Origin of the sequence: Citrobacter sp. RHBSTW-00017, assembly GCF_013797615.1 — a bacterium.
In the GTDB taxonomy this organism is placed as follows: Bacteria; Pseudomonadota; Gammaproteobacteria; order Enterobacterales; family Enterobacteriaceae; genus Citrobacter; species Citrobacter braakii.
Genome location: NZ_CP056899.1, coordinates 1,380,168 through 1,495,510 on the forward strand (window position 1 = coordinate 1,380,168; position 115,343 = coordinate 1,495,510).

A 115,343-nucleotide genomic window follows, 5' to 3' on the forward strand; every position below is an offset into this window, starting at 1 on the left:
CTGCAGATGAGGTTCATCCTCGGGCAAAATAGGGCGGAACAAGCAACGCTCGCCGTTCTTCAACTCCACCCATTCTTCAAGCTGATGGGGGTAGGGACGTATAGCCAGTCTGCTTTCGTTATCGCCCGTGAAAAGGGCAATGTCCAGCGTGACATCCAGCGCGGTAAATTCACCGGCGGAGGCCAACAGCGGATGAATATCCAGACGCTGAATTTCCGGGCAATCGACGATCAGATTGGAGACCTGCACCAGAAGCTGACTTAACCCGGCGATATCCAATGGGCGTAATGCGCTGCGAGCGCGGATCTTTTTATTTTTGATCCCCTGGATCACCAGATAACGCGCCAGATTCATGTTCAATGGCGGCAACGCCACCACGGCCTGCTCTTCTGGTCGCCACTCAACTCCGCCTTCACCAAGCATAATCAACGGGCCAAATACCGGGTCATGTTCAACGACGACGCGCAGCTCCTGAGCGCCAGCGCGATTCGCCATACTTTGTACTAATAAACCGTGAATGCGCGCCTGCGGCCAGGCCATTTTTACCCGATCAAAAATCGCATTGGCTGCCTGCTGCACCTCTGTTGCTGTCCGCAGGTAGAGCATTACCCCCTGAACTTCTGATTTATGCGGGATATCAGGAGAACGCAGCTTTAGCGCCACCGGGTAACCGATTTGCTCCGCGATGTGTACGGCTTCAGCGCTGTCGCTGGCGATCCACGTCGGCAGCGTGTGTAAGCCATAGGCTTGTAAAATCGGCTGCACTTCATGGGTATCCAGCGACGTTGCTCCTTCAGCAATCGCCTGCTGTAACAGATTATGCGCCTCGGCGGTGTTGGTGGTCAGGTAGTCGGGCAGCGCAGGGGTTTCCCGCAGTTGCTTCTGGTTACGCCGGTACTCCACCATATGCATAAACGCGGTGATGGTGCCTTCTGGCGTGCGGTAGGTAGGTAATCCGGCTTCGCTAAACAGTCTACGGGCTTCCTGGGAGGAAAACTCTCCGCACCAGTTGGTCAGCAACGAGACGAACTTACCGCGGGGATGACGTTTTACCGCCTCGATTAACGCTTGCGCGCTTTCTGTTCCCGGGGCGGCTGCGCTGGGTGAGTGAATCACCATCAGTGCGTCGAAATCCTGGCTGGCGAGCAAGATATCCAGCGTCTTAACGTAGTGTTCGCTGCTGGCGTCATCACGCAGATCCAGCGGGTTGGCGATATCAATATGTTCAGGTAACGCATCGCGTAATTTCTGGCAGGTATCTTCACTCAGTGTCGCCAACTTGCCATTTTTTGACCACAGCTCATCTAATGCCAGTGCGGCAGGCGCGGCCCCATTACTGATGATCATCAGCCTGTCGCCGCGCAGTGGACGCATGTGGCTCAGGGTTTCTACCGCAGAGAAGAGCTCGTGAGTGTCTTGTACGCGTAATAAACCGGCGCGCTGGATAGCTGCGTCCCACGCAGGGTCCATCCCTGCACTGGTATGCAGTAAACGCTGTGCAGCCGGACTGCGACCACTCTTAATCACCAGAATGGGTTTATTGCGCGAGGCGCTACGGGCGGCGGAGACAAAGCGCCGGGCATCACTTAAATGTTCGAGATACAGTAATATCGCGCTGGTTTTACTGTCGCGCGCCAGGTAATCCAGCAGTTCATCAACGTCGATATCAAGGCTGTCGCCCAGCGCGATAAACCAGGAAAAACCCATGTCGCGCTGCTGCGCCCAGTCCAGAATGGTGTTGGAAATCGCCGCTGACTGGGAAATAAATGCCAACTTACCGCGCTTGATGGGGACGGGGGAAAAGCTGGCGTTAAGCCCCTGCCAGGGCGCGAGAAGTCCCAGGCTGTTTGGGCCGAGGAGACGTATGTTGTAGCGTGCGGCGCAGGCCAACAATTCCAGGTGCTGCGATGCGGGAGCTGAAAGAATAATGCAGGTTTTACAGCCTTTCTCGCCAAGCGCTTCGAGTAATGCCAGGTTGCGGCTGGCATTGGTGCACAACACGGCAAGGTCTGGGCTAAAAGGCAGGCTGTTGATATTGGGCCAGGCCAGGACGCCCAACACCGCTTTCCATGCTGGCGTCACTGGTAAAACAGGTCCATTGAAACCGCCGGCAAGCAGGTTACGCATCATCAGGTAACCTGCGCGATTAGGCTTCATTGACGCCCCAATCACCGCAATGGATTTCGGTCGCAGTAGTGCTTCCAGACCACGCTGACTCATATCGGCTTCCTTAATGACACCAGTGACCGAATGATTTTAAACGCTTTCTGGCGAGTCTGCTGTGACGCTTCCCTGATGTTGAGTTTTTCCTGCCAGGTAGCGGGTTTTAAAGCGAGTGAAATGTTCGCTCAACCCCTCCGCGGCTTGCGTATCGCCCGCCAGATCCAACAACGCGATGGCCACTTCGGCAGTACAGTATTGCCCTTCGGCGTGAATGCCACGCAGGTGGTAAGCGGAAAGTCGCGATAAATCAACGGAGATCACCGGCAGGTTATCAAGGTACGGGCTTTTGCGGAACATTTTACGCGCTTCAGGCCAGGTACCATCAAGCATGATAAACAACGGCGGTTTACCGGCTGGTGGAGCGAAAATCACTTCACGCTCTTCGCCCGCATAGGATGCCGGGAATACAACCATCGGCTGGTAATCCGGATTTTTCACCAGTTCGAGCAGCGCCTGCGGCGGTTCGGTGCGTGACCACTGAAACGCCGTGGTATCGGGCAAAATATCGGCAATCAAACGTCCCGTGTTGCTGGGCTTCATCGGCTCGGTATCAAACATCACCAGACAAAAGCGGCTTTTGGCCTCAGACGGCACCAGCGTTGCGCACAAGCAGAGCTTCAGCGGCAACAGGCAGCGCTGACAGCGGCGAATGCGATTACCTCGGGCAAGGAAAGGGCGCGTGGCGCGCGCGAGGCGCTCAGCGCGTAACTGAAGAACAGCGTTATCGGTCATGGGAGAACACGTTGAAAAACGCTATTGTCGCAGAGGTGAAAACGGGGCACAAGATGCGCCCCGTAGAGATTATAATGATTCGTTAAGCCAGCTATCAAACGGGGCCTTAGGTACGGCGCCATTAAGCATGTCGACGATTTCACCTTTTCTGAAGATCATAATGGTCGGGATGCTGCGGATACCGAAACGGGCGCTGAGTTCTCGCTCGGCTTCTGTATTCACTTTAACAAAACGCACTTTACCGCTACGCTCTTCCGCGACATCTTCAAAAATCGGGGCGAAGTTACGGCATGGACCACACCAGGGGGCCCAAAAATCAACCACCACCGGGAGATCGTCTTTTAACAGTTTATCCAGTGTTTCACCGGTCGCATTGATCACCTCCCCATCAAACAGGTCGTGACCACAGCGTCCGCATTTAGCCGCTTCCTGGACACGATCGTCGGGGATGCGGTTGATAGCCTGGCAGCTGGTACAAACGGTATTCATAACTAACCTCTGGATGAGTGGAGTGGACTTCACGGCAGTAACGCCAGTATGTTTCTATTATGTTACATATTATCGGGGAGTCTGTTCTAAACAACAATGCGTTTTATTCAATGAGTACAATAGTCCTTAGCTTTTAAATGAAATAATGGCTAACGACGTGCACATCGGGTAATCTTCGCGCTTCGCGCAGAGCAGGTGGAGAAAAACATGAGCGACGAACTGAAGAATAAAAACGGCAAGGTCAAAGTGATGTACGTCCGCAGTGACGATGACTCGGACAAACGCACCCAAAATCCACGTACTGGTAAAGGCGGCGGTCGCCCCGGTACTTCCCGAGCCGAAGGCGGTCGTCGCCCTGCCCGTGATGACAGAAAGGGTCCGAACAGCGAACGTGGTCGTGAACGTGGTCGTGGCCGCGATGTAGAACGCGACCGTGGACGTGAAGATTCACCATGGCGTACCGTGTCCCGCGCACCGAATGATGATGCAGCAGACAAAGCCGATCACGGTGGTATCAGCGGCAAAAGCTTTATCGATCCTGAAGTATTACGTCGTCAGCGCGCGGAAGAAACCCGCGTTTACGGTGAGAATGCCTGTCAGGCTCTGTTCCAGAGTCGTCCGGACGCTATTGTTCGCGCCTGGTTTGTTCAGAGCGTAACCCCGCGCTTTAAAGAAGCATTACGCTGGATGGCGGCGAACCGCAAAGCCTACCACGTGGTTGACGAAGCCGAGCTGGCGAAAGCCTCCGGCACTGAACACCATGGCGGCGTCTGTTTCCTGATCAAAAAACGTAACGGTACCACTGTTAAGCAGTGGGTTGGTCAGGCCGGGGCGCAGGATTGCGTGCTGGCCCTGGAAGACATTGCTAACCCGCACAACCTGGGCGGCATGATGCGTAGCTGCGCGCACTTCGGTGTGAAAGGCGTAGTGGTACAGGATGCGGCGCTGTTGGAATCAGGTGCGGCTATCCGCACCGCTGAAGGCGGAGCTGAGCACGTTCAGCCGATCACCGGTGACAGTATTGTCGATGTGCTGGACGACTTCCGTAAAGCGGGTTACACGGTAGTGATGACCTCAAGCGTGAAAGGCAAGCCGCTGTTTACTACCACGTTGCCGGAAAAAATGGTGCTGGTATTAGGGCGTGAGCGTGAGGCTCTGCCAGAAGCAGCATGCTCAGCCGACGACCTGTGTGTGGCGATAGACGGTACGGGGAACGTAGAAACGCTCAACGTTTCTGTCGCGACCGGCGTGCTGCTCGCGGAGTGGTGGCGTCAGAACAAAGCCTGATAATAAAAATGCCAGCGATTCGCTGGCATTTTTTTACTCGCTTTCTGCTGGTAATACCGGCGTCCAGTCAATCGGCTTTTCACCTCGTTGTTCCAGCCACTCATTAGCCAGTACAAAATGATTGCAGCCAAAGAAACCGCGATGCGCAGAGAGCGGTGATGGGTGCGGCGCTTTCAATACATGGTGACGCTGCGCATCAATAATCGCACCTTTCTTTTGTGCGTGTGAACCCCAGAGCAGGAATACCACGCCTTCCCGATGTTGGTTAATCAGGCTGATTACTTTATCGGTAAATGTTTCCCATCCCAGACTGGCGTGCGAATGTGCCTGCCCGGCGCGGACAGTAAGCACGGTGTTGAGTAACAGCACACCCTGGCGTGCCCAGCTTTCCAGATATCCGTGCGTTGGGCGTGTGAAGCCAGGAATCGTTGCTTCCAGCTCTTTGTACATGTTCAGCAACGAGGGCGGGGTGGCAATACCGGGGCGGACAGAAAACGCGAGACCGTGTGCCTGGCCCGGACCGTGGTAAGGATCCTGCCCCAGGATGACGACTTTCACGTCACCAAGTTCGGTAAAGCGAAAAGCGTTGAATACATCTTTTTGTGGCGGATAAATTGTCATACCTGACTGACGCTCGCCCGCCACAGTATGCAGCGTGTTAACAAAATAAGGCTGCTGTTTCTCTTCTGCCAGCACATCGTGCCAGGTTAATTCGGTGGCCATCTCGCTCTCCTGCGAATTTTCAATCCCCCTAGCTTAACTGCTTCTTTCGACGTCGCAAAATTCTGTACGTTTCTCAAGGGTCTACCCCTTAAAGATAGTTGAAAATTTATGTAAAAAGTTTAGCTGCGCATGTGGCGTAAGTTGATGTAAAACAATAAAATCCACCTATCACCACTTTTCATGTGTGGTTTTTATTGATTTAAATCAAAGATTCAAGGGGGTGTGAGGGGTATATATACACTCAAGCAACAATGGTTTTACCAATTGGCCGGATGACGGCCAACCGAGATCAAATAATTTTGCCGGGGAGGCATCAAATGATTACAGGTATCCAGATTACTAAAGCTGCAAACGACGACCTGCTGAACTCTTTCTGGCTGCTGGACAGCGAAAAAGGCGAAGCACGCTGCATCGTTGCGAAAGCAGGTTTCAATGCTGATGAAGTCGTTGCTGTCAGCAAACTGGGTGAAATCGAATACCGTGAAGTACCGGTAGACGTACAGCCGGAAGTCCGTGTGGAAGGTGGTCAGCACCTGAACGTGAACGTTCTGCGCCGCGAAACTCTGGAAGATGCGGTTAAGCATCCGGAAAAATATCCGCAGTTGACCATCCGTGTTTCTGGTTATGCCGTGCGTTTCAACTCTCTGACGCCAGAACAGCAGCGCGACGTTATTGCTCGTACCTTTACTGAGAGCCTGTAAGGCTCACGGGGAATAACCCCGTCTAGCAGAGAATCTGAAAGCGGAAGATGCCAACGTATCTTCCGCTTTTTTGTGCACAAAAAATGCCGGGCTAAACGGCCCGGCATTCGGTTTACTCTTTGTCGGACTGCTGGGTAGCAGCTCCGCTCGGCTTACGGCGTTTGCCGACATTTTTGGCGTCGCGGTGACGTTTTTTCACCCGCGGTTTCTCTTTCTCTTTCGCTTTTTGCTCGGCGCGCTTCGCCAGCACTTTCTTGGATGGCTTACCGTTAGATTTCTCACTTGGCGCGCGCGTGGTTGGACGCAGTTCGTCGATGACGCGTGCTTTCAGTGGCTCGTCAATGTAGCGGCTCGCTTTGCCGAGCAGCAGATGGTCGTGGGCTTCAACCAAAGAGATCGCAGTACCTTTACGGCCTGCACGACCGGTACGGCCAATGCGGTGCAGATAGGCATCGCCACTGCGCGGCATGTCGAAGTTAAACACGTGGCTGACGTCAGGAATATCGATCCCACGAGCGGCAACGTCGGTTGCTACCAGCACGTTCACACGACCATCGGTCAGGCGTTTGATCGCTTCATTACGTTTGTTCTGCACCATCTCGCCTTCGAGATAGCAGTTATTAATGCCCGCCTGGCGCAGCCAGCCTGCCAGCTCGTGCACACGCTCGCGTTTACGTACGAAGACAATCGAGCGGGTCGCTTCCGGCTGTTTTAACAAATGGATCAGTAGGGCAGTTTTGTGCTCGATGTCATCGGCACGGTAGTAAAACTGATGAATCTTCTTGCGTTCGCGGGTAGACGGATCCGCCGAAACTTCGACCGGATCCTCCAGCAGACGCTCAGCAAAATCTTTGATCGCATCTCCTTCCAGCGTGGCGGAGAACAGCATAGTTTGCTTACGCCAGCGGGTTTCTCCAGCGATATGCTCGATGTCCTGGGCAAAGCCCATGTCCAGCATGCGGTCTGCTTCATCGAGGATTAGTGTCTCAACCGCATGGCAGTCGAAGTTTTCTTCTTTAATGTACTGCAGCAGACGACCGGTAGTGGCGACCACGATGTCCTGGTTTTCGCTAAAGACTTCCATGTGGTTCATGTAAGCCACGCCGCCGGTAATCGTGGCGATATCCAGATGCGTATTCTTCGCCAGTTCACGGGCGTGTTCGGCAACCTGCATCGCCAGTTCGCGCGTCGGTGTCAAAATCAAAATGCGCGGCGGGCCAGATTTCTTGCGCGGGAAGTCGAGCAGGTGCTGCAACGCTGGCAGCAAATATGCCGCCGTTTTACCGGTGCCTGTCGGCGCAGAACCGAGTACATCACGGCCATCGAGCGCAGGCGGAATGGCGGCAGCCTGAATGGCGGTCGGGCGAGTGAAACCTTTTTCCTGGAGGGCATCCAGAAGGCTTTCATCGAGTTCAAGTTCGGAAAAAGTCGTTACAGTCATGTTCTACCTCTGAGTGGGGCGCTGATTATAGACGTTACGGCTGCAATCTTCATCTGTTTGTATGGATATACCTTCTCAGGTATTGTTTTTATCCTATGTTATCGTTTTTTTTCCAGGAAGGTTGTTCTTCATGCCCCAGTCTACATCCGTACTTAGACGTAATGGATTTACTTTTAAGCAGTTTTTTGTGGCACACGATCGTTGTGCAATGAAAGTCGGAACGGACGGCATTTTATTGGGGGCCTGGGCCCCTGTTGCTGGCGTAAAGCGGATCCTGGATATTGGTACCGGGAGCGGCCTGTTGGCGCTGATGCTGGCCCAGCGCACAGATGAAAACGTCATCATTGACGCTGTGGAGCTTGATGTTGATGCCGCGCAGCAGGCGCAGGAGAACATCGCGCAATCCCCGTGGATGCATCGCGTGAACGTTCATACGGAAGATGTGCAGCAGTGGGTACCGCGCCAGACCGTGCGCTTTGATTTGATCATCAGCAACCCTCCCTATTATGAACAGGGAGTGGAATGTGCCACGCCGCAGCGCGAGCAGGCTCGCTACACCACCACGCTCGATCATCAAGTATTGCTGACGCTGGCGGCAGACAGCATTACGGAAGAAGGTTTTTTCTGTGTGGTGCTGCCCGAACAGATTGGTAACGCCTTTTCCCAGCAGGCACTGGGCATGGGCTGGCATCTGCGATTGCGCACGGATGTAGCAGAAACTGAGGCCCGACTACCGAATCGGGTACTGCTGGCATTCTCCCCGCAGGCCGGGGAGTGCTTTAGTGACAGGCTGGTGATCCGTGGGCCAGACCAACGTTACTCTGAAGGTTACACGGCGCTGACCCAGGCGTTTTATCTGTTCATGTGATGACTTAGCGGTGAGAGAATGGACGGGCCCGCCTCTGGAAGCTGTTCTGGATAATCCAGCGTATAGTGCAGGCCCCGACTCTCTTTACGCATCATCGCGCAGCGGACAATCAGCTCAGCAACCTGCACCAGATTGCGCAGTTCCAGCAAGTTGTTCGACACGCGGAAATGAGCGTAATACTCGTCGATTTCCTGTTGCAACATGGTGATACGGCGTAGGGCGCGCTCCAGACGTTTAGTTGTGCGCACGATACCGACGTAATCCCACATAAATAGCCGCAGCTCATGCCAGTTATGCTGAATCACAACCAGTTCATCCGGGTTTTCTACCCGGCTTTCATCCCAATCCGGGAGGGTGCTGACGCTGCGAGCATAAGGCATTCGCCTGTCGATATCTTCAGCCGCGGACCAGCCGTAAACCAGGCACTCCAGTAATGAGTTTGACGCCATCCGGTTGGCTCCATGCAGGCCGGTGTAACTCACTTCGCCGATCGCATACAGCCCGTCGACATCCGTACGGCCAAAGTCATCCACCATCACGCCGCCGCAGGTATAGTGCGCGGCAGGAACGATGGGAACCGGCTCTTTGGTCAAATCGATGCCCAGTCCCAGCAATTTTTCATAAATCATCGGGAAATGCTGACGAACAAATTCTTCCGGTTTATGGCTGATGTCGAGAAACATGCAGTCAGCGCCCAGGCGCTTCATTTCGTGGTCAATGGCGCGGGCAACAATATCGCGGGGAGCCAGTTCGCCACGCTCGTCAAAATCGGGCATAAAGCGCGAACCGTCCGGGCGCTTCAGATGTGCGCCTTCGCCACGCAGCGCCTCGGTTAGCAGAAAGTTGCGCGCCTGCGGATGATACAGCGCCGTCGGGTGAAACTGGTTAAATTCCAGGTTGGCGACACGGCATCCCGCGCGCCAGGCCATCGCAATCCCATCACCCGAGGAAATATCTGGATTGGTGGTGTATTGGTACACCTTTGACGCGCCGCCGGTGGCCAACACTACTGACTTGGCATGGCAGGTTTCTACGGCTTCTTTATTACGGTTCCAGATCCAGGCTCCGACAACCCGACGCGTTCCCGGCAGACCGATTTTATCGGAGACAATCAGATCGACGGCATTACTGCGCTCAAGAACCCGTATGTTTGGGTGATTTTGTGCCTGGCTGACGAGGGTGGTTTCGACTTCTTTACCGGTGGCATCCGCAGAGTGCAGAATGCGTCGATGGCTATGACCGCCTTCACGGGTCAGGTGATAGCTCTCTTCACCGTTGGGCTGAACCTGCGTATCAAATAAAACGCCCTGATCGATAAGCCACTGAACGCAGGTGCGGGCATTGCTGGCGACAAATTCAACCGCATGGCGATCGCACAGGCCGGCCCCGGCAATCAGAGTATCTTCAACGTGGGAATCGATGCTGTCGGTTTCATCAAACACCGCGGCAATACCGCCCTGGGCATAAAATGTCGAGCCTTCGCTGACCGGACCTTTGCTCAGGACAATAACCTGATGTTTTTCGGCCAGGCGCAGCGCCAGTGAGAGTCCGGCAGCCCCGCTGCCAATGATCAGCACGTCACAGGATAATTCAGGAGTCGTATTCATGATTTTTGTTTAATTTACTAAACAGTGTTTGGTCACCATAGCACCACATTGCGCGATACTGCACGTTTTATTTTTAAATGTGTTGCAGTGACTAAACATGAAAAAAAAAGCATGACGAGGACGAAATGAGCAAAAATATTTTGTGAAGCAGGCCGTTAGCACCAGATTATGTGATGAAATAAAGTGGCCGTTGGGTTACTCTGCAAGCGGTGAAATGGGCATTTCTAAACAGATAGTGCGTCGATCGGATTATGTAGACTTATAATGAGAGATAAGACCTGTCTACAACATGACAAACAAAAAACAATGCGTAACGGAACTTTACGAAACTTGAGCACTCTAAGCATTTGCTTGCTCATAGTGAAGCTGATGGAGTGGCGTTTCGAAGGCGCGTGGAAATTTGGTTTGGGGAGACTTTACCTCGGATGAGCGAGCAGTTAACGGACCAGGTCCTGGTAGAACGGGTCCAGAAGGGAGATCAGAAAGCCTTTAACCTACTGGTAGTGCGCTATCAGCATAAGGTGGCGAGTCTGGTTTCTCGCTATGTACCGTCGGGCGATGTACCCGATGTAGTACAAGAAGCATTTATCAAGGCCTATCGTGCGCTGGACTCGTTCCGGGGAGATAGTGCTTTTTATACTTGGCTGTATCGTATTGCAGTCAATACAGCGAAGAATTACCTGGTCGCTCAGGGGCGTCGTCCACCTTCCAGTGATATTGATGCGATTGAAGCAGAAAATTACGAAAGTGGCGGTGCGCTGAAAGAAATTTCGAACCCTGAGAACTTAATGTTGTCAGAAGAACTGAGACAGATAGTTTTCCGGACTATTGAGTCCCTCCCGGAAGATTTACGCATGGCAATAACCTTGCGGGAGCTGGATGGCCTGAGCTATGAAGAGATAGCCGCTATCATGGATTGTCCGGTAGGTACGGTGCGTTCACGTATCTTCCGAGCGAGGGAAGCTATTGATAATAAAGTTCAACCGCTTATCAGGCGTTGACGATAGCGGGATACTGGAAAAGGTATTAGGCATGCAGAAAGAAAAACTTTCCGCTTTAATGGATGGCGAAACGCTGGATACTGAGTTACTCAAAGAGCTGACTCAGGACCCGGAAATGCAAAAAACCTGGGAGAGTTATCACCTGATTCGCGATTCTATGCGAGGTGATACCGCCGACGTTCTCCATTTCGATATTTCCGCCCGCGTAATGGCTGCCATCCAGGATGAGCCAGTACGTCAGACGGTGCCATTGATTCCTGAGGCCCAGCCAGCACCGCACCAGTGGCAGAAAATGCCATTCTGGAAGAAAATGCGTCCATGGGCCGCGCAGCTTACCCAAATGGGTGTGGCCGCGTGTGTATCACTTGCAGTTATTGTTGGCGTCCAGCACTATAATGGGCAATCTGAAACGTCCCAGCAGCCCGAAACGCCGGTATTTAATACATTACCGATGATGGGTAAAGCCAGTCCGGTAAGCTTGGGTGTACCCTCTGACGCGACGGCCAGCGGTGGTCAGCAACAGCAGGTACAGGAGCAGCGTCGTCGTATTAATGCCATGTTGCAGGACTACGAACTGCAACGTCGACTGCACTCTGAACAGCTTCAGTTTGAGCAGGCCCAAACACAGCAAGCCGCTGTGCAGGTGCCAGGAATTCAAACTTTAGGAACGCAATCGCAGTAATGAAGCAACTTTGGTTTGCCATGTCACTTGTGGCTGGTAGCCTGTTTTTCTCTGTAAACGCCTCGGCCAATCCTGCGTCCGGGGCGTTGTTGCAGCAGATGAATCTGGCCAGCCAGTCGCTAACCTATGAGCTGTCATTTGTCAGCATCAATAAGCAGGGTGTTGAATCCCTACGTTATCGCCATGCCCGCCTGGATAACCGTCCGCTAGCGCAACTGTTGCAAATGGATGGACCGCGCCGGGAAGTGGTGCAGCGTGGCAATGAAATTAGCTATTTTGAGCCTGGTCTCGAACCGTTCACGCTGAACGGCGACTATATCGTTGACTCTCTGCCTTCTCTGATTTACACCGACTTCAAACGTCTTGCTCCCTACTATGATTTTATCTCAGTAGGTCGCACCCGCATTGCCGATCGGCTCTGTGAAGTGATCCGCGTAGTCGCCCGTGACGGTACGCGTTACAGCTATATCGTCTGGATGGACACGGAGACTAAGCTGCCGATGCGCGTCGATCTTCTCGACCGTGATGGTGAGACGCTGGAACAGTTCCGTGTTATCGCGTTTACCGTAAACAACGGCGTTAGCGATAGCATGCAGGCGCTGGCGAAAGCCAATCTACCGCCGTTGCTGTCAGTTCCTGCTGGCGAGAAAACCAACTTCAACTGGAGTCCGTCGTGGTTGCCGCAAGGCTTCAGCGAAGTTTCCAGCAGTCGACGTCCGCTGCCGACGATGGATAACATGCCGATCGAATCGCGCCTATATTCTGATGGCCTGTTCAGTTTCTCCGTGAACGTAAACCGTGCGATGCAAAACAGCGCCGATCAGCTGTTGCGAACCGGGCGTAGAACGGTTAGCACCAGCGTGCGTGATAACGCAGAAATTACGATTGTGGGCGAGCTTCCACCGCAAACGGCGAAGCGTATCGCGGACAATATTAAGTTCAGGGCTGCACAATGATTAAAGAGTGGGCGACAGTCGTCTCCTGGCAAAATGGTCTGGCGACGGTCAGCTGTGATGTTAAAGCATCATGTAGCAGCTGTGCTTCGCGGGCCGGATGCGGGAGCCGCGTGCTGAACAAACTTGGGCCGCAGACCACGCATACCATCGTGGTGCCCAGCGACGAACCCTTAGCGCCCGGTCAAAAAGTTGAACTGGGTATTGCCGAGGGTAGCCTGCTGGGTTCAGCGATGTTGGTCTACATGTCTCCGTTGGCGGGGCTCTTTCTCTTCGCGGCGTTATTCCAGGTGCTGTTTGGTTCCGACCTTGCGGCATTAAGTGGTGCCGTGCTGGGGGGCGTGGGCGGATTCCTGATTGCCCGTGGATACTCTCGTAAGCTTGCTGAGCGCGAAGCCTGGCAGCCGGTCATTCTGAACGTTGCTCTCCCACCCGATCTCATTCGCGTCGAAACCCAACAGTGATAGCTTTGCCTGATGGTGCTTGTGTCGCCATCCGGCAAAAGTTTCACCGACTTTGCAAAGTTGTTTCCAGTTCCCGCTATCCTTGCTCTATGAACATTTCCTCGCCTCAGCGTTGTAGTGTAGAATGCGGCGTTTCACTTAAACAGACGTTAAGCTCAGATCAGCGACTTCTCAGAGCCTGCTCATGCGGGCGTAAGGCACAATAATTACACTATATGAAGAACATACGTAACTTTTCAATCATAGCTCACATCGACCACGGTAAATCGACGCTGTCTGACCGTATTATCCAGATCTGCGGTGGCCTGTCTGACCGTGAAATGGAAGCGCAGGTTCTCGACTCGATGGATCTTGAGCGTGAGCGCGGTATTACTATCAAAGCGCAGAGCGTGACGCTCGATTTCAAAGCATCTGATGGTGAAACCTATCAGCTTAACTTTATCGACACCCCGGGCCACGTTGACTTCTCGTATGAAGTTTCCCGCTCGCTTGCCGCCTGTGAAGGCGCACTGCTGGTGGTTGATGCCGGACAGGGCGTCGAAGCACAGACCCTGGCTAACTGCTATACCGCCATGGAAATGGATCTGGAAGTGGTGCCGGTACTGAACAAAATTGACCTGCCAGCCGCCGATCCTGAGCGTGTGGCGGAAGAGATCGAAGATATCGTCGGTATCGATGCGACGGATGCCGTTCGCTGTTCGGCGAAAACCGGCGTTGGCGTCACTGACGTTCTTGAACGTCTGGTGCGCGACATCCCGCCGCCGGAAGGCGACCCGGAAGGTCCGTTACAGGCGCTGATCATCGACTCCTGGTTCGATAACTACCTGGGCGTCGTATCACTGGTGCGTATTAAAAACGGCACCATGCGTAAAGGCGACAAAATTAAAGTGATGAGCACCGGTCAGGTCTATAACGCTGACCGTCTGGGTATCTTCACGCCAAAACAGGTTGACCGTACCGAGCTGAAATGCGGCGAGGTTGGTTGGTTGGTGTGTGCGATTAAAGACATCCTGGGCGCACCGGTTGGCGATACCCTGACGCAGGCGCGTAACCCGGCGGACAAGCCGCTGCCAGGCTTTAAAAAAGTGAAGCCACAGGTTTACGCCGGTCTGTTCCCGGTGAGCTCTGACGACTACGAAAACTTCCGTGACGCGCTCGGCAAGCTGAGCCTCAACGACGCCTCCCTGTTCTATGAACCGGAAAGCTCAACCGCGCTGGGCTTCGGCTTCCGCTGTGGCTTCCTCGGTCTGCTGCACATGGAGATCATTCAGGAACGTCTGGAACGTGAATACGATCTGGATCTGATCACTACCGCGCCGACCGTAGTCTACGAAGTCGAAACCACGGCGAAAGAGACGATCTACGTCGATAGCCCGTCCAAGCTGCCGCCGTTGAACAACATTTACGAACTGCGTGAGCCGATTGCTGAGTGTCACATGCTGCTGCCGCAGGCTTACCTCGGTAACGTCATCACGCTGTGTATCGAGAAGCGCGGCGTACAGACCAACATGGTTTACCACGGTAACCAGGTGGCGCTGACCTATGAAATTCCGATGGCGGAAGTGGTACTCGACTTCTTCGACCGTCTGAAGTCAACTTCTCGCGGCTATGCGTCGCTGGACTATAACTTCAAACGTTTCCAGGCGTCTGACATGGTGCGCGTTGATGTTCTCATCAACAACGAACGTGTCGATGCGCTGGCGCTGATTACCCACCGCGACAACTCCCAGAGCCGTGGTCGTGAACTGGTCGAGAAGATGAAAGATCTGATCCCTCGCCAGCAGTTTGATATCGCGATCCAGGCGGCCATTGGTACGCACATCATCGCGCGTTCAACGGTTAAGCAGCTGCGTAAAAACGTTCTGGCGAAATGCTACGGTGGCGATATCAGCCGTAAGAAAAAGCTGCTGCAAAAACAGAAAGAGGGTAAAAAGCGCATGAAGCAGATCGGTAACGTCGAACTGCCACAGGAAGCCTTCCTCGCCATTCTGCATGTCGGTAAAGACAGCAAATAATCTTAAGGAGTTGGCATGGCGAACATGTTTGCCCTGATTCTGGTGATTGCCACACTGGTGACGGGCATTTTATGGTGCGTAGATAAATTCATCTTCGCGCCTAAACGCCGGGAGCGTCAGGCAGCAGCGCAAGCTGCTGCAGGTGATTCACTGGATAAAGCAACGCTGAAAAAAGTGGCCCCTAAGCCAGGCTGGCTGGAAACCGGGGCATCCGTTTTCCCGGTTTTAGCTATTGTGCTGGTGGTGCGTTCATTTATTTATGAGCCGTTCCAGATCCCGTCTGGTTCGATGATGCCGACACTGCTTATCGGTGACTTTATCCTGGTGGAGAAATTCGCCTACGGGATTAAAGATCCGATTTACCAGAAAACGCTGATCGAAACCGGCCATCCGAAACGCGGTGATATCGTGGTGTTTAAATACCCGGAAGATCCGCGTCTGGACTACATCAAACGTGCTGTCGGTTTACCGGGAGACAAAGTGACGTACGATCCGGTGGCGAAAGAGGTAACTATTCAGCCAGGATGCAGTTCCGGTCAGGCGTGTGAAAACGCGCTGCCGGTAACGTACTCTGATGTTCAGCCAAGTGATTTTGTGCAGACATTTGCGCGTCGTAACGGCGGTGAAGCGACCAGCGGCTTCTTTGAGGTTCCGCTGAATGAAACGAAAGATAACGGTATTCGCCTCTCCGAGCGTAAAGAAACGCTGGGTGAGGTAACGCACCGCATTCTGACCGTGCCAATCGCGCAGGATCAGGTGGGGATGTATTACCGCCAGCCAGGCCAGCAGTTGGCAACCTGGATCGTCCCGCCGGGACACTACTTCATGATGGGTGATAACCGTGACAACAGCGCGGACAGCCGTTACTGGGGATTTGTGCCGGAAGCGAATCTGGTTGGTAAAGCAACCGCTATCTGGATGAGTTTCGATAAGCAAGAAGGCGAATGGCCGACCGGTGTGCGCTTAAGCCGTATTGGTGGCATTCACTAATCGCTGATAATCGTTCACGTTGTCGTCATTATGGCGACAGCGTGAATTATTTCTCGGATAAATTCCCGCAGACTAACGACATCCCTTGTCGTTGTGTATAGAATATTCCCCCGAAGTTTGAGGTTGGCACCGACAGGTTGCCACGGCACACGAAACAGCGTTGGTTTGTGTATAAATGCATTCAGCCGAAGCGGGATAGCTAAGCGAAATGCGTATATCAGGTCTGTTTCGTGTGCTGAATTGTTGACGCATTCATTTATTGGTATCGCATGAACCCCATCGTAATTAATCGGCTTCAACGGAAGCTGGGCTACACTTTTAATCATCAGGAGCTGTTGCAGCAGGCATTAACTCACCGTAGCGCCAGCAGCAAACATAACGAGCGTTTAGAATTTTTAGGCGACTCTATTCTGAGCTTTGTTATCGCTAATGCGCTGTATCACCGTTTTCCGCGTGTGGATGAAGGTGATATGAGTCGCATGCGCGCGACGCTGGTTCGCGGCAATACGCTGGCTGAATTAGCCCGTGAGTTTGACCTCGGTGAATGTTTACGTTTGGGGCCAGGCGAGCTGAAAAGCGGCGGTTTCCGTCGTGAATCGATCCTGGCAGATACCGTTGAAGCTTTGATCGGCGGCGTCTTCCTCGACAGCGATATTCAAACTGTTGAACAACTGATCCTGAACTGGTATCAGACTCGTCTGGATGAAATTAGCCCAGGCGATAAACAAAAAGATCCGAAAACGCGCCTGCAGGAATATTTGCAGGGTCGCCACCTGCCGCTACCGTCCTATCTGGTGGTGCAGGTTCGTGGTGAAGCACACGATCAAGAATTTACTATCCACTGCCAGGTCAGCGGCCTGAGTGAACCGGTGGTTGGCACAGGTTCGAGCCGTCGTAAGGCTGAGCAGGCTGCCGCCGAACAGGCGTTGAAAAAACTGGAGCTGGAATGAGCGAAGAGAAAACTTACTGCGGATTTATTGCCATCGTCGGTCGCCCGAACGTCGGCAAATCCACCCTGTTGAATAATCTGCTTGGGCAGAAGATTTCCATTACCTCACGTAAGGCTCAGACAACACGTCACCGTATTGTTGGCATCCATACCGAAGGTGCGTATCAGGCAATTTATGTTGATACCCCGGGCCTGCATATGGAAGAAAAACGGGCGATCAACCGCCTGATGAACAAAGCGGCAAGCAGCTCGATTGGTGATGTTGAACTGGTTATTTTCGTTGTGGAAGGCACCCGCTGGACGCCGGACGACGAAATGGTGCTCAACAAGCTGCGCGACGGTAAAGCCCCGGTTATTCTGGCTGTGAACAAAGTGGACAACGTTCAGGAAAAAGCCGATTTACTGCCGCACCTGCAGTTCCTGGCAAGCCAGATGAACTTCCTTGATATTGTCCCGATTTCTGCCGAAACCGGCCTGAATGTTGATACCGTTGCGGGCATCGTGCGTAAGCACCTGCCGGAAGCCATTCATCACTTCCCGGAAGATTACATCACCGACCGTTCTCAGCGCTTTATGGCTTCTGAAATCATCCGTGAAAAGCTGATGCGTTTTCTGGGGGCTGAACTGCCGTACTCCGTTACCGTGGAGATTGAACGTTTTATCTCTAACGAACGCGGTGGTTACGATATTAACGGGCTGATCCTCGTTGAACGTGAAGGGCAGAAGAAGATGGTTATTGGCAACAAAGGGGCCAAAATTAAAACCATCGGCATCGAAGCGCGTAAAGACATGCAGGAGATGTTCGAAGCGCCCGTTCACCTCGAGCTGTGGGTGAAAGTGAAATCCGGCTGGGCCGATGACGAGCGCGCGCTGCGTAGCCTCGGTTACGGCGACGACGTCTAATTTTTCATAGGTTATGGCTTTCGAGGTGCAGGAAGGCGGCAAGACCGCAGATCCTCGGGAGCTTACTCAAGTGAGTGACTGGGGTGAGTGGGCGCAGCCAACACACCTGCAGCTTGAAAGACGGCGGGTATGATGGAAGGATGGCAACGCGCTTTTGTCCTGCATAGCCGCCCGTGGAGCGAAACCAGTCTCGTGCTGGACGTCTTCACGGAAGAATCGGGTCGTGTGCGCCTGGTGGCTAAAGGCGCGCGCTCCAAACGTTCTAATCTCAAAGGCGCGCTCCAGCCTTTTACTCCATTGTTGCTTCGCTTTGGTGGACGTGGTGAGGTCAAAACCTTACGCAGTGCCGAAGCCGTTTCTCTGGCTCTCCCCCTTAGCGGTATCACACTGTACAGCGGCTTGTATATCAACGAGCTTATCTCTCGTGTACTTGAGTATGAGACCCGCTTTTCTGAACTCTTTTTCGACTACCTCAACTGTATTCAGGCGCTGGCTGGCGCGACGGGTTCGCCAGAGCCTGCGCTGCGTCGCTTTGAGCTGGCCTTACTTGGACATCTGGGGTACGGCGTCGATTTTACCCACTGTGCGGGTAGTGGCGAGCCGGTGGACGACACCATGACCTATCGTTACCGGGAAGAAAAAGGGTTTATCGCAAGCGTAGTGATTGATAACGCCACCTTTACCGGACGCCATCTGAAAGCACTCGAATCGCGGGAATTTCCGGATGCTGATACGCTTCGCGCCGCGAAACGCTTTACCCGCATGGCGTTAAAGCCGTATCTTGGTGGTAAGCCGTTAAAAAGCCGGGAACTGTTCCGGCAATTTATGCCAAAACGCGCAGTAAAAACAAAAAATGATTAACGAGGATGGATTGCCATGGCCGAATTACTGTTAGGCGTCAACATTGACCACATTGCCACTTTACGTAATGCACGCGGCACCGCATACCCTGACCCGGTTCAGGCGGCGTTTATCGTTGAGCAGGCGGGCGCAGACGGCATTACCGTGCACCTGCGTGAAGATCGTCGCCATATTACCGATCGCGACGTGCGCATTTTGCGCCAGACGCTGGATACGCGTATGAATCTGGAAATGGCGGTAACCGAAGAGATGCTGGCGATTGCCGTTGAGACTAAGCCGCATTTTTGCTGCCTGGTGCCGGAAAAACGTCAGGAAGTGACGACTGAAGGTGGCCTGGATGTCGCTGGTCAGCGTGACAAGATGCGTGATGCCTGCAAACGCCTGGCGGACGCAGGCATTCTGGTTTCGCTGTTTATCGATGCTGATGACGAACAGATTAAGGCCGCTGCTGAAGTCGGCGCGCCGTACATCGAAATTCACACCGGCTGTTACGCCGATGCGAAAACCGACGCTGAACAGGCCAGCGAACTGGCGCGTATCGCCAAAGCGGCGACCTTTGCCGCCAGCCTTGGCCTGAAGGTGAATGCGGGTCACGGCCTGACGTACCATAACGTTAAAGCCATCGCGCGGATCCCGGAAATGCACGAGTTGAACATTGGCCATGCCATTATCGGCCGCGCGGTGATGAGTGGTCTGAAAGATGCAGTAGTCGAAATGAAGCGCCTGATGCTGGAAGCGCGTGGCTAATGGCGATTCTGGGATTAGGTACGGATATCGTGGAGATTGCCCGCATCGAAGCGGTGATCTCCCGTTCCGGCGACCGTCTGGCAAGACGCGTGCTCAGCGACAACGAATGGGCAATCTGGGAGACGCATCAGCAACCGGTGCGCTTTCTGGCGAAGCGTTTTGCGGTCAAAGAGGCGGCAGCAAAAGCCTTTGGTACCGGTATTCGCAACGGTCTGGCGTTTAATCAGTTTGAAGTCTTTAACGACGAACTCGGTAAGCCGCGTCTGCGGTTATGGGGGGAGGCGTTAAAACTGGCGGAAAAACTCGGCGTCGCACATATGCATGTGACGCTGGCCGATGAGCGTCACTACGCCTGCGCCACGGTGATTATCGAGAGCTAACGTTTTGTCGGCCTGATAAGCATAGCGTCATCAGGCAACGTTACAGCTTATCGGCGTGGTGCATCAGTACAAACTTATCCCACAGCTGCTCTTCCGTTTCGACATGTGCCGGATCTTTCAAAATAGTATTGGGGATCGGGCACACCTTCTGGCAGGTTGGCGTGTCGTAATGGCCTACGCATTCCGTACACTTGTCGCTGTTAATCTCGTAAATGCTGTCACCCATCGAAATCGCCTCATTCGGGCATTCGGGCTCGCACATATCGCAATTGATACACTTTTTAGTGATTAACAGGGCCATCAGGAAACTCTCAAAACATCACAAATCGGGCGGGCATTATACGCGCATTCTTTGCTCAGACCAGTTTTTTTACCAGTGCTTCGCTGTGGCGAATGCGTTCCGGAGCATGCTCCAGATCTTGCTGCACCAGCGCCATAAACAGTAAATCAGTGAGCATCATTTGCGCATGGGTAGAGGAAATCGCTGCGCTGCGCGTGGCCTGTTCTTCAGCAATCGTGTACAGACAATGAGTTGCGCGCTGTTGCAGGGCGTTAGGGGTAAATCCGGTGATGGCGAGAATTTTGGCTCCGGCGCGCAACGTTTCATCCGCAGCCAGGTTGAGTTCGCGGCGTTCTCCGGTATACGAAATGGCCAGCAGCAGATCGTTGGGTGAAAGCGCCTGCACCGCCGCCAGCAGGGCGTGCATATCGCGTTCAACCACCGCGTTAAAACCAATCTTTAGCAGTTTCCAGGCAAAATTCTGCGCTACCAGACCCGATGCGCCAATCCCGGTCAGGATAATGCGCCGGGCTGAGCGCAGCATCGTGACGCTCTCTATCAGTTTCTCTTCGCTGTTGACGTCCAGCGTCGCATGCATCGCCGCCACGTTCTCTTTAATCAGTTTTTCGCCCACCATACGCATGGGGTCGTCACCGCGAATCTGATTATGCACCGGAATGGAATGAGGGTTGGGATTGCTGGCCAACGCTTCGCTAATCGCCAGTTTCAGCGCCGGAAACCCTTTAAAGCCCATCTTTTGCGCGAACTTCACCACGCTGGACTGGCTGACGCCTGCTTCAAAGGCCAGCTGCTGTGAGCTGAGATGACGCGCGGTATCCGGCTGAGCAAGAAGATAATCCGCAAGTTTTTTATCGCTTTGCGCGAGGTCCGGGTAACGCTGACGAATGCGAATTAAACAGTTCATGCTGTCTCCTGGCGAAAACGTGATGGCGATTGCAAAACAAAATTTCACTCGCCTGGATGAATATAATATTCCATTATGACAGATTATTATGAATTAAAAATTCCTAAGGAACAAAAAATGAATCTCGGTGCATTAGTTTCAGAAACCCGCAATCCACAGACCATGGATCTGGATGCGCTCTCAACGTTGGAGTTGGTTCATCGATTTAATCAACAGGATACGCTGGTAGCGGAAGCAGTAAAAGCAACTCTGCCTCAAGTTGCGTGTGCGGTCGATGCGGCAGCCAACGCGTTAAAAGCCGGTGGACGCATTATTTACATGGGCGCAGGTACCAGCGGACGTCTTGGAGTGCTGGACGCGTCTGAGTGCCCACCGACCTTCGGTGTACCGCATGGTCTGGTGGTTGGGCTGATTGCCGGGGGGCCGGGCGCGCTGCTCAAGGCGGTAGAAGGCGCGGAAGATAACCCGCAGTTAGGCGAGGACGATCTGCGCGCACTCAACCTTACCGCACAGGATCTGGTGGTTGGTCTGGCGGCTTCAGGTCGCACGCCGTATGTGATTGGCGGGCTGAAATATGCGCGTTCGGTGGGTTGTACGACGGCGGCTATTTCCTGCAATCCGGATTCTCCTGTCGCGCATGAAGCGGATATTGCTATCTCCCCGGTGGTGGGACCGGAGGCGTTGACCGGGTCAACACGGCTGAAATCCGGCACCGCGCAAAAATTGGTGCTCAATATGATCTCCACCGGTGCGATGGTGAAATTTGGCAAGGTGTACCAGAACCTGATGGTGGATATGCAGGCAACCAACGTCAAACTGGTCGATCGAGCGTGCCGTATGGTGGTTGAAGCCACCGGCATTGCGCGTGAACAGGCGCAAGCGCTGTTAAAGCAGACTGATTTTGACGTTAAGCCAGCGATTTTAATGGCGCTCACCGGCCTGGATGCCGCTACCGCCCGTGAAAAGCTTGCCGCTCACCAGGGTTTTTTACGCGCGGCGTTAGAACACTAAGAGGTGTATATGGATAAGACGGCGGTGCTGGCCAGCGACATTCTGCTGGGCGTAGGCGGAGAGCAAAATATTCTGCGCCTGGAAAACTGTATGACCCGCGTCAGGGTGGAAGTTCAGGATGACGATCAGATTGATATTCCCCGTCTCAGGCAACTGCCCGGTGTTAGCGGTTACGTGAAGCAGGGCGCGCAGCATCAGATAATCGTCGGCCCCGGTAAAGCTGCCAAGGTGGTGGATGCCATGCGCTCACTGATTGCCGGTGGCGGCGAGCGTGCAGATGTGAATAATATCGAGCGCACCAAATCAGAGGCCAAAGCGAAGTACAAAGCGCCAATGAGCGATGCGCTGCGCAAGCTGGCGAACGTCTTTATCCCTCTTATTCCGGCGTTTATCGCCTCCGGTTTGATCACCGGCATTATAAACATCCTTAAGCGGCCGGATATCGTGGGGGATTTTGCGACCCATTATCCGAATATGCTGGGGCTGATGGGCATATTTGGTAGCGCCGTGTTTGCCATCATGAATATTCTGGTTGGGGTGAATACCGCCAAAGTCTTCGGCGGCTCTCTGGCGATGGGCGGGGTGATGGCGGGGATCCTCTCCAGTCCACAGCTGGCGCAGATTACCCTGTTTGGCGAAGCGTTGCAGCCGGGGCGCGGCGGGGTGATCGCAGTGCTGCTGGTGGTTGCGCTGATGTGTTGGATCGAGCGCAAATTCCGCGAGCTGTTGCCGGAATCGCTGGAGCTTATCCTTAACCCGCTGCTGACCACCATCATTACCGGGGCCATCGCGATTGTGGCGCTGCAACCGCTTGGAGGCTGGATTTCTGAATCTATCGCTCACGGCGCATCCTGGGCTATCGACCGCGGCGGGTTCCTGGTTGGTGCGATACTGGCGGGAACTTTCCTGCCATTGGTGCTCACCGGACTTCATCAAGGGTTGGTGCCCATCCACGTTGAGCTGGTACAGGCACACGGTTATAACGCGCTCTTTCCTATCCTGGCGATGGCAGGCGTTGGACAAGTAGGGGCTGCGATAGCGGTGTTGATGAAAACCCGCAATGCGCGGCTTAAGAAAGTGATCAAAGGAGCGCTGCCGGTCGGGCTGCTGGGTATTGGCGAGCCGCTTATTTTTGGCGTCACGCTGCCGTTGGGTAAACCGTTTATCGGTGCCTGCCTTGGCGGAGCGGTAGGCGGGGCGCTGATTAGCTACTGGAAGGTGGCGACGGTTATCACCTTTGGCATCTCCGGTTTGCCGCTGGCACTGACGATTGTTGCCGGAAAAGTGATGTTCTATCTGTTAGGCTATCTGGTAGCAGTTATCGCCGGGTTCCTGTTTACCTGGCTATTGGGGTTCAACGATCCAGAGGAATAAGGTTTGACCAATCACCAGCGCCGCGTTGTTTTTTTTGATTTGGATGGCACGTTACACCAGCAGGATATGTTCGGTAGCTTTATACGTTATCTGCTGCGTCGCCAGCCGCTGAACGCGTTGCTTGTGCTGCCTCTGCTACCGGTGATTGCGCTGGCGCTGCTGATACAAGGGCGTGCCGCCCGCTGGCCAATGAGCCTGCTGTTGTGGGGATGCACTTTTGGTCGTAGCGAGGCGCGTCTGAAAGGGCATCAGGCTGACTTTGTGCGCTGGTTTCGCAGTAACGTGACGGCCTTTCCGCTCGTGCAACAGCGGCTGACAACCTACCTGTTAAGCTCTGACGCCGAAATCTGGCTTATCACTGGCTCCCCGCAGTCGCTGGTCGAGCAGGTGTACTTCGACACGCCGTGGCTACCGCGAGTCAATCTGATCGCCAGTAAAATGGCGCGGGGATTCGGCGGGTGGGTGCTGCCTCTGCGCTGTCTGGGCCATGAGAAAGTGACGCAACTGGAACGCCACATTGGTGCGCCGCTTCAGCTTTACAGTGGCTACAGCGACAGTAATCAGGACAATCCTCTACTCTCTTTTTGTCAGCATCGCTGGCGCGTCACGCCGCGCGGAGAGCTGCAACAACTCGAATAGAGTAAACGATAGCGTCTGTGTATAATGCGCCCGCTTTGATTACTGGAGTTACCCCCTTTGTCTGAAGTTGAATTTAGCCACGAATACTGGATGCGTCATGCTTTAACGCTGGCTAAGCGCGCCTGGGATGAGCGTGAAGTCCCGGTGGGCGCGGTATTGGTACATAACAACCGCGTGATTGGAGAAGGCTGGAACCGTCCGATTGGTCACCATGATCCGACTGCCCACGCTGAAATTATGGCGCTGCGTCAGGGCGGCCTGGTGCTGCAAAACTACCGTCTGTTGGATACCACGCTGTATGTCACTCTGGAGCCGTGCGTGATGTGCGCAGGCGCGATGGTGCACAGCCGTATCGGCCAGGTCGTTTTTGGCGCGCGCGATGCGAAAACGGGGGCAGCCGGGTCATTAATGGATGTACTGCATCACCCTGGAATGAATCATCGGGTGGAGGTGACCGAAGGGGTGCTACGAGATGAATGCGCCACGTTGCTCAGTGATTTCTTTCGCATGCGTCGTCAGGAAATCAAAGCGCTGAAAAAAAACGCCAATTTGTAAATGCCGGTCTGATTGCCTGATGATGCTGCGCTTATCAGGCCTACGAAGCTACTTGCCCTCTTTTTTCTGCGGTGAAAACAGCAGGGAAGGGGAGTGCGACAGGTAATTTGACGACGTCTGAGACAGAAACGACGAAAGCGGCAATTCATCTTTACCTATTAGCTCTGCCGGCGTCACCGCCGGGTAATCCTGCGCCAGTTGCTGCGTTTCAAGCGCCCGTTTTTCTTTCTCCTGCAGATACCCCACCAGGCTAATCTGGTACTTACGGATATTTTCTACATAAGCGTAGGCTTCGTGGCCACGCGCATAACCATAGGTCAGCTTGTTGTAATACGGCTTTTGGCTGAGCAGTGGCAGACGCTGTTTTACGTCGGACCAGCTGTTCGGATTGCCTTTGGTTTTCACGGTCAGCGCCCGTGCATCCAGCATGTGCGCGTAACCCATGTTGTAGGCTGCGAGCGCAAACCAGATGCGTTCCCCTTCGGGGACGGTATCGGGCACTTTACTCATCATATCCTGCAAATACCGTGCGCCGCCGCTGATGCTTTGTTCGGCATCGGTGCGGTCAGTCAGTCCGAGACTTTGAGCGGTATTTTTGGTCAGCATCATCAACCCGCGTACGCCGGTCGGGGAAGTGGCCTGCGCGTCCCAGTGTGACTCCTGATAAGAGATTGCGGCGAGCAGTCGCCAGTCTATCTCCTGCGCATATTTCTCAAACAGCGGCTTAAGGTCCGGCAATACGCTGTCTACGGCGCGTAAAAAGGTGCGGGTATCAACATAGTCAAAATCATCGCCATGTCCGAGATACTTTTCTTCTAGTCGCGCCAGAGAGCCGTCTTCATTCATGGTGTTAAAAAAATCCAACAGGGCGGCAGACAGCGTGTTGTCATCGTCCAGGCGACTAAACCAGGTCACCGGCTGTTCGTCAGATACGTCCAGCGCTACGGCCAGTTCAGGATGTACGCGTTGGTATAAGCTGATGGCGACGGAATCGGCAATGGTGTAATCCAGCTTCCCGGCGATAACATCATCAAGCAGTTCAGTAGTGCCCTTTTTGTCATCCACCTTCCAGCTCAGATCGGGAAATTTATTCTCTTTAAGTAACTGGAGATCGTTAACCACCACGTGTCCCGGGGCGATGGTCAACTGATTTTCGTTCACAGTGGCAAGAGTGCGCGGGCGGTATTGCCCAACCCGATACACCAACTGTTGTGAAACCGAATAGTAGGTTGGGCCGGGCTGGTAATTTTTCACCCGCTCGCTGTTATATACCAGGCCTGCGGCTAACAGATCGGCATGGCCGTTATCCAGGTCGTCAAAGAGCTGGCTGATGTTCTGGCGCACGGTGACTTTTAACTTCACGCCCAGGTAGTTGGCGAACGCCTGAGTCAGTTCATAATCCAGGCCGAATTTCTTACCGTTGAGGGTCGCGTAAGTTAACGGCGAGTCGAGGGTACTGACGCGCAGTTCTCCCCGCGACTGAATGGCGGCGATACGATTTTCGGCTTTACCGAACCAGGGAATAGATGGCCAGAGGGCCGCTGCCAACAACAGCGTTAATATGCCGATGAACAGATAATTAATCTTTAATTTTTTCAATTAGTTAATTCTCTGAACCGTACGTTGTCTCTGCCTGCTGTGGTGATGATTAAGAAGTGAAGTCGTCATTAATGAGCGGCATTTTGCTTAAACTTGCGTCAGTTGGCAACTTATTCAGAAACCAGACCGCATTTGATGATAAGAGACGGTCGTGATTTTATTTCGACGCAAACGGTTTCGTCGGCGCGGTAGATTCTTTATAATGACGCCCGTTTCCCCCACTTGGGCACACCGAAAGCTTAGAAGACGAGAGACTTATGATGGAAATTCTGCGTGGTTCACCTGCACTGTCTGCATTCCGTATTAACAAACTGCTGGCACGTTTTCAGGCTGCCAACCTCCAGGTCCACAATATTTACGCCGAGTACGTCCATTTTGCCGATCTGAATGCACCGTTGAATGAGGATGAGCACGCCCAGCTTGTACGCCTGCTGAAATATGGTCCTGCTCTTCACAGCCATGCCCCTGAAGGCAAACTGCTGCTGGTTACGCCTCGCCCTGGCACCATCTCCCCGTGGTCTTCTAAAGCGACTGATATTGCCCACAACTGCGGCCTGCAACAGATTAGCCGTCTGGAACGTGGCATTGCCTGGTATGTAGAAGCCTCTACGCTGACCGCTGAGCAGTGGCAGATGGTTGCCGACGAACTGCACGACCGCATGATGGAAACGGTTTTCTCTGCGCTGAACGATGCCGAAAAACTGTTTGTCCATCACCAGCCTGCGCCGGTCTCCAGTGTTGATCTGCTGGGTGAGGGACGCCAGGCGCTGATCGACGCTAACCTGCGTCTGGGTCTGGCGCTGGCGGAAGACGAAATCGACTATCTGCAGGATGCGTTTACCAAACTGGGACGCAACCCGAACGACATTGAACTGTACATGTTTGCGCAGGCTAACTCCGAGCACTGCCGCCACAAAATTTTTAACGCCGACTGGGTTATCGACGGTAAACAGCAGCCCAAGTCGCTGTTCAAGATGATTAAAAACACTTTCGAAACCACGCCGGACCACGTGCTGTCTGCCTATAAAGACAACGCCGCGGTAATGGAAGGTTCTGAAGTGGGCCGCTACTTTGCCGACCACAAAACCGGCCGCTACGATTTCCATCAGGAGCCAGCCCACATCCTGATGAAGGTTGAAACCCACAACCACCCGACGGCTATCTCTCCGTGGCCGGGCGCGGCTACCGGCTCCGGCGGCGAAATCCGCGACGAGGGTGCAACCGGTCGCGGTGCAAAACCGAAAGCCGGGCTGGTGGGCTTCTCCGTTTCCAACCTGCGTATTCCTGGCTTTGAACAGCCGTGGGAAGAAGACTTTGGTAAGCCGGACCGTATTGTTACCGCGCTCGATATCATGACCGAAGGTCCGTTGGGCGGCGCGGCGTTTAACAACGAATTCGGTCGCCCGGCGCTGACCGGCTACTTCCGCACCTACGAAGAAAAGGTCAACAGCCACAACGGCGAAGAGCTACGCGGTTACCATAAACCGATCATGCTGGCGGGCGGGATCGGTAACATCCGTGCCGATCACGTGCAAAAAGGTGAGATCGTCGTTGGCGCCAAGCTGATCGTCCTCGGCGGCCCGGCGATGAACATCGGGCTTGGCGGCGGGGCGGCCTCCTCTATGGCTTCCGGCCAGTCTGATGCCGATCTTGATTTCGCTTCGGTACAGCGCGACAACCCGGAAATGGAGCGTCGTTGCCAGGAAGTTATCGACCGCTGCTGGCAGATGGGCGATGCGAACCCGATCCTGTTTATCCATGACGTTGGCGCAGGCGGTCTGTCTAACGCCATGCCGGAGTTGGTAAGCGATGGCGGTCGCGGCGGTAAGTTCCAGCTGCGCGATATCCTTAGCGACGAGCCGGGTATGAGCCCGCTGGAAATCTGGTGTAACGAATCCCAGGAGCGTTATGTGCTGGCGGTTGCCGCTGACCAGCTACCGCTGTTTGACGAACTGTGTAAGCGCGAGCGCGCGCCGTATGCGGTGATCGGTGAGGCCACTGAAGAACAGCATCTCACACTGAGCGACAGCCACTTCGATAACCAGCCGATCGACATGCCGCTTGATGTGCTGCTGGGTAAAACCCCGAAAATGACCCGCGATGTGCAGACGCTGAAAGCCAAAGGCGACGCCCTGAATCGTGGCGAAATCTCGATTGCAGATGCGGTTAACCGCGTGCTGCATCTGCCGACTGTCGCTGAGAAAACGTTCCTCGTGACGATCGGCGACCGTACCGTTACCGGCATGGTGGCGCGTGACCAGATGGTTGGTCCGTGGCAGATCCCGGTAGCCAACTGCGCGGTCACCACCGCAAGCCTGGATAGCTACTACGGTGAAGCGATGTCTATCGGTGAGCGTGCGCCAGTTGCGCTACTGGATTTCTCGGCCTCTGCGCGTCTGGCGGTAGGTGAAGCGCTGACTAACATTGCGGCAACGCAGATTGGCGATATCAAACGCATTAAACTGTCGGCTAACTGGATGGCGGCTGCGGGTCACCCCGGTGAAGATGCCGGGCTGTACGAAGCGGTAAAAGCCGTTGGGGAAGAATTATGTCCGGCGCTTGGCCTGACTATTCCGGTGGGCAAAGACTCTATGTCGATGAAAACCCGCTGGCAGGAAGGTAATGAGCAGCGTGAAATGACTTCGCCGCTGTCGCTGGTGATCACCGCCTTTGCCCGCGTGGAAGACGTGCGCCGCACGATAACCCCACAGCTCTCTACTGAAGACAACGCCCTGCTGCTGATTGACCTCGGTCTGGGTCACAACGCGCTGGGCGCGACGGCGCTGGCACAGGTTTATCGTCAACTGGGCGACAAGCCTGCCGACGTGCGTAACGTTGAGCAACTGAAAGGCTTCTACGACGCCATTCAGGCGCTGGTCGCGCAGCGTAAGCTGCTGGCCTACCATGACCGTTCCGACGGCGGACTGCTGGTTACGCTGGCGGAAATGGCCTTCACCGGTCACTGCGGTATTGACGCTGATATCCACTCGTTGGGTGACGATCGTCTGGCGGCGCTGTTTAATGAAGAGCTGGGCGCAGTGATCCAGGTTCGCGCTGCTGACCGTGAAGCGGTTGAGGTGTTGCTGGCACAACATGGCCTGGCAGATTGCGTGCACTATCTTGGCCAGGCGGTAACGGGTGACCGTTTCACCCTGAGCGCCAACGGTCAGCCGGTGTTCAGCGAAAGCCGCACCACGCTGCGCATGTGGTGGGCGGAAACCACCTGGCAGATGCAGCGTCTGCGCGACAACCCGGAGTGTGCCGATCAGGAACACGACGCGAAAACCAACGATGCCGATCCTGGCCTCAACGTTAAACTGTCGTTTGATATCAACGAAGATGTTGCCGCCCCGTACATCGCTACCGGCGCGCGTCCAAAAGTGGCCGTGCTGCGCGAGCAGGGCGTGAACTCCCACGTTGAAATGGCTGCTGCCTTCCACCGTGCGGGCTTTGACGCCATCGATGTGCATATGAGCGACCTGCTGGGCGGACGCATCGGTCTGGGTAACTTCCAGGCGCTGGTAGCCTGTGGCGGTTTCTCTTACGGCGATGTGCTCGGCGCAGGGGAAGGCTGGGCGAAGTCGATTCTGTTCAACAACCGCGTCCGTGATGAGTTCGAAACCTTCTTCCATCGCCCGCAAACGCTGGCGCTCGGGGTGTGTAACGGTTGCCAGATGATGTCTAACCTGCGTGAACTGATCCCGGGAAGCGAGCTGTGGCCACGCTTTGTGCGTAACCACTCCGATCGTTTTGAAGCCCGCTTCAGCCTGGTCGAAGTGACGCAAAGCCCGTCTTTACTGCTTGCCGATATGGTTGGTTCGATGATGCCGATTGCCGTTTCTCACGGTGAAGGCCGTGTGGAAGTGCGTGACGGCGCGCATCTGGCCGCGCTGGAGAGTAAGGGACTGGTGGCGCTGCGCTACGTTGATAACTTCGGTAAGGTGACCGAGACCTACCCGGCTAACCCGAACGGTTCGCCGAACGGAATTACTGCCGTTACTACTGAAAATGGTCGCGTCACCATTATGATGCCGCACCCGGAACGCGTATTCCGTACCGTGAGCAACTCCTGGCACCCGGAAAACTGGGGCGAGGACAGCCCGTGGATGCGTATCTTCCGCAACGCGCGTAAACAGCTCGGGTAATCAGCTCGATAACCTTTAAGCCCCTCTGTGTAAGGGGCTTTTTTTTGTCTGTCATTTTGTATGCCGCTATCCGACAATGCGTTTAAGTGTCGGGAAATCCCGACATAGGTGGGGTTACGTTGTCGCTAAAAAGAGACATTTAATTATATGATTTACAATGAATTTGTTTTTAAGTGCTGCAAGTGTTGCTGATTGGCGACAGTAAGGGTGAAAAATAGCCAAAATTATTTTTCATGTGAATAAGAACATTTTCTATATTTATCATTGTGTTAATAAAGTGTTTTGAATATTGGCACAGATGCTGCACAATATTGCCCAGTGGCTCATTCACCTTCTTATGTCAGCCCCTTCGGGACGTGCTACATAAACTTCGAATGACGCACAACAAGGTGCCTGCCGTCCAACATCTGATATTAGCATCGCTCATATCAACCTTCGGGCGAAACGTCGAGTTAGGCACCGCCTTATTCCACAACAAAGCCGGGTTAATCCCGGCTTTGTTGTATCTGACGTTCCCCTCAGTTAGCATCAACCTATTCCTGTCCATTGAGAGTAACGCCTTGAAGCGCTGGTCTGTTTTCCCCCGATCTTTACGTCAATTGGTTACGTTGGCATTTTTGCTTATCCTGCTGCCGTTGTTAGTTTTGGCCTGGCAGGCGTGGCAAAGTCTGAATGCCCTGAGCGCGCAGGCGGCGCTGACGAACCAAACCACGCTGATTGACGCCAGACGCAGTGAAGCGATGACCAATGCCGCGCTGGAGATGGAGCGTAGCTACCGGCAATACTGTGTGCTTGATGACCCAACGCTGGCTAAGGTTTACCAGAGCCAACGTAAACGCTACAGCGACATGCTGGATGCGCATGCGGGCGTGTTGCCGGATACCAAGCTTTATCAGGCACTGCGTCAGGACCTCAACGATCTCGCGCAGTTACAGTGCACCAACAGTGGTCCTGATAGCGTGGCGGCGGCGCGGCTGGACGCTTTCGCCAGTGCCAATACTGAAATGGTACAAGCGACGCGCACGGTCGTCTTTTCTCGTGGGCAGCAGCTACAGCAGGAAATCGCCGAACGTGGGCAGTTCTTTGGCTGGCAGGCGCTGGTGCTGTTTCTTGTCAGCCTGGCGATGGTGTTGCTGTTTACCCGCATGATAATCGGTCCGGTGAAGGGCATAGAAAAAATGATCAATCGTCTGGGGGAAGGGCGCTCGCTGGGCGATAGCGTATTATTTACGGGACCCCGGGAGCTGCGGTCCGTGGGCCAGCGCATTATCTGGCTGAGCGAACGTCTCTCCTGGCTAGAGTCACAACGACATCAGTTTTTACGCCACCTGTCCCATGAGCTAAAAACGCCTCTGGCGAGCATGCGCGAAGGTACCGAGCTGTTAGCCGATCAGGTCGTTGGGCCGTTAACGCCAGAGCAAAAAGAGGTGGTCGGTATTCTTGATGACAGTAGCCGCAACCTGCAAAAACTGATTGAGCAACTGCTCGATTACAACCGCAAGCTGGCGGATGACGAGGTTGAGCTTGAACGTGTGGAAATCGCGCCGCTAGTGGAAAGCGTTGTTTCTGCACATAGCCTGCCCGCTCGCGCCAAAATGATACATACTGATGTTGCGCTTGCGGTGAACGCCTGCCTGGCAGAACCGATGCTATTGATGAGCGTGCTGGACAATCTTTATTCCAATGCGGTGCACTATGGCGCTGAATCCGGTAACATTTGGATCCGCAGCAGTTTGCATGGCTCAATGGTATACATTGATGTAATGAATACCGGCACACCGATTCCAGAAGCAGAACAGACCATGATCTTCGAGCCTTTTTTCCAGGGTAGCCATCAGCGAAAAGGGGCGGTAAAAGGAAGCGGGTTGGGGCTGAGCATTGCCAGAGATTGCATCCGCCGTATGCGGGGCAAACTGTATCTGGTTGATGAGCATGCGCAAAACGTTTGTTTTCGCATAGAACTGCCGCTATCTGCAGCGAAAAATCACTAAAATAAACCTAAGTCTGGTGAGTATGCCATACGTTGTTGTCCGAATGCTTAAACGACATTTTTTCCGTCGCGTCATCCTCGCAAGCCTGCCGTGTCTGGCGCTGGTAGGCTGCGTCCCGAACGCGGTGAATCATATTATCGGCGACCCTTCGCAGGAGAAAATTCCGCCTCATCAACTGGCGGACTACCTTGCTACCGACTGTAGCGATATCTGGTCGCTGTCTGGTCAGCCCACAGAGACCAATCCGCTGTACTGGCTGCGGGCGATGGATTGCGCCAATCGCCTGATGCCGGTACAGGCGCGTAGTGAAGCCAGCACGATGATGCCTGATACCTGGCAGGGGGCTTTCAGGCGCGGGATCCTGCTTGATAACGCCAACATTACGCCGCCTGAAAGGCGGGAGACGGTTACGCGCCTCGACGCATTAAGCCCGCAAATTCCGCCACAGGTACGGCCGCTGTATCAGGTCTGGCGCAGCAGTCAGACGTTGCAGTTGCAACTGGCCGAAGAGCGTATGCGCTACAGCAAGCTTCAGCAGGCATCAGACAGCGATCTTGATACGTTACGTCAGCAGCAACAACACTTGCAGTCTCAGCTCGATCTCACGACCCGCAAGCTGGAGAATCTGACCGATATCGAACGCCAGCTTTCCACGCGCAAACCTGCCGGTAGTTACAACCCTGATGCGCCGCACGGGAACGATAAACTCACCCCACCTGATAACGAGGAAGGCGCAGCGTCGTCTGCCGATGAGGTCACGCCATGATAAGCCGTAAGCCCGCGCATCTGCTGCTGGTGGATGACGATCCCGGCCTGTTGAAATTACTTGGAATGCGCCTGACCAGCGAAGGCTACAGCGTCGTAACCGCAGAAAGCGGGCAGGAAGGGTTGCGGGTACTGAACCGTGAAAAAGTGGATCTGGTTATTAGCGATCTGCGCATGGATGAAATGGACGGCATGCAGCTGTTTACTGAAATCCAGAAAGTGCAGCCGGGAATGCCGGTTATTATCCTTACCGCTCACGGTTCCATCCCCGACGCCGTTGCGGCGACCCAGCAAGGGGTGTTCAGCTTTCTCACTAAGCCGGTGGATAAAGACGCGTTATACCATGCGATCGACGGGGCGTTGGAACAGTCTGCGCCTGCCGCTGATGACAGCTGGCGTGAGTCCATCGTCACCCGCAGCCCACTGATGCTGCGCCTGCTGGAACAGGCGCGCATGGTGGCGCAATCGGACGTAAGCGTATTGATCAACGGCCAAAGCGGAACTGGGAAAGAAGTTTTTGCCCAGGCCATTCACAACGCCAGCCCGCGCAGCCACAAGCCCTTTATTGCCATTAACTGCGGCGCATTGCCGGAACAACTGCTGGAGTCCGAACTGTTTGGTCATGCGCGCGGCGCCTTTACCGGCGCGGTGAGCAATCGTGAAGGGCTGTTTCAGGCCGCGGAAGGCGGAACGCTGTTTCTCGATGAGATTGGCGATATGCCCGCGCCGTTGCAGGTTAAATTGCTACGTGTATTGCAGGAGCGAAAAGTCAGGCCGCTGGGCAGTAACCGCGATATCGATATTGATGTGCGGATCGTTTCCGCGACCCACCGCGATTTACCCAAAGCGATGGCTCGGGGGGAATTTCGCGAAGATTTGTACTATCGCCTCAACGTGGTGAGCCTGAAGATCCCGGCGCTGGCCGAGCGTACGGAAGATATTCCGCTGCTGGCAAACCATCTGCTGCGCCAGTCTGCTGAACGACACAAACCGTTCGTGCGCGCCTTTTCGACCGATGCCATGAAACGACTAATGACCGCCAGTTGGCCTGGTAACGTGCGTCAGTTGGTTAACGTGATTGAGCAGTGCGTGGCGTTGACCTCTTCGCCGGTGATCAGCGACGCGCTGGTGGAGCAGGCGCTGGAAGGGGAGAATACCGCGCTGCCGACCTTTGTTGAAGCGCGTAACCAGTTTGAACTCAACTACCTGCGTAAGCTGTTGCAAATCACCAAGGGCAATGTGACCCATGCGGCGCGAATGGCGGGGCGCAACCGCACCGAATTCTACAAGTTGCTCTCTCGCCATGAGCTGGATGCAAACGATTTCAAAGAATAAATCTGCGGATTATGTTAGTTTTATTCGATCAAAAGACAGGCGACCTTTTCAAGGAATAGCATGAAAAAGATTGATGCGATTATTAAACCCTTCAAGCTGGACGACGTCCGCGAAGCGCTGGCTGAAGTCGGCATTACCGGTATGACTGTAACAGAAGTGAAAGGGTTTGGCCGTCAGAAAGGCCATACTGAGCTGTACCGTGGTGCGGAATATATGGTGGATTTTCTGCCGAAGGTAAAAATTGAAATTGTGGTCACCGACGACATCGTCGATACCTGCGTCGACACCATTATTCGTACTGCCCAGACCGGTAAAATCGGTGACGGTAAGATTTTTGTCTTCGACGTGGCACGCGTGATTCGTATTCGCACCGGTGAAGAAGACGACGCGGCAATCTAAGCCGCGCCGTGCTTGCCGGATGGCGGTGTAAACACCTTATCAGGCCTACAATATCCCGTAGGCCTGATAAGCGCAGCGCCATCAGGCATGAGTAATTACAAGACTTTATGCGGGCCGAAGCATTCGTAATGAATGTTCTCGTTTTTCACGCCCAGGCCGACCAGCTGCTTCGCGGCAAACTGCATAAAGCCAACCGGACCGCACAGATAAAACTGCATCGCCGGATCGCTGATTGCGCCTTCCAGTTTGTTCAAATCCATCAGACCAATACTATCAAACGCACCTTTCGCGCGATCGGCTTCGGTTGGCTCACGATACCAGGTGTGTGCGCTAAAGCGTGGCAGCGTTTTGCCCAGTTCATTCACTTCATCGGCAAAGGCATGTACATCGCCATTTTCTGCCGCGTGGAACCAGTTAACCTGCGCCGTATGATTCGCTTTTGCCAGCGTATCCAGCATCGCCAGCATCGGGGTTTGACCCACGCCTGCTGAAATCAGAGAGACTGGGGTATCGGTTGCGACGTCCATAAAGAAATCGCCCGCAGGTGCGGCTAAGTGAACGACGTCGCCCACATTCGCATGGGTGTGCAGCCAGGTGGAAACCTGACCACCGTCTTCACGCTTCACAGCAATACGGTAGCCTTTGCCATCGGGTTTACGGGTCAGTGAGTACTGACGAATTTCCTGATGCGGGAAACCTTCCGGCTTCAGCCAGACGCCCAGGTATTGCCCCGGATGATATTCAGCCACTGCGCCACCGTCGACAGGTTCAAATTCAAAGCTGGTGATAAGCGCACTGCGTGGGGTTTTTGCCACGATGCGGAAAGGACGGGTACCTTCCCAGCCGCCATTTTTATTGGCATTTTCGCTGTAGATCTGCGCTTCACGGTTGATGAAAACGTTCGCCAGCACGCCGTATGCTTTGCCCCATGCATCCAGAACTTCCTGGCCCGGGCTGAACATTTCGTCCAGCGTTGCCAGCAAATGGCCACCTACGATGTTGTACTGCTCCGGTTTAATCTGGAAGCTGGTATGCTTCTGCGCGATTTTCTCAACGGCAGGCAACAGCGCCGCCAGGTTCTCGATATTGCTGGCATACGCGGCAATAGCGTTAAACAGCGCTTCCCGCTGATCGCCATTACGCTGGTTACTCATGTTGAAGATTTCTTTCAGCTCTGGGTTATGCGTAAACATGCGATCGTAGAAATGGGCGGTCAGCTTCGGGCCTGTTTCAACCAGCAGGGGAATGGTGGCTTTCACTGTAGCGATGGTTTGTGCGTCAAGCATACGGTCTTCCTTTATCTGAAATTTTAATGATGTATGTCAAATACATCTTATAAAAAATACCCCTGCATTGTAAATGGTTCTTTGTCACTTTGCGTTGTAAAGGTTACATCGTGAAAAATATGCATCACAAACCTGAAAAGAAATCCGTTGAAATTCAGCAGACCTTTGTTCTCCAAAGCCTTGCGTGCCGTGAAGGTAATCGTTTGCGTAAAATCCTTTGTCAAGACCTGTTATCGAAGAATGATTCGGTTATACTGTTCGCCGTCGTCCAACGGGACTGCCTTTTTAGGCCGAAATTCTATTGTTAGCTGAGTCAGGAGATGCGGATGTTAAAGCGTGAAATGAACATTGCCGATTATGATGCCGAACTGTGGCAGGCTATGGAGCAGGAAAAAGTACGTCAGGAAGAGCACATCGAACTGATCGCCTCCGAAAACTACACCAGCCCGCGTGTTATGCAGGCGCAGGGTTCTCAGCTGACCAACAAATACGCTGAAGGTTATCCGGGCAAGCGCTACTACGGCGGTTGTGAGTACGTTGATATCGTTGAGCAATTGGCTATCGATCGTGCAAAAGAGCTGTTTGGCGCTGACTACGCTAACGTACAGCCGCACTCCGGCTCCCAGGCTAACTTCGCTGTTTACACCGCTCTGCTGCAACCGGGTGATACCGTTCTGGGTATGAACCTGGCGCAAGGCGGCCACCTGACTCACGGTTCCCCGGTTAACTTCTCTGGCAAGCTGTACAACATCATCCCTTACGGTATTGATGAGTCCGGTAAAATTGACTACGAAGATATGGCTAAGCAGGCCAAAGAGCACAAGCCGAAGATGATCATCGGCGGCTTCTCTGCTTACTCCGGCGTTGTTGACTGGGCAAAAATGCGTGAAATCGCCGACAGCATTGGCGCATACCTGTTCGTTGACATGGCGCACGTTGCGGGCCTGATCGCCGCAGGCGTTTACCCGAACCCGGTTCCACACGCACACGTAGTGACCACCACCACCCACAAAACCCTGGCAGGTCCGCGCGGCGGCCTGATCCTGGCGAAAGGCGGTGACGAAGAGCTGTACAAAAAGCTGAACTCCGCGGTGTTCCCAAGCGCGCAGGGCGGCCCGCTGATGCACGTGATCGCGGCGAAAGCCGTGGCGCTGAAAGAAGCGATGGAGCCTGAGTTTAAGGTTTACCAGCAGCAGGTTGCTAAAAACGCTAAAGCGATGGTAGAAGTGTTCCTGAACCGTGGCTACAAAGTGGTTTCTGGCGGTACTGAAAACCACCTGTTCCTGCTGGATCTGGTTGATAAAACCCTGACCGGTAAAGAAGCTGACGCCGCACTGGGCCGCGCTAACATCACTGTTAACAAAAACAGCGTGCCGAACGATCCGAAGAGCCCGTTTGTGACTTCCGGTATCCGTATCGGTTCTCCGGCTGTAACTCGCCGTGGCTTTAAAGAAGCGGAAGTGAAAGAGCTGGCTGGCTGGATGTGTGACGTTCTGGACAACATCAATGACGAAGCCGTTATCGAGCGCGTCAAAGGTAAAGTTCTGGATATCTGCGCACGCTTCCCGGTTTACGCGTAATTCTGCTTAACGCAAAACGAAAGGCCGCTGATGCGGCCTTTTTTAATGCTCATCCCGGTCAACGAATCGTCTGTAGTTGCTCCTCCACATACAGATAACCAATTCCCATCAGCTGTTGTGCGCGGCTCAGCTTGCCAAAGCCGATTTGGGTTGCTCTGGTGCGAGTCGCGTCACGATGATCAAAGGGGTTAAATCCCGTCTGCCTGATGATGATATTCAGCCACTCTTCCCCAAAGCCACAGCTGCGACCGTATAACAAAATATTATTTATATTTAAGGTATTCAGGAAGTTGTAGAGACTAAGTCCGATGGCGTTGGCCGAGTCTTCAACCCAGGCATGAAGGCGTAAATCCCCCTGTTGCCATTTTTCAATCAAGGCATCAATGGTTAGTGCTTCAGGATTATCAGCGAGATCGGGGCGCGTTTTTAACCACATTCTCGCCTGTTTTTTTAGCGCGCTGAGGGACGCTACGGTTTCCAGACAACCGTATCGACCACAATCGCAGGCTACGCCATCAGGGTTGATAATCGTGTGCCCGATTTGTCCGATGCCGTAGAGACTGCCGCGCCATACCTGGTCGTTGATAACAAATGAGGAGCCAATACCATAATCGACATTGATGACGCAAAAGTCCCGATACTGACCGTCGTTTTGCCATTTTTCCGCCAGCGCCAGCATCACACAATCGTTATCGACCATGACGCGCACGTTGAGTTTTTCTTCCAGCAGGTATTTCAATTCCACGGGCTGTTTCCAGGGCGCCTGTGGCATCGTCTGCGATACGCCCGTTCCCGCATCAACCTGTCCATGAACCGCCAACGCCAGATTGATTTTTCGATTAGGCCAATTTTTACGGTACTGATGCCAGCATTTCTCAATGGCCGCGAGTAATGCCTGGGGATGGGGGGCGTCAATCGCATGGTATTCAACGTCGCCTTTTGGACTCAGACAGGCGTTGCCAAGCTGGCACTCGATACTGGTTGGCGTGATGTTCATGCATAAGGTCCAGTCACCCTCCGGGGCGATAAGCCAGGCACCGCTGCTATGGCCGCGTGACAGATGGTCGTCCGGTACATTTACGACGCGTCCCTCTTCCTCCAGCTCCTGAAGAATATTGCTGACGGCAGGAATCGAGATTTGTGCCAGTCGGGCGAGGGTCGATTTGCTGGCTCGTTTCTTGCGATACAGGTACTCCAGCAGCACACCCTTGTTGTAATGGCGAATTTGCTGATTATTAATGCAGGCTTTCATACACTAAACCTTGTTAACTAAATTGCGTGATTATTGTGCGTAAAACCCGTAATTCTGTCCATTACACTGCTCTCATTATTTCACTCCAGTATGTCTTGTTAACTTTGAGGGCGTTATGAGTTCAGTAAACGTTTGGCAGGAGACGGTACATATTCCGACCTATGAAACGGGGGCGCAGGATGTACATCCCATGTTTCTGGAGAATCGGGTTTATCAGGGGTCTTCCGGGGCCGTATATCCCTACGGTGTGACGGATACGCTGAGCGAGGATAAAACGTTAAAGGCCTGGCAGGCGGTATGGCTGGAAAATGATTATATCAAAATCATGATCCTGCCCCAGCTCGGGGGCCGCGTGCATCGCGCATGGGATAAGGTGAGGCAGCGTGATTTCGTTTATCACAATGACGTTATCAAACCCGCGCTGGTGGGGCTGCTTGGTCCGTGGATCTCCGGGGGGATCGAGTTCAACTGGCCGCAGCACCATCGACCCACTACGTATATGCCGGTGGATTTTACGATTAGCGAAAATGACGATGGCTCAAAAACAGTGTGGGTTGGCGAGACGGAGCCGATGCATGGGCTGCAGGTGATGACCGGATTTACTCTGCGCCCGCAACGTGCAGCGCTGGAGATTGGCAGTCGCGTCTACAACAGCAATGCCACGCCGCGTCATTTCTTATGGTGGGCGAATCCGGCAGTGAAAGGTGGCGACGGGCATCAAAGCGTCTTTCCACCGGATGTCACCGCGGTGTTTGATCACGGCAAACGTGCGGTTTCAGCCTTCCCGATCGCCACCGGAACGTATTACAAGGTGGACTATTCGGCGGGTGTTGATATCTCTCGCTATAAAAATGTTCCGGTACCGACCTCCTACATGGCGGAAAAGTCAGAATACGATTTTGTCGGCGCCTGGTGCCATGATGAAAATGGCGGGCTTCTGCATGTTGCGGATCATCATATCGCGCCGGGGAAAAAACAGTGGAGCTGGGGGTATAGCGAATTTGGTCAGGCATGGGATAAAAATCTGACCGATGAGAATGGGCCTTATATCGAACTGATGACCGGTATTTTTGCCGATAACCAACCGGATTTTACCTGGCTTGACCCATTTGAAGAAAAGCGTTTTGAGCAATACTTCCTGCCTTACCACTCGCTGGGCATGGTACAGAACGCCTCGCGCGATGCGGTGATTAAACTACAGCGTGATGACGAGGGGATTGCCTGGGGGGTGTATGCCATTTCTCCTCTCTCCGCCCACCGTCTTACCCTTTGCGAAGAGGGGAACCCGCAGCCGCTGCTGGATGAAGTGATTGAGCTGATGCCATGCGCCGTTGTGCAGGGGGCGTTAACCGGGATTAATCCCGCTCGTCTGACGATAACGCTTTCCGATCGCCACGGCAGGAGCGTATTGCGTTATCAGGAACATCAGCCGCAGGAGATACCGCTGCCGGAAGTGGCGAAAGCCCCGCTAAGTGCGGATAAGATCGGCAGCGTGGATGAGGCGTGGTTTATCGGCCAGCATCTGGAGCAATATCACCACGCCAGCCGTTCACCTTTCGACTATTACCTTCGCGGCCTTGAACTGGATCCATTGGATTACCGCTGCAATCTGGCGCTGGCGATGCTGGAATATAATCGCGCCGACTACGTACGAGCGAGCGATTATGCCACTCAGGCGTTGGCGCGTGCGCATCGCCTGAACAAAAATCCGCAGTGCGGGCAGGCAAGCCTGATCCGCGCCAGCGCCAGAGAACGGCTACAGCAATGGCACGATGCGCAGGAGGATTTTTGGCGCGCAGTGTGGAGTGGTAACAGCAAAGCGGGCGGATATTATGGGCTTGCCAGGCTGGCTACGCGAAATGAGCGTTACGATGATGCCCTGAATTTTTGTCGGCAGAGTCTGCTGGCGTGTCAGACCAACCAGGATGTGCTGTCTCTCGAAACATTATTACTGCACCTCACCGGTCGTCATGGCGAGGCACTGCAACTGACCGAAAACCTGCTGCGCGACTATCCGCTGAATCCCACTTTCTGGTGGGTGAAAGCGACGATCTCTGCAGCCGAATCGGACATGGCCCGCTGGGTGGGCGTCTGCCAGTCGCGGGATATTAACGCCTTGCAGACCGCCGGATTATTGCTGGACTGGGGAATGACTGAGCGGGCGAAAGCCGTCCTGACCGCGCTTAACTGCCAGAAAACGCTACCGCTCTATTTGCAAGCCAGTTTGAGCGAGGGGAATGAGCGCCTTGCGCTGATAAACCGCGCGCGCGAGGTGTTTCCTGACTTTGTGCGTTTTCCCAATCTGCTGCCGGAAGTGGCGGCGCTGGAAAATGTCACAGAGTGCTATTTTGCTCAGCACCTGCTCGCCTGCTTTCACTACAGCCGGCGTAACTATGAGAAAGCGACTCACCTGTGGCAGCGCTGTGTTGAGATGGCCCCTGATTTTGCTGATGCCTGGCGAGGGCTGGCGATTCATGCGTGGAATAAACTGTCTGATGCCAGTCTGGCGACGGCGTATCTGGATAAAGCGTGTGAGCAACAACCGCAAGACGCTCGTCTTTTGTTTGAGCGCGATCTGCTGGATAAGCTCACTGCCGCAGAGCCAGGCAAACGCCTTGCCCGGCTGGAGGCAAATCTCGCTACGGCACTGAAACGCGACGATTTAACGGCGGAGCTGCTGCATCTTTGGCATCTCGCCGGGAAAACGGATCACGCGGCCGGGATCCTTTCTTCGCGTAAGTTTCATCCCTGGGAAGGTGGCGAAGGAAAAATAACCAGTCAGTTTATTATCAATCACCTTTTGCGAGCCTGGCAGCATATTCAGCACCAGCGTCCGCAGCAGGCTGAAGCGTTGCTGACTGCCGCGCTGCACTACCCGGATAACCTCAGCGAAGGACGGTTGCCGGGTCAGACCGATAACGATATCTGGTTCTGGCTGGGGATTTGCGCCCGGCAGCAGGGTATGGAAGAACGTGCTGTCGAGTGTTTCCAGAAAGCGGCGCGGGGCGATCGGACGATCAACATTCATAGCTACTACAACGATCAGCCGGTGGATTACCTCTTCTGGCAAGGTATTGCCTTGCGGATGACGGGTGAAAATGCGGCCAGCCACCAGCTTTTCAACGATATGCTGCAATGGTCGCAACACATGGAGGCTGAGCAGGTGGAGGCCGATTTCTTCGCGGTATCCCAACCCGATCTCCTCTCGTTATATGCCGATATCCAAAAGCAGCATCAGGAGAAATGTTTGCTTGTGCGCTCCCTGGCGACGGCAGGACTGGGCGGCGGAGCAAGCTACGAGCAGGCGCTATCTGAGCTGGAAGCGCTCAATCCCGCCTGGGCGAAAGCTGCGCTGTTTCGACAGACAATGCCCTTCGTGCTGCACCTCATTAACTAAAGAACGTTTACTGTAATCTTTGAGCGGCCTGACCCGCCGCTTTCTTCGGGATGTTTAGAATATGTGAAATCGCCCGGCGGACGCTTATGTTCCGCCGAAGCTAAACAACAATAAATGCCTGACCCTACAGGAGGCACGTATGTCTAAAAATAAGGTAGTCTCATTTTTTTCATATTTACTGTTAACGTTGTTGAGTATTTCATTCCCCGGCTTTAGCGCAGAGAAAGAGATTACCGTCGGTGCAATCTACCTTGATACTCAGGGGTATTACGCTGGCGTACGTCAGGGCGTTCAGGATGCGGCACTAGAGAATCAGGCAAAAATTCAGCTCATTGAAACCAATGCTCAGGGCGATATTTCCAAAGAGAGTTCGTTTATCGATACGCTGGTCGCGCGCAACGTGGACGCCATTATTCTCTCTGCCGTTTCAGAAAACGGCAGCAGCCGCGCGGTTCGCCGGGCCAGTGAAGCCGGTATTCCGGTGATTTGCTACAACACCTGTATCAATGATAAAGGCGTGGACAAGTATGTCTCTGCCTACCTGGTTGGCGATCCGGTTGAATTTGGTAAAAAGCTGGGGGAGGCCGCGGCTGATTATTTTATTGCACAAAAAATCAGTGCCCCAAAAATTGCGATAATTAACTGTGAAGCGTTCGAGGTCTGTGTGCAGCGGCGTAAAGGCTTTGAAGAGGCGCTAAAAGCACGCGTTCCGGATATGCAGATTGTCGCGAATCAGGAAGGAACTGTTCTCGATAAAGCCATCTCTGTGGGCGAAAAGCTGATTATCTCCTCATCCAGTCTGGACGCCATTATGGGGGAGTCCGGCGGGGCGACGCTGGGTGCGGTTAAAGCGGTCCGCAATCAAGGGAAAGCGGGCAAAATTGCCGTGTTCGGCTCGGATATGACAACGGAAATCGCTCAGGAATTGCAAAGCTATCAGGTGCTGAAAGCCGTTGTCGACATTTCGGGTAAGAAAATGGGCAATGCCGTTTTCGCACAAACCATGAATGTGATTAATAAAACCCCACAGGCAAACAAAATCATCCCTGTGGACATCGATACCTACGTTAAATCTGAAGATGGTAAGCAGTGGCTGACTACGCATGTCGACGGTCTGCCTTGATGACTCTTGTCCGTTAACTGAGGTAGAGATGTGATGACAGCAAGTGAAAAAACGTCGACACCGGTCGCGAAGATAGTCGCAGGAAATAAGCGTTATCCCGGCGTCGTGGCGCTGGATAACGTGAATTTTATGCTCTCAAAAGGTGAGGTTCGGGCGCTATTGGGGAAAAATGGCGCGGGAAAGTCCACGCTCATTCGTATGCTGACCGGCAGTGAAAGTCCTGATAGCGGCGAAATTTGGTTGGGTGGAACCCGCCTTGAGGGCAGCGATGCCACGCTGACGCGACGCGCAGCGGAGTTGGGGGTCAGAGCCGTATACCAGGAGCTGAGTCTGGTTGAGGGATTGACGGTTGCTGAAAATCTCTGTCTTGGTCAATGGCCGCGTCGTAATGGCATGATTAATCAGACTATGATGGCTCGCCAGGCGACAGAGGCACTGGCGGCTCTCGGTGTTGATGTTCCACCCGATGCTTTAGTCGGGACGTTGAGTCCGGCACAAAAGCAACTGGTGGAGATTGCCCGTGTAATGAAAGGCCAGCCGCAGGTGGTTATTCTCGATGAACCGACCAGCTCGCTGGCTAATGCGGAAGTTGAGTTGGTGATCAACGCGGTAAAACGGATGTCAGCGCTGGGCGTCGCCGTGATTTATGTCAGTCATCGCATGGAGGAGATCCGCCGTATCGCCTCTTGCGCAACGATCATGCGCGATGGTCAGGTCGCCGGGGATGTTACGCTGGAGAGCACGACCACTCAGGAAATCGTATCGTTGATGCTGGGCAGGGAACATATCGATCTCCCGCGGGTTAAACCCGGCATCTCGCTAACGACTCCGGTTCTGCAGGTTGCGCAATTATGCCATCCGCCAAAGCTACATAATATTAGCTTTACGCTGCACCGGGGCGAAGTCCTGGGGATTGCAGGTCTGCTGGGATCGGGCCGTAGCGAATTACTCAAGGCAATCATTGGATTAGAGTCATTTTCCCGCGGAGAAATCACGCTGAACGGCGTGAATATTTCGCAGCCTGATTATGCCGCAATGCTCAAAAGCGGCGTGGGCTATACCCCGGAAAACCGTAAAGAAGCGGGGATCATTCCGCTACTGGGTGTGGATGAAAACACGGTAATGACCAACCGACACAAGGTGAGTCAGCGTGGCGTGTTGAACTGGCAGCGGATCCAGGCGCTGACGGCGGCGGTGATGAGCAGGATGACGGTAAAAGCGGCAAATACGCAGACCGCAATCGGGACGTTATCGGGCGGCAATCAGCAAAAGGTGGTCATTGGACGCTGGGTATATGCCGAAAGCGAAATTTTGCTCCTTGATGAGCCGACGCGCGGCGTCGATATCGAAGCCAAACAGCAGATATATCGTATCGTGCGTGAGCTGGCCGCAGAAGGAAAAAGTGTCATCTTCATTTCCAGCGAAATAGAAGAACTGCCTTTAGTTTGCGATCGTATTTTGCTGCTGCAAAACGGCGAATTTACCCGCGAGCTTTTAGCCCCTGTAAATGTCGATGAATTAATGTCGGCCATTCTATCCACGCACTAGCCATTACGTTTATTGAGGAAATAACAGATGTCTGCCTCATCATTAACGCTGCCGCAAGGCAAAAGTACCGCGCCAAAGCAATTTATTAGCAATCATATTAATGAAATTGGTTTGCTGGTGGTTATTGCTATTTTATATCTGGTATTTTCATTGAACGCGCCAGGATTTATTTCGTTAAATAACCAAATGAACGTCCTCCGGGATGCCGCGACGATTGGGATTGCCGCATGGGCAATGACGCTCATTATTATTTCCGGTGAGATAGACGTGAGTGTTGGGCCGATGGTGGCGTTTATCTCCGTCTGTCTGGCCTTCCTGTTACAGTTTCAGGTGCCGCTTAGCCTTGCCTGCCTGATGGTGTTAATTCTGGGCGCCGCGCTGGGCACGCTTGCTGGCGTATTGCGTGGCGTATTTAGCGTTCCAAGCTTCGTGGCCACATTAGGTTTGTGGAGCGCCTTACGCGGTATGGGACTGTTTATGACCAACGCGCTTCCGGTACCGATTGATGAAAATGAGGTGCTGGAATGGCTCGGTGGGCAGCTTTTTGGCATCCCGGTGTCGGCGCTCATTATGCTGATTCTGTTCGTCATCTTTGTCTTTATCAGCCGCAAGACTGCGTTTGGTCGCTCCGTTTTTGCCACCGGCGGGAATGCGACCGCCGCGCAGCTTTGCGGGATTAACGTTAAGCGGGTGCGTATTTTGATTTTTACGCTCTCCGGTTTGCTGGCTGCCATTACCGGGATTCTGTTGGCCGCCAGGCTTGGCTCAGGTAATGCGGGGGCGGCAAATGGACTGGAGTTTGACGTCATTGCGGCGGTTGTGGTCGGAGGCACCGCGCTGTCCGGCGGTCGCGGTTCACTGTTTGGCACTTTATTAGGCGTACTGGTGATTACCCTTATTGGTAATGGACTGGTGCTGCTGGGAATTAACTCTTTCTTCCAGCAGGTTGTTCGCGGACTAATTATTGTGGTGGCAGTGCTGGCGAATATATTGCTGACCCAACGTAACAGTAAACTTAAACATTAATATTTATTAATTTATGCAGAGGGAATGATGAAAACAATGCTGGCTGCTTTTTTACCGGGAAATTCCACCGTTGAACTCAGAGAGGTTCCTGTGCCAACGCCGGGTATCAATCAGGTTCTCATTAAAATGAAATCATCAGGAATTTGCGGGAGCGATGTTCATTATATTTATCATCAGCATCGGGGGACTGCTGCTGCGCCGGATAAGCCATTGTATCAGGGGTTTGTTAACGGTCATGAACCTTGTGGACAAATTATTGAAACCGGGGCTGGCTGTCGACACTTCAAAGCGGGTGACCGGGTGCTGGTTTACCATATTTCCGGCTGCGGATTCTGTTCCAACTGCCGACGGGGTTTTCCGATCTCCTGTACCGGGGAGGGCAAAGCCGCCTACGGCTGGCAGCGCGACGGGGGTCATGCTGAATATTTATTAGCGGAAGAGAAAGACCTGATTCATCTCCCGGATGCCCTGAGCTATGAAGACGGGGCGTTTATTAGCTGCGGCGTTGGGACAGCCTACGAAGGTATTCTGCGTGGTGAAGTGTCCGGCAGTGACAACGTTCTGGTTGTCGGCCTCGGGCCTGTCGGCATGATGGCCATGATGCTGGCGAAGGGGCGTGGGGCGAAGCGCGTTATTGGCGTCGATATGCTGCCAGATCGCCTGGCGACGGCAAAACAGCTGGGCGTGATGGACAACGGATTCCTGGCCACGACGGAGAATCTACCGGCGCTGATTGCCGAACTGACGCACGGCGGCGCGGACGTGGCGCTGGATTGTTCCGGTAATGCAGCGGGTCGTCTGCTGGCATTGCAGTCGACAGCGGACTGGGGGCGAGTTGTCTATATCGGTGAAACCGGGAAAGTTGAATTTGAAGTGAGTGCCGACCTGATGCATCACCAGCGGCGTATTATTGGCTCCTGGGTAACCAGCCTGTTCCATATGGAGAAATGCGCCCGCGATCTGACCGACTGGAAGCTTTGGCCGCATAGTGCGATTACGCATCGTTTTTCTCTTGAACAGGCAGGGGAAGCCTATGCGCTGATGGCGAGCGGGAAGTGCGGCAAAGTGGTTATTAACTTTCCGGATTAAGGGGGCCAGATGACGCTTTATACGCTGGAAAATAGCAATCTGCGGCTTCAGGTTGCGGAGCAGGGCGGGGCGATTGAGGGACTGTGGTGGCAACATCAGGGGGAAATGAGCCCCGTGCTGCGCCCAGGCCTGAAAAGCGGAATTGCGGTGGAATCGTCTTGTTTCCCCCTCGTGCCGTTCGGTAACCGGGTGAGCGGAAATCGGTTTCGCTCACCGGCGGGAGAGCATCAGCTGCAACCTAACGTTGAGTGGGACCGCCATTACCTTCACGGCGATGGCTGGCTGAATCGCTGGCGCTGTGTGGCACACTCTCCGACGCAGCTCAGACTGGAGTATATCCATCGGCAGGGAGTCTATCTTTATACGGCGCAGCAGGTTTTTACCCTGAGCGCCAGCGGGGTTGAGGTTGAACTGATCGTCACCAATGAGGGGGATTCGCTCCCGTTTGGCCTGGGCTGGCATCCCTATTTCCCGCTGTCGCCGGGAACCCGTATACAGGCGCATGCCAACGGCTACTGGCTTGAGAAAGAACACTGGCTAACCGGCGCGCACCAGGAGAGCTTGCCGCAAGAGCTGGATTTCAATCAGCCCGCTCCGCTGCCTGAACATTGGGTGAATAATGGTTTCTCCGGCTGGGATGGGGCTGCGGCAATCCAGCAACCCGATTTGGGGTATCAGCTTTTGATGACTACCGAGCCACCTGCGCCCTGCTATTTTGTTTTTGTTTCCGATCCGGCATTTGATAAGGGATATGCATTCGATTTTTTCTGTTTTGAACCCATGAGCCATGCGCCTGACGATCACCATCGCCCGGATTTTGGTCAGTTAACCCTGTTGGCATGCGGCGAAAGCATGCGGCAAAAGATGACTCTGAATATTCAGTCTTATTAAACTCCCTGCCCGGAAACGGGCAGGAATAACGTCAACTTCGGCGGCTTCTATACTTATTCCGGCGTTGTTGACTGGGCAAAAATGCGCTTATCAGGCTGCTATCACAACGACTTCAGCGCTACGCCTTCATCGCACAGCGCTTCCTCGCTTACTACTCGTCCTGAATGAATTAACTTACGCAGTGCGCGCACTTCGCGTCCGTTGTTGAGCGCTACTGCGCCAATTAGCTTCCCATCACGCAGGTGGAACCAGATAGCCTTGCCGTCATCCGGATTGCCACGACATAGCCATGTTTGCCCTTGCATATCGCCAACAAATTGCAGATTGTCATTAAATTGGTCGGTCCAGAACCAGCCAGGCGTCTTCTCCGGCAACGGCAGATTGAGCATTGCGGCAGCGGCAATCTGTGCCTGGTTATTGGCATTTTCCCAGCTTTCTACTCGTTCTAACGAACCGTCGGGCTGGCGCGTTATCGCCACATCACCGGCGGCAAAAATCGCGGGATCGGAGGTGATGCAGGCGGAGTCAACGATAATACCGTTAGCCGTCTCCAGCCCCGCTTCGCGAGCCAGCGCATCATTCGCCACGATACCGATGCCATAAACCAGCGCATCGGCCTGTAGCGTCTCGCCGTTTTGCAGGGTAAGCGAGAGAAACTCTCCCGCTTCAGCGTGCTCAATGGCGCTGTTGAGCAGCACCCGCACCCCTGCCTGTCGGTGGCGGTTTAGCAGATAGTCGCGCACCGGAGCAGGGGCGTTGCGACCCATTACCGTTGAGGCCAGCTCCACTAACGTCACCCTACAGCCGCGTTGGATCGCGCTGGCCGCTAATTCCAGGCCAATGGTGCCCGCACCGACAATCACAATCGCCTTGCCCGGCAGCAAGGCACCGCGCAGACGCTCGGCATCTGTGGCGTGACGCAGGGTAAAGCAACGTTCGCCCAGTTTATCCAGTAGCGGCAGCGGTCTGGCGGCGGCCCCGGTAGCCAACAGCAACTGCGACCAGCGGTAGGACTGACCATCGGCGAGCATCAGCGTGCGAGAGGTGCGGTCAATCTGACGCAGCGTGACGCCAAGATGCAGCTGTACGTTGTTCTCTCGCCACCAGTCAGCGTTCAGGATCGGCTGTCGCTGTGGATTTTCGTCCAGCAGCATCGCTTTGGAGAGCGGAGGGCGTTCATAGGGCAGATACGGCTCATCAGAAAACAGATGCAATTCGCCGTTAAATCCTTGCTGACGCAGTGCGACGGCGGCCATTGCCGCAGCCTGACCACCGCCGACGATAGCGATAATTTTATGGCTCATAACGCCTCCTCAGAGATCCAGTCCGGCGGCAACGTGACGAATACCGCGAATGCCCAAACCGGCATCGGCATTGATCATCACGCCACTCAATGTGCGATTGTTGCGCTTTGACGCCAGCATCACATACGGGCCGGTAAAATCCGCTGGCTCAGGAAAAAACTGCAACGGCAAAATGGCGGCGATTTTTTCCGGCGTCAGCGACTGCATAATCGACGTATCGCCCTGGCCCAGCGCCTGTGGGCCGCGCAGATCGGTCGCCATACCGCACGGACCGACGCCGTTGACGCGCACCTTTGGCGCCAGCTCGTAGGCTAACTGGCGAATCAACCCGGTGGCGGCATGTTTAGAGGCGGTATACAACGGACCGCCGCCGCCGGGATACCACGCCGCGTTGGAAAGGGTAAAGATGATGTTGCCTTCGCTGGCGATAAGTGCAGGGGCGCAGGCTTTTGCACCCAGCAGATAGCCCAACACGTTGACGTTAAACAGCTCATGAAAGCCGCTCTCCAGCGCGTCCGCTGGCGTATTGACCAGCGAGGCGTTGTGATCCCATATCCCGGCGTTGCCGATCAAACAGTCCAGGGTGCCGTAGCGCGCCAGAATTTGATCCACCGCGCGCTGATAGTCGGCGTAGCAGGTGACGTTGCCTTCTACTGCCAGCACATGTTCGCCAAAACGTTGGCGCAGGCTGGCGACTTTGGCTGGCGAAAGTTCCAGCGTGGCGACCCGCGCGCCTTCCTCAATGAAACGCTCGACCAGCGCCAGGCCAAGACCGGAGCCGCCGCCGGTGATAAAGACCACGTTATCGCGTAAATCGCTCATCTCGCGTCCTCTGGAATATCAACGAACACATCGCTACCTTCCACGTACACTGCGTAGGTGGTCAGCGGATCGGTGGCAGGTAAACACAACGCCTTACCGGTTTTCAGGCAGAAACTGGCGGCATGCAGCGGGCATTCCACCGTCGCATCGTCTTCCAGATAACCTTCCGACATCGAGGCATTACCGTGGCTACAGCGATCGTTAATGGCATAAAACTCGCCGCCAACGTTGAACAGCGCGATGACAGGCGAGGTGTCGAGCCGGAGCGCTTCACCCTCCGGCAAATCCCCTACGGGGCAGGCATAAATACGACTCATCAGAACAATACACTCAAGTTATGGGAGGTGATCACCGCTTGATCCAGCACGATCTCACGCTCCAGTAAGCGCCACTCATCGCCCGGTAAACGGCGCACTTTGTCCATGCGCATGCCGACGTAAAAGGTTTCATCGCGCTCTTTTTGCGCGCGATACAGCAGATAGTTAAGACGCACGGCGAATACATCCGGCACTTCGGTTTCACTGACCTGACAGTTGCTGATCAGGTGTCGGGTACGCGACGGCGGCTCCTCTGCCCAGGCCATCCCGGTTTCCAGTCGCGCAATACGGCGTTCAAGCTGATCTTTGTTGTCGTTAAAAATCCAGGTGGTTGGCGGCTGCACGCCTTTGCGACGGTCGCGCGTCTGGGCATTGACTGTTGTGCGCATGGTATAGCGAATGTCGTCATCCAGCTGTGCCAGCCAGTCGCGAAACTGCCAGTCATCCAGCAGGCTGGCTTCATGGTAGAGAAACTGCGTAATGCGGTGATGCAGTTCCAGGGAAACTAAAGCACTCATTTCATCACCTCCTGCTGGTAAGCGGCGGTTTTTTCCTGCACTTCCTGCCAGCTTTCGCTGCTGAGTAAATCAGCCCAGCGCTGATACATGCCGCGGGCGGCGGTTTCTGAGAAGACGTAGTTGGTGATCCACGGAATGCCGTCTTCACGACGTTTCTCCTGACCTAACCCCATTTCCAGGCACAGTTTGCTATTACGCGCCCGATGGCCCTTCAACAGTTTTTGAATTTCACTCCAGTTTTCCGAGTCGTCCTGCTCAAGGAATCCGGCGGGGCCAAAAGCGCGCGTAGCGCTGTTTTCAAATGCGGCTTTCACTTCATCAGAGGCGGCTTTATCGGTAATACAGAACGCCCACACTTCAACCTGATCAGGACCGCGCGGATGCCAGACGCGCAACGTAGCGGTACCATTGAGCCAGGAAAGCGTTGGAAAAATGTTGTTGTGACCGGCCAGACGCAGGGCACGAACCTTACCCAGACGCTGTTCAGCTTCCGCGTAGGTGTCGCGGTAGTAGCTGGAGACTTCGCCGTCGACCCACACGTTGGCATCCGGCTTTTCGGTAAAGAAGAAGCCGCTGCCGTGCCCGTCCTGGCCGAACTGTAGTGCATCTTTGGCGGTTTCCCACACCGGGCGAGCGGTTTGTCCGTCACCGAGGCGTTTATCGCTACCGTCGTCTTTTGCCCCCAACACCTGCACAGCGGAGGCATGACTGAACAATGCGTGATACTGATCGCTGGCAAACTGTTCGGCGGGGAATTTCCAGTTACAGTCGATGGTCCACTTCTGTACGCCGCCGACGATTTCTGTGCCGCCTTCGCGGCGGTCAAGCACGCCGTCGAGATACCACGCGATGTCGCCGAGATAATCGCGTAGCGTGGGCGCGGTGGTGTCCCAGTTGCCGAAAATCAGCCCTTTATAGCTCTCTACGCCAGGAACTTCGTTCAGTCCCCAGTGCGATTTGCATAGCCCTTGCGGGTAAGCGCGAGGCTCCAGCGGGACGTCGATCAGCTCGCCATTGATACCGTACGACCAGCCGTGATACGGGCAGGTAAAGGCGCGAGTGTTCCCGCAGTCGGCGTAGCTGACGCGCATCGCCCGGTGGCGGCACTGGTTGAGAAACGCTTTGATGCTGCCGTCTTTCTGGCGAACCACCACGACCGCATCCTCGCCCATGTAGGTGTTAAAAAAATCACCGGCTTTGGGGATTTGGCTTTCGTGGGCGAGAAATAGCCAGCAGCGCCCGAAGATGCGCTCCAGCTCCAGTTGGTAAATTTCTGGGTCAGTATAAATCCGTGGGGTTACACGACCGTTTTGCGTGTCGATCAGTTGGTAGATGTCTAAATTTGAGGGTGTGGTCATATTTTTTAATCCTGAAAGATAAGATGTATTGACCTTCTATTTTTGTGCCATAAGGATGTTGCTGGTTAGTTATCAATCTGTGAAATAGTAAATTTCTACCAGTTGAGACATTTTTTCGATAACAAGGAGAAGGGCATGGAACTGAGGCACTTACGCTATTTTGTGGCGGTGGCGCAGGCGCTGAATTTCACCCGGGCGGCAGAAAAGCTGCATACCTCTCAGCCGTCGTTAAGCAGCCAGATCCGCGATCTGGAAACCTGCGTGGGCGTTCCGTTACTGGTGCGGGATAAGCGAAAAGTTGCGCTGACGGCGGCCGGGGAGTGCTTTTTACAGGATGCGCTGGCGATCCTTGAGCAGGCGGAAAATGCCAAAGTTCGCGCCCGTAAAACGGGGCAGGAAGATAATCATTTCGCTATTGGTTTTGTCCCTTCCGCTGAGGTGAATTTGCTCCCGAAGGTGCTGCCCTTATTTCGTTTAAAACAACCGGATACACACATTGAGCTGGTAAGCCTGATAACCACCGAACAGGAAGAAAGGATCCTCAACGGAGAACTGGACGTGGGCTTAATGCGTCACCCGGTGTACAGCCCGGAGCTGGATTATCTGGAGCTGATTCATGAGCCGCTGGTCGTGGTGTTACCGGTGAATCATCCGTTAGCCAATGAGCAAGCGATCTCCGCAGAACAGTTACACGGCGTAAATTTTGTCAGTACCGATCCCGCTTATTCCGGGGCGCTAGCGATGATTGTCAAAAACTGGTTTCAGCAGCAGGAAAGCCAGCCCAATATTGTGCAGGTAGCGACCAATATTCTGGTGACCATGAATCTGGTCGGCATGGGGCTGGGGGTGACTTTGATACCCGGTTATATGAATAATTTTAATACCGGGCAGGTGGTTTTTCGGTCAATCGTCGGTGAAGCGCCAACGCTGGCATTGTTGATGGCATGGAAGAAGGGCGAGCTAAAGCCCGCCCTGCAGCAATTCATCGAACTGGCACAACGCCAGAGGATAGAGTAACCGCTATTTCACGAGAACGGTAATCGTGGCTGTACCGCTAAATTTACCTGGGGCTGGCGTTCCACCGAGGAGATTGATCGGCCATGCCTCCAGGCTGATGACCCCCCGGCCGGAAGGATGGATACCGATTAACCCATTTGTGAACGGGATATTGATGTGGGTGTCGTCGATACGAGCCATTCTCACGCCGATGTCTGGGGTATTATCGGCCTCCCGGCGGCGGGCGACTAATGTGTACTGATCAAGCAGATCATCGCCATCAATCCTCATTTCCATCTTATTGTTGATGCTTGATGTATCGCCACAGTCGTAGACAATATCAAAATTGACTGGTGTATAGCCGTCCGGCATCTCATTACGGGTAGTGAAACGGCTGGTGTTGATATAACCGAGATCGACCTGAATGACGTCGCCCTGGTTGATTTTACAGTCCTGAGGCACGGTGATGCTCCCCTGGATGTGCAGCTCGGCGATATTTCCCAGGCTGTTCATTGACGGAGGAGAGGTCGTCGTGCTCCATCCGGCCCGTACGGAGGCGATTTGGGTATCTGGAATCACCAGTTCACCTAAGAAGGGTTTGGTGACGTACAGCGTAAAACGGGTACGTGCGCCTATCGTCAACGGCGCGGCGCGATTCTCCGCCGGATCGTCGGTACACACGCTGCCTTTGGGGTTGTTTATTTCATACGAGCCATTTTCTCTCAATGGGTCACGGTTTGTCGGTAAGACTGCTGTGGCGCCGGGAATATCGTCAACTTCGGTTTTAATATCCAGATTATCATTCAGATGGTAAAAGCCGCTGAGTTGACCGATTCCGGGTAGCGCGCTGGTGACCGTATAGAACAGCGCCACTCTGCTACCCGCGCCACAGTCACAATCAATTTGATAGGCACCGCCCGAGAGCGGTGTCGGCAGCTCCAGCGAGGTTCCGGCGACGTTCTGGGCTTGTGTCCAGTCGCTGGAGACATCGGCGTTAAAGCGACCTGCTGCGGCGCAGGACCCGTTCGCCGCGTAGACCGGGGCGATAGATAGCACCAGCAGCGCGGCGGCAATCCCATTTTTCATCCACGAATTCTTTATTGACATAGTGCGTTCCCATTATGTATTGCGGCGCTGCGAGCGGCATCTTCCTGCAGGCTGAAGGTAAACTGGCACTGTTGATCAGGCTGATTGCCCCAGCGCACGGACCACCTCTGCGGCTGATTGTTCACGCCGGTGATATACAGCACGCCGCCTTCATCGACGATGCTTTGCTGCGTCTGGCTGCTGGCTACTGCGCCGAAGGGCAGCGCATTCCCTCGCGCATCGGTGAGTTTCAACAGCACGCGGTAGCCGGTCTGGGCAATAAAGTGCGCCGTTACGGCGGCACCGCGATTAGGCACCACGGTACGCACGGTTTCGGTCACATCGACATTATCCGGCATCATAGTGGTATCGAGAGAGATGGCGTTTTCCTGATACGCGGTCAGATAGGGGATAATGGCATAGCCAAAATAGTCGGTGGCGATGCCCGGATAGTTTTTCACCCGGATACCTGCCGCGCCGTTGGCGTCAATCAGCGCAAAGGCATTACCCAGCGGCTGCGACAGCGTCACGCCGTGGGGATGGGCGACAATACCGCCGGAGAGGCCGTAGCTCATCTGCTGGCTATCGCTGCTGTAGTCGTAGCCCGCATTCATGGTGCCATAGGCAGAGCGATAGCTGCCGTACAGGCTGCTGCTATCACCGCCGCCGCCTTCGCTTTGCCGCTGTTTGAGGCTATAGCTCAGTCGACGGTCTTCCAGCAGCGAGCCGTTGATACCCACTTCGTGCTGTGTGGCGCGATCGCGTTGATCGGTGGTGCGCCAGGTTGCCCGCGCATGCGACAGCCAGCGATCCAGCGGTACGCTCAGGCTGAGCGACAGCGTCCGATCGTTGTCGCTGTCCTGCGAATCGGTGAACTGGCCGCTGAGGTTATAGCTCACGCCCCATAGATTGCCGTTCAGGCCGATGGACAGGTTTTTATCCTGCCCCCCGCGATCCCAGTACTTCTGCTGCGAGCCGGAGGCGTAGAAGCTGATACCAGAAAACAGCGACTGGCTGACGGTGAACTGAGCTTCATTGCGCAGGCGGTCGTCGGCGCTGATGTCCTTCTGGTTGGCGTCGGAGAAGTTGAAATAACCGCTGCTGGTGTAGCGATAGTAGCTTACTGACACGCTGGTGCCGCTTTCCGGTAGATCTTTGATGTACTGGGTACGCCAGCTGTAGCCGTGATAGTTTTCATCGTTATCAAGCTGGGTATCCGCACGGCTGACATCCATCGATACCGCTCCAAGTTCGCCGAGTGTAGAGCCGAGACCCAGCGCCAGCGCCCGATAGTCCTGCGAGGCATTCAGGCCACCGTACAGGGTCAACACGTTGTTCAGGCCATAGCTGGCGGTGCTTTCAAGGAACTCCGGTTCGTTGCTGTCCTGCGAGCTGGCGGCGCGAAAGCGCCCGGCGGTGGCGCTGTATTTGAGATATCCCGGCCTCTGCATCTGCGGTAGCGCGGAGAATGGCTGGACGAAGTGCCGCACGCTACCGTCGGCCTCTTCGATAGTGACGTCTAAATCGCCGCTGAAGGAAGAGGGGTAGAGGTCGTTGATTTCAAAGGCGCCGGCCGGGACATTGCTTTGATACAGGGTGTAGCCGTTTTGCCGTACCGTGACGATAGCGCTGGAGTTGGCGATACCGCGAATAGTCGGCGCAAAGCCGCGCTGGCTGTTGGGCAGCATGGTTTCATCGGAGTACAGCCGCACGCCGGTAAACTGATAGCTGGTGAATACTGTGCCTTCCGTTGCGCTCTCGCCCATTACCAGCTGCGATTTCAGACTTTTGATATCCCGCTGCAACCAGCTATTAATGCTCTCCCAGCGTGTGTCGTTATCGTTGTGCGTCCAGGTGGAATAATTGCGCAGCCGCCAGGGGCCGATATTGGCGCCGTTTTGCATATTCAGATACTGGTGCTGGGTGTTATCGCTTTCGTATTGGTTCTGCGAGCCGCTAAAGGCGTAGTTGGTAAACAGCACCGGCATACCGTCGTCCCAGCGGGAGGGGTCAATATAGCCGCGGGCGTCGCGGTACAATGCAATCTGCGGCACGCTGAGATTCAGCCGGCTGTGGTTGAAGTCGAACTGAGAGACGCTGCCGGGGATGGCCTGCGCCAGATCGGCAATTATCGTACGGTTGTCCTGCTCAGCAAGCTGCGGATAGTTGTCGATCTTAAAGCCTAACTCACGTAGCTGCCCAAGGGTGAACTGAGGAATCAACTGGTGGTCTTTACCGGCGATGAACGGCAGCGTACATTGTACCGTTTTCTTTTTATTAATATAAATATCAACAATATATTCACCAGGGAGCTGGGCGTTATTCTGAGAAAATACGTTGAGATCCACTGCCCGCTGGCCACTTTTCTCCGTTTCCAGCAGCGCCGGGTCAAAATAGAGATCGCTGGCCCAGGCCTGGCATGCGCTCAGGCATCCGCTGACAATCGCGCAATGTATCCAGAAAGAGAGCCGTTTCGTGGTTAATAAATGCGGTGTTAATTGCACCATTTCGCTTGTCATTCCTTGAGAGCTATTATCGTATGGTCAACATGGGGTACGGCTATTGCAGCGTTCGGGTTTCCGTTTTGGTGGCCCCGCCGTAGTCGTTAATGGCTGCCCACTGCACCGTTTTCCCTGCAGAAGCGGGAACCTCGATCTGTTTATGCTCGCCGGGAGCGATATAGTCGATTTTACTGGTGAGATCGGTTTTCCCGAGCGCAATACCGGCAAAGACGACGTGATAAGCCGATGGGTTATAGATGTCTAACTTATTATTGCTATATTTATATTGGAGAGATTTATAGGCATCGTAAGGTTTACCCGTTAAATTGGCTGGCCGATAGAACAGTTTGATACGCGTTTTAAATACCAGGGTCAGCATATTATTATCGCTGTCGGCAGACTGGCTTTTTGCCGGGATCGCGCGGACGTTAATAAAGAAAAGTGATTCTTTGTTATTAATGATGTTTTCAGATGATTTAATTATTCGTAGTGATGAATCGCTGCCCGAATCCAGACGAAATAGCGGTGGCGTAATAATAAAAGGACCACGCGCCGTTCCTTGCGCATTATCGACCCACGACTGTAATAAATAGGGCAGGTTTTCGCTGCGGTTAGCCACCGGCAGGGCGGCCTCTTTTTTCCCGGCATCGTAGATGACGCGAGTTCTCTCTAGCACAATTCCACCCGCGAGGCACTGGCTGACCCAGCCGCCAAGCAGCATCGATAATACGAGAATAGTGTGTTTTTTCATCACAGTCATCCTTAACCAGACGTCAGAAAACGTCTCTTTCCGTCCTTGCTGGAAGAAAAGAGACGACGTACGGGAATTAGCGGTAGTCTATGGTGACATCCACGTTGGCGTTGGCTTCCCCAGGGGTGATCAGTGATGAATCAACGGTGGAGACGTAATAGGCTTGCAGCCCTACGGTAGTGGTGCCATTGGCGTCCGGGGTAAAACTAACTTTCGGCGTGGTGAGCTTATTCAGTGACATTTGCTTGCCGTCGCTGGCTCTGTCGATACGGATACCCACGCCTGTTGCGGCGGTATCCAGGCCGCTAACGGCGACCAGAGCGTCGTGATCGGGCGCAGTCACGGTGCTGCCTGTGCGCGTTTCCAGCCACAGCTGGAACGAGTTGTCCGTTGTACCATCAACGTGTTTCCACGTGGTGGTTGGGCAATTTTTTAACGGAATATCAACCGGAATCGCCGGGGAGCGGTCGCCAATTTCTTTAAACTGCGCGGCGGCGTAGTGACCCAGTTCCACCTTGATGACGTCGCCATTAGAAAACTCACAGGTGCTGGTTAGAATTTCACCCGTAAATTCAATGGTGCCATCTGTCGCCCATGCGCTTCCCGCAGAAAGTGCTATCAGGCTAACTGCTATAGATTTTGTAATTTTGTTCATTAAATTCCCTCTTATCCGATAAACCTATTGACAATTAAATTTATGAAAACATACAGGTTAAAATTAATTGCGGGGCGATGGTATTCGATATTCGTGCATAAGCAAGTTAAGGCGTGATGTTTTCAGATTATATTTATTAAAAATAAGAAAATTAACTGTCATTGTATTAAATAATATTAAATTGGTGAGGGGTGAAATATTATAATAACGAATGTTTTTGCTAAGTATTATACTCGTAATAATATTAAGCCCTTAATATTCAGTTGCGTGTTTTTTAGCTAAATATTTTCCTTTCTTGCATTCCTGTTTACTCATCCCATCACATCTTCTGCTGTAAAATTGTACAGGTGTAAATGATTGTGGATTCGGATAGCCAACAGTGTTGGTTAAAAGTGATGTTTGTCACAATTATCTGGTAAATGTGAACAGTAGTACTCTTCAGAATGCGGCTTGTGTCATTAGACTAGGGCTTCTAAAACGGGAGGACCCATGGCTTTGCATTCCACGCGCTGGCTGGCGCTCGGTTATTTCACCTACTTCTTTAGCTACGGTATTTTTCTGCCTTTCTGGAGCGTCTGGCTCGAAGGGCTGGGGCTGACGCCGGAAACCATCGGTTTACTGCTGGGCGCGGGGCTGATTGCCCGTTTTCTCGGCAGTTTGCTGATTGCGCCGCGCGTAAGCGATCCCTCTCGTCTGATCTCTGCTTTACGTATTCTGGCGCTGTTGACGCTGGTGTTTGCGCTGGCCTTCTGGGCGGGCACCAACGTGGCGTGGCTGATGGTGGTGATGGTCGGCTTTAACCTGTTTTTCTCGCCGCTGGTGCCGTTGACCGACGCGCTGGCCAACACCTGGCAAAAACAGATAACCATGGACTACGGTCGGGTAAGACTGTGGGGATCCGTTGCCTTTGTGATTGGCTCCGCGCTGACCGGTAAGCTGGTGAGCCTGTTTGACTATCGGGTGATCCTGGTCCTGCTGTCGCTTGGCGTCGCGTCGATGCTATTGGGGATGATGATCCGCCCGAGCGTGCAGCCAGCGGGGGAAAACCGTCAGCAGGAGAGCGCGGGATGGCCCGCCTGGCGTGCGTTGATAACCCAAAGCTGGCGTTTTCTGGCCTGTGTGAGTTTGTTGCAAGGTGCGCATGCCGCTTATTACGGGTTCAGCGCCATCTACTGGCAGTCTGCCGGATATTCCGCTTCGGCGGTGGGCTATTTGTGGTCATTAGGCGTGGTGGCGGAAGTGATTATTTTTGCGCTCAGTCACAAGCTATTCCGCCGCTTTAGCGCGCGCGATTTGCTGCTGCTTTCCGCCGTTTGCGGCGTGGCACGTTGGGGGTTGATGGGCTGGAGCACTGAGCTACCGTGGCTGATCATGGTGCAAATCCTCCATTGCGGAACCTTTACCGTCTGCCACCTGGCGGCAATGCGCTATATCGCGACGCGCCAGGGCAGCGAAGTGATACGTTTGCAAGCGGTGTATTCTGCGGTGGCGATGGGCGGCAGCATCGCCATCATGACCGTATTCGCAGGCTACCTGTACCAGAATCTGGGCAACGGCGTGTTCTGGGTGATGGCGCTGGTGGCGCTACCGGCAATCTTTCTGCGCCCGAAGGTGGTGGCGCAGCCTGCAACGTTATGATTCGAGGATTTTGCGGATCTGCTGCTGCTGATGCGGCGTAAGTGCCAGATCCGCATGAATCAACGGCGGAGAAAACAGCGGCAGCGGCGTGGTATACGGCGTAATAATCAGCGTGACTCCGCGCGGTGTACCCTGTTTTTGAAAGTCCTGCATCGGCATATGTTTTACGTTGAGCGGCAGCAGCGTCAGTTCGCGCAGCTGTTGCTCAATATGCGCTTCAAGTTGTTCATTGTTGCCGGTCAGCAGGATAATCTGCTTCTCGTGCAAATCCTTCTCCTGCATCAGCCAGGCACCGAAAATAACGGCGACCAGCCCGATCTCTTCTTCTGAAAACTGCACATCGTACTCCGCTTCGAAGCCATGTATCGCCTCGCGGGTAGTACGAACCAGACGGGGATAAAGTCGGCTGAACTCCTCCGGCAGCGTGTTATCTATGCCAATGGCAAACACGCTGCGGTTAAGCGCCTGGGCAAGGTGAATATACAGCTGATCGTTCAGTCCTTGCTCATCGCTGAAGCGCACATTGCCATACTCGCGAAAACGCAGCACCAGCCGTGCAATAGCAAGGCGCAGGCGACGATCCTGCTGGTGGTTATCGCGCTCGGGGTCGGGGATACGGAGCATTGAGAACAGCAACGCCATAAACAGCGATTCGCCCGGCGGCGCACTCTGCATGACGTGGCGTTGCCAGTGGCGGCCAATTTCCTCAGCGAGCGGATACTCTGCGCAGGATTGCGCCCAGCGTTGCTGGAGCGGATTAAATTCCGGGGTGACTCCCGCGTGATGCTGTAGCAGACAATACTGTAAATACAGGCGCAGGAACTGGATGTCACGGTACTCAAACGGCTTCTGCAAGCGCCGGGAGCACAGATTAATGAGCGCATGCAGATTGGTGTCGTCATACAGCGTACGCGCGATACCTTGTTGTTTTAGCGCCATTTTTAATGCGGGTGTGAAATGCTGGGCGATAAAAGTCGGGCAGATCCGCAGACCGCGGCGCAGCCACTGTAACAGACACAGGCGCTGATTTAGCGGGGTCCCTTCGATCGTATAGCCGCCATTCAGCGCGGTGGTAATCGCGAGTCGGTGATAGCGCTGGATTTCGAGTCCTGCGCCAATAATATCTTCCTCAACAGTGGCATCATCAACGCCATTGAGGCTACTGAAGGTTTGAGCTGTAGCGATTTGCCCTGGCAGGAAAAGCGTCAGCAGCACCTGGCAACGGCGCTGGGGAGCGGAAAGTACAGATGGTGGAGCAAGCGTTGACATCATCTGTAGGATCTCCCGTAAGTATGTTTGATAAGAATAGCTAAAGTTTGCTCATAGATTTGGAGAATGGAATGCTTTCCACCAGGAATGCTGGAGAGCGTCACAGAATTTTTAACGTGCGGAACAGATAGCAGGAGTGGAACGCAGCGCGTTAACTGGCTTTTTCACTGTTTTATCTTCTATTGAGACATAAAAAAAACCCGCCTGAGGGTGACGGGTTGAGAAGACGAGTGGAAATGCGCGGTCTGGTGTTACTGCTCGCGGCTCAGCGTTAATCCCACATCACCGCCAGGATGTACAGACAATAGCGTCTCTTTTGAGTAACCGCTTTCGCTCATCAGACAGGCGCAGGCTGCGTCAAAGATAGCCAGGACCAGTAAAATTGAGGTGGTGGCCAACATGTTCAACGGGTCGGCCTCACGCTGGACGCCGGTGGAAATCACCAGCCTCGACGCTTTAGCAATGGCTGAGTCGGCGTTTTCAGTCACGCTCAGGATGGGCACATTTCTCGCAGCCAGCCCGGGCAGCAGTCGGGTGAGTTCATCCGAATTTCCCCCGCGTGATAGCATAATGACCAGGTCGTCGGCGCGTAAAAAACCGAGATCGCCATGCGCCGCATCCGTCGCGTTGAGGTAAATCGCCGGACGTTCCACGCAGGCGAGCATGTGCGCAACTTTACGCGCCGCAATACCGGATGTACCGACGCCAGTGACGACGATTTTCCCCTGGCAACCGCGCAGCTCCGCCATTAGCGACTGCCAGACCGGTTCAGTCAGATGCTGTCCCAGACCTGCGAGGGCATCGCTATAGAGCTGAAATACGCCGGTGGCCTGAGACCAGGAGTCACTCATGCGTCCTCCTGCATCAGTTGGCGGTATTTCATATGATCCTGATACATCTCGTGGAATACCCGATATTTGCGATCGTAGTACTGCTTAATGCGATTGGTCTGCGGGGTGACCGTTTTACCAATCCGGCTCATTGCCGACATCGCTTCCGGGAACGTGTCGAACACGCCTGCAGCGATAGTCCCCATCATGGCGCCGCCCAGCAGCATGGCTTCGCTCTCTTCAGGCAGCAGCATGGCGCAACCGGTGGCGTTGGCATGCTCCTGAACGAAGATCGGGTTTTTCGTCCCGCCGCCGCTGGCCATAATCGTATCGATGGTGTAGCCGCTTTGGTTCATCGTTTCAATGATATGGCGCGTTCCCAGCGCAATGGCCTGGATGGTTGCGAGGTACTGGAGCGCCATATCTTCCGGCGTGCGGGACAGCTTCAGTCCGGTGATTGCTCCCGTGAGCGTGGGGTTAGCACGCGGCGAGCGGTTGCCGTGGAAATAGGGCAGGATGTGCATGTCACGGGTCAAAAAGGCGATATCTTCCGGCTCACCAGCCATTTTACGCAGCAGCGCATTCAGCACTTCATAAATGGTTTGCCCCTGAGACTTAGCCTGCGTTAGCAGGGTTTCGTAACACGGGTGCGACTGAATAACGTGGTCGATTAACGCCCCGGTTGCTGACTGCCCGCCTTCATTGAGCCAGTATTCCGGCAGTACGGCTGAGTAGTAAGGGCCCCAGACGCCGCCGATAAAACGCGGCTCTTTGGAAATTGCCATGTGTCCGGTGGAGGTGCCACCAATTAGCGCGACACGACGGTCAAAATCCGCCACCTCGCCGGAAACTCCGCTTGCGCCGAGCGTACCGAGTGTGCCGGCGTGGGCATCGATTATCGAGACGCTGACCGCGGTCCCTGGAATCAGTCCCATTTCGCTGGCGGCGCGCGCGGACAGCCCGTGACCGAGAGGTTCGCCCATGGTTTTCACGTAGCGACCAATTTTGGCAGCATCATGTTCCAGCAGGTCTTCCAGCCCAATCTGGCGGAAATAGCTGGCATCCCATTTGTCTTCATGGCCCATATAGGTCCATTTACACACTGTCGAACACAATGAGCGTGTGTCATCGCCTGTTGCGCGCCAGGTCAGAAAATCGGGCAGGTCAAAGTAGTAACCCGCATTGGCCCAGGTATTGGGCATATGCTGCTTCAGCCACAGCAGCTTGGGCGTTTGCATTTCCGGGGAGATAATGCCGCCAACGTAGTCCAGCACCCGATGATGCAGGGCGTTAATGCGTTCAGCCTGGGTAATGGCGCGGTGATCCATCCACACAATGATGTTCTGTTCGCTGCGCCCGGACGGGCTGATGGTCAGCGGTTTACCTTCTTTATCCAGCACCACCAGTGAGCAGGTAGCGTCAAAGCCCAGACCTTTCACCTGGATTGGGTTGATATCTGACTGGTTAATCGCATCGCGAACCGCGTTACACACCGCCTGCCAGATGTTATCGGAAGACTGCTCAACAAAATCGGCCTGCGGGCGGTAAATCTCGATAGCCCGACTGGCCTGGCCGACCATTCTGCCGTTGAGATCAAACACGCCGGCACGGGCGCTTCCGGTTCCGACATCCACACCAATAAAGTAACTTGCCATAATTTTTTCTCCTGAAATCAGGCTTTACGATTCTGTAATGCGATAAAGAGGATCAGCACCGCGCCCCACAGCGCCATCGTCAGATAGCTGCTGACCCCCAGCAAGTTAAGGCCGCTTTCCAGCATTTGCAGCACAATCAGCGCCAGTACCAGGCCGATAATGCGCCCGAAACCGCCATCCGGGTTGATGCCGCCGAGGACGGAGGCAAGGATGGTGACCAGCAGGTATGACTCACCGTATCCGGCTTTTGCCGAGTTGAATTTCGCCATCATCAGTATGGCGGCGACCCAGCCGAGCAGGGCAGAAATCACGTACACGGAAATTTGTACCCGGACGGTATTTACGCCGCTGTAGCGGGTAGCCTGTTCATTGGAACCCACGAGATACAGACTGCGCCCAAGCGTGGTGTGCTCCAGCAGTACCCACAGCAGGATTGCCACCAGGAAAAAGAGCAGCAGCGCTACCGGAATACCGGCAATCGTGGCGTTACCAAGATATTGAATGGCGGTCGGGAAACCGGAAATCACTGTCCCATTGGAAAGCAGAATATTCAGCCCGGAGATAAGCGTCATCGTGCCGAGCGTGGCGAGAATCGGCGAAACCCCGACCCAGGCAATCAGCGCGCCGTTGAGCGTACCGATTGCGACCGCCACGGCAGCGCCTGCCAGCAGCGCCAGCACCAGAAACAGCGGGTTATCCGGATGGGTGACGATAATCGCCGCCATTACCAGCGAGCAGGCATTCGCTCCTGCAATTATCGACAGGTTTATGCCGCCGGTCAGCATGGTCATGCCCATCCCGAGGGCCAGCATGCCAAGAATCGGCAGTTGCGAGCCAATCGACTGGAAGTTAGCGACGCTGAAAAAACGGCTGCCGAGCAGGGCCGAGAAGACCAGGGCGACGACCACAATAATGACGCATTGCAGACGAATGATGGCATCACCGGGTAAAAATCTGGCGATTGTTTTCATCTCAAAGCTCCCTTGCCAGTTTGCGTTTTTCGTTCCAGGCCGTGGCGCTAATGCTGACCAGGATAATGGCGCCGCTGAACACGGTGTGCCAGTAAGAGGAGACGCTGAGCAGCGTCAGGCCATTTTGTAAGAAGGCCAGCAGGACCACGCCGAGCAGGGTTCCGGTTAATGTGCCGCGTCCGCCGCTCATGCTGGTTCCGCCGAGCACGACCGCCGCCAGCACCGTCAACTCAAAGCCGAGCAGCGAATTGGGCGCAACTGACTGGGTGATTTGCGCCTGAACCACGGCGGCAACGCCTGCCAGAATGCCCATGTAGCCATACACGTAGAAATGCAGCTTCAGCAGATTCAGTCCCAGGCGCGAGGCCGCATCACGATTACCGCCCATGGCGTAAACCTGACGGCCAAGACGGGTATAGTTCATCAGCACGGCGGTAAAGATGATCACAGCCGCCAGGCACAGCAGAGGCAGTGTCAAGCCGTAGTCGTAGCCATCCGCCGCGGTGAACGAGAACCAATTGATGCCGTTCATAAACCAGTCCGGAAAGCCGTACAGCCAGGTGCCTTTGGTGGCGTACACCAGCAGACCGTAGTAAACGTTCAACGTGGCGATGGTAATGATGATGGCCGGAACGCGCAGCCAGTAGACCAGGAAGCCATTAATAAGTCCCAGCAGCAGACCCACCGCAATCGCGATGATTAACGCCAGCGCGAAGTTGCCGCCGTGGCCAATAACCCAACTGGCCATCGCATACTGGGCTATCGCGGTCATCGCCGGAAATGAGATGTCGATCCCACCGGAAATCAGCACCACAAACAGCCCGCAGGCAAGGATGCCGAGAATCGCATAGCTGGTAGCCACATCCGTCAGGTTCCCCAAAGACAAGAACTCATCGGTGCTGATGCTCAGCCCAACGGCAAGGGCCACAACCAGCAGGCCCAGCCAAAACTCATGTTGCCCGATTAAACGGGAGAGATGCATCTTATTCATTGATTACCTCGACCACTTCAGCAATCTCCTCTTCACGGCACTGATGAGGATTAAATTCCGCCACCAGCCTGCCGCGACGCATCACCAGCACGCGGTGGCTGTTGTAATACGCTTCCGGGATTTCATCGCAAATCATCAGCACCGCCATACCCTGTTCAGCCAGATCGCGGGCTATCTGGTAAATACCCTCTTTGTTGGCGATATCTACGCCTACGGTAGGGGAGTCGAGGATCAGGATGCGGGGATTAGTCGCCACCCATTTGGCAATGGCGATACGCTGGGCATTACCGCCGGAAAGGGTTTTAACCGGCAGGTGTGGATCGGACACTTTGATATTCAGCTCGCGGATCAAGTCGGCGACCAGCTTTTGCGCTTTACGATGATCGAGCAGGCCGCTGCCGGTATGCAGTTGATCAAACACTGTGACGATGGTGTTATCGTAGATCGACTGCTCCATGATCAGCCCCTGCGTCAGGCGATCTTCTGAGACGTAGCCGATCCCATGTTTGATGGCATCATGGTTATTGCGAAGAGTGACCGGCTGGCCGTTAATGCGAATCTCACCGCTTTCTGGGTGCGTCATGCCAAACAGGCTCAGACAAAGTTCGGTGCGTCCGGCGCCCAGCAGGCCCACAATGGAGACAATCTCGCCACCGTGCAGCGACAAATTAATGTTTTGGTATTTGCCTCTGCGGCTGAGGTTGCGCAGCTCCAGCAGGGGCTCTTGCTCAATAGCGGGTCTTTCCGGCAGCGGGCTATAGTGGAAGCGTTGTCCGGTCATCAGGAAAGCCAGCTCGTGGCTGTCGAGTTCGCTGGCAGGATAAGTGCCCACCAGTTTGCCGTCGCGCATCACGCTGATGCGGTCAGCCACTTCCATCACTTCATCCAGACGGTGGCTGACAAACACTACACAAATTCCGGCAGCTTTTAGTTCGTTAACGACCCGTAGCAGGCCATTAACCTCCTGACGGGTTAGTGAGGCGGTGGGCTCGTCCATAATCACCAGACGCGCGTCGGCGGCAATCGCCCGGCAAATGGCGACCAGTTGTCGGTCGGCAATCGAGAGTTTTTCAACCTTTTTATCGGGATCGATGTTCACACCGATGCGCTTCATGGCTGCCAGCGCCTGCTGCTTCATGGCGCCACGACGTACCCAGATATCGCCACCGGGCAGATAGCGGTTGACCGCGATATTCTCCGCGACGCTAAAGTTAGGGAACAACGACAGGTCCTGATAAATAACCTGAATGCCATAATGGGAAGAGAGCTGCGGCGTCAGGTGATGGAACAATTTGCCATCGAGTAAAATCTGCGCGCCTTTTTCCGGATGATAAACTCCGGAGATCACTTTAATAATGGTACTTTTACCACAGCCGTTTTGACCCGCCAGACAGTGAACTTCGCCTTTTCTCAGCGTCAGATTCACGTTATCCAGCGCCAGCACGCCCGGGAATTGTTTGCTGATATTCTCAAGAGTGATAAATGCGGTGGTGTCTGCCATGGACAATACCCCTGCGAGCGCCCGGATGGACGCTGAGTGTTAGTTTGGTTGATAGCGCCGGCCAGACGGCCGGCGTTAAGGTTCCCTGGTGTTGGCTAAAGCCTTAGAAACCAAGTGATTGTGCGTTGTCTTTGGTGACTTCGAGGATCTTGTTAAAGCGGATCACTTTCTTCTCCGTGTCGATATCGGCTTTCCCTAAACCATCGATACTCAGGTCGGCGTTAACTTCTTTGCCCTGCAACAGCTGATCGGCAACCGTTACCAGCGCGTAGCCCGCGTCTTTTGGATCCCACAGCAGCGCTTTTTTGATATCACCACGCATCAGGTAAGGTGCAGCCTGTGCTGGCATTGCGATCCCGACAACGGCGATTTTGTCTTTGGCGCGTTTTTTCTGCACAGCCTGACCCGCCCCGATTGGACCCAGCGAGCCGAAACCGATAATGCCTTTCATCTGCGGATAGGTTTTCATCAGGTCCAGCGTCGTGGCGTAGGATTTATCGATGCTTTCCGCGACCGGCAGACGTGAAGTGACCTCAAACATTTCCGGATATTTTTCTTTCTGGTACTTAATTGCATAATCCGCCCACGCGTTATGCAGCGGCACCGTCAGTGAACCGACATAGATGGCGTAACCCCCTTTGCCGCCCATGTTTTTTGCTAACTCATCGACGTTAGCCTGCGCGTATTTTTCACTATCGATGGTTTCGATATCCCATTGGCCAATTTGCTCATCCGGGGATTCGTGCGTCAGAACGACAATGCCTTTATCGCGCGCTTTTTTCAGTACTGGCTCAAGGACCTTGGCATCATTCGGTACCACGATGATGGCATTGACGTTTTTGGCGATCAGATCCTCAATCACTTTGACCTGCTGTGCCGGATCCGGCGTGGAAGGCCCGGTCTGGTAAGCATTCACATCCAGTTTTTTTGCTGCTTCATTAACACCGGTTTCCATCCGGTTAAACCACGGAATCCCGGTGACTTTGGCAACCACAGCAATTTCATATTTTTCCGCCGCAAAGGACGTGCCGGACAACATGCATGCAGAAACCAGGGTTGCACTGAGTAATGCGAGTTTGAATTTCATAGTTGTACCTTTCGTAGGGGGCAGGACATGTCACGGCGTGAAGTTAACAACGAATGGAAGAGGGAATGAATTACAAGTTTGGTGAATGTGATCTATGCCCATTATTGTAATTTTATGGAAAATAAATGGTTAAATATTGGTTAAATTTGCACGGAATACACTCAGGAATTTAAATTCAGTGTTAACAAAACATTAAAATGAAACCATAAATTAACAAATTGTTATCATTTTACTTAAGTTGTGGCGACGAAAAGGTATTTGGGAGGATGTTGCTGAAGAAGAAATTGTTGAAATTGAGAACTGAATCGATACCGGAAAAGGAGGCTCAACATTTTTTCGTTCAATGGTATCCTCAGCACACTTTCGCCAAACACAGCATCATTATTTGTGGCGGTGTAGATTTTTCTCGTGGAGAACTCATGCAAGGCGTTAAACGTATCATTATGACGTTGTTTCTCGCGATCCTGTCCTTTGGCGCAGGTGCGCATCCCCACAGCTTTATCCATTTGAAAACCGAGATAGTGAGCGAGAATGACCAGTTCGTCGCGCTAAAAATGCGCTGGACGATGGATGAAATCACCTCGGCAGATCTGCTTTACGATGCGGGAAATGCCAAACCTGGTGATGAGATCTGGAAAAAACTGGCGGCAGAAGTGATGGCCAACGTCCTCGGGCAGCACTATTTCACCGAAGTGTGGCACGACGGGAAAAAGGTAAAGTTTAAAAACAGGCCGACGGAATATGGCATGGAGCGTGAAGAACATCAGGCAGTGCTGACGTTCGTGTTGCCGCTGGCGGAAGCTCAGCCGCTGAGCGGTCAAAAATATACTATTTCAACCTTCGACCCCACCTACTACGTTGATATGAGCTATGACAAAGACAGCGATGCCAGGCTGGCGCAGGCCATAAGTCAGCAATGCCGTATTTCAGTACATACGCCGACGCCGAATGAACAAATGCTGAGCTTTGCGCAGTCGCTGGATAAAGAAGACGCACCGCCGGAGGATATGGAATTGGGTAAACAGTTTGCACAGACGGTGACGCTGCAATGTCCGTAGTTTATCAACAACGCGCCGCCAGACGCCGCTGGCTCACGCTATGGCCGCTGGCGGTGTTTTTACTGCTGGCTGCAGTCGGCATACTGTGGCTATGGCAGGCCTGGCCGCAGGTGATGATGAAAAGTGTCGTCTGGCAGCGCGACGTTAACCAGCAGATGAGCGGTTTGCTGAAAGCCGTTGCCGCCAATCCGGCCCAGGCCGGGGGATCGCTGCTGCTGTTTAGTTTTCTCTATGGCGTGCTGCATGCGTTGGGACCAGGACATGGAAAAGTCGTCATTACCACCTGGCTGGCAACGCATCCCTCGAAGCTGAGGTCGAGTATTGGCCTGACGCTGGCCTCATCTTTATTACAGGGACTGGTCGCCATTGGGCTGGTGGTTGTGGTGCTCACCATTTTGCAGTTGCCTGCACGACAGCTACATATGAGTAGTTTCTGGCTGGAGAAAGGGAGTTATGCGCTGGTTGGCGTGTTGGGCGTTTTATTGTGCGTCCGTGCGCTGAAGAAATTGCGCCAGTTGCTGCGTCGCCCGAAATTTACCGCCTTCACGCCGCACCATGTGCATCACGAGGGCTGTGGCTGTGGGCATCAGCATTTGCCTGATCCTGAACAGCTGCAAAGCGGTGATGACTGGCGCGCCCGGCTGATGATCGTTTTGTCTATGGGAATGCGGCCATGCTCCGGGGCAATTATGGTTTTACTGTTTAGCAAAGTGGTTGGCGTTTTTAGCTGGGGCATGGCGTCGGCGCTGGCGATGGCGGCAGGAACCTCTTTGACCATTACGTCACTGGCTTTGCTGGTACACAGTTTCCGCTCGCTGGCGGTGAGACTTAGCGGACATAAAGCGCCGGTGCTGTGGCGACAGATTGGCTGGACGACGCTGGCATTAGCCGGTGGTGCGGTGCTGATTGCTGCTGCGGTAGTGATGTGGGTGAGCGCGGTGCCGGTGGGGCGAGGGATTAGACCGTTTTAATCAAAGCCGGATGGCGGCTTCGCCTTATCCGGCCTGTATCAACACGTAAGCCCGGTAAGCATGACACCACCGGGCTGTACTGAATTAACGCTTCAGCGCGTCGCTCAGTTCGTCACGCATGTTAGCCAGCATGGCTTTCACTACGCGCGGATTACCTGCAACGATGTTGCCAGTCGCCATATAGTTATGACCGCCGGTGAAGTCGCAAACCAGTGCGCCTGCTTCACGAGCAATCAGCTCACCTGCGGCGAAATCCCATGGTTTCAGACCGATTTCGAAGTAACCGTCAACGCGTGCAGCGGCAACGTAAGCCAGATCCAGCGCAGCAGAACCTGTGCGGCGGAAGTCAGCGCACTCGGTAAACATCTTGCCAAGAATTTTCATGTAAGACGTGGCGTGCTGTTTCGCTTTGAACGGGAAACCGGTGGCGATGATGGTGCCGTCCAGATCGCGTGCAGTGCTGCCACGCAGACGGTAGCCGTTCAGCTGTGCGCCCTGGCCGCGGGTTGCGGTGAACAGTTCGTTACGCATTGGATCGTAAACAACGGCGACTTCAGTACGGCCTTTAATGCGTACTGCGATGGAAACCGCGAAGTGCGGCAGACGTTTTACGAAGTTGGTGGTGCCATCCAGTGGATCGATAACCCATTGAACATCCTGATCTTCACCAACATGCTCACCGCTTTCTTCGGTGATGATGGTGTGCTGTGGGTAAGATTTGCGAATTGTTTCGATAATAATCGCTTCGGCGGCTTTATCGACGTTAGTCACGAAATCATTGCTGCCTTTCTGGCTGGTTTCTACAGAGTCTGGCGTTTCGTAGTGTTTGGCAATTACATTACCCGCCTTGCGCGCTGCGCGCACGGCGATGGTCAGCATCGGATGCATCGGTCTCTCTCACTGGATGTTAAAGAACGGGAAAACGGCGCAGAGTATAGCAGCGAGTTCGGAATATGTCTTCGTTTTATGATAATATGCCCGAATAATCTTTAGCCGAAGAAATACAATGCTGCAAAATATTCGAATCGTGCTGGTGGAAACCTCTCACACTGGCAACATGGGCTCTGTGGCCCGCGCAATGAAAACCATGGGTTTAACTAATCTGTGGCTGGTAAATCCACTGGTTAAACCGGACTCCCAGGCCATCGCCCTGGCGGCTGGTGCCAGCGATGTGATCGGCAGCGCGCAGATCGTCGATACTCTCGATGAAGCGCTGGCGGGTTGCAGCCTGGTGGTGGGTACCAGCGCGCGCTCCCGTACGCTGCCGTGGCCGATGCTGGATCCGCGTGAATGCGGTTTAAAAAGCGTCTCTGAAGCAACGAACTCGCCGGTGGCGCTGGTGTTTGGACGTGAACGCGTTGGCCTGACCAACGAAGAGCTGCAGAAGTGTCATTATCACGTCGCCATTGCCGCGAACCCGGAATACAGCTCGCTCAACCTGGCGATGGCGGTGCAGGTCATCTCTTATGAAGTTCGCATGGCCTGGCTGGCAACGCAGGAAAGCGACAAGACCGCAGAATACGAAGAAGCTGAGTATCCGCTGGTCGATGATTTAGAGCGTTTTTACGGTCATCTGGAACAAACGCTGCTGTCGACCGGGTTTATCCGCGAAGGACATCCGGGGCAGGTGATGAACAAGCTGCGCCGTCTGTTCACTCGCGCGCGTCCTGAGAGCCAGGAGCTGAACATTTTGCGCGGAATTTTAGCTTCTATAGAGCAGCAGAATAAAGGCAAGTAAGCGTCTTGATGCCGGATGGCTGCACGATTTCCAGGCCGGATTAGCGAAGCGCCATCCGGTAAATGAAAATGGCACTGAAGGTTAAATACCTGACTAAATTAGTCAAGTAAATAGTTGACTGATTTAGTCGGGAATGTCAGACTTGCCCCTGCTATGCAATACCCCCATTTTACAATAAAAAACCCCGGGCAGGGGCGAGTTTGAGGCTAAGTAAGACATGAGACTGACATCAAAAGGGCGTTATGCCGTGACCGCAATGTTGGACGTTGCGCTCAACTCCGAAACGGGCCCGGTACCGTTGGCTGATATTTCTGAACGTCAGGGAATTTCCCTGTCATATCTGGAGCAGCTGTTTTCCCGTTTGCGTAAAAACGGTCTGGTTTCCAGCGTACGTGGACCAGGCGGCGGGTATCTGCTGGGTAAAGATGCCGGCAGCATCGCAGTAGGTGAAGTGATTAGCGCTGTTGACGAGTCTGTAGACGCGACCCGTTGCCAGGGCAAAGGCGGTTGTCAGGGCGGCGATAAATGCCTGACCCACGCGCTGTGGCGCGATCTGAGCGATCGTCTGACCGGTTTCCTCAACAACATTACGTTGGGCGAACTGGTGAATAATCAGGAAGTCCTGGATGTGTCTGGTCGCCAGCACACACATGACGCTCCACGCAGTACCCGCACGCAAGACGCTATCGACGTCAAACTGCGTGCCTAATAAAAATTACGCAATATCTTCTGGTTGCATTAAGGCAGCCAGAAAGATGAAGCGTAAAAAGTATTTCAGAATCAGGCCGGGGTGCCAGACGCCCCGTTAACTCGGTCGTACATCCAGCCGGTTGCCTGATTCCTTGCATTGAAGCGATGTACGGAGTTTATAGAGCAATGAAATTACCGATCTATCTCGACTACTCCGCAACCACGCCGGTGGACCCGCGTGTTGCCGAGAAAATGATGCAGTGTCTGACCCTGGACGGAAACTTTGGTAACCCAGCTTCCCGTTCACACCGTTTCGGCTGGCAAGCTGAAGAGGCGGTAGATATCGCCCGCAATCAGATCGCTGATCTGGTCGGTGCCGATCCGCGTGAAATCGTCTTTACTTCCGGTGCGACGGAATCCGATAACCTGGCGATTAAAGGTGCAGCCAACTTTTACCAGAAAAAAGGCAAGCACATCATCACCAGCAAAACCGAACACAAAGCCGTGCTGGACACCTGCCGTCAGCTGGAGCGCGAAGGGTTTGAAGTGACCTACCTCGCCCCACAGCGTAACGGCATTATCGACCTGAAAGAACTTGAAGCGGCAATGCGTGACGACACTATTCTGGTCTCCATCATGCACGTTAACAACGAAATCGGCGTGGTACAGGATATCGCAACCATCGGCGAAATGTGCCGTGCCCGCGGTATCATCTATCACGTTGATGCGACCCAGAGCGTGGGCAAACTGCCTATCGATCTGAGCCAACTGAAAGTTGACCTGATGTCCTTCTCCGGCCACAAAATCTATGGTCCGAAAGGTATCGGCGCGCTGTACGTTCGTCGTAAACCGCGTATTCGTATTGAAGCGCAGATGCACGGCGGCGGTCACGAGCGCGGTATGCGTTCCGGTACGCTGCCTGTGCACCAAATCGTTGGGATGGGTGAAGCTTACCGTATCGCCAAAGAAGAGATGGAAACCGAGATGGCGCGCCTGCGCACTCTGCGTAACCGTCTGTGGAACGGCGTGAAAGATATGGAAGAGGTGTACCTCAATGGTGACCTCGAGCAGGGCGCGCCGAACATTCTCAACGTTAGCTTCAACTTTGTTGAAGGCGAGTCGCTGATTATGGCGCTGAAAGACCTGGCTGTATCCTCCGGTTCTGCATGTACCTCTGCAAGCCTGGAGCCATCCTACGTGCTGCGCGCGCTGGGGATGACCGACGAGCTGGCACATAGCTCAATTCGTTTCTCTTTAGGTCGTTTCACTACCGAAGAAGAGATTGACTACGCCATCAATCTGGTTCGCAACTCCATTGGCCGCCTGCGCGACCTTTCCCCGCTGTGGGAAATGTTCAAACAGGGCGTGGATTTGAACAGTATTGAATGGTCACATCACTAATTCGGCGCACATAAGGAGAATTCAACATGGCTTACAGCGAAAAAGTAATCGATCATTACGAGAATCCACGTAACGTGGGCTCTTTTGACAACAGCGACGAGAACGTGGGCAGCGGCATGGTGGGTGCACCGGCCTGTGGCGACGTGATGAAGTTGCAGATCAAAGTCAACAATGAGGGTATCATTGAAGACGCGCGTTTCAAGACTTACGGCTGCGGTTCCGCTATTGCCTCCAGCTCTCTGGTTACCGAATGGGTAAAAGGGAAATCTCTGGACGAAGCACAGGCGATCAAAAATACCGATATCGCCGACGAGCTTGAACTGCCACCGGTGAAAATTCACTGCTCTATTCTGGCTGAAGACGCGATTAAAGCCGCGATTGCGGATTACAAAAGCAAACGTGAAGCAAAATAATTAAGAGTTGAGGTTTTATTATGTCGATTACCTTAAGCGACAGTGCAGCAGCGCGTGTAAATACCTTCCTGGCAAACCGCGGTAAAGGGTTTGGTCTGCGTCTGGGCGTGAGAACCTCCGGCTGCTCAGGTATGGCTTATGTACTGGAATTTGTTGACGAGCCGGCGGCTGAAGATACCGTGTTTGAAGACAAAGGCGTAAAAGTCGTGATCGACGGTAAGAGCCTGCAATTCCTCGACGGTACGCAGTTAGACTTCGTCAAAGAAGGTCTGAACGAAGGGTTTAAGTTCACTAACCCGAACGTGAAAGACGAATGTGGATGCGGCGAAAGCTTCCACGTGTAACGCGCTTACTGATAACCCCACCGTGGTCGCCTGCGCGTGGGGTTTGTTTTACCTGACTCTCTGGTTTTGCCTCATCGAACAACAGAGAATCGATGCCCTGAGAATGTTATGGACTACTTCACCCTCTTTGGCTTACCGGCCCGTTATCAGCTCGATACTCAGGCGCTGAGCCTACGTTTTCAGGATCTGCAACGTCAGTATCATCCTGATAAATTCGCCAGCGGTTCTCAGGCGGAACAACTTGCTGCGGTTTCGCAGTCCGCCACTATCAACCAGGCCTGGCAAACGCTGCGTCATCCTTTGATGCGCGCCGAATACTTGTTGTCTTTACACGGCTTTGATATCCGCAGCGAGCAGCACACGGTGCGCGATACCGCGTTCCTGATGGAGCAACTTGAGCTGCGCGAAGAGCTGGACGAGATTGAACAGGCAAAAGACAATCAACGGCTGGATGCGTTTATGCAACGCGTCAGCGAAATGTACAACGTTCGCCATCAACTGATGGTGGAACAGCTGGATAGCGAGACGTGGGACGCAGCGGCAGATACCGTGCGTAAGCTGCGTTTTCTCGATAAACTGCGAAGCAGTGCAGAACAACTCGAAGAAAAACTGCTCGATTTTTAATTTCCGGAAGCGAAAATGGCCTTATTACAAATTAGTGAGCCTGGTCTGAGCGCCGCGCCGCACCAGCGTCGTCTGGCGGTCGGTATCGATTTAGGCACCACCAACTCCCTGGTTGCGACCGTACGCAGCGGCCAGGCCGAAACGCTGGCAGATCATGAAGGTCGCCACCTGTTGCCGTCAGTGGTTCACTATCAGCAGCAGGGCTACTCGGTCGGTTACGATGCCCGCGCCAATGCTGCGCTGGATACGGCAAACACCGTCAGCTCGGTAAAACGCATGATGGGCCGCTCTCTGGCGGATATCCAGGCGCGTTACCCGCATCTGCCTTATTCATTCCAGGCGAGCGAAAACGGCCTGCCGATGATTGAAACCGCTGCCGGTTTGCTTAATCCGGTGCGCGTATCCGCTGACATTCTGAAAGCGCTGGCCGCGCGGGCAACCGAATCGTTGTCCGGCGAACTGGATGGCGTAGTGATCACCGTTCCGGCTTACTTTGACGATGCACAGCGTCAGGGGACGAAAGACGCCGCGCGTCTGGCGGGCCTGCACGTATTGCGTCTGCTGAACGAACCGACCGCTGCGGCGATCGCTTATGGCCTGGATTCCGGTCAGGAAGGCGTGATCGCGGTCTATGACCTTGGCGGCGGTACTTTTGATATTTCTATTCTGCGCCTGAGTCGCGGCGTGTTCGAAGTGCTGGCGACCGGTGGTGATTCCGCGCTCGGCGGCGACGATTTTGACCATCTGCTGGCCGATTACATTCGCGAGCAGGCGGGCGTTGCCGATCGCAGCGATAACCGCGTACAGCGCGAACTGCTGGATGCCGCGATTGCAGCGAAAATCGCACTCAGCGACGCCGATTCTGTGACGGTTAACGTGGCGGGATGGCAGGGTGAAATCAACCGTGAAACCTTTAATGAACTCATTTCCGCACTGGTTAAACGTACGCTGCTGGCCTGCCGCCGTGCGCTGAAAGATGCGGGCGTTGAGCCGCAGGATGTGCTGGAAGTGGTAATGGTCGGTGGTTCAACGCGCGTGCCGCTGGTACGTGAACGCGTCGGTGAATTCTTTGGCCATACGCCGCTGACCTCTATCGACCCGGACAAAGTGGTCGCTATCGGTGCGGCAATCCAGGCGGATATTCTGGTCGGGAATAAACCGGACAGCGAAATGCTGCTGCTGGACGTTATCCCGCTGTCTCTGGGACTGGAAACCATGGGCGGTCTGGTGGAGAAAGTGATCCCGCGTAACACCACTATCCCGGTGGCGCGCGCGCAGGACTTCACCACGTTTAAAGATGGCCAAACCGCGATGTCCATTCACGTGATGCAAGGCGAGCGTGAGCTGGTGCAGGACTGTCGTTCACTGGCGCGTTTTGCGCTGCGCGGTATCCCGGCGTTGCCGGCAGGCGGCGCGCATATCCGCGTGACCTTCCAGGTCGATGCTGATGGGCTACTGAGCGTCACCGCTATGGAGAAATCCACCGGCGTTGAGTCCTCGATTCAGGTCAAACCGTCCTACGGTCTGACCGACAGTGAAATCGCCTCCATGATTCAGGATTCGATGAGTTTTGCCGAGCAGGACGTTAAAGCTCGTATGCTGGCAGAACAGAAAGTCGAAGCGGCACGCGTACTGGAGAGTTTATCCGGTGCGCTGAACGCTGATGCCGCGCTGTTAAGCGCCGCAGAACGTCAGGCTATCGACACCGCTGCTGCGCACTTGAGCGAGGTAGCACAGGGTGACGATGTTGACGCGATAGAACAAGCCATTAAAAACGTAGACAAACAAACCCAGGAATTCGCCGCTCGCCGTATGGACAAATCCGTCCGTAGCGCGCTGAAAGGCCATTCCGTGGACGAGGTTTAATATGCCAAAGATTGTTATTTTGCCTCATCAGGATCTCTGTCCCGATGGCGCAGTTCTGGAAGCTGAGACCGGCGAAACCATTCTCGACGTTGCCCTGCGTAACGGTATCGAGATTGAACACGCCTGTGAAAAATCCTGTGCCTGCACGACCTGCCACTGCATCGTACGTGAAGGTTTTGATTCTTTGCCGGAAAGCACAGAAGAAGAAGACGACATGCTGGATAAAGCCTGGGGACTGGAGCCGGAGAGCCGTTTAAGCTGTCAGGCACGGGTAACCGAGGACGATTTAGTGGTCGAAATCCCACGTTACACAATCAATCATGCACGTGAGCATTAACAGAGGGTAGTATGGGACTGAAGTGGACCGATAGCCGCGAAATCGGCGAGGCGTTGTACGACGCGTTCCCCGATCTCGATCCCAAGACCGTTCGTTTCACCGATCTGCACCAATGGATCTGTGACCTGGAAGAGTTCGATGATGATCCACAGGCATCGAACGAAAAAATCCTTGAGGCCATTTTACTGGTCTGGCTGGACGAAGCCGAATAAGTCAACGGGCTGCCCACGGGTGGCCCGTTTTCCTGTATGCGCGAAATAAGGATAAATAAAATGACAGAAGCCATGAAAATTACGCTTTCCACGCAACCCGCTGATGCTCGCTGGGGTGAAAAGGCGACATACAGCATTAATAATGACGGTATTACCCTGCACCTGAACGGAAACGATGATCTCAGCCTTATCCAGCGCGCCGCGCGTAAAATTGACGGCCTGGGTATTAAACATGTCCAACTGGATGGTGAAGGCTGGGATACCGAACGTAGCTGGGCGTTCTGGCAGGGTTACAAAGGACCAAAAGGCACCCGCAAAGTTGAGTGGGCCGCTCTGGACGAGGCGCAGCGCAAAGAGCTGGATAACCGTCTGAAGATTATTGACTGGGTGCGCGATACCATTAACGCACCTGCAGAAGAGCTGGGCCCGGAACAGCTGGCGCAACGCGCGGTAGACCTGCTGTGCGGCGTGGCCTGCGACAACGTCTCGTACCGTATCACCAAAGGTGAAGATCTGCGCGAGCAGAACTACATGGGGCTGCATACCGTGGGTCGAGGCTCTGAACGTCCGCCGGTGCTGCTGGCGCTGGATTACAACCCGACTGGCGACAAAGAAGCTCCAGTTTATGCCTGCCTGGTTGGCAAGGGAATTACCTTTGACTCCGGCGGATACAGCATCAAGCAAAGCGCATTTATGGACTCAATGAAGTCCGATATGGGCGGTGCGGCAACGGTCACCGGCGCGCTGGCGTTTGCCATCACCCGTGGCCTGAACAAGCGTGTAAAGCTGTATCTGTGCTGCGCGGATAACCTGATCAGCGGCAACGCCTTTAAGCTTGGCGATATCATTCACTATCGCAACGGTAAAAAAGTTGAAGTGATGAATACCGATGCTGAAGGGCGTCTGGTACTGGCCGATGGCCTGATCGATGCCAGCGCGCAAAAACCTGAATTGATCATTGATGCTGCCACGCTGACCGGCGCGGCGAAAACCGCACTGGGCAACGATTACCACGCGCTGTTTAGCTTTGATGACCAACTGGCCGCGCGTTTGTTGGCAAGTGCGGCGCAAGAAAACGAGCCGTTCTGGCGTTTGCCGTTGGCAGAGTTCCACCGTAGCCAACTGCCGTCAAATTTTGCTGAGCTGAATAATACCGGCAGTGCGGCCTATCCAGCGGGTGCAAGCACCGCGGCGGGCTTCCTGTCCCATTTCGTGGAAAATTACCAGCAAGGCTGGCTGCACATCGATTGCTCTGCAACCTATCGCAAAGCGCCGGTTGAGCAGTGGTCTGCGGGCGCAACTGGTCTGGGTGTGCGCACCATCGCGAATCTGCTGACCGCATAATTCACGACTGTATTGCCGGATAGCGCTAAGCTTATCCGGCTTACATGTATTCATCCAATTTGTGATACTTATGTCCGAAACAAAAAATGAATTAGAAACGTTGCTGGAGCAAGCAGCGACAGAGCCTGCGCATCGTCCGGCATTTTTCCGTACTTTACTGGAATCCACCGTCTGGGTGCCGGGTACTGCCGCAGAAGGCGAGGCGGTAGTAGAAGACAGTGCCCTCGACCTTCAACACTGGGAAAAAGAAGACGGCACGACCGTGATCCCGTTCTTCACCTCCCTGGAAGCCCTGCAACAGGCGGTTGAAGATGAGCAAGCATTTGTCGTTATGCCGGTGCGTACGCTATTTGAAATGACGCTTGGCGAAACGCTCTTTCTCAACGCTAAACTGCCGACCGGCAAAGAGTTTATGCCGCGTGAAATCAGCCTGCTGATGGGGGAAGAGGGTAATCCGCTAAGCACCCAGGAAGTACTGGAAGGTGGTGAATCGCTGATCCTTTCTGAAGTCGCCGAACCTCCGGCGCAGATGATTGACTCACTGACCACGCTGTTTAAAACCATTAAGCCGGTAAAACGCGCATTTCTCTGCTCAATCAAAGAAAGTGCGGAAGCCCAGCCGAATCTGCTGATTGGTATTGAAGCTGAAGGTGATATTGAAGAGATCATCCATGCTGCGGGTAGCGTCGCGACCGATACGTTGCCGGGTGATGAACCCATTGATATCTGCCAGGTGAAGAAAGGTGAGAAGGGCGTGAGTCACTTTATCACTGAGCACATCGCACCGTTCTACGAACGCCGCTGGGGCGGTTTCCTGCGCGATTTCAAACAGAACCGGATTATCTGAGTGAAGGAAAGCCGCCACGAAGGATAATACCTCGCGCACTGAATAATTTTGCCGCTAACTCAGTTGGCTTTTTCTCCCTCAAAAGGGAGTATTAGTTCGCTACGATGAGCCTGCGTTGCTAAAGCAGCACAGCCTGCTAGAAAGGCCGCGAACCGGATAGGCACAAAAAAACCGCTCATTGAGCGGTTTTTTTGTGGGTGAAAAAGATGAGTAAATCAGATTTTATTGAGTCTCAGCCGGTTCTACCGGTAAATCGTTACGCGCGCCCCATTCGCTCCATGCGCCGTCATACAATGCGACGTTAGAAACGCCCAGCGTGGCAAGCGCCAGCACAACCACCGCCGCCGTGACGCCTGAGCCGCAGCTGGCGATAATGGGACGGTCAAAGCTTACGCCGTGGCTGAAGAAAATAGCATCCAGTTCGTCGGTAGTTTTCAGTTCACCGTCACGAACCAGCTCTGTCCACGGTACGTTAAGCGCACCAGGCACATGGCCACGCTTGAGGCCCGGACGCGGCTCGTCAACTTCGGCATTAAAACGCGCAGCCGGTCGGGCATCGACGATCTGCGCCGTTTTTTCATGACTGGCCAGCAGTACGTCGGTAACGCGCACAATCTCTTCAGGCGTAAATGCCACGTTAAATTCACCTTCCGGTAAATCCTCATTTCCTTCTTTGAGCATTAGCTCATCGCGCTGCCAGCCAGCCAGACCGCCCGCCAGAATGGAGACATTCTCGACACCAAATGTCCGCAGCATCCACCATGCGCGAGGCGCGGAAAACAGGTTGCCATCATCGTAGACAACCAGGTGTTTATCCTGATGAACGCCCAATTCGCGCATCGCTACGGCAAAGGCTTCCGGTCGCGGCATCATATGCGGTAGCGGTGACGTATGGTCGGAAAGCGCTTCAATATCAAAAAAGACTGCGCCAGGAATATGGCCTGCACGATACTCCTCGCCAACATCACGATCTTCCTGTCCTGGAGGTGCCATCCGGGCATCAAGAATTTGTATTTCCGGGTCGTCAATGTGTTCGGCAAGCCAATCGGCAGCGACAAAAAAGGCGGTGGTCATAGGCATCTCCATTTTTACCAGGTTTTGGCAAATTGTCGGATGTTTAGTGCAATGCGACAAGTAAAAGAGGCTGATTTGTCAGGCGAATCCACATTAATCACGAAAAAATAGGACAACGTAGAACAGTTACTGGCTTCCACAGCCGAAAATCTGACGCATAATAGTTGTTCTACGTAGCTAACGGGCCACTACGGCCAGGGATGAAAAATGAAACATTTACGCGTAGCGGCCTGTATGCTGATGCTGGCACTGGTTGGGTGCGATAATAATAACGAAAAATCACCGACGGCTGCGAAGCCTGATGCGCCTGCACCGCAGACTGCGCCAGCAAAAGATAAGGCCCAATTACAAAAGCTGATTCAGCAAAGCCAGGGCAAGCCGCTGACGTTGCTTGATGCCTCCGAGGTCCAACTCGACGGCGCGGCAACGCTTGTTTTGACCTTTTCCATTCCCCTCGATCCGGAACAAGATTTTTCTCGCGTAGTGCACGTTGTTGATAAAAAAAGCGGCAAAGTGGATGGTGCCTGGGAGCTGGCGCCAAATCTAAAAGAGCTACGCTTACGCCATCTCGAACCTAATCGGGAACTGGTGGTTACCATTGAGCGTGATTTACTGGCGCTGAATAAAGCGACGTTCGCTATCGATTATGAAAAAAATATTACCACCCGCGACGTCCAGCCAAGCGTAGGGTTCGCTAGTCGCGGCTCGCTGCTGCCGGGAAAAGTGATTGAAGGGTTACCGGTGATGGCCCTTAACGTTAATAGCGTGGATGTGAACTTCTTTCGCGTGAAGCCTGAGTCGCTCGGTGCGTTTGTCAGCCAGTGGGAATACCGTAATTCGTTGTCAAACTGGGAGTCAGACAATCTGCTGAAAATGGCGGAGCTGGTTTATACCGGACGCTTTGACCTCAATCCTGAGCGTAACACCCGAGAGAAGCTGCTACTGCCACTGAGCGATATCAAGCCGTTGCAGCAAGCAGGCATTTACATTGCGGTGATGAATCAGGCCGGACACTATAACTACAGCAATGCTGCTACGCTGTTTACGCTCAGTGACATTGGTGTCTCTGCGCACCGTTACCACAATCAACTGGATGTCTTTACACAGAGTCTGGAAAACGGCGCTGCGCAGCAGGGTATTGAGGTCACGTTACTCAACGAAAAAGGGCAGACGCTGGCGCAGGCTACCAGTGACGCGCAGGGTCACGTCAAGCTGGAAACCGATAAAGACGCGGCCTTATTGCTGGCCCGTAAAGACGGGCAAACCACGCTGCTGGACCTGAAGCTCCCGGCGTTGGATCTGGCTGAATTTGATATTGCCGGCGCGCCGGGATACAGCAAGCAGTTCTTTATGTTTGGCCCCCGTGACCTCTATCGCCCTGGCGAAACGGTGATCCTCAACGGATTACTGCGAGATAGCGACGGCAAAACGCTGCCTGACCAGCCGGTGAAGCTGGAGGTCGTTAAGCCCGACGGACAGGTGTTACGCTCGGTAGTGAGCCAGCCGGAAAACGGTCTGTATCGCTTTAGCTGGCCGCTGGACAGCAGCGCGCCAACCGGCATGTGGCATATTCGTGCCAATACTGGCGACAACCAGTCGCGGATGTGGGATTTCCACGTCGAAGATTTCATGCCTGAGCGGATGGCGCTCAATCTCACCGCCAATAAGATGCCGCTGGCTCCAACTGATGGAGTGAAGTTTTCGGTGGTGGGCTACTACCTGTACGGCGCGCCCGCCAACGGCAATGCTCTGCAAGGGCAGCTTTTCCTGCGCCCGTTGCGGGAAGCGGTGCAGGCATTACCGGGGTTCCAGTTTGGTAATATTGCCGAAGAAAATCTTTCTCGCAGCCTCGATGAGGTTCAGTTGACGCTGGATGACCACGGTCGCGGCGAAGTGACTACCAACAGCCAATGGCAGGAGACGCATTCTCCGTTACAGGTGATTCTGCAAGCCAGCCTGCTGGAGTCGGGTGGCCGTCCGGTGACGCGTCGGGTTGAACAAGCCATCTGGCCTGCGGATACGCTGCCAGGTATTCGTCCGCAGTTTGCGGCGAGAGCCGTATATGACTACCGCACCGATACTACCGTCAATCAGCCTGGCGTAGATGAAAACAGCAATGCCGCTTTTGATATTGTGTATGCCGATGCGCAAGGTGAGAAAAAAGCGGTGTCCGGTTTACAGGTGCGTTTGATCCGTGAACGCCGTGATTATTACTGGAACTGGTCTGAAGGTGAGGGCTGGCAATCGCAGTTCGATCAAAAAGATCTGGTTGAGGGTGAGCAGACCCTGGATCTGAAGGCCGATGAGACCGGTAAAGTCAGCTTCCCGGTCGAGTGGGGTGCCTATCGCCTGGAAGTGAAAGCTCCGAATGATGCGGTGAGCAGCGTGCGCTTCTGGGCTGGTTATAGCTGGCAGGATAACAGCGACGGCAGCGGGGCAGTGCGTCCCGATCGCGTGACCCTGAAACTGGATAAACCCGGCTATCGTCCCGGCGATACCATGAAGCTACACATTGCCGCACCCGCGGCTGGCAAAGGTTACGCGATGGTGGAGTCCAGCGAAGGCCCGCTGTGGTGGCAAGAGATAGACGTACCGACGGATGGTCTTGATATCTCCATCCCGGTCGATAAAACCTGGAATCGCCATGACTTGTATCTCAGCGCGCTGGTGGTTCGTCCTGGCGACAAGTCTCGTTCGGCAACGCCAAAACGGGCAGTCGGCTTACTGCATTTGCCGTTAGGCGATGAAAACCGTCGTCTGGCGCTGGCGCTGGAAAGCCCGGCGAAAATGCGTCCAAATCAGCCGTTGACCGTCAAGATTAAAGCCAGCGTTAAAAATGGCGACGTGCCAAAACAGGTTAACGTGCTGGTCTCAGCCGTTGACAGCGGGGTGTTGAACATTACCGATTACGCCACGCCGGATCCGTGGCAGGCGTTTTTCGGGCAAAAACGCTATGGCGCGGATATTTATGATATTTACGGCCAGGTGATCGAAGGGCAAGGACGTCTGGCGGCGCTGCGCTTTGGTGGTGATGGCGATGAGTTAAAACGCGGCGGCAAGCCACCGGTTAATCACGTCAATATCGTGGCGCAACAGGCGCTGCCAGTGACGCTTAACGAGCAGGGCGAAGGTACGGTGACGTTACCAATTGGTGATTTCAACGGCGAGCTGCGGGTAATGGCGCAAGCCTGGACGGCGGATGACTTTGGCAGTAGCGAAAGCAAAGTGATTGTCGCCGCGCCGGTAATTACTGAACTGAACATGCCGCGCTTTCTGGCGGGGGGCGATACCTCGCGCCTGACGCTGGACGTGACCAACCTGACTGACAAACCGCAAACGCTGATTATTAATCTCGCGGCCAGCGGTTTACTGGAGTTGATGGGGCAAGATCCCGCCCCGGTGAATCTGGCTCCAGGCGTACGGACTACGCTGTTTATTCCGGTGCGTGCGCGGGAGGGCTTTGGCGATGGCGAAATTCAGGCGCAAATTAGCGGTCTGAATCTACCGGGTGAAACGCTGCCTGTTCAGCATAAACAGTGGAAAATTGGCGTGCGACCGGCGTTCCCGGCGCAAACTGTTAATTACGGCGTCGCACTTCAGCCGGGCGCAACCTGGCAGCTTCCGGGCGAAGAACTGACGAATTTCTCTCCTGTGACGATGCAGGGACAACTGCTGTTCAGCGGTAAGCCACCGCTGAATCTGGCGCGCTATATCCGTGAACTGAAAGCTTACCCTTACGGTTGCCTCGAGCAAACGGCGAGCGGGTTGTTCCCATCCTTATACACCAATGCCGCGCAGTTGAAGGCGTTAGGTATCGCGGGCGACAGCGATGAAAAACGCCGTGCGGCAGTAGAGATTGGCATCTCTCGTTTACTGCAAATGCAGCGTGATAACGGCGGTTTTGCGCTGTGGGATAAGAACGGGTCGGAAGAGTACTGGCTGACCGCGTATGTGATGGATTTCCTCGTTCGCGCGAATGAACAGGGCTATAGCGTTCCGGCAGAGGTGATTAACCGGGGTAACGAGCGGCTGCTGCGCTATTTGCAGGATCCGGGCATGATGTCGATTCGCTATACCGACGACGCATCAGCAAGCCGGTTTGCCGTACAGGCCTACGCCGCGCTGGTGCTGGCTCGTCAGCAGAAAGCCCCGCTCGGCGCGCTGCGTGAGATCTGGGAGCGTCGTGCACAGGTGGCTTCCGGTTTACCGCTGTTGCAACTTGGGATAGCGCTGAAAAACATGGGCGACGCCAACCGCAGTGAACAAGCGTTGACGCTGGCGCTGAATACGCCACGCCGCGATGCGCAGCAGTGGATGGCGGATTACGGCAGTCAGCTACGTGACAACGCGCTGATGCTGGCATTGTTGGAAGAGAACAAGCTTAAACCTGACGTGCAGAATACGCTGCTGAACACCTTGTCAGAACAGGCCTTTGGGCAGCGCTGGCTCTCTACTCAGGAAAACAATGCGCTGTTCCTTGCCGCGCGTACGTTGCAGGACTTGCCTGGCTCGTGGCAGGCGCAAACGTCACTCTCTGAACAGGCGTTAGCCGGGGAGAAATCACAAACGCGTAATCTGGATGCTGACGCGCTGTCTACGCTGAACGTCACCAATACCGGTAATCTGCCGCTGTGGCTGCGTCTGGATGTGAGTGGTTACCCGCAAACCTCGCCGACGCCTGCCAGCAACGTCCTGCACATTGAGCGTCAGATCCTGGGGCTCGACGGGAACAGCAAAGCGCTGGATTCTCTGCGCAGCGGCGAGCTGGTACTGGTCTGGCTGGAGGTGAAAGCCAGCCAGAACGTGCCGGATGCGCTGGTGGTTGACTTACTGCCAGCCGGCCTGGAGCTGGAAAACCAGAATCTGGCCAACGGCAGCGCCAGTCTGCAGGACAGCGGCAGCGAGGTAGCGAATTTGCTCAATCAGATGCAGCAGGCGGATATCCAGCACGTTGAGTTCCGTGACGATCGCTTTGTCGCCGCGGTAGCGGTCAACGAAGGGCAGCCGGTGACGCTGGTCTATCTGGCGCGGGCGGTAACGCCGGGGACCTATCAGGTTCCTGTGCCGCAGGTGGAGTCAATGTATGTTCCGCAGTGGCGCGCGACCGGTGCGACAGAGGGGCTTTTGATTGTCAGACCGTAAATGATGCGCGGGTTGGGGAAACGCGGCTGCTGGCTCTGGCTGGCAGCCGTTGCGCTATTGCTGGTAGCGGTGGTTTGGGCGGCAGATAAAATCTGGCCGCTGCCGCTTCACGAAGTCGATCCGGCACGTGTCGTGGTGGCTTACGATGGTACGCCGCTATGGCGCTTCGCCGACGCGGACGGTATCTGGCGTTATCCGGTGACTATTGATGAGGTGTCCCCCCGTTACCTTGAGGCGTTAATCAACTACGAAGACCGCTGGTTCTGGAAACATCCCGGCGTCAATCCGTTTTCAGTGCTGCGCGCGGCATGGCAGGACCTCTCCTCAGGTCGCGTCGTTTCAGGCGGCAGTACGCTCACCATGCAGGTCGCACAATTACTCGATCCCCACCCGCGAACTTTCGGCGGCAAGTTCCGCCAGATCTGGCGCGCATTGCAGCTGGAATGGCATCTTTCTAAGCGCGACATCCTGACGCTATATCTTAACCGTGCGCCGTTTGGCGGCACGCTGCAGGGCGTGGGGGCGGCGAGTTGGGCCTACCTTGGTAAATCTCCCACACAGTTGAGTTATTCCGATGCCGCGCTGCTGGCCGTGTTGCCGCAGGCACCGAGCCGTCTGCGCCCGGACCGCTGGCCGGACCGCGCTGAAGCGGCGCGCAATAAAGTGCTTGAGCGCATGGCGACGCAGGGCGTTTGGCCTGCCAGACAGGTGCAGGAGTCACGCGAAGAACCGGTCTGGCTGGCGCCCAGACAAATGCCGCAGTTAGCGCCGTTATTCTCGCGCATGATGTTGGGAAAAAGCCGGAGCGATAAAATCGTGACCACCCTTGACGCCGGATTGCAGCGCCAACTGGAAGAGCTGGCGCAAAACTGGAAGGGCCGCTTACCTGCGCGCAGTTCGCTGGCGATGATTGTGGTCGATCACACTGATATGAGCGTGCGTGGCTGGGTGGGGTCGGTAGATATGAATGACGACTCCCGCTTTGGCCATGTGGATATGGTGAATGCGATCCGCTCGCCGGGCTCGGTGCTGAAGCCGTTTATCTATGGTCTGGCGTTGGATGACGGATTAATTCATCCTGCTTCATTGTTGCAGGATGTGCCGCGTCGAACCGGAGATTATCGACCAGGGAATTTTGACAGTGGTTTTCATGGCCCGGTGAGTATGAGCGAAGCGCTGGTGCGCTCGCTAAATTTACCCGCCGTGCAGGTACTTGAAGCCTATGGCCCGAAGCGTTTTGCCGCATCGTTACGTAACGTTGGCTTACCGCTGTATCTGCCCGCAGGTGCCGCACCGAATCTGTCGCTGATTTTGGGCGGGGCAGGGGCCAGACTGGAAGACATGGCGGCGGCGTACAGTGCCTTTGCCCGTCAGGGAAAAGCGGGAAAACTGCGCCTGCAGCCAGACGATCCACTGCTGGAGCGTCCGTTGATGTCGGTAGGCGCGGCGTGGATTATTCGCCGCATTATGGCTGACGAAGCGCAACCGCTGCCGGATAACGCGCTGAGCAGAGTGGTTCCGCTGGCGTGGAAAACGGGTACCAGTTATGGCTATCGCGATGCGTGGGCGATTGGCGTTAACGCCCGTTATGTGATGGGGATCTGGACCGGCAGACCCGACGGTACGCCGGTGGTGGGCCAGTTTGGTTTTGCCAGCGCCGTGCCGCTGCTCAATCAGGTCAACAATCTTTTGCTCTCTCGCGGGACAAATCAGCCGGAGGATCCGCGCCCTGAATCCGTTAGCCGCGGCGTAGTGTGCTGGCCGGGCGGGCAGTCACTTGCGCCCGGAGACAGCAACTGTCGACGCCGTCTGGCAACCTGGCTGCTGGAGGGCAGCCAGCCGCCCACGTTGTTATTGCCCGAACAGGAGGGTGTGAGTGGCATTCGTTTCCCCGTCTGGCTGGATGATGAAGGCAAACGTGTGGCGGCGGATTGCCCGCAGGCGCGCGAACAAACGTTAATCGTCTGGCCTTTACCGCTGGAGCCATGGCTGCCGGAGTCAGAGCGCCGTGGGGCGAGATTACCGCCGGTTTCTGCCACGTGTCCGCCGCTGGGGCAGGATGCTTCGCTGCCGTTGCAGTTGACAGGGGTTCGTGATGGCGCGATCGTGAAGCGTTTACCCGGTTCTGCGCTGGCCTCATTGCCAGTACAAACCAGCGGTGGGACTGGCGATCGCTGGTGGTTTCTTAACGGTGAACGGCTGGATGAACGCGGACGCCGTCTTACGCTACGGCTGGCGACCAAAGGGGATTATCAACTGCTGGTGATGGATGACGCCGGACAGGTGGCGACGGTGAGATTTTCGTTGCAGTAGACCACCAGGTGACTTTTGTTGCTAAAATTCATCTTATTTTAAAGAAATGTTATCTTCGTCAATAGTCAATTGCCGGGATGCTCTTTATAATCCGCGCCAGGTAAACAACAACAAAACATCTTTTTCAGAGGTAATCATGGCTATTGAACGTACTTTTTCCATCATCAAACCAAACGCGGTGGCAAAAAACGTTATTGGGAGCATCTTTGCGCGCTTTGAAGCAGCAGGGTTCAAAATTGTCGGTACTAAAATGCTGCACCTGACCGTTGAGCAGGCGCGTGGCTTCTATGCTGAGCATGATGGTAAGCCGTTCTTTGACGGTCTGGTTGAATTCATGACCTCCGGTCCAATCGTTGTTTCTGTTCTGGAAAGCGAAAATGCCGTACAGCGTCACCGTGATCTGCTGGGTGCAACCAACCCGGCGAATGCGCTGGCGGGTACTCTGCGTGCAGACTACGCTGATAGCTTCACTGAGAACGGTACTCACGGTTCCGACTCCGTTGAATCTGCCGCGCGTGAAATCGCCTATTTCTTCGGTGAAGGCGAGGTTTGCCCGCGCACGCGCTAATCTCCTGCGTCTTTCACATCGCATCGTTTTCTATGCTTTCAGGGAGGCTCGAACGTGCCGCTTTCCTGCGATGCGAAATCCTTTGGAGAGGAATTAGCGATTTACATATTATTTTCGCTAATGCTTCGTGCAAACGTGGCATCCCTGCGCCAGACTTTGTACAATGCAACGCCCCGGAAGAGCAGAACGCTTGCCGGGGCGTTTCTTTTTAACCCTCCACGGGCCACAACGTGTAACAACGAGGCCGGAAAAAATTATGTCTGAATTAGTTAACACCTCTGAAGTCGTCATTCCTGCGGTTCCAAATAAAAATGGAAAAATCAACCTGCTGGATCTGAACCGTCAGCAAATGCGCGAATTCTTCAAAGATATGGGTGAAAAACCGTTTCGTGCCGATCAGGTCATGAAGTGGATGTACCACTATTGCAGCGACAACTTTGATGACATGACTGACATCAATAAGGTGCTGCGTAACAAGCTGAAAGAAGTGGCTGAAATTCGCGCCCCGGAAGTGGTGGAAGAGCAGCGTTCCTCTGACGGTACGATCAAATGGGCCATCGCGGTTGGCGATCAGCGCGTAGAAACCGTGTATATCCCGGAAGACGATCGCGCGACCCTGTGTGTTTCTTCACAGGTCGGTTGTGCATTAGAGTGTAAATTCTGCTCTACGGCGCAACAGGGCTTTAACCGTAACCTGCGGGTGTCGGAAATCATTGGTCAGGTCTGGCGTGCGGCGAAAATCGTCGGTGCGGTGAAAGCTACCGGCGTGCGTCCTATCACCAACGTGGTGATGATGGGGATGGGCGAGCCGCTGCTCAACCTGACCAACGTAGTGCCAGCGATGGAAATCATGCTGGATGACTTCGGTTTTGGGCTGTCCAAGCGTCGCGTCACGCTCTCCACCTCAGGCGTTGTCCCTGCGCTGGATAAGTTGGGCGATATGATTGATGTCGCGCTGGCGATTTCTCTGCATGCGCCGAACGATGAAATTCGTGACGAAATTGTACCTATCAACAAAAAGTACAATATCGAAACATTCCTTGGCGCGGTTCGTCGTTATCTGGAGAAGTCCAACGCTAACCAGGGTCGTGTGACCATTGAGTATGTGATGTTAGATCACATCAATGATGGTACTGAACACGCGCATCAGTTGGCAGAGCTGCTGAAAGATACGCCGTGTAAGATTAACCTGATCCCGTGGAACCCGTTCCCTGGCGCGCCGTATGGCCGTAGCTCTAACAGCCGTATCGATCGTTTCTCCAAAGTGTTGATGAGCTATGGTTTCACTACCATCGTGCGTAAAACACGTGGCGATGACATCGATGCAGCCTGCGGTCAGCTGGCGGGTGACGTTATCGACCGTACCAAGCGTACTCTGCGTAAGCGTATGCAGGGCGACGCTATCGATATCAAGACCGTTTGATGTTGAGTGCACTACGGTATAATTCATGTACCGTAGTGCAACGTAAGCCAAATGAGGTTTTTTGTTGTTGTCGTCAGGTCAATAATAACGGTGCGTTTTTGTCGACTTTAAGGCAGTATGTAACGGCGCAACAAGCCTTTAGCCCTCAGGTTTACGTTGTTTTGTCTTTGATAGTCTGACCGTTTTATACTGTCTGACGAAGGTTAACTGACCAGATGTTTCGCGGTGTGGGTGAGCATTGTGGCTCGCCGGCATCAGAACCCAAATTTACGCAGCTGTAGCGAATGAATACTGAAGCCACGCACGACAAAAATGAAGCACTATCCACCGGCGTTCGTCTGCGCAATGCCCGTGAACAACTCGGATTCAGCCAGCAGGCAGTCGCGGAGCGACTTTGCCTGAAGGTCTCCACGGTACGTGATATTGAAGAAGATAAGGCGCCAGCCGATCTCGCTTCAACATTCCTGCGCGGGTATATCCGTTCTTATGCGCGTCTGGTGCATATTCCTGAAGAAGAACTGTTGCCAGGGCTGGAAAAACAGGCTCCGATTCGCCCAGCCAAAGTCGCACCGATGCAGAGCTTCTCGCTCGGTAAGCGTCGTAAAAAACGCGACGGCTGGTTAATGACCTTTACCTGGCTGGTGCTGTTTGTCGTTGTCGGACTGACGGGAGCCTGGTGGTGGCAGAACCATAAAGCGCAGCAGGAAGAGATCACCACCATGGCCGATCAATCCTCCGCTGAGCTGAATGCCGGTAAAGATGGTGCGCAGAACGTACCGTTAGATACCAGCGCCGCAGCGGGCCAGGATACTACCCCGGCTCCAGACGATGGCGCGGTGGCGGACGCAGCGCCTACGCCAGATGTTGCTGCAACCCCGGCACCTGCCGCTGATGCGCAGCCGAATGCCGTTGTGGCACCTTCTCAGGCTAACGTCGATACCGCAACTGCTGCGCCAGCTACCGCGGCGCCGCTGCCAACTGACCAGGCGGGTGTCACTACCCCTGCCGCCGATCCTAACGCACTGGTAATGAACTTTACCGCCGATTGCTGGCTGGAAGTGACCGATGCGACCGGAAAAAAACTGTTCAGTGGTATGCAGCGTAAGGACGGCAATCTGAATCTGACGGGTCAGGCGCCGTACAAACTGAAAATTGGCGCTCCGGCGGCAGTGCAGATTCAGTTCCAGGGTAAACCTGTCGATCTGAGTCGTTTTATCAGAACTAACCAGGTTGCGCGTCTGACCGTTAATGCCGAACAATCACCGGCTCAGTAACAGACGGCAATGCGGGAGATTTTTTAATGCATAACCAGGCTCCAATTCAACGTAGAAAATCGACACGCATTTACGTTGGGAACGTGCCGATCGGCGATGGCGCGCCCATCGCCGTACAGTCTATGACCAATACGCGTACCACAGATGTGGAAGCGACGGTTAATCAGATCAAAGCGCTGGAACGCGTCGGCGCAGATATTGTTCGTGTCTCTGTACCAACAATGGATGCCGCAGAAGCGTTCAAGCTTATCAAACAGCAGGTTAATGTCCCGCTGGTTGCCGATATTCACTTCGACTATCGTATCGCGCTGAAGGTGGCGGAATACGGCGTCGATTGCCTGCGTATCAACCCAGGCAATATCGGTAATGAAGAGCGTATTCGCATGGTAGTGGACTGCGCTCGTGATAAAAATATTCCTATCCGTATCGGCGTCAACGCCGGATCGCTGGAAAAAGATCTGCAGGAAAAATACGGTGAACCGACGCCGCAGGCGCTGCTGGAATCCGCTATGCGCCATGTGGATCACCTCGATCGTCTGAACTTCGATCAATTCAAAGTCAGCGTTAAAGCGTCTGACGTTTTCCTCGCCGTAGAATCCTATCGCCTGCTGGCGAAACAGATCGATCAACCGCTGCATTTGGGGATCACCGAAGCCGGTGGTGCACGCAGTGGGGCGGTAAAATCAGCGATCGGTTTAGGATTGCTGTTGTCCGAAGGGATCGGCGATACGCTGCGTGTCTCTCTGGCGGCGGATCCGGTGGAAGAGATCAAAGTTGGCTTCGATATCCTGAAATCGCTGCGCATTCGTGCCCGCGGGATCAACTTTATCGCCTGCCCAACCTGCTCGCGTCAGGAGTTCGACGTTATCGGTACGGTGAACGCGCTGGAACAACGTCTGGAAGATATCATTACGCCAATGGATGTTTCGATCATCGGCTGCGTGGTGAACGGTCCTGGCGAAGCGCTGGTTTCTACGCTGGGCGTCACGGGTGGTAACAAGAAAAGCGGTCTGTATGAAGACGGCGTGCGTAAGGATCGACTCGATAACGACGATATGATTACGCAGCTTGAAGCCCGCATTCGCGCCAAAGCGAGTATCCTGGACGAAGCGCGTCGTATTGACGTGCAGCAGCTTGAAAAATAACAACGTGATGGGAAGCGGTGTGCTTCCCGTGTATGATTGAACCCGCATGGCGCCCGCATTGTTCGGGTTAGCGCTGAGGGTTCATTTTTATATTCATAAAGAGAATAAACGTGGCAAAAAACATTCAAGCCATTCGCGGCATGAACGATTATCTGCCTGGCGAAACCGCCATCTGGCAGCGCATTGAAGGCACTCTCAAAAACGTGCTCGGCAGCTACGGTTACAGTGAAATCCGCTTGCCGATTGTAGAGCAGACCCCGTTATTCAAACGCGCGATCGGTGAAGTCACCGACGTGGTTGAAAAAGAGATGTATACCTTTGAGGACCGTAATGGCGACAGCCTGACGTTGCGTCCTGAAGGGACTGCGGGCTGCGTACGCGCCGGCATCGAACATGGTCTCCTGTACAATCAGGAACAGCGTCTGTGGTATATCGGGCCGATGTTCCGCCACGAACGTCCGCAAAAAGGGCGCTATCGTCAATTCCATCAGCTGGGTGTCGAAGTGTTTGGCCTGCAAGGCCCGGACATCGATGCTGAACTGATTATGCTGACCGCTCGCTGGTGGCGCGCGCTGGGTATTTCTCAGCATGTCAGCCTTGAGCTGAACTCAATTGGTTCGCTTGAAGCCCGCGCTAACTACCGTGATGCGCTGGTCGCCTACCTGGAACAGCACAAAGAGAAACTGGACGAAGACTGCAAGCGCCGTATGTACACTAACCCGCTGCGCGTTCTCGACTCCAAAAACCCGGAAGTACAGGCGCTGCTCAACGACGCACCTGCGCTGGGCGACTATCTTGATGACGACTCTCGCGAGCACTTTGCGGGCCTGTGCAAACTGCTGGAATCCGCAGGTATTGCCTATACCGTCAATCAGCGTCTGGTTCGTGGTCTTGATTATTACAACCGCACCGTATTTGAGTGGGTCACCAGCAGCCTGGGCTCTCAGGGTACCGTGTGTGCCGGTGGGCGTTACGACGGTCTGGTAGAGCAACTTGGCGGTCGCGCAACGCCGGCCGTGGGCTTTGCCATGGGTCTGGAACGACTTGTTTTGTTAGTTCAGGCAGTTAATCCGGAATTTAACGCAGATCCTGTTGTCGATATATACCTGGTCGCTTCGGGGGCGGATACGCAGTCGGTTGCAATGCGGCTTGCAGAACGTCTGCGCGATGAAGTTCCTGGTGTGAAACTGATGACAAACCACGGTGGCGGCAACTTTAAGAAACAGTTCGCCCGCGCCGACAAGTGGGGCGCCCGCGTTGCACTGGTACTGGGCGAGTCCGAAGTGGCTGACGGTACTGTTGTAGTGAAGGATTTGCGCTCTGGTGAGCAAACGGCAGTAGCGCAGGATAGCGTTGCCGCGCATTTGCGCACTCTACTGGGCTAAGGAGAAGGACAGCGTGGAAATTTACGAGAACGAAAACGACCAGATTGATGCAGTAAAACGCTTCTTTGCTGAAAACGGCAAAGCGCTGGCTGTTGGGGTCATTTTAGGGGTTGGCGCGCTGGTTGGTTGGCGTTACTGGACCAGCCATCAGACGGAGTCCGCACGCTCTGCTTCTCTGGCATATCAAAATACGGTGACTGCGGTTAGCGCGGGTAAACCGGATAGCCTTCCTGCTGCAGAGAAATTTGCCGCAGAAAACAAAAATACCTACGGCGCGTTAGCTTCACTGGAACTGGCGCAGCAGTTTGTTGACCAAAATGAACTTGAGAAAGCCGCAAGCCAGCTGCAACAAGGCTTAGCAGCGACCAGCGATGAGAATCTCAAAGCGGTGATTAATCTGCGTCTGGCTCGTGTTCAGGTTCAGCTTAAACAGGCTGATACCGCGCTGAAAACACTCGACACCATTAAAGGTGAAGGGTGGACGGCCATTGTTGCCGACCTGCGCGGTGAAGCATTGCTGAGCAAAGGCGATAAACAAGGTGCGCGTAGCGCATGGGAAGCGGGCGTGAAAAGCGATGCCTCTCCTGCTCTGAGCGAAATGATGCAGATGAAAATCAATAATTTGTCCATCTGAGAGGGACCCGATGCAATTGCGTAAATTACTTCTGCCAGGGCTGCTTTCCGTTACCCTATTGAGCGGCTGTTCACTGTTTAGTGGCGAAGAAGATGTCGTTAAGATGTCCCCATTACCGGTGGTTGAAAACCAGTTTACTCCGTCTACGGACTGGAGCACCTCTGTAGGTAACGGTATTGGTGATTTCTATTCCAATCTTCATCCTGCGCTGGCGGATAACGTTGTCTATGCAGCCGATCGCGCCGGCGTCGTTAAGGCGTTGAATGCGGACGACGGCAAAGAAGTCTGGTCTGTTAATCTGGGTGAGAAAGACGGCTGGTTCTCCCGCGCATCTGCACAGCTTTCTGGCGGTGTAACCGTGTCCGGTGGCCATGTTTACATTGGCAGCGAAAAAGCGCAGGTTTATGCGCTGAACACCAGCGATGGTACCACCGCATGGCAGACGAAAGTTGCCGGTGAAGCGCTGTCTCGTCCTGTTGTGAGCGATGGCGTGGTATTAATCCACACCAGTAACGGTCAGTTGCAGGCCTTGAACGAAGCTGACGGCGCTATCAAATGGACCGTTAACCTCGACATGCCTTCTCTGTCTCTGCGCGGCGAATCTGCCCCAGCGACCGCCTTTGGCGCAGCTATCGTTGGCGGTGATAACGGCCGCGTAAGCGCCGTGCTGATGCAGCAGGGCCAGATGATTTGGCAGCAGCGTATTTCTCAGGCGACAGGTCCAACGGAAATCGATCGTCTGAGCGACGTTGATACCACGCCGGTTATCGTCAATGGCGTTGTCTACGCGCTGGCTTATAATGGTAACCTGACGGCGCTGGATCTGCGCAGCGGTCAGATCATGTGGAAACGTGAACTGGGCTCAGTGAATGATTTCATCGTCGACGGTAACCGTATCTACCTGGTAGACCAGAACGACCGTGTACTGGCGCTGACCACCGACGGCGGTGTGACGCTGTGGACGCAAAGCGATCTGCTGCACCGTCTGCTGACGTCCCCGGTATTGTATAACGGCAATCTGGTCGTGGGTGATAGCGAAGGCTACCTGCACTGGATTAACGTTGATGATGGCCGCTTTGTCGCCCAGCAGAAAGTTGACAGCTCTGGTTTCTTGACCGAGCCGGTCTCTGCTGATGGTAAACTGCTGATCCAGGCGAAAGACGGTACGCTGTACTCTATTACGCGTTAATCGTCCCGGCCGCTCGCTTTGAAAAACGGCTCCTGGTGCAGGGGCCGTTTTACTGTTTTTAACAACGGCGCAAAAAATGTGCCCGTTGTCTGATGATTTATTAAATGAGGCTTTAAACATGGTACCTGTGGTCGCGCTTGTCGGGCGCCCTAACGTTGGCAAATCCACGTTATTTAACCGTCTAACTCGCACCCGAGATGCGCTGGTTGCGGATTTCCCGGGTCTGACTCGTGACCGTAAGTACGGTCGTGCGGAAATTGAAGGCCGCGAGTTTATCTGTATTGATACCGGCGGTATTGATGGCACCGAAGACGGTGTAGAAACCCGCATGGCGGAACAGTCGCTGTTGGCGATCGAAGAAGCGGACGTTGTGCTGTTCATGGTAGATGCGCGTGCTGGCCTGATGCCTGCGGATGAAGCCATTGCGAAACATCTGCGGTCGCGCCAGAAACCGACGTTCCTGGTAGCCAACAAAACTGACGGGCTCGATCCTGATCAGGCGGTCGTCGATTTCTACTCGCTGGGTCTGGGTGAAATTTATCCGATCGCGGCATCCCATGGTCGTGGCGTTCTCAGCCTGCTGGAGCATGTTCTGCTGCCGTGGATGGATGACGTTGCTCCTCAGGAAGAGGTGGATGAAGATGCAGAATATTGGGCGCAACTGGAAGCCGAAGAGAACGGCGAAGAAGAGCCTGAAGACGACTTCAATCCGCAGGACCTGCCGATCAAACTGGCGATTGTTGGTCGCCCGAACGTAGGTAAGTCCACGCTTACTAACCGTATTCTCGGCGAAGACCGCGTAGTGGTTTACGACATGCCGGGGACCACGCGTGACAGTATTTATATCCCGATGCAACGCGATGAGCGCGAATATGTGCTCATCGATACCGCGGGCGTGCGTAAGCGCGGCAAAATTACCGAAGCAGTAGAAAAATTCTCAGTTATCAAAACGCTGCAGGCGATTGAAGATGCCAACGTGGTGATGCTGGTGATTGACGCGCGCGAAGGTATTTCCGATCAGGACCTGTCGCTGCTGGGCTTTATCCTCAATAGTGGGCGTTCACTTGTTATTGTGGTCAACAAGTGGGATGGCCTGACGCAGGAAGTGAAAGAGCAGGTCAAAGAGACTTTGGACTTCCGTCTGGGCTTTATTGATTTTGCGCGTGTACACTTCATCTCTGCGCTGCACGGCAGCGGCGTGGGTAATCTGTTTGAATCGGTCCGCGAAGCGTATGACAGCTCTACCCGTCGCGTTAGCACCGCGATGCTGACGCGCATTATGACTATGGCGGCAGAAGATCATCAGCCGCCGCTGGTGCGTGGTCGTCGTGTGAAGCTGAAATATGCCCACGCCGGTGGTTATAACCCACCAATCGTGGTGATTCACGGCAACCAGGTCAAAGACCTGCCGGATTCCTACAAGCGTTATCTGATGAACTATTTCCGTAAGTCTTTGGATGTAATGGGGACGCCGATCCGCATTCAGTTCAAAGAAGGGGAAAACCCGTTTGCGAACAAACGCAATACGCTGACGCCGACGCAGATGCGTAAACGTAAGCGTTTGATAAAACACATCAAAAAAAGCAAGTAACCGTTGCTGATGCTGATAAAAACCCGTGCTTGTCGCGGGTTTTTTTTCGAAGTTCCATCGCCAGCCTCAGCCCGTGCGATGTCAATCACTATTCATTTTTTACCAAGTTTAAATCTAAGAAAGTAGACATTTGTCGAGTTTTCGTCTTAAAGTCCGGGGGCTGGTACTAGACAAAACTAGCCTTAGGTTATCAAATGGTTAAATAAATTTTCGCCGCATGTAAAAAATCGGTCAGATACGTAACTGGCTGGCGTACATCGCGGTGTTTACACACACGACGACATAACTTTCGGGAGAATTATGCAATCCTCTGTTAATCAAAAAGAAAGCCGAACTTTCTTCGGCCATCCTTATCCGCTCGGCTCGCTGTTCTTCACAGAGATGTGGGAGCGCTTCTCGTTTTATGGCATTCGCCCGTTACTGTCCTGTTTATGGCTGCTACCGTTTATGACGGCGGCATGGGGCTGGCACGTGAAAATGCCTCGGCGATTGTGGGTATCTTTGCCGGTACGATGTACCTCGCTGCGCTGCCGGGGGGCTGGCTGGCTGATAACTGGCTCGGCCAACAGAAAGCGGTGTGGTACGGTTCCATCCTGATTGCCCTCGGCCATCTGTCTATTGCGCTCTCCGCCATTATGGGGAACAACCTGTTCTTTATTGGTCTGATGTTTATCGTGCTCGGCTCCGGTCTGTTTAAGACCTGTATTTCGGTCATGGTTGGCACGCTGTATAAAAAAGGCGATGCGCGTCGCGACGGCGGTTTCTCGCTGTTCTACATGGGCATCAACATGGGGTCGTTTATCGCGCCGCTGATTTCCGGCTGGCTGATTAAAACCCATGGCTGGCACTGGGGCTTTGGCATCGGTGGTATCGGGATGTTGGTGGCGTTGATCATTTTCCGTGTATTTGCCGTTCCATCAATGAAACGCTACGACAGCGAAGTGGGGCTCGACTCCACCTGGAATAGCCCGGTAGTGAAACGTAACGGCGTGGGAGCGTGGCTGTTGGCGCTGGCTGTCGGTGCGGCGGTTATCGTTACGCTGATAGCGCAGGGCGTGATTGTAATTAATCCGGTCGCGGTTGCCAGCATGCTGGTGTACGTGATTGCAGCCTCCGTTGCGCTCTACTTTATCTACCTGTTCATCTTTGCCGGTCTGAACCGTAAAGAGCGCGCCAGACTGCTGGTCTGCTTTATCCTGCTGGTTTCCGCCGCGTTCTTCTGGTCCGCGTTTGAGCAGAAGCCAACCTCGTTCAACCTGTTCGCTAACGACTACACTAACCGTATGATCGGTGATTTTGAAATCCCGGCGGTCTGGTTCCAGTCGATAAACGCGCTGTTTATTATCCTGCTGGCACCGGTATTCAGTTGGGCATGGCCGAAGCTGGCAAGCATGAATATTCGCCCGAGTAGCATCACCAAGTTTGTTATCGGTATCCTCTTTGCGGCGGCAGGCTTCGGTCTGATGATGCTGGCGGCGCAAAACGTTCTCAGTAACGGCGGGGCAGGCGTTTCTCCATTCTGGCTGGTGGGCAGTATCCTGATGCTGACGCTTGGCGAGCTGTGCCTGAGTCCGATCGGTCTGGCGACAATGACGCTGCTGGCTCCGGAAAGAATGCGCGGGCAGATGATGGGCCTGTGGTTCTGCGCCAGTGCGCTGGGCAACCTGGCCGCAGGTTTGATTGGCGGTCATGTGAAGGCTGACCAACTGGATATGCTGCCGGATCTCTTCGCACGCTGCTCGATTGCGCTGCTGATCTGCGCTGCGGTACTGATCATCCTCATTGTTCCGATTCGTCGCATGCTGGAGAATACGCAAACTAAACCGGCAACTAGCGCCTGATAACACCTCGATTGTGCCGGGGCAGACGTTATGTCCCGGCTATTCAATTAACGAGGTAAGAGCATGCTGTTAGGATTTGTTGGGCTTGGTGCAGTCGTTGAAACGGCATACTTGCCCGCATTACGTAATATGTTTGGTGATGCACTACGCTGTGTGGGATTTGATGTTCAACCCGCAAAGCAGCCCGCAGACGTGACACGCTGTGCGTCGCTCGCTGAACTTCTTGCAATGCCGCTTGATACCCTGTTTATTACCACCGCATCCCTGCATCACCTCGATGTGCTTGAACAGGCGCTGGCGGCTCCCATCGCTCGTATTGTGGTCGAAAAGCCTATTGTCGCCACGCTTTCCCAAATTGAAAAACTGAAAACGCTGCTGACTCAACCGGATGCTGCCAACCGCGTGCTGGCACTCGACCATTGGATGGCACGCAATGGCGCAATGCAGCTGGCGTTGGGCAAACTCGGAGCGCAGTGGCAGGGCGATAATCCGCAACAGGCACTTGTCTCTCATTTTTCACACATTGTTAAAATCGACGGTTTTTTGCAGGAACCGAGCGGGTTTAACGCTGTTGGAGAACCCATTGCGCTTAACTTTGCCACCGGTGAGCCGGATACCCGTGAGCTTCGTCATCCGGACGGTGTGATTCTGGACATTGGCACACATGTACTGGCAATGCTGCGTGAAACAGTGCGTTACCTGGGCGGTAATGACAGTATGACCTTGCAGGTGAAGAGCGCTAAAGACCGTCTGGGACGAAATATTGTAGAGGGCGACCTGACCACAGCAGAAGGAGAGGCGCATCTGCAGGGACAGATTAGCGGCATTCCGCTGGACATCTGGCTGAATAAATACGCGGGGCCGGCTGGCGGACAAAAAGGCCTGCGCCTTTGTCTGCGCGATGGTCGTGTCATTAGCCATGATCGCCGTGGTGTCGAGGATGTGCTCGAATTGATTGACGGTGATGTTGTACAACGCTGGAGTCTGCCTGGTAGCGTATATGCCCATTGTCTGGCGGAGCATATTCTGGGCGCGCAAAGTCTGTTTGAACGCAGCCCACAGGAAGTGAGCCGCACGACGCAGCGCAGGCTGGAGGAAGTGGAGTGCCTGTTAACGTTACAGCAGCAGTTACGCGGGCGGCATTAAACGCATCGTGTTAAACTCAGCGCAGTAATGGATCCCTGTACTGGAGTCGCTATGTCTATTATTTGCCCGGATTGTAATGCAGAGCTGGAGCCGCAAAACGGTATGGCGCACTGTGATAACTGTAATAAAGATATTCAGTTAGAAGCGCACTGCCCGGAGTGCAATCAGCCACTGCAGGTGCTTAAAGCCTGTGGTGCGGTGGATTATTTCTGCCAGAACGGTCATGGCCTTATCTCGAAGAAACGCGTGGCGTTTGTGCCGCTTTAATCCTGTTTTTTCCTGCGTGTTTTCTTTGTCTTCGTGACAGCTCTCACTTCGCTTTCCACCCATCCGTCAGACAGGCGGGTGGTGAGCACATCACCTGCTGTAACCTGTTTAGTCTGTTTCAGCACTTCACCCTCTTTTGCGGTCGTCACGCTATAACCGCGGGCCAGCGTGGCCAGTGGGCTGACTGCCTCAAGATGGGTAACCGCGTTGCCAAAACGCTCGCGCTGTTCGCTTAAACGCGCACGGATATTTTCCGCCAGGCGGTATTCCAGTTGCTGAATGCGTGTTTGCGCACGGTAAATACGCGGCTGCGGGTTTTGCTGATTCAGACGCTGCAGCATGCGCTGCTGACGCTGATTTGCCTGTTTAATCTTATTCTCAAGTGCGAAGTTCATTCTCTGACGCAGTCGTTCCAGCACGGTCTGTTGACGGGCCAGACGCAGTTGCGGATGCTGCTGTTGCAAGCGGTGATGAAGCTGGGTAAATCGACGAGTACGATTGACGAGGTAGTAGTCCATCGCCATCTCCAGACGCTGCTGACCATGCTGTATTTGACGCAGCAGTTCAAGCTGATTACGGCTGACAATTTCTGCTGCCGCCGACGGCGTAGGTGCCCGTAAATCTGCAATAAAATCGGCAATAGTGACATCGGTTTCATGGCCGACGGCGCTGACAACTGGAATGCGGCTGGCAAAGATCGCCCGTGCAACACGTTCGTCGTTAAAGCTCCACAAATCTTCCAGCGAGCCGCCGCCGCGCCCGACGATCAGCACATCGCACTCGCCCCGCGCGTTCGCCAGTTCAATGGCCCGAACGATCTGCCCTGGCGCATCATCGCCCTGGACTGCGGTCGGGTAGATAATAACGGGCAGGGAAGGGTCGCGACGCTTCAGGACGTGGAGAATATCGTGCAGCGCGGCGCCGGTTTTAGAGGTGATTACCCCGACGCAGTGGGCCGGTGAGGGCAGCGTTTTTTTGAACTGCTGATCGAATAGCCCTTCACCCTGCAGTTTGGCCTTGAGTTGCTCATATTTTTGCTGCAGCAAACCTTCGCCCGCTGGCTGCATGCTCTCAACAATTATCTGATAGTCGCCGCGCGGCTCGTACAATGTAATGTTGGCGCGTACCAGTACCTGCTGACCGTGCTGTGGTCGGAACGTTACCCGGCGATTGCTGTTGCGAAACATCGCGCAGCGTACCTGAGCGGTGTCATCTTTGAGCGTGAAATACCAGTGACCGGAGGACGGCTGCGTGAAATTCGAAATTTCACCGCTGATCCACACTTGTCCCATTTCCTGCTCAAGCAGCAAACGAACCGTCTGATTCAGGCGGCTTACGGTAAAAATTGAGGTGGTCTGAGAGGATAACATGTGAGCGGGATCAAATTCTAAATCAGCAAGTTATTCAGTCGAAAGTAACATGCTCACAGAGGAGCGCAAGGTTTTTTTGCAAAAAAGTGTGGATGCAATCGGTTACGCTCTGTATAATGCCGCGGCAATATTTAATAACCTCCCAGGTGAGATATTGCCCATGCTACGTATCGCAAAAGAAGCCCTGACGTTTGACGACGTCCTCCTCGTTCCCGCTCATTCTACTGTTCTGCCGAATACTGCTGATCTCAGCACCCAGTTGACGAAAACCATTCGCCTGAACATTCCTATGCTCTCCGCAGCAATGGACACCGTGACGGAAGCGCGCCTGGCAATTGCCCTGGCTCAGGAAGGCGGCATCGGTTTTATCCACAAAAACATGTCTATTGAGCGCCAGGCGGAAGAAGTTCGTCGCGTGAAGAAACATGAATCTGGCGTCGTGACCGACCCACAAACCGTACTGCCAACCACCACTCTGCGCGAAGTAAAAGAACTGACCGAGCGTAACGGTTTCGCAGGCTACCCGGTAGTGACTGAAGATAACGAACTGGTCGGCATCATCACCGGTCGTGACGTACGATTTGTGACTGATCTGAATCAGCCGGTTAGCGTCTACATGACGCCGAAAGAGCGTCTGGTGACCGTTCGTGAAGGCGAAGCACGCGATGTTGTCTTTGCCAAAATGCACGAAAAACGCGTCGAGAAAGCGCTGGTTGTTGACGACAGCTTCCATCTGCTCGGCATGATCACCGTTAAAGATTTCCAGAAAGCGGAACGTAAACCTAACGCCTGTAAAGACGAGCATGGTCGTCTGCGCGTTGGGGCTGCTGTAGGCGCAGGTGCGGGTAACGAAGAGCGTGTTGACGCGCTGGTTGCCGCTGGCGTTGATGTTCTGCTGATTGACTCCTCTCACGGTCACTCAGAAGGCGTACTGCAGCGTATCCGTGAAACTCGTGCTAAATACCCGGATCTGCAGATCATCGGGGGGAACGTTGCGACTGGTGCAGGCGCTCGCGCGCTGGCGGAAGCCGGCTGCAGCGCTGTTAAAGTCGGTATCGGCCCAGGCTCCATCTGTACTACCCGTATCGTTACCGGCGTCGGTGTACCGCAGATCACCGCCGTTTCTGACGCTGTTGAAGCGCTGGAAGGCACTGGTATCCCGGTTATTGCCGATGGCGGTATTCGTTTTTCCGGCGACATCGCAAAAGCGATCGCTGCGGGTGCTTCTGCAGTGATGGTTGGCTCTATGCTGGCGGGGACTGAAGAATCTCCGGGCGAAATCGAACTGTATCAGGGCCGTTCTTACAAATCATACCGTGGTATGGGCTCTTTGGGCGCGATGTCCAAAGGTTCTTCCGACCGTTATTTCCAGAGCGATAACGCCGCTGACAAACTGGTCCCGGAAGGTATCGAAGGTCGCGTTGCGTATAAAGGTCGCCTGAAAGAGATCATTCACCAGCAGATGGGTGGCCTGCGCTCCTGTATGGGTCTGACCGGCTGTGGTACTATCGACGCGCTGCGAACAAAAGCAGAGTTTGTACGTATCAGCGGTGCGGGTATTCAGGAAAGTCACGTCCACGATGTGACCATCACCAAAGAGTCCCCTAACTACCGCATGGGCTCCTGATAAGTTTCCGCGCCCGGCTATATGCCGGGCGAATTTGTTTCACTTGCCTCGGAATTAGCGTCAATGACAGACAATATTCATAAACATCGCATTCTCATCCTTGATTTCGGATCTCAGTACACTCAGCTGGTTGCTCGTCGCGTACGTGAACTGGGCGTCTATTGTGAACTGTGGGCGTGGGATGTTACGGAAGCACAAATTCGCGAATTCAACCCAAGCGGTATCATTCTTTCCGGTGGTCCGGAAAGCACCACTGAAGAAAACAGCCCGCGTGCGCCGGAATACGTTTTCACAGCGGGCGTGCCTGTGTTCGGCGTGTGCTACGGCATGCAGACTATGGCAATGCAGCTCGGTGGTCATGTTGAAGGTTCTAACGAACGTGAATTCGGCTATGCGCAGGTTGAAGTTCAGACCGACAGCGCGCTGATCCGCGGTATTGAAGACTCTCTGACCGCAGACGGCAAACCACTGCTGGACGTGTGGATGAGCCACGGCGACAAAGTGACCGCTATTCCGGAAGGTTTCGTGACCGTTGCCAGCACCGACAACTGCCCGTTTGCCATCATGGCGCACGAGGAAAAACGTTTCTACGGTGTGCAGTTCCATCCGGAAGTTACCCACACCCGTCAGGGGATGCGCATGCTGGAGCGTTTTGTGCGCGACATCTGCCAGTGTGAAGCGCTGTGGACCCCGGCAAAAATTATCGATGACGCCGTTGCCCGCATTCGTGAGCAGGTTGGCACTGATAAAGTGATCCTCGGCCTCTCCGGCGGCGTTGACTCCTCCGTCACCGCGATGCTGCTGCACCGTGCAATTGGCAAAAACCTGACCTGTGTGTTCGTCGACAACGGTCTGCTGCGTCTCAACGAAGCTCAGCAGGTGATGGATATGTTCGGCGACCATTTCGGCCTGAACATCATTCATGTTGAAGGTGAAAAGCGTTTCCTGGACGCGCTGAAAGGCGAGAACGATCCGGAAGCTAAACGTAAAATCATCGGCCGCGTGTTCGTGGAAGTCTTCGACGAAGAAGCGCTGAAGCTGGAAGACGTTAAGTGGCTGGCGCAGGGAACCATCTATCCGGACGTGATCGAATCCGCGGCTTCTGCCACCGGTAAAGCGCACGTCATCAAATCTCACCACAACGTGGGCGGTTTGCCGAAAGAGATGAAGATGGGTCTGGTTGAACCGCTGCGTGAGCTGTTCAAAGACGAAGTGCGTAAGATTGGTCTGGAACTGGGTCTGCCGTACGACATGCTGTACCGTCACCCATTCCCGGGGCCGGGTCTGGGCGTACGCGTGCTGGGCGAAGTGAAGAAAGAGTACTGCGACCTGCTGCGCCGTGCGGATGCTATCTTCATTGAGGAACTGCACAACGCTGACCTGTACAACAAAGTGAGCCAGGCGTTCACCGTGTTCCTGCCAGTACGTTCCGTTGGCGTCATGGGCGATGGCCGTAAGTACGACTGGGTTGTTTCCCTGCGTGCTGTTGAAACCATCGACTTTATGACCGCGCACTGGGCGCACCTGCCGTATGACTTCTTAGGCCGCGTCTCTAACCGCATTATCAACGAAGTTAACGGTATTTCCCGCGTGGTGTATGACATCAGCGGTAAGCCGCCAGCTACGATTGAGTGGGAATAATATTCCTCCCGTTTAGCGGTTTCTGAACCGGTAGTATGTAAAAGCCCTCTTTTTACAGAGGGCTTTTTATTGCGCGAATTTTATCGATGCGACAGTCCTGCTCGATAGTAGGGTTAATCACACACTTAACGTCTGCGCTCCATTCAACACCGCTTCTTATTTACGGAAATAATGAAAAATACTCAGGGTATTACCCTGTAGAATTTAATAACGGTAACAATTCAGATAAGCATTTAAATTTATGCTAAATATGAATGTTTTAGTCAGTGATATTTTCTGGCGATATTAATTAGCGTCTATTTGAGCGCAGTGTCTCTTTTTTATATCCAGTACACTGGAACGTAAAAAATCAGCGCGAATGGCGCGGTGAAGCGGGATTCAAAGATGGTGTATTTTTGCGAAAAACACGGTTGATTATCCGATATATCAGCACATGTGGCGGGTAAGACTGCGCGAAGTTTCATCACTCAAATCCCTTACCGGATGGTTAAATATCAGGCGATTAGCCATCCGGTAAGGAATCTTAATGCTGTAGTATCATCGGCTCGGCTCGGCGCGAGCGATCAGCGTACGTCAGTTTGTGCAGGAGATGCCTGTTGCGGCAGGGTGATCTGCTGAGATTCTTTTTTGTTCTGGTGGTGGTGCCACGCACCTATGGCGGAGTAGACGAAGCGTCCGAAGAAGAAAAGAAAGCTGATAAGCAGTACGATCCGGATCATGCGACTGTTAAATCGGTGTCGTTTGCGTAGGCTGGTAACCTGGCTCACAAAAGGTTCCTTGTAGTGTACCCAACTGAGGGCGATAGTCACATTAAGGCATACTGTGAGGGAATGGTCAATTTTTCCTTATGTAAAATTGCTTCAGTTGTTTTATCTATTTATGTTATGGAAATTAATATTATTATTTGCATTAATAATGAGATAACGATAAAAAACCATGAAAAGAGTAATAATTGATTAATGAGGGACTTATTTATTGATGTGTATCAAGCATCACCCTTTGCTGACAACTAAAATTGATGAGTCATTTTAATGTATTTAACTTTATCGTTTTAACGTCAGGTGGGATGCCTGTCCGAATACCCCCTGCAGGATGTGCGGGATTCTACTGAGCATCTATGAAACTCAATAAAAATTATATTGGTATTAGAGATAAATGGTGGGCGTTACCTCTCATCTTGCCTTCTTTGCTGTTGCCTATATTGAGCACTGCTAACACCTATGCCCATATTAGTACCGGGAACGTAATTCTTTTCTACCTGCCTTTAGCGCTGATGATTAGTCTGATGTTGTTTTTTGGCTGGGCGGCATTACCAGGAATTATCATTTCCATCATCTGGTACAAATATCCGCAGGTTGGGTTATTTGAAATGCTCTCAATAATTTCGCACTTTATAGTTACGATAGTGCTTAGTTGGGGAGGGTATAAAGTTTTTGCTCCCCGGCGGAATAACGTTTCTTACGGTGACTCCCACCTGATGTTTCAGCACATGTTTTGGCAGGTTTTCTGCCCGGCAACGCTGTTTCTGCTATTCTTCCATTTCGCCGCGTTTGTGGGCGTCTATGAGAGCAAATCCGGCATGGTGGGCGTTATGCCCCTTAATACCGGCACGTTGATCAACTATCAGGCCATGCTGGCCGGGAATCTGGTTGGGGTTCCACTGTGCTACTTAATAATTCGCACGATTCGTAATCCTTTGTATATCAGAGGTTATTTATCTCAGTTAAAGCAGCAGTTTGATACCAAAGTTACCAAAACAGAGTTTGCGGTCTGGCTGATTATATTGACCATACTAATGACATTGTTGTGTATGCCGCTAGATGAGAAAAGCTCAATATTTAGCACGAATTATACCTTGTCACTGATGCTGCCCGTCATGCTATGGGGAGCTATGCGTTACGGTTATAAATTTATTTCGTTAATATGGATGCTCGTACTCATTACAGCAATTCATTATTATCAACGCTATATGCCCTGGTATTCGGGTTACGATGTGCAACTTGCCATTACCTCATCGAGTTACCTGGTTTTCTCCTTCATCGTGAATTTTATTGCCGTACTGGCAACGCGCCAGAGAATTGTCGCCAGACATTCTCATCGTCTGGCCTTCTTTGACCCCATGGTGCATATTCCGAATTTGCGCGCTTTGAACCGGGATTTGAGAAAAGCGCCATGGTCAGTGCTTTGCTTTTTGAGTGTTCCGGGTATGGAACTGCTGGTGAAAAATTACGGCATTATGCTGCGTATCCAGTACAAGCAAAAACTTGCCCAGTGGGTAAAGCCATTGCTGAAACAAGATGAGCATGTCTATCAGTTATCGGGTAATGATTTAGTTCTGCGTTTTAACACCGAGTCGTATCAGGAGCGTATTGAAGCGCTGGACAGGCATATCAAGCAGTTTCGTTTTATCTGGGATGGCATGCCTTTACAGCCGCAGGTGGGGATTAGTTTTTGCTATGTCCGTTCTCCTGTTAATCACATCTACTTGTTACTGGGGGAGTTAAGCACCATCGCCGAGCTTTCTCTGGCGACCAATGCGCCAGAGAATTTGCAGCGCCGAGGCGTGATGCACCTGCAACGTGACCTGAAAGATAAGGTTGCGATGATGAATCGTCTGCAACTGGCGCTGGAGCACCATCGCTTTTTCCTGATGGCGCAGCCGATTTCAGGCGTGCGCGGCGATGTTTATCATGAAATTCTGCTGCGGCTAGAGGGGGATGATGGTGAAACCATCGGTCCTGACAGCTTCTTACCGGTAGCGCATGAGTTTGGATTGTCATCCAGCATCGATCTGTGGGTGATTGAAAATACGCTGAAGTTTATGGCGCAGAATCGGGAAAAAATGCCCGCTCGTCGGTTTGCTATTAACTTATCTCCCACATCGGTATGCCGTGCCCGGCTTCCGCATGACATCAACCAACTGCTGATTAAGTACAAAGTTGAACCGTGGCAACTGATTTTTGAAGTAACGGAAAGCAATGCCTTAACCAATGCGGAACAGGCGCAGGCAACGTTACTGCAGCTGCAATCATTGGGCTGTCAGATTGCGATTGATGATTTTGGTACCGGATATGCCAGCTATGCGCGGCTGAAGAATGTGAATGCCGATATCCTGAAAATTGATGGCAGCTTTATTCGCAACATCGTTTCGAATAGCCTCGACTATCAAATCGTGGCCTCTATTTGTCATCTGGCGCGGATGAAAAGAATGCTGGTGGTCGCGGAGTACGTCGAAAGCGAAGAAATACGCAGTGCGGTAATTTCGCTGGGGATTGATTACATGCAGGGGTATCTGATTGGTAAACCGCAGCCGTTGCATGAAATGCTGGAAGAACAGGTGCCAGAAGAACTGGCACCTGCTGAGAGCTTATGCGGCGATATCGGGTGAACTCTCTTCTTCAATTTTGAGTCGCCAGCCGGTAACGGCTTCCCAGTATTGCTGCTCTTTTTCCAGATCGAGCAGCACCAGCGCATTCTGGCTAAACCAGTCATGCGGAAAGCGTAAGGTCCAGTGGTTGTCGTCGGTAATTAGGGTCAGCGTCGGTGGCGTGGTGGTCGCCTGTCGCTGATTATTCAGCAGCACGCCCAGGCGCAACAGCTGAATTAACGGCAGAAACTGTTTTTTCTTGAACAGCGTAAAGCGGGGCAAATCATCCAGTTTCACCGCTTTGCGATGATATCGAACCAGGGTTGCCATCATCAGCTGTTGTTCCTGATTGAAACCCGGTAAATCGCTGTTTTGGAGGATATACGCCGAGTGGCGATGTAAACCGCTGTGGTTGATGTTCAGCCCAACCTCATGCAGCATCGCCGCCCAGCGCAGCAACGCTTCCAGTTGTGGATTGGCCAGCTTTGGCTGCTGCGTATGCCACTGGTCGTACATTTGCATCGTCGTTTCCAGTACGCGCCGGGCCTGTTCGCTGTCGATATTGTACTGGTTCGCCAGGCTGCTCGCGGTACGACTGCGAACGTCCTGGTGGCGAAAACGACCTTCCATCTCATACAGCACGCCTTCGCGTAGTGCGCCATCAGAAAGGCGGAGTTCGCGGATAGCCAGTGCGTCAAAAACGCCGCACAGAATCGCGAGTCCCGGCACAAACACCGCTTTTCGTTCTTCAGACAGCCCCGGCAGGCTGAGCGCATCGAATGACGCATGCTTCAGCACTTCGGTTCGCAGTTTGTCCAGGCGTTCGGGGGTGATAAAACCATCTTTCTCACCCATCTCCAGCAGCACTTCGTGTGCCGCTTTAATCGTGCCCGACGCGCCCAGCGCAACGTTCCAGCCCTGAATGCGAAACTGCCAGGTTAAGGTTTCAAGCTTTTGCGCTGCCGCCATGCGCGCACGCTGGAAGTTTTCCCGACTAATAGCGCCGTCCGGGAAATACATCTGAGCAAAACTGACGCAGCCCATACGACGACTTTCCACCAGTTTGGGCTCGAAATCTTCGCCGATCACCAGTTCTGTTGAACCACCGCCGATATCAATAACCAGCTTACGACCCTTTTCCGGCTGGGTGTGCTCCACGCCCATAAAAATCAGTCGGGCTTCTTCATTACCGGAAATAATCTCGATCGGGTAGGGGATAACTTTTTCTGCTCGCTTGAGAAAATCGGTCGCATTTAGCGCCTGACGCAAAGTATGGGTTCCCACGATGCATACGCTTGATGGGGGAAAGCCCTGCAGACGTTCGGCGAACAGCGACAGGCAGCTTAATCCGCGCTCCATTGCCTCTTCGCTCAGCTTGTTATCTTCGCCGAGGCCATCCGCCAGATGAACGCGCTGTTTCAGTCGCCCGATAATCTGCATTGCGCCATCAACCACGCGGGCAATGACCATATGGAAACTGTTTGAACCAAGGTCGACCGCAGCAAATTCCTGCGGTCGTGGAGTCTTGTCGTGTATTGGCATAGCGTTAGTCAGGTTGCTCGAGTGATTTGATGTAGTCGTATATCGCCAATTGTGACTGAACCTTACGGCGGTTTCCGCGCGGTACGTAGCGATTACTGAGTTCTTTATCGATGAAGCGAGCCTTCACCGTGTCGCTGAACAGGATATCGATAATATCCAGCACCCGTTGCTTAAGACGCGGGTCCAGCAGCGGTGTGGCGACTTCGATGCGATAGTCGATATTCCTGGTCATCCAGTCTGCGGAGGAGAGGTATACCTGCTTGTCGCCACCGTTTTCGAAGATATAAACCCGGTCGTGTTCAAGGTAGCGGTCAACTATGCTTATCACGCGAATATTGTCGCTAATGCCTTCCAGGTTCGGAATCAAAGAGCACATACCGCGAATCAATAGGTTGACTGGCACGCCTGAGCTTGAGGCCGCATAGAGACGATCAACCAGGCCTTTATCGACCAGGTTATTCAGTTTTAGGGTGATACCGGAAGGCTGTCCTTGCTGCGCGTTGGCAATTTCTTTGTCAATCATCGCGTACAGCAAACGACGCGAGTTCTGCGGAGATACCAGCAGATAATCGAACGTCACCGGACGATACGGGTTCTCGATGAAGTTGAACACCCGACGAACCTCGTTGGTAATGCGTGAGTCGGCGGTAAGTAACGAGTAGTCGGTATAGAGACGCGCCGTTTTTTCGTTGAAGTTCCCCGTCCCGATATGCGCATAGCGCACAACTTCATCACCTTCTTTACGCGAGATAAGGAACAATTTGGCGTGAATTTTCAGGCCCGGCGCGGAGAAGATGACGTGAACGCCAGCCTCGGTAAGACGCTTGGCCCAATGAATGTTGGCTTCTTCATCAAAGCGAGCCTGCAACTCCACCACCACGGTGACTTTCTTACCGTTGTGCGCAGCATGGATCATCGAATCAATGATGCGCGAGTCTTTGGCCACACGGTAGATGTTGATTTTTATCGCCAGCACGCTCGGGTCGAAAGAGGCCTGGCGCAACAGCTCAAGAACGTGCTCAAAAGTGTGATACGGATAATATAGCAGCACGTCGCGTTCGCGAACGGCGTCAAAGCCGTTACGAAACTTCTCGTTATCGAACCAGATATGGCGCAAACGCGGTAGCGGTTTGTTCACCAGGTTAGCTTTGCCAACGTTGGGGAAATTAATAAAGTCTTTGAAGTTATGGTAACGCCCGCCGGGAACAATCGAGTCGTAGCGAGAAATAGTCAGCTTTTCACGCAGTACCTCGACCAGCGCATTCGGCATGTCGCGCTGATAGACAAAACGTACAGGCTCTGCGGTCAGACGCTGTTTCAGACTGGACGACATCAGCTCCATCAGGCTCGATTCCATCTCGTGCACCAAATCGTATTCGGCGTCGCGAGTCATTTTCATCGAATAGGCGTTCAGCGCATCGTAATCAAAGAACCCTTTGAAAATGTCGTCAAGGCAGTAGCGTAAGATGTTGTCCAGCAGGATCATCGGTTTGCGACGGCGCGGGGTTTCCGGCGGTAGATTCACAAAACGGGGAACCTTGTCGGAAGGGATTTCCAGCAGCGCGTAGCGGATCGTATCGCCGCGGATAATTTCCACCGCCAGATAGGTGTAGTCATCTTTCAGAAACTGAACTAAATCCGTCTCGCGGTTGATCAGGATCGGTGTAATGTGCTGGCGAAGATATTGTTTGAAGTAGTGGCGTAACCAGCTCTGTTGATTGACCGACAACTGACGTTCATTGATAAGGAAAATCTGGTTGCGCGCCATCTCCAGCAGCAACTCGTTGTACAGGCCGTCAAATTCCTGATCGGCTTTTAATACGCGGGCCTGGATTTTACCTAACAGATGGCGGGAGTGAGAGTTTGAACCCTGTTCTTCGCTAATAATGATTCGGCGCTTCAGTTCGGCGAAACGAACCTTATAAAACTCGTCGAGATTATTGGAATAGATGCCTAAGAAACGCATCCGTTCGATCAACGGGTTTGACTTATCAGCAGCTTCCTGGAGTACACGTTCGTTGAACGCTAACCAGCTGAGTTCTTTCTCGATATATAGCTTTTCCTGACCCATTACCACTTTTACTCCGTTTCATTCACGGGACACTACCGATTTATTATGGCGAGCATTGCTCTCAGATGTCCAACAGTGCCAGAAAAATATGACAATAAACCGTCTGATAGCAAAGAGAAAGGGGGGAGCGTAGATGAATACCGGAGATGTTAACCGGAAAAGGTATTTATGCCTGTAAACCGGATGGTGAGATCCGGTTTACAGGTTGATTTTATTATTCGTCGGCGGCGTAGCCTTGTGGCGGCAGACGAACGCCGTCCAGCCATGCTGCGTTATCACGCATTTTCAGGCGACCATCAGTAAACCAGCTTACCACCAGCGGGTAAATGGTATGTTCCTGGGCCTGGACTCGTGCCGTGACATCATCTTCGCTGTCGCCTTCAAATACCGGAACCTTGGCCTGGAGAATAACCGGTCCGCCGTCCAGTTCATCGGTGACGAAATGGACGGAGGTGCCATGCTCTTCATCGCCGTTTTCCAGAACCTGACGGTGCGTGTGCAGGCCAGGATACTTCGGCAATAAAGACGGGTGGATATTCAGCAATCGTTCAGAATAGTGAGCAACAAACGCCGGACTTAGAATGCGCATATAACCGGCCAGCACCACGACATCGGGGGTATAAGCGTCGATCTCTTGTATCAGTTGCTGGTCGAATGCTTCGCGACTGGCAAACTGGGCGGCTTCCAGCGAGTGTGCAGGAATATTCGCTTCGCGTGCGCGCTCAAGGCCGAACGCATCGGCCTTGTTACTGAATACTGCACGTATGGTGCCATTGATTTTATTCTGTTCGCAGGCATCGATTATCGCCTGCAAATTGCTTCCGTTGCCGGAAATGAGCACCACAATGTTTTTCATTCAATGACCACACGCTGTTCGGAATCAGAAGCTTTGATGATACCGATTTTCCATGCGTTTTCACCTTTCTCATTGAGCAAAGCAAGGGCTTTGTCCACTTCAGAAGCTGGCAGGGCGATAACCATGCCTACGCCGCAGTTAAAGGTGCGATACATCTCATGCTGGCTGACGTTACCCGCCGTTTGCAGCCAGTTGAAGACGGCTGGCCACTGCCATGAAGATTCGTCGATCACAGCCTGCGTGTTGTCTGGCAGAACGCGTGGAATATTTTCCCAGAAACCACCGCCGGTCAGGTGGGCAATGGCATGCACATCAACCTTCTCAATCAATTCCAGAATGGATTTGACATAAATGCGGGTCGGGGCCAGTAAGTGATCGGCCAGCGGCTTGCCTTCAAGCTCGGTGGTTTCCGGGTCACAACCGCTGACTTCAACAATTTTGCGCACCAGAGAGTAGCCGTTGGAGTGCGGACCGCTGGAGCCGAGTGCAATCAGTACGTCGCCGTCAGCCACTTTTGAACCGTCGATGATCTCTGATTTTTCGACGACGCCAACGCAGAAGCCTGCCACGTCGTAATCTTCGCCGTGGTACATCCCCGGCATTTCAGCCGTTTCACCGCCGACAAGCGCACAGCCAGACTGCAGACAGCCTTCGGCAATACCGTTAATGACGCTGGCTGCGGTATCCACATCCAGTTTGCCGGTAGCATAGTAGTCGAGGAAAAACAGCGGCTCAGCGCCCTGAACCACGAGGTCGTTGACGCACATTGCGACGAGGTCAATGCCGATAGTGTCGTGGCGTTTCAGATCCATCGCCAGACGCAGTTTTGTGCCGACGCCATCAGTGCCGGAAACCAGTACCGGTTCACGATATTTTTGCGGCAATGCGCACAGCGCACCGAAGCCACCCAGACCACCCATAACTTCCGGACGACGAGTTTTCTTTACTACGCCTTTGATTCGATCAACCAGAGCATTACCTGCATCAATATCAACACCGGCATCTTTGTAGCTAAGAGAGGTTTTATCGGTCACTGCCTGCTTCCCCACATGTTTACTTGCAGTAAAAGTTAAATTCGGCGCAATTCTAACAGGGAAAGCAAACGTTTGCGAGCCTGCTCTGCATCAAGTTTTATGTGCTGATTTTTTCAGCATTTTACAATCATTTATCTATTTGTTTGAACTGCGCCACGAAAATGAAACCGGGTACAGTCTTGTGCTTGAAACCTGCCTGCTGAATACACAGTATCGTACTGAAACCGGTTTCTGTTTTCTGTTGCGGACCTCACCAACAGCGTTTTGCACAGAGTAATCACGATAGGGGAAGGGTATGTCAGGATTTAAAGCAGATTTTATGTGGGGTGGTGCCGTAGCCGCTCATCAACTGGAAGGTGGCTGGCAGGAAGGTGGAAAAGGAATTAGCGTTGCCGATGTCATGACGGCGGGGGCGCATGGCGTGGCGCGTGAAATCACTGACGGTGTGATTGCCGGTAAAAACTACCCTAACCACGACGCCATCGATTTTTATCACCGCTATAAAGACGACATTAAGCTGTT

The 115,343-nt window shown here is 53.9% G+C and carries 97 protein-coding genes and 1 pseudogene (2 of these 98 cut by a window edge); 63 read left to right on the forward strand and 35 right to left on the reverse strand.

Annotation, left to right across the window (positions count from 1 at the left end; genetic code table 11):
- The 3 genes from pat to trxC form a co-directional block, all read right to left on the reverse strand.
- Window positions 1-2,220, reverse strand: partial view of a protein lysine acetyltransferase gene (gene pat / locus HV037_RS06700; protein WP_103284121.1) — the 5' portion only. Its footprint begins 441 nt before the window's first position; only the first 2,220 of its 2,661 coding nucleotides appear in the window; it begins with the start codon at window positions 2,218-2,220; the stop codon falls past the left edge of the window.
- A gap of 36 nt (window positions 2,221-2,256) precedes the next feature.
- Window positions 2,257-2,955: a tRNA-uridine aminocarboxypropyltransferase gene (gene tapT, locus HV037_RS06705; protein WP_016154057.1), complete on the reverse strand. Its 699-nt coding sequence runs from the start codon at window positions 2,953-2,955 to the stop codon at window positions 2,257-2,259.
- 69 nt (window positions 2,956-3,024) lie between these two features.
- The gene (gene trxC / locus HV037_RS06710) at window positions 3,025-3,444 is read right to left on the reverse strand and encodes a thioredoxin TrxC (RefSeq protein WP_003037559.1); all 420 of its coding nucleotides are present in this window, start codon (window positions 3,442-3,444) and stop codon (window positions 3,025-3,027) included.
- A gap of 207 nt (window positions 3,445-3,651) precedes the next feature.
- Here trxC and HV037_RS06715 point away from each other — a divergent pair, with 207 nt between their 5' ends.
- Window positions 3,652-4,731, forward strand: a complete 1,080-nt coding sequence (locus tag HV037_RS06715; protein WP_016157178.1) for a tRNA/rRNA methyltransferase — start codon at window positions 3,652-3,654, stop codon at window positions 4,729-4,731.
- Window positions 4,732-4,764: 33 nt separating this feature from the next.
- On the opposite strand, the gene ung is transcribed toward HV037_RS06715, so the two are convergent.
- Window positions 4,765-5,454, reverse strand: coding sequence for a uracil-DNA glycosylase (ung, locus tag HV037_RS06720; RefSeq protein WP_016154055.1), 690 nt, complete (start codon window positions 5,452-5,454; stop codon window positions 4,765-4,767).
- A gap of 317 nt (window positions 5,455-5,771) precedes the next feature.
- Between ung and grcA the strand changes: the two genes are divergently transcribed.
- Window positions 5,772-6,155 carry an autonomous glycyl radical cofactor GrcA gene (grcA, locus tag HV037_RS06725; protein ID WP_003037563.1) on the forward strand — a complete coding sequence of 128 codons (384 nt, stop codon included), beginning with the start codon at window positions 5,772-5,774 and terminating at the stop codon, window positions 6,153-6,155.
- 112 nt (window positions 6,156-6,267) lie between these two features.
- On the opposite strand, the gene srmB is transcribed toward grcA, so the two are convergent.
- Complete coding sequence (gene srmB, locus HV037_RS06730) at window positions 6,268-7,596, reverse strand: ATP-dependent RNA helicase SrmB (RefSeq protein WP_016157176.1); 1,329 nt, start codon at window positions 7,594-7,596, stop codon at window positions 6,268-6,270.
- Window positions 7,597-7,726: 130 nt separating this feature from the next.
- Between srmB and trmN the strand changes: the two genes are divergently transcribed.
- Window positions 7,727-8,464: a tRNA(1)(Val) (adenine(37)-N(6))-methyltransferase TrmN gene (trmN, locus tag HV037_RS06735; protein WP_016154053.1), complete on the forward strand. Its 738-nt coding sequence runs from the start codon at window positions 7,727-7,729 to the stop codon at window positions 8,462-8,464.
- Here the strand turns inward: trmN and nadB are convergent.
- Window positions 8,449-10,071 (reverse strand): L-aspartate oxidase, encoded by a 1,623-nt coding sequence (gene nadB, locus HV037_RS06740; RefSeq protein WP_047358259.1) that lies wholly within the window; start codon window positions 10,069-10,071, stop codon window positions 8,449-8,451. The two genes, trmN and nadB, sit on opposite strands and share 16 nt — an antisense overlap.
- A 306-nt stretch (window positions 10,072-10,377) precedes the next feature.
- On the opposite strand from nadB, the gene rseD reads away from it, so the two are divergent.
- The 12 genes from rseD (at window position 10,378) to acpS (ending at window position 20,016) form a co-directional block, all read left to right on the forward strand.
- Entirely contained in the window at window positions 10,378-10,500 is a 123-nt protein-coding gene (gene rseD, locus HV037_RS06745) for a rpoE leader peptide RseD (protein WP_223306697.1), read from the forward strand.
- A complete protein-coding gene (gene rpoE / locus HV037_RS06750) occupies window positions 10,497-11,072 on the forward strand; it encodes an RNA polymerase sigma factor RpoE (protein ID WP_003037573.1) in 576 nt (191 codons plus the stop codon). Before rseD ends, rpoE begins: the two co-directional genes overlap by 4 nt.
- Before the next feature lie 31 nt (window positions 11,073-11,103).
- Window positions 11,104-11,754 carry an anti-sigma-E factor RseA gene (gene rseA, locus HV037_RS06755; RefSeq protein WP_019077408.1) on the forward strand — a complete coding sequence of 217 codons (651 nt, stop codon included), beginning with the start codon at window positions 11,104-11,106 and terminating at the stop codon, window positions 11,752-11,754.
- The gene (gene rseB / locus HV037_RS06760) at window positions 11,754-12,710 is read left to right on the forward strand and encodes a sigma-E factor regulatory protein RseB (RefSeq protein ID WP_016154050.1); all 957 of its coding nucleotides are present in this window, start codon (window positions 11,754-11,756) and stop codon (window positions 12,708-12,710) included. Before rseA ends, rseB begins: the two co-directional genes overlap by 1 nt.
- Window positions 12,707-13,171: a SoxR-reducing system protein RseC gene (gene rseC, locus HV037_RS06765; RefSeq protein WP_016157173.1), complete on the forward strand. Its 465-nt coding sequence runs from the start codon at window positions 12,707-12,709 to the stop codon at window positions 13,169-13,171. Before rseB ends, rseC begins: the two co-directional genes overlap by 4 nt.
- 215 nt (window positions 13,172-13,386) lie before the next feature.
- On the forward strand, window positions 13,387-15,186 hold the full coding sequence (gene lepA / locus HV037_RS06770; RefSeq protein WP_003037577.1) for a translation elongation factor 4: 1,800 nt from the start codon (window positions 13,387-13,389) through the stop codon (window positions 15,184-15,186).
- A gap of 15 nt (window positions 15,187-15,201) precedes the next feature.
- Window positions 15,202-16,176, forward strand: coding sequence for a signal peptidase I (gene lepB / locus HV037_RS06775; RefSeq protein ID WP_016154048.1), 975 nt, complete (start codon window positions 15,202-15,204; stop codon window positions 16,174-16,176).
- A gap of 269 nt (window positions 16,177-16,445) precedes the next feature.
- Entirely contained in the window at window positions 16,446-17,126 is a 681-nt protein-coding gene (gene rnc / locus HV037_RS06780) for a ribonuclease III (protein ID WP_003037579.1), read from the forward strand.
- Entirely contained in the window at window positions 17,123-18,028 is a 906-nt protein-coding gene (era, locus tag HV037_RS06785; protein WP_003037581.1) for a GTPase Era, read from the forward strand. Before rnc ends, era begins: the two co-directional genes overlap by 4 nt.
- Window positions 18,029-18,160: 132 nt before the next feature.
- Window positions 18,161-18,889 (forward strand): DNA repair protein RecO, encoded by a 729-nt coding sequence (gene recO / locus HV037_RS06790; protein WP_016154047.1) that lies wholly within the window; start codon window positions 18,161-18,163, stop codon window positions 18,887-18,889.
- Window positions 18,890-18,904: 15 nt separating this feature from the next.
- On the forward strand, window positions 18,905-19,636 hold the full coding sequence (pdxJ, locus tag HV037_RS06795) for a pyridoxine 5'-phosphate synthase (RefSeq protein WP_016157172.1): 732 nt from the start codon (window positions 18,905-18,907) through the stop codon (window positions 19,634-19,636).
- Window positions 19,636-20,016, forward strand: a complete 381-nt coding sequence (gene acpS, locus HV037_RS06800; protein WP_003037588.1) for a holo-ACP synthase — start codon at window positions 19,636-19,638, stop codon at window positions 20,014-20,016. Before pdxJ ends, acpS begins: the two co-directional genes overlap by 1 nt.
- A gap of 40 nt (window positions 20,017-20,056) precedes the next feature.
- Here acpS and HV037_RS06805 read toward each other — a convergent pair whose 3' ends face one another.
- Together HV037_RS06805 and HV037_RS06810 are read right to left on the reverse strand one after the other, a co-directional pair.
- The gene (locus HV037_RS06805; protein WP_003037590.1) at window positions 20,057-20,317 is read right to left on the reverse strand and encodes a YfhL family 4Fe-4S dicluster ferredoxin; all 261 of its coding nucleotides are present in this window, start codon (window positions 20,315-20,317) and stop codon (window positions 20,057-20,059) included.
- A 55-nt stretch (window positions 20,318-20,372) separates the two neighbouring features.
- Window positions 20,373-21,221, reverse strand: coding sequence for a MurR/RpiR family transcriptional regulator (locus HV037_RS06810; protein WP_016154045.1), 849 nt, complete (start codon window positions 21,219-21,221; stop codon window positions 20,373-20,375).
- 117 nt (window positions 21,222-21,338) lie between these two features.
- Here HV037_RS06810 and murQ point away from each other — a divergent pair, with 117 nt between their 5' ends.
- The 4 genes from murQ (at window position 21,339) to tadA (ending at window position 24,800) form a co-directional block, all read left to right on the forward strand.
- On the forward strand, window positions 21,339-22,232 hold the full coding sequence (gene murQ, locus HV037_RS06815; RefSeq protein WP_019077406.1) for an N-acetylmuramic acid 6-phosphate etherase: 894 nt from the start codon (window positions 21,339-21,341) through the stop codon (window positions 22,230-22,232).
- Window positions 22,233-22,241: 9 nt separating this feature from the next.
- On the forward strand, window positions 22,242-23,606 hold the full coding sequence (locus HV037_RS06820; RefSeq protein WP_016157168.1) for a PTS transporter subunit EIIC: 1,365 nt from the start codon (window positions 22,242-22,244) through the stop codon (window positions 23,604-23,606).
- A 3-nt stretch (window positions 23,607-23,609) separates the two neighbouring features.
- Window positions 23,610-24,245, forward strand: coding sequence for a phosphatidylglycerophosphatase C (gene yfhb / locus HV037_RS06825; RefSeq protein WP_016157167.1), 636 nt, complete (start codon window positions 23,610-23,612; stop codon window positions 24,243-24,245).
- Window positions 24,246-24,335: 90 nt separating this feature from the next.
- Window positions 24,336-24,800 (forward strand): tRNA adenosine(34) deaminase TadA, encoded by a 465-nt coding sequence (gene tadA / locus HV037_RS06830; protein WP_231040546.1) that lies wholly within the window; start codon window positions 24,336-24,338, stop codon window positions 24,798-24,800.
- A gap of 48 nt (window positions 24,801-24,848) precedes the next feature.
- Here tadA and mltF read toward each other — a convergent pair whose 3' ends face one another.
- Window positions 24,849-26,399, reverse strand: coding sequence for a membrane-bound lytic murein transglycosylase MltF (mltF, locus tag HV037_RS06835; protein ID WP_047416469.1), 1,551 nt, complete (start codon window positions 26,397-26,399; stop codon window positions 24,849-24,851).
- Between the two features lie 257 nt (window positions 26,400-26,656).
- On the opposite strand from mltF, the gene purL reads away from it, so the two are divergent.
- The 5 genes from purL (at window position 26,657) to glnB (ending at window position 35,034) form a co-directional block, all read left to right on the forward strand.
- Window positions 26,657-30,544, forward strand: coding sequence for a phosphoribosylformylglycinamidine synthase (purL, locus tag HV037_RS06840; RefSeq protein ID WP_016157164.1), 3,888 nt, complete (start codon window positions 26,657-26,659; stop codon window positions 30,542-30,544).
- 560 nt (window positions 30,545-31,104) lie between these two features.
- A complete protein-coding gene (qseE, locus tag HV037_RS06845; protein ID WP_049282310.1) occupies window positions 31,105-32,535 on the forward strand; it encodes a two component system sensor histidine kinase QseE/GlrK in 1,431 nt (476 codons plus the stop codon).
- A gap of 22 nt (window positions 32,536-32,557) precedes the next feature.
- On the forward strand, window positions 32,558-33,301 hold the full coding sequence (gene qseG, locus HV037_RS06850) for a two-component system QseEF-associated lipoprotein QseG (protein WP_016157162.1): 744 nt from the start codon (window positions 32,558-32,560) through the stop codon (window positions 33,299-33,301).
- Window positions 33,301-34,635: a two-component system response regulator GlrR gene (gene glrR, locus HV037_RS06855; protein ID WP_304412487.1), complete on the forward strand. Its 1,335-nt coding sequence runs from the start codon at window positions 33,301-33,303 to the stop codon at window positions 34,633-34,635. Before qseG ends, glrR begins: the two co-directional genes overlap by 1 nt.
- 60 nt (window positions 34,636-34,695) lie before the next feature.
- On the forward strand, window positions 34,696-35,034 hold the full coding sequence (gene glnB / locus HV037_RS06860; protein ID WP_002914032.1) for a nitrogen regulatory protein P-II: 339 nt from the start codon (window positions 34,696-34,698) through the stop codon (window positions 35,032-35,034).
- Between the two features lie 95 nt (window positions 35,035-35,129).
- Here the strand turns inward: glnB and hmpA are convergent, their stop codons facing one another.
- Complete coding sequence (gene hmpA, locus HV037_RS06865; RefSeq protein ID WP_016157161.1) at window positions 35,130-36,320, reverse strand: NO-inducible flavohemoprotein; 1,191 nt, start codon at window positions 36,318-36,320, stop codon at window positions 35,130-35,132.
- Window positions 36,321-36,646: 326 nt separating this feature from the next.
- On the opposite strand from hmpA, the gene glyA reads away from it, so the two are divergent.
- Window positions 36,647-37,900 (forward strand): serine hydroxymethyltransferase, encoded by a 1,254-nt coding sequence (gene glyA / locus HV037_RS06870; protein WP_016157160.1) that lies wholly within the window; start codon window positions 36,647-36,649, stop codon window positions 37,898-37,900.
- Between the two features lie 58 nt (window positions 37,901-37,958).
- Here glyA and HV037_RS06875 read toward each other — a convergent pair whose 3' ends face one another.
- Complete coding sequence (locus tag HV037_RS06875; protein WP_103284119.1) at window positions 37,959-39,152, reverse strand: ROK family transcriptional regulator; 1,194 nt, start codon at window positions 39,150-39,152, stop codon at window positions 37,959-37,961.
- Window positions 39,153-39,267: 115 nt separating this feature from the next.
- On the opposite strand from HV037_RS06875, the gene HV037_RS06880 reads away from it, so the two are divergent.
- The 6 genes from HV037_RS06880 to HV037_RS06905 all read left to right on the forward strand — a co-directional run bounded on the left by HV037_RS06880 (window position 39,268) and on the right by HV037_RS06905 (window position 48,226).
- Complete coding sequence (locus HV037_RS06880; protein ID WP_016157158.1) at window positions 39,268-42,549, forward strand: DUF5107 domain-containing protein; 3,282 nt, start codon at window positions 39,268-39,270, stop codon at window positions 42,547-42,549.
- A 139-nt stretch (window positions 42,550-42,688) separates the two neighbouring features.
- The gene (locus HV037_RS06885; RefSeq protein ID WP_016157157.1) at window positions 42,689-43,672 is read left to right on the forward strand and encodes a substrate-binding domain-containing protein; all 984 of its coding nucleotides are present in this window, start codon (window positions 42,689-42,691) and stop codon (window positions 43,670-43,672) included.
- Between the two features lie 30 nt (window positions 43,673-43,702).
- Window positions 43,703-45,220, forward strand: coding sequence for a sugar ABC transporter ATP-binding protein (locus HV037_RS06890; protein WP_088583052.1), 1,518 nt, complete (start codon window positions 43,703-43,705; stop codon window positions 45,218-45,220).
- Window positions 45,221-45,247: 27 nt separating this feature from the next.
- Window positions 45,248-46,246 (forward strand): ABC transporter permease, encoded by a 999-nt coding sequence (locus HV037_RS06895; protein ID WP_016157155.1) that lies wholly within the window; start codon window positions 45,248-45,250, stop codon window positions 46,244-46,246.
- Window positions 46,247-46,273: 27 nt separating this feature from the next.
- Window positions 46,274-47,335, forward strand: coding sequence for a zinc-binding dehydrogenase (locus tag HV037_RS06900; protein WP_016157154.1), 1,062 nt, complete (start codon window positions 46,274-46,276; stop codon window positions 47,333-47,335).
- A 9-nt stretch (window positions 47,336-47,344) separates the two neighbouring features.
- Entirely contained in the window at window positions 47,345-48,226 is an 882-nt protein-coding gene (locus HV037_RS06905) for an aldose 1-epimerase (protein WP_016157153.1), read from the forward strand.
- 101 nt (window positions 48,227-48,327) lie between these two features.
- On the opposite strand, the gene hcaD is transcribed toward HV037_RS06905, so the two are convergent.
- Genes hcaD through hcaE form a run of 5 tightly spaced genes read right to left on the reverse strand, consistent with a single transcriptional unit; the run spans window position 48,328 to window position 52,545 of the window.
- Complete coding sequence (gene hcaD, locus HV037_RS06910; protein ID WP_016157152.1) at window positions 48,328-49,530, reverse strand: phenylpropionate dioxygenase ferredoxin reductase subunit; 1,203 nt, start codon at window positions 49,528-49,530, stop codon at window positions 48,328-48,330.
- A 9-nt stretch (window positions 49,531-49,539) separates the two neighbouring features.
- Window positions 49,540-50,352 (reverse strand): 3-phenylpropionate-dihydrodiol/cinnamic acid-dihydrodiol dehydrogenase, encoded by an 813-nt coding sequence (hcaB, locus tag HV037_RS06915; RefSeq protein WP_019077395.1) that lies wholly within the window; start codon window positions 50,350-50,352, stop codon window positions 49,540-49,542.
- Entirely contained in the window at window positions 50,349-50,669 is a 321-nt protein-coding gene (gene hcaC / locus HV037_RS06920) for a 3-phenylpropionate/cinnamic acid dioxygenase ferredoxin subunit (RefSeq protein ID WP_016154025.1), read from the reverse strand. Before hcaC ends, hcaB begins: the two co-directional genes overlap by 4 nt.
- On the reverse strand, window positions 50,669-51,187 hold the full coding sequence (gene hcaF, locus HV037_RS06925; protein ID WP_016154024.1) for a 3-phenylpropionate/cinnamic acid dioxygenase subunit beta: 519 nt from the start codon (window positions 51,185-51,187) through the stop codon (window positions 50,669-50,671). Before hcaF ends, hcaC begins: the two co-directional genes overlap by 1 nt.
- A complete protein-coding gene (hcaE, locus tag HV037_RS06930; RefSeq protein ID WP_103284118.1) occupies window positions 51,184-52,545 on the reverse strand; it encodes a 3-phenylpropionate/cinnamic acid dioxygenase subunit alpha in 1,362 nt (453 codons plus the stop codon). The genes hcaF and hcaE overlap by 4 nt, the downstream gene beginning before the upstream one ends.
- Before the next feature lie 135 nt (window positions 52,546-52,680).
- On the opposite strand from hcaE, the gene hcaR reads away from it, so the two are divergent.
- Window positions 52,681-53,562 carry a DNA-binding transcriptional regulator HcaR gene (gene hcaR, locus HV037_RS06935; protein ID WP_016157149.1) on the forward strand — a complete coding sequence of 294 codons (882 nt, stop codon included), beginning with the start codon at window positions 52,681-52,683 and terminating at the stop codon, window positions 53,560-53,562.
- A gap of 3 nt (window positions 53,563-53,565) precedes the next feature.
- Here hcaR and HV037_RS06940 read toward each other — a convergent pair whose 3' ends face one another.
- The 4 genes from HV037_RS06940 to HV037_RS06955 form a co-directional block, all read right to left on the reverse strand.
- Window positions 53,566-54,648: a fimbrial protein gene (locus HV037_RS06940; RefSeq protein WP_103284117.1), complete on the reverse strand. Its 1,083-nt coding sequence runs from the start codon at window positions 54,646-54,648 to the stop codon at window positions 53,566-53,568.
- Entirely contained in the window at window positions 54,639-57,134 is a 2,496-nt protein-coding gene (locus HV037_RS06945; RefSeq protein WP_103284116.1) for a fimbria/pilus outer membrane usher protein, read from the reverse strand. The genes HV037_RS06940 and HV037_RS06945 overlap by 10 nt, the downstream gene beginning before the upstream one ends.
- Before the next feature lie 52 nt (window positions 57,135-57,186).
- A complete protein-coding gene (locus tag HV037_RS06950; protein ID WP_049041542.1) occupies window positions 57,187-57,879 on the reverse strand; it encodes a molecular chaperone in 693 nt (230 codons plus the stop codon).
- A gap of 76 nt (window positions 57,880-57,955) precedes the next feature.
- Window positions 57,956-58,534: a fimbrial protein gene (locus HV037_RS06955; RefSeq protein ID WP_049270012.1), complete on the reverse strand. Its 579-nt coding sequence runs from the start codon at window positions 58,532-58,534 to the stop codon at window positions 57,956-57,958.
- Window positions 58,535-59,023: 489 nt separating this feature from the next.
- Between HV037_RS06955 and HV037_RS06960 the strand changes: the two genes are divergently transcribed.
- Window positions 59,024-60,172, forward strand: a complete 1,149-nt coding sequence (locus HV037_RS06960) for a 3-phenylpropionate MFS transporter (protein ID WP_103284115.1) — start codon at window positions 59,024-59,026, stop codon at window positions 60,170-60,172.
- Here HV037_RS06960 and csiE read toward each other — a convergent pair.
- The 7 genes from csiE to HV037_RS06995 form a co-directional block, all read right to left on the reverse strand.
- Entirely contained in the window at window positions 60,167-61,444 is a 1,278-nt protein-coding gene (gene csiE, locus HV037_RS06965; RefSeq protein ID WP_103284114.1) for a stationary phase inducible protein CsiE, read from the reverse strand. The genes HV037_RS06960 and csiE overlap by 6 nt on opposite strands.
- A gap of 248 nt (window positions 61,445-61,692) precedes the next feature.
- Window positions 61,693-62,292, reverse strand: a complete 600-nt coding sequence (locus HV037_RS06970; RefSeq protein ID WP_047358248.1) for an SIS domain-containing protein — start codon at window positions 62,290-62,292, stop codon at window positions 61,693-61,695.
- A complete protein-coding gene (locus HV037_RS06975; RefSeq protein ID WP_003847100.1) occupies window positions 62,289-63,926 on the reverse strand; it encodes an FGGY-family carbohydrate kinase in 1,638 nt (545 codons plus the stop codon). The genes HV037_RS06970 and HV037_RS06975 overlap by 4 nt, the downstream gene beginning before the upstream one ends.
- Window positions 63,927-63,943: 17 nt before the next feature.
- Window positions 63,944-64,897, reverse strand: coding sequence for an ABC transporter permease (locus tag HV037_RS06980; protein WP_003037658.1), 954 nt, complete (start codon window positions 64,895-64,897; stop codon window positions 63,944-63,946).
- Between the two features lies 1 nt (window position 64,898).
- Window positions 64,899-65,888: an ABC transporter permease gene (locus HV037_RS06985; protein WP_008785467.1), complete on the reverse strand. Its 990-nt coding sequence runs from the start codon at window positions 65,886-65,888 to the stop codon at window positions 64,899-64,901.
- The gene (locus HV037_RS06990) at window positions 65,881-67,389 is read right to left on the reverse strand and encodes a sugar ABC transporter ATP-binding protein (RefSeq protein WP_016154014.1); all 1,509 of its coding nucleotides are present in this window, start codon (window positions 67,387-67,389) and stop codon (window positions 65,881-65,883) included. Before HV037_RS06990 ends, HV037_RS06985 begins: the two co-directional genes overlap by 8 nt.
- A 103-nt stretch (window positions 67,390-67,492) precedes the next feature.
- A complete protein-coding gene (locus HV037_RS06995) occupies window positions 67,493-68,476 on the reverse strand; it encodes an autoinducer 2 ABC transporter substrate-binding protein (protein WP_003037665.1) in 984 nt (327 codons plus the stop codon).
- Between the two features lie 419 nt (window positions 68,477-68,895).
- Here HV037_RS06995 and HV037_RS07000 point away from each other — a divergent pair, with 419 nt between their 5' ends.
- Both HV037_RS07000 and HV037_RS07005 read left to right on the forward strand, forming a co-directional pair.
- The gene (locus HV037_RS07000) at window positions 68,896-69,534 is read left to right on the forward strand and encodes a DUF1007 family protein (protein WP_016157142.1); all 639 of its coding nucleotides are present in this window, start codon (window positions 68,896-68,898) and stop codon (window positions 69,532-69,534) included.
- Window positions 69,525-70,505 carry a nickel/cobalt transporter gene (locus HV037_RS07005; protein ID WP_016157141.1) on the forward strand — a complete coding sequence of 327 codons (981 nt, stop codon included), beginning with the start codon at window positions 69,525-69,527 and terminating at the stop codon, window positions 70,503-70,505. Before HV037_RS07000 ends, HV037_RS07005 begins: the two co-directional genes overlap by 10 nt.
- An 84-nt stretch (window positions 70,506-70,589) precedes the next feature.
- On the opposite strand, the gene suhB is transcribed toward HV037_RS07005, so the two are convergent.
- Window positions 70,590-71,393, reverse strand: coding sequence for an inositol-1-monophosphatase (gene suhB, locus HV037_RS07010; protein WP_016157140.1), 804 nt, complete (start codon window positions 71,391-71,393; stop codon window positions 70,590-70,592).
- 118 nt (window positions 71,394-71,511) lie between these two features.
- Here suhB and trmJ point away from each other — a divergent pair, with 118 nt between their 5' ends.
- From trmJ to sseB, 11 genes are all read left to right on the forward strand, one after another.
- A complete protein-coding gene (gene trmJ / locus HV037_RS07015; protein WP_016157139.1) occupies window positions 71,512-72,243 on the forward strand; it encodes a tRNA (cytosine(32)/uridine(32)-2'-O)-methyltransferase TrmJ in 732 nt (243 codons plus the stop codon).
- A gap of 217 nt (window positions 72,244-72,460) precedes the next feature.
- Window positions 72,461-72,952 (forward strand): Fe-S cluster assembly transcriptional regulator IscR, encoded by a 492-nt coding sequence (gene iscR, locus HV037_RS07020; protein ID WP_005120405.1) that lies wholly within the window; start codon window positions 72,461-72,463, stop codon window positions 72,950-72,952.
- Window positions 72,953-73,119: 167 nt separating this feature from the next.
- On the forward strand, window positions 73,120-74,334 hold the full coding sequence (gene iscS / locus HV037_RS07025; RefSeq protein WP_016154009.1) for a cysteine desulfurase: 1,215 nt from the start codon (window positions 73,120-73,122) through the stop codon (window positions 74,332-74,334).
- Window positions 74,335-74,360: 26 nt separating this feature from the next.
- Window positions 74,361-74,747 carry a Fe-S cluster assembly scaffold IscU gene (gene iscU, locus HV037_RS07030; RefSeq protein ID WP_002913991.1) on the forward strand — a complete coding sequence of 129 codons (387 nt, stop codon included), beginning with the start codon at window positions 74,361-74,363 and terminating at the stop codon, window positions 74,745-74,747.
- A gap of 20 nt (window positions 74,748-74,767) precedes the next feature.
- Complete coding sequence (gene iscA, locus HV037_RS07035; protein WP_003835203.1) at window positions 74,768-75,091, forward strand: iron-sulfur cluster assembly protein IscA; 324 nt, start codon at window positions 74,768-74,770, stop codon at window positions 75,089-75,091.
- A gap of 108 nt (window positions 75,092-75,199) precedes the next feature.
- Window positions 75,200-75,715: a co-chaperone HscB gene (gene hscB / locus HV037_RS07040; RefSeq protein WP_016154008.1), complete on the forward strand. Its 516-nt coding sequence runs from the start codon at window positions 75,200-75,202 to the stop codon at window positions 75,713-75,715.
- 15 nt (window positions 75,716-75,730) lie between these two features.
- Window positions 75,731-77,581: a Fe-S protein assembly chaperone HscA gene (gene hscA, locus HV037_RS07045; protein WP_103284113.1), complete on the forward strand. Its 1,851-nt coding sequence runs from the start codon at window positions 75,731-75,733 to the stop codon at window positions 77,579-77,581.
- Window position 77,582: 1 nt separating this feature from the next.
- A complete protein-coding gene (gene fdx, locus HV037_RS07050; RefSeq protein WP_003037690.1) occupies window positions 77,583-77,918 on the forward strand; it encodes an ISC system 2Fe-2S type ferredoxin in 336 nt (111 codons plus the stop codon).
- Window positions 77,919-77,929: 11 nt separating this feature from the next.
- Window positions 77,930-78,130, forward strand: a complete 201-nt coding sequence (iscX, locus tag HV037_RS07055) for a Fe-S cluster assembly protein IscX (RefSeq protein WP_003037694.1) — start codon at window positions 77,930-77,932, stop codon at window positions 78,128-78,130.
- A gap of 60 nt (window positions 78,131-78,190) precedes the next feature.
- A complete protein-coding gene (gene pepB, locus HV037_RS07060) occupies window positions 78,191-79,474 on the forward strand; it encodes an aminopeptidase PepB (RefSeq protein ID WP_103284112.1) in 1,284 nt (427 codons plus the stop codon).
- A 70-nt stretch (window positions 79,475-79,544) separates the two neighbouring features.
- The gene (gene sseB / locus HV037_RS07065) at window positions 79,545-80,321 is read left to right on the forward strand and encodes an enhanced serine sensitivity protein SseB (protein WP_016157136.1); all 777 of its coding nucleotides are present in this window, start codon (window positions 79,545-79,547) and stop codon (window positions 80,319-80,321) included.
- 222 nt (window positions 80,322-80,543) lie between these two features.
- Here the strand turns inward: sseB and sseA are convergent, their stop codons facing one another.
- The gene (sseA, locus tag HV037_RS07070; protein ID WP_103284111.1) at window positions 80,544-81,395 is read right to left on the reverse strand and encodes a 3-mercaptopyruvate sulfurtransferase; all 852 of its coding nucleotides are present in this window, start codon (window positions 81,393-81,395) and stop codon (window positions 80,544-80,546) included.
- A gap of 207 nt (window positions 81,396-81,602) precedes the next feature.
- Between sseA and HV037_RS07075 the strand changes: the two genes are divergently transcribed.
- The 13 genes and pseudogenes from HV037_RS07075 (at window position 81,603) to HV037_RS07135 (ending at window position 101,313) form a co-directional block, all read left to right on the forward strand.
- Entirely contained in the window at window positions 81,603-86,537 is a 4,935-nt protein-coding gene (locus HV037_RS07075; protein ID WP_103284110.1) for an alpha-2-macroglobulin, read from the forward strand.
- The gene (pbpC, locus tag HV037_RS07080) at window positions 86,538-88,850 is read left to right on the forward strand and encodes a peptidoglycan glycosyltransferase PbpC (RefSeq protein WP_103284109.1); all 2,313 of its coding nucleotides are present in this window, start codon (window positions 86,538-86,540) and stop codon (window positions 88,848-88,850) included. It abuts the gene before it with no gap.
- A 136-nt stretch (window positions 88,851-88,986) separates the two neighbouring features.
- Window positions 88,987-89,418 (forward strand): nucleoside-diphosphate kinase, encoded by a 432-nt coding sequence (gene ndk, locus HV037_RS07085; RefSeq protein WP_003037710.1) that lies wholly within the window; start codon window positions 88,987-88,989, stop codon window positions 89,416-89,418.
- Between the two features lie 256 nt (window positions 89,419-89,674).
- Window positions 89,675-90,841 carry a bifunctional tRNA (adenosine(37)-C2)-methyltransferase TrmG/ribosomal RNA large subunit methyltransferase RlmN gene (locus tag HV037_RS07090; RefSeq protein ID WP_016154002.1) on the forward strand — a complete coding sequence of 389 codons (1,167 nt, stop codon included), beginning with the start codon at window positions 89,675-89,677 and terminating at the stop codon, window positions 90,839-90,841.
- A gap of 284 nt (window positions 90,842-91,125) precedes the next feature.
- Window positions 91,126-92,115 (forward strand): cytoskeleton protein RodZ, encoded by a 990-nt coding sequence (rodZ, locus tag HV037_RS07095; RefSeq protein ID WP_016157129.1) that lies wholly within the window; start codon window positions 91,126-91,128, stop codon window positions 92,113-92,115.
- A gap of 26 nt (window positions 92,116-92,141) precedes the next feature.
- Window positions 92,142-93,260: a flavodoxin-dependent (E)-4-hydroxy-3-methylbut-2-enyl-diphosphate synthase gene (gene ispG, locus HV037_RS07100; protein WP_016154000.1), complete on the forward strand. Its 1,119-nt coding sequence runs from the start codon at window positions 92,142-92,144 to the stop codon at window positions 93,258-93,260.
- Window positions 93,261-93,370: 110 nt separating this feature from the next.
- Complete coding sequence (gene hisS / locus HV037_RS07105; RefSeq protein ID WP_016153999.1) at window positions 93,371-94,645, forward strand: histidine--tRNA ligase; 1,275 nt, start codon at window positions 93,371-93,373, stop codon at window positions 94,643-94,645.
- 13 nt (window positions 94,646-94,658) lie between these two features.
- Window positions 94,659-95,279: a YfgM family protein gene (locus tag HV037_RS07110; RefSeq protein WP_016157128.1), complete on the forward strand. Its 621-nt coding sequence runs from the start codon at window positions 94,659-94,661 to the stop codon at window positions 95,277-95,279.
- Between the two features lie 10 nt (window positions 95,280-95,289).
- Window positions 95,290-96,468, forward strand: a complete 1,179-nt coding sequence (gene bamB, locus HV037_RS07115) for an outer membrane protein assembly factor BamB (RefSeq protein ID WP_016153997.1) — start codon at window positions 95,290-95,292, stop codon at window positions 96,466-96,468.
- Between the two features lie 118 nt (window positions 96,469-96,586).
- Window positions 96,587-98,059, forward strand: coding sequence for a ribosome biogenesis GTPase Der (gene der, locus HV037_RS07120; RefSeq protein WP_016153996.1), 1,473 nt, complete (start codon window positions 96,587-96,589; stop codon window positions 98,057-98,059).
- Between the two features lie 300 nt (window positions 98,060-98,359).
- A pseudogene (locus HV037_RS07125) lies at window positions 98,360-99,900 on the forward strand (peptide MFS transporter).
- Between the two features lie 63 nt (window positions 99,901-99,963).
- On the forward strand, window positions 99,964-101,046 hold the full coding sequence (locus tag HV037_RS07130; protein ID WP_103284107.1) for a Gfo/Idh/MocA family oxidoreductase: 1,083 nt from the start codon (window positions 99,964-99,966) through the stop codon (window positions 101,044-101,046).
- A 51-nt stretch (window positions 101,047-101,097) separates the two neighbouring features.
- The gene (locus HV037_RS07135; protein ID WP_019077377.1) at window positions 101,098-101,313 is read left to right on the forward strand and encodes a zinc ribbon domain-containing protein; all 216 of its coding nucleotides are present in this window, start codon (window positions 101,098-101,100) and stop codon (window positions 101,311-101,313) included.
- Here the strand turns inward: HV037_RS07135 and xseA are convergent.
- Window positions 101,310-102,683, reverse strand: coding sequence for an exodeoxyribonuclease VII large subunit (gene xseA, locus HV037_RS07140; RefSeq protein WP_047416421.1), 1,374 nt, complete (start codon window positions 102,681-102,683; stop codon window positions 101,310-101,312). The genes HV037_RS07135 and xseA overlap by 4 nt on opposite strands.
- A 160-nt stretch (window positions 102,684-102,843) precedes the next feature.
- Here xseA and guaB point away from each other — a divergent pair, with 160 nt between their 5' ends.
- Window positions 102,844-104,310: an IMP dehydrogenase gene (guaB, locus tag HV037_RS07145; RefSeq protein ID WP_019077375.1), complete on the forward strand. Its 1,467-nt coding sequence runs from the start codon at window positions 102,844-102,846 to the stop codon at window positions 104,308-104,310.
- A 63-nt stretch (window positions 104,311-104,373) separates the two neighbouring features.
- On the forward strand, window positions 104,374-105,951 hold the full coding sequence (gene guaA / locus HV037_RS07150; protein ID WP_016153990.1) for a glutamine-hydrolyzing GMP synthase: 1,578 nt from the start codon (window positions 104,374-104,376) through the stop codon (window positions 105,949-105,951).
- 563 nt (window positions 105,952-106,514) lie between these two features.
- On the opposite strand, the gene HV037_RS07155 is transcribed toward guaA, so the two are convergent.
- The gene (locus HV037_RS07155) at window positions 106,515-106,718 is read right to left on the reverse strand and encodes a YfgG family protein (protein WP_047416419.1); all 204 of its coding nucleotides are present in this window, start codon (window positions 106,716-106,718) and stop codon (window positions 106,515-106,517) included.
- A 350-nt stretch (window positions 106,719-107,068) separates the two neighbouring features.
- Here HV037_RS07155 and HV037_RS07160 point away from each other — a divergent pair, with 350 nt between their 5' ends.
- A complete protein-coding gene (locus HV037_RS07160; protein WP_103284106.1) occupies window positions 107,069-109,339 on the forward strand; it encodes a sensor domain-containing phosphodiesterase in 2,271 nt (756 codons plus the stop codon).
- On the opposite strand, the gene ppx is transcribed toward HV037_RS07160, so the two are convergent.
- The 4 genes from ppx to purM all read right to left on the reverse strand — a co-directional run bounded on the left by ppx (window position 109,319) and on the right by purM (window position 114,821).
- Entirely contained in the window at window positions 109,319-110,860 is a 1,542-nt protein-coding gene (gene ppx, locus HV037_RS07165) for an exopolyphosphatase (RefSeq protein WP_075847658.1), read from the reverse strand. The genes HV037_RS07160 and ppx overlap by 21 nt on opposite strands.
- Before the next feature lie 4 nt (window positions 110,861-110,864).
- On the reverse strand, window positions 110,865-112,931 hold the full coding sequence (gene ppk1, locus HV037_RS07170) for a polyphosphate kinase 1 (protein WP_003835119.1): 2,067 nt from the start codon (window positions 112,929-112,931) through the stop codon (window positions 110,865-110,867).
- A gap of 214 nt (window positions 112,932-113,145) precedes the next feature.
- On the reverse strand, window positions 113,146-113,787 hold the full coding sequence (gene purN / locus HV037_RS07175) for a phosphoribosylglycinamide formyltransferase (RefSeq protein WP_047416415.1): 642 nt from the start codon (window positions 113,785-113,787) through the stop codon (window positions 113,146-113,148).
- Window positions 113,784-114,821: a phosphoribosylformylglycinamidine cyclo-ligase gene (gene purM / locus HV037_RS07180; protein WP_019077369.1), complete on the reverse strand. Its 1,038-nt coding sequence runs from the start codon at window positions 114,819-114,821 to the stop codon at window positions 113,784-113,786. The genes purN and purM overlap by 4 nt, the downstream gene beginning before the upstream one ends.
- A 295-nt stretch (window positions 114,822-115,116) precedes the next feature.
- Here purM and HV037_RS07185 point away from each other — a divergent pair, with 295 nt between their 5' ends.
- Window positions 115,117-115,343: the 5' end (the start) of a 6-phospho-beta-glucosidase gene (locus HV037_RS07185; RefSeq protein WP_019077368.1), read on the forward strand. Its footprint extends 1,204 nt past the window's final position; only the first 227 of its 1,431 coding nucleotides appear in the window; it begins with the start codon at window positions 115,117-115,119; its stop codon lies beyond the right edge, outside the window.

Bases quoted from the DNA above. Each gene is read 5' to 3' on its own strand.
- tapT (WP_016154057.1), bottom strand. From the start codon at position 2,955: ATGACCGATAACGCTGTTCTTCAGTTACGCGCTGAGCGCCTCGCGCGC.
- trxC (WP_003037559.1), bottom strand. From the start codon at position 3,444: ATGAATACCGTTTGTACCAGCTGCCAGGCTATCAACCGCATCCCCGAC.
- HV037_RS06715 (WP_016157178.1), top strand. From the start codon at position 3,652: ATGAGCGACGAACTGAAGAATAAAAACGGCAAGGTCAAAGTGATGTAC.
- ung (WP_016154055.1), bottom strand. From the start codon at position 5,454: ATGGCCACCGAATTAACCTGGCACGATGTGCTGGCAGAAGAGAAACAG.
- grcA (WP_003037563.1), top strand. From the start codon at position 5,772: ATGATTACAGGTATCCAGATTACTAAAGCTGCAAACGACGACCTGCTG.
- srmB (WP_016157176.1), bottom strand. From the start codon at position 7,596: ATGACTGTAACGACTTTTTCCGAACTTGAACTCGATGAAAGCCTTCTG.
- trmN (WP_016154053.1), top strand. From the start codon at position 7,727: ATGCCCCAGTCTACATCCGTACTTAGACGTAATGGATTTACTTTTAAG.
- nadB (WP_047358259.1), bottom strand. From the start codon at position 10,071: ATGAATACGACTCCTGAATTATCCTGTGACGTGCTGATCATTGGCAGC.
- rseD (WP_223306697.1), top strand. From the start codon at position 10,378: ATGCGTAACGGAACTTTACGAAACTTGAGCACTCTAAGCATTTGCTTG.
- rpoE (WP_003037573.1), top strand. From the start codon at position 10,497: ATGAGCGAGCAGTTAACGGACCAGGTCCTGGTAGAACGGGTCCAGAAG.
- rseA (WP_019077408.1), top strand. From the start codon at position 11,104: ATGCAGAAAGAAAAACTTTCCGCTTTAATGGATGGCGAAACGCTGGAT.
- rseB (WP_016154050.1), top strand. From the start codon at position 11,754: ATGAAGCAACTTTGGTTTGCCATGTCACTTGTGGCTGGTAGCCTGTTT.
- rseC (WP_016157173.1), top strand. From the start codon at position 12,707: ATGATTAAAGAGTGGGCGACAGTCGTCTCCTGGCAAAATGGTCTGGCG.
- lepA (WP_003037577.1), top strand. From the start codon at position 13,387: ATGAAGAACATACGTAACTTTTCAATCATAGCTCACATCGACCACGGT.
- lepB (WP_016154048.1), top strand. From the start codon at position 15,202: ATGGCGAACATGTTTGCCCTGATTCTGGTGATTGCCACACTGGTGACG.
- rnc (WP_003037579.1), top strand. From the start codon at position 16,446: ATGAACCCCATCGTAATTAATCGGCTTCAACGGAAGCTGGGCTACACT.
- era (WP_003037581.1), top strand. From the start codon at position 17,123: ATGAGCGAAGAGAAAACTTACTGCGGATTTATTGCCATCGTCGGTCGC.
- recO (WP_016154047.1), top strand. From the start codon at position 18,161: ATGGAAGGATGGCAACGCGCTTTTGTCCTGCATAGCCGCCCGTGGAGC.
- pdxJ (WP_016157172.1), top strand. From the start codon at position 18,905: ATGGCCGAATTACTGTTAGGCGTCAACATTGACCACATTGCCACTTTA.
- acpS (WP_003037588.1), top strand. From the start codon at position 19,636: ATGGCGATTCTGGGATTAGGTACGGATATCGTGGAGATTGCCCGCATC.
- HV037_RS06805 (WP_003037590.1), bottom strand. From the start codon at position 20,317: ATGGCCCTGTTAATCACTAAAAAGTGTATCAATTGCGATATGTGCGAG.
- HV037_RS06810 (WP_016154045.1), bottom strand. From the start codon at position 21,221: ATGAACTGTTTAATTCGCATTCGTCAGCGTTACCCGGACCTCGCGCAA.
- murQ (WP_019077406.1), top strand. From the start codon at position 21,339: ATGAATCTCGGTGCATTAGTTTCAGAAACCCGCAATCCACAGACCATG.
- HV037_RS06820 (WP_016157168.1), top strand. From the start codon at position 22,242: ATGGATAAGACGGCGGTGCTGGCCAGCGACATTCTGCTGGGCGTAGGC.
- tadA (WP_231040546.1), top strand. From the start codon at position 24,336: ATGCGTCATGCTTTAACGCTGGCTAAGCGCGCCTGGGATGAGCGTGAA.
- purL (WP_016157164.1), top strand. From the start codon at position 26,657: ATGATGGAAATTCTGCGTGGTTCACCTGCACTGTCTGCATTCCGTATT.
- qseG (WP_016157162.1), top strand. From the start codon at position 32,558: ATGCCATACGTTGTTGTCCGAATGCTTAAACGACATTTTTTCCGTCGC.
- glnB (WP_002914032.1), top strand. From the start codon at position 34,696: ATGAAAAAGATTGATGCGATTATTAAACCCTTCAAGCTGGACGACGTC.
- hmpA (WP_016157161.1), bottom strand. From the start codon at position 36,320: ATGCTTGACGCACAAACCATCGCTACAGTGAAAGCCACCATTCCCCTG.
- glyA (WP_016157160.1), top strand. From the start codon at position 36,647: ATGTTAAAGCGTGAAATGAACATTGCCGATTATGATGCCGAACTGTGG.
- HV037_RS06875 (WP_103284119.1), bottom strand. From the start codon at position 39,152: ATGAAAGCCTGCATTAATAATCAGCAAATTCGCCATTACAACAAGGGT.
- HV037_RS06880 (WP_016157158.1), top strand. From the start codon at position 39,268: ATGAGTTCAGTAAACGTTTGGCAGGAGACGGTACATATTCCGACCTAT.
- HV037_RS06885 (WP_016157157.1), top strand. From the start codon at position 42,689: ATGTCTAAAAATAAGGTAGTCTCATTTTTTTCATATTTACTGTTAACG.
- HV037_RS06895 (WP_016157155.1), top strand. From the start codon at position 45,248: ATGTCTGCCTCATCATTAACGCTGCCGCAAGGCAAAAGTACCGCGCCA.
- HV037_RS06900 (WP_016157154.1), top strand. From the start codon at position 46,274: ATGAAAACAATGCTGGCTGCTTTTTTACCGGGAAATTCCACCGTTGAA.
- HV037_RS06905 (WP_016157153.1), top strand. From the start codon at position 47,345: ATGACGCTTTATACGCTGGAAAATAGCAATCTGCGGCTTCAGGTTGCG.
- hcaD (WP_016157152.1), bottom strand. From the start codon at position 49,530: ATGAGCCATAAAATTATCGCTATCGTCGGCGGTGGTCAGGCTGCGGCA.
- hcaB (WP_019077395.1), bottom strand. From the start codon at position 50,352: ATGAGCGATTTACGCGATAACGTGGTCTTTATCACCGGCGGCGGCTCC.
- hcaC (WP_016154025.1), bottom strand. From the start codon at position 50,669: ATGAGTCGTATTTATGCCTGCCCCGTAGGGGATTTGCCGGAGGGTGAA.
- hcaF (WP_016154024.1), bottom strand. From the start codon at position 51,187: ATGAGTGCTTTAGTTTCCCTGGAACTGCATCACCGCATTACGCAGTTT.
- hcaE (WP_103284118.1), bottom strand. From the start codon at position 52,545: ATGACCACACCCTCAAATTTAGACATCTACCAACTGATCGACACGCAA.
- hcaR (WP_016157149.1), top strand. From the start codon at position 52,681: ATGGAACTGAGGCACTTACGCTATTTTGTGGCGGTGGCGCAGGCGCTG.
- HV037_RS06940 (WP_103284117.1), bottom strand. From the start codon at position 54,648: ATGTCAATAAAGAATTCGTGGATGAAAAATGGGATTGCCGCCGCGCTG.
- HV037_RS06945 (WP_103284116.1), bottom strand. From the start codon at position 57,134: ATGGTGCAATTAACACCGCATTTATTAACCACGAAACGGCTCTCTTTC.
- HV037_RS06950 (WP_049041542.1), bottom strand. From the start codon at position 57,879: ATGAAAAAACACACTATTCTCGTATTATCGATGCTGCTTGGCGGCTGG.
- HV037_RS06955 (WP_049270012.1), bottom strand. From the start codon at position 58,534: ATGAACAAAATTACAAAATCTATAGCAGTTAGCCTGATAGCACTTTCT.
- HV037_RS06960 (WP_103284115.1), top strand. From the start codon at position 59,024: ATGGCTTTGCATTCCACGCGCTGGCTGGCGCTCGGTTATTTCACCTAC.
- csiE (WP_103284114.1), bottom strand. From the start codon at position 61,444: ATGATGTCAACGCTTGCTCCACCATCTGTACTTTCCGCTCCCCAGCGC.
- HV037_RS06970 (WP_047358248.1), bottom strand. From the start codon at position 62,292: ATGAGTGACTCCTGGTCTCAGGCCACCGGCGTATTTCAGCTCTATAGC.
- HV037_RS06975 (WP_003847100.1), bottom strand. From the start codon at position 63,926: ATGGCAAGTTACTTTATTGGTGTGGATGTCGGAACCGGAAGCGCCCGT.
- HV037_RS06980 (WP_003037658.1), bottom strand. From the start codon at position 64,897: ATGAAAACAATCGCCAGATTTTTACCCGGTGATGCCATCATTCGTCTG.
- HV037_RS06985 (WP_008785467.1), bottom strand. From the start codon at position 65,888: ATGAATAAGATGCATCTCTCCCGTTTAATCGGGCAACATGAGTTTTGG.
- HV037_RS06990 (WP_016154014.1), bottom strand. From the start codon at position 67,389: ATGGCAGACACCACCGCATTTATCACTCTTGAGAATATCAGCAAACAA.
- HV037_RS06995 (WP_003037665.1), bottom strand. From the start codon at position 68,476: ATGAAATTCAAACTCGCATTACTCAGTGCAACCCTGGTTTCTGCATGC.
- HV037_RS07000 (WP_016157142.1), top strand. From the start codon at position 68,896: ATGCAAGGCGTTAAACGTATCATTATGACGTTGTTTCTCGCGATCCTG.
- HV037_RS07005 (WP_016157141.1), top strand. From the start codon at position 69,525: ATGTCCGTAGTTTATCAACAACGCGCCGCCAGACGCCGCTGGCTCACG.
- suhB (WP_016157140.1), bottom strand. From the start codon at position 71,393: ATGCATCCGATGCTGACCATCGCCGTGCGCGCAGCGCGCAAGGCGGGT.
- trmJ (WP_016157139.1), top strand. From the start codon at position 71,512: ATGCTGCAAAATATTCGAATCGTGCTGGTGGAAACCTCTCACACTGGC.
- iscR (WP_005120405.1), top strand. From the start codon at position 72,461: ATGAGACTGACATCAAAAGGGCGTTATGCCGTGACCGCAATGTTGGAC.
- iscS (WP_016154009.1), top strand. From the start codon at position 73,120: ATGAAATTACCGATCTATCTCGACTACTCCGCAACCACGCCGGTGGAC.
- iscU (WP_002913991.1), top strand. From the start codon at position 74,361: ATGGCTTACAGCGAAAAAGTAATCGATCATTACGAGAATCCACGTAAC.
- iscA (WP_003835203.1), top strand. From the start codon at position 74,768: ATGTCGATTACCTTAAGCGACAGTGCAGCAGCGCGTGTAAATACCTTC.
- hscB (WP_016154008.1), top strand. From the start codon at position 75,200: ATGGACTACTTCACCCTCTTTGGCTTACCGGCCCGTTATCAGCTCGAT.
- hscA (WP_103284113.1), top strand. From the start codon at position 75,731: ATGGCCTTATTACAAATTAGTGAGCCTGGTCTGAGCGCCGCGCCGCAC.
- fdx (WP_003037690.1), top strand. From the start codon at position 77,583: ATGCCAAAGATTGTTATTTTGCCTCATCAGGATCTCTGTCCCGATGGC.
- iscX (WP_003037694.1), top strand. From the start codon at position 77,930: ATGGGACTGAAGTGGACCGATAGCCGCGAAATCGGCGAGGCGTTGTAC.
- pepB (WP_103284112.1), top strand. From the start codon at position 78,191: ATGACAGAAGCCATGAAAATTACGCTTTCCACGCAACCCGCTGATGCT.
- sseB (WP_016157136.1), top strand. From the start codon at position 79,545: ATGTCCGAAACAAAAAATGAATTAGAAACGTTGCTGGAGCAAGCAGCG.
- sseA (WP_103284111.1), bottom strand. From the start codon at position 81,395: ATGACCACCGCCTTTTTTGTCGCTGCCGATTGGCTTGCCGAACACATT.
- HV037_RS07075 (WP_103284110.1), top strand. From the start codon at position 81,603: ATGAAACATTTACGCGTAGCGGCCTGTATGCTGATGCTGGCACTGGTT.
- pbpC (WP_103284109.1), top strand. From the start codon at position 86,538: ATGATGCGCGGGTTGGGGAAACGCGGCTGCTGGCTCTGGCTGGCAGCC.
- ndk (WP_003037710.1), top strand. From the start codon at position 88,987: ATGGCTATTGAACGTACTTTTTCCATCATCAAACCAAACGCGGTGGCA.
- HV037_RS07090 (WP_016154002.1), top strand. From the start codon at position 89,675: ATGTCTGAATTAGTTAACACCTCTGAAGTCGTCATTCCTGCGGTTCCA.
- rodZ (WP_016157129.1), top strand. From the start codon at position 91,126: ATGAATACTGAAGCCACGCACGACAAAAATGAAGCACTATCCACCGGC.
- ispG (WP_016154000.1), top strand. From the start codon at position 92,142: ATGCATAACCAGGCTCCAATTCAACGTAGAAAATCGACACGCATTTAC.
- bamB (WP_016153997.1), top strand. From the start codon at position 95,290: ATGCAATTGCGTAAATTACTTCTGCCAGGGCTGCTTTCCGTTACCCTA.
- der (WP_016153996.1), top strand. From the start codon at position 96,587: ATGGTACCTGTGGTCGCGCTTGTCGGGCGCCCTAACGTTGGCAAATCC.
- HV037_RS07130 (WP_103284107.1), top strand. From the start codon at position 99,964: ATGCTGTTAGGATTTGTTGGGCTTGGTGCAGTCGTTGAAACGGCATAC.
- HV037_RS07135 (WP_019077377.1), top strand. From the start codon at position 101,098: ATGTCTATTATTTGCCCGGATTGTAATGCAGAGCTGGAGCCGCAAAAC.
- xseA (WP_047416421.1), bottom strand. From the start codon at position 102,683: ATGTTATCCTCTCAGACCACCTCAATTTTTACCGTAAGCCGCCTGAAT.
- guaB (WP_019077375.1), top strand. From the start codon at position 102,844: ATGCTACGTATCGCAAAAGAAGCCCTGACGTTTGACGACGTCCTCCTC.
- guaA (WP_016153990.1), top strand. From the start codon at position 104,374: ATGACAGACAATATTCATAAACATCGCATTCTCATCCTTGATTTCGGA.
- HV037_RS07160 (WP_103284106.1), top strand. From the start codon at position 107,069: ATGAAACTCAATAAAAATTATATTGGTATTAGAGATAAATGGTGGGCG.
- ppx (WP_075847658.1), bottom strand. From the start codon at position 110,860: ATGCCAATACACGACAAGACTCCACGACCGCAGGAATTTGCTGCGGTC.
- ppk1 (WP_003835119.1), bottom strand. From the start codon at position 112,931: ATGGGTCAGGAAAAGCTATATATCGAGAAAGAACTCAGCTGGTTAGCG.
- purN (WP_047416415.1), bottom strand. From the start codon at position 113,787: ATGAAAAACATTGTGGTGCTCATTTCCGGCAACGGAAGCAATTTGCAG.